This window comes from Pseudomonas sp. A1230, assembly GCF_044218825.1.
GTDB lineage: Bacteria > Pseudomonadota > Gammaproteobacteria > Pseudomonadales > Pseudomonadaceae > Aquipseudomonas > Aquipseudomonas iridis.
The window spans coordinates 173,015-288,357 of sequence record NZ_CP162582.1 but is presented as its reverse complement, the minus strand read 5'-3'; the positions used below and the strand labels follow the sequence as shown (position 1 = coordinate 288,357).

Genomic DNA, 115,343 nt, shown 5'->3' with positions numbered 1-115,343 from the left:
CCCTGCTCGCAGCCGCCACCCTATTGAGCGCCTGCCAATCGACCACACCCGCCGGCAAGGCCAGCCTCGACGGCGAAGTGTTCTACCTGCAACGCATCGCCCTGCCACCGAGCGCCACCCTGAGCGTGAGCCTGCAAGACGTATCGCTGGCCGACGCCCCGGCCGTGGTGCTCGATGAACAGAAAGGCCCGGTCAAAGGTCAGGTGCCACTGCCGTTCCACTTGACCTACGATCCGGCGCAAGTCAAACCCGGCCACCGCTATTCGGTCAGCGCACGCATCGAGGTCAACGGTGAACTGATGTTCATCACCACCGAAAACCACGCCGTGCAACTCGACGGCAACGATCCGCAGCCGCTGAAAATCCGCGTCGACGCCATTCGCTAATTGCCTATCAAGGAAGCTGCCATGTTCCGCCCTACCCTTCGCTTCGCCGGCCTGTGCGCGGGCCTGATGATCTCCGCCAACGTGCTGGCGCTGTCGCTCGCCGACCTGTCGCAGCAAGACGCCACCGGCGGCCTCAAGGATGCCCTGACCCAAGGCGCGCAACTGGCCGTCAAACAATTAGGTACCCCGGGCGGCTTCAGCAACAACCCTGACGTGAAAATCGAACTGCCCGGCAAACTCGGCAAAGCCGCCAGCAAGATGAAAGCCTTCGGCATGGGCGCCCAGGTCGAAGAGCTGGAAACCGCCATGAACAAAGCCGCGGAAACTGCCGTAACCCAGGCGCAGCCGATCCTCGTCGACGCCGTGAAGAAAATGAGCGTCGCCGACGCCAAAGGCATCCTCAGCGGCGGCACCGACTCGGCCACCCAATACCTGGACAAATCCAGCCGCGAACAGATCCGCGCCAAATTCCTGCCCATCGTCAAACAGGCGACCGACAAGGTTGGCGTAGCGCAGAAGTACAACGCCTTCGCCGGCCAGGCCGCGACCTTCGGCGTTGTCGACGCGAAAAGCGCCAACGTCGAAAACTACGTCACCGAGCAAGCGCTCAACGGCTTGTTTGAAATGATCGGCAAACAGGAAGAAACCCTGCGCAAGAACCCGGCCGCTGCGGCGACGAGTCTGGCGAAGAAAGTGTTCGGCACGTTGTAAGTTCTGAACGACAAAAAGCCCGCTGAACCTCACAGGTTCAGCGGGCTTTTTGTTGGGCGTCAGATTTGCGGATCGACTTGATCGAGGACGCGGTTCACCGACAGCTCTGCGAGGGAGATCATTTGCTGAATACCCAAAAGATGATTACACGTCGGGCCACTCAGGGTGAACGCCAGTTCCGTGGCCATGATATTGGCTGAGGCCAGCGTTTCACAGGCGTGAGCGAGTAGTGTTTCGGAATCGACTTCGGGGAGGACAGTGAAGATCGTGCTGGGATGATTGACGGGTTTGGGCTGGTTTGGCGTGGGTTTGAACATGGCGAAATCTCCTGAAGTGGTGGAGCCGCCACCGTTCGCTGCGAAACGAATGATAGGTGGCAGCTGTACGCAGGTTCGCAGACCGGGACTTCAGGCACCCGGCATACCCGAAGGTATCCCGCGCACAGCCGCCATGACAAAGGCATAAAAAGCGCCCGTTTTCGGATGGTGGACGCTGTGCGTCTGAAGTTTAACCGGGCTGCGAAACCCGGTCGCTGATTTTTGCAGCGACGGCCAAAGGCTAGAGATCGCACGTCCGACGGACAACCTGAAAAACATGTGGGAAGGTTCTGAGTTTTCGTCACACCGTTAAACAACTTTGCTTTTCAGATCGCCTTCGCGAGCAGGCTCGCTCCCACAATTTGAGTTCGGGGCATTCAGATAGAAAACCGGGAGCCTATGAGGACGCCATCGCTGGCAAGCCAGCTCCCACAATTTCGGCCGCGCGCATTCAGCCAAAGATCGGTCGGCTGTCAGGCCGCCTTCGCGAGCAGGCTCGCTCCCACAATTTGGGCTCGGGGCATTCAGATAGAAAACCGGGAGCCTATGAGGACGCCATCGCTGGCAAGCCAGCTCCCACAATTTCGGCCGCGCGCAATCAGGCAGAAATCGGTCGGCTGTCAGACCGCCTTCGCGAGCAGGCTCGCTCCCACAATTTGGGCTCGGCGTAGTCAGATAGAAAACAGGGAGCCTGTCAGGACGCCATCGCTGACAAGCCAGCTCCCACAATTTCGGCCGCGCATATTCAGGCAGAGATCGGTCGGCTGTCAGACCGCCTTCGCGAGCAGGCTCGCTCCCACAATTTGGGCTCGGGGCATTCAGATAGAAAACCGGGGGCCTGTCAGGACGCCATCGCTGGCAAGCCAGCTCCCACAATTTCGGCCGCGCGCATTCAGGCAGAAATCGGTCGGCTGTCAGGCCGCCTTCGCGAGCAGGCTCGCTCCCACAATTTGGGCTCGGGGCATTCAGATAGAAAACCGGGGGCCTGACGGAAGCCATCGCTGGCAAGCCAGCTCCCACAATTTCGGCCACGCGCATTCAGGCAGAGATCGGTCGGCTGCCAGGCCGCCTTCGCGAGCAGGCTCGCTCCCACAATTTGAGGTCGGGGCATTCAGATAGAAAACCGGGAGCCTATGAGGACGCCATCGCTGGCAAGCCAGTTCCCACAATATCGGCCGCGCGCAATAGGCAGAGATCGGTCGGCTGTCAGGCCGCCTTCGCGAGCAGGCTCGCTCCCACAATTTGAGTTCGGGGCATTCAGATAGAAAACCGGCAGCCTATGAGGACGCCATCGCTGGCAAGCCAGTTCCCACAATATCGGCCGCGCGCAATCAGGCAGAGATCGGTCGGCTGTCAGGCCGCCTTCGCGAGCAGGCTCGCTCCCACCATTTGGGCTCGGGGCATTCAGATAGAAAACCGGGAGCCTGTCGGACGCCATCGCTGGCAAGCCAGTTCCCACAATATCGGCCGCGCGCATTCAGGCAGAAATCGGTCGGCTGTCAGGCCGCCTTCGCGAGCAGGCTCGCTCCCACAATTTGGGCGCGGGGCATTCAGATAGAAAACCGGGAGCCTGTCAGGCCGCCATCGCTGGCAAGCCAGCTCCCACAATATCGGCCACGCGCATTCAGGCAGAAATCGGTCGGCTGTCAGGCCGCCTTCGCGAGCAGGCTCGCTCCCACAATTTGAGTTCGGGGCATTCAGATAGAAAACCGGGAGCCTATGAGGACGCCATCGCTGGCAAGCCAGCTCCCACAATTTCGGCCGCGCGCATTCAGGCAGAAATCGGTCGGCTGTCAGGCTGCCTTCGCGAGCAGGCTCGCTCCCACAGAAAAACAAAAGCCAAAGCAAAAGCCAAAGCCAAAGCCAAAGCAAAAACAGCCCACCCCCCGCCCCGCTTCGCTTCGCTTCGCTTCTCACCACTCAACAGGATGAGCGTTAGCTCGGCTGCAGCTCTTGATCTTGCCGTACCGGCCCCTTCGGCAGGCTGAGTGGAGGGATTGATCCGGGGGTGGGCGCGAAGCGCCGTTCGACGAAGTCGAATACATCGAAAGGAGGTGCAGCGAAGCAAACCGGAAGCGATGCCCCCGGATCAATTCCGGAGCGAAGGAACCCCGAGCCCCAGCGAGCGGGCCGAACGCCGGGGCCCAGACCTTTGGTTCCTTTGGGGCGTTTGCCAAAGGGACTCGCTGTAAGAGCGAAACCGCCAGCGGCAACACCCGCAGAAACGGATATTCACCCAAAAACCCCAGAGCATGGTCGGCCCAAAGGCCGCCAAGGCTCACCCCTCCCGACGCACCCGAAACCAAGCCGCATACAAAGCAGGCAAAAACAAAAGCGTCAGAGCCGTAGCCACAATCAACCCACCCATGATCGCCACCGCCATCGGCCCGAAAAACACACTGCGCGACAACGGAATCATCGCCAGAACCGCCGCCAGCGCCGTCAGCACAATCGGCCGAAAACGCCGCACAGTCGCCTCGATAATCGCCTGCCAAGGCTTCAAACCCGAGGCAATATCCTGCTCAATCTGATCCACCAGAATCACCGAATTGCGCATGATCATCCCCGACAGCGCAATCGTCCCCAGCATCGCCACAAACCCGAACGGCTGACGGAACACCATCAAAAACAACGTCACCCCGATCAACCCCAACGGCGCCGTCAAAAACACCATCGCCGTGCGCGAGAAGCTACGCAGTTGCACCATCAGCAACGTCAGCACCACAACGATGAACATCGGCACCCCGGCGTTCACCGACTTCTGCCCACGCGCCGAGTCCTCCACCGTACCGCCGACATCCAACAGATAACCGTCCGGCAATTCAGCGCGAATCGAATCCAGCGTCGGCATGATCTGCTTCACCAGCGTCGCTGGCTGCTCCTTGCCATAAATGTCCGCACGCACGGTCACGTTCGGCAGACGATTACGGTGCCAGATGATGCCTTCTTCAAAACCATATTCGAGCGTGGCGACCTGCGACAACGCCACACTGCGACCGTTATCAGTCGGTACCGCCAGGCTCGGCAACAACGACAACTCGGTGCGCTCATGCACCGTGCCGCGCAGCAGAATCTCGATCAATTCGTTGTCTTCGCGATACTGACTGACGCTCGATCCGGTTAGCGAACTCTGCAGGAATTTCGCCAGATTGGCGGTGCTCACCCCAAGTGCCCGAGCGCGATCCTGATCGATGTTCAGGTACACAACCTTGCTCGGTTCTTCCCAATCCAGATGCACATTGGCCACATGCGGGTTCTCGCGAACCTTGGCCGCCACCTTGCGCGCCAGCGCGCGGACTTCTTCGATGTGCTCACCCGTGACGCGGAACTGCACCGGATAGCCAACCGGCGGGCCGTTTTCCAAACGCGTGACTCGCGAACGCAGTGCCGGGAATTGCTCGTTGAGCGTACTGATCAGCCAGCCCCGCAGCGCCTCACGCTCCTCGATGTTTTTCGCCAACACGACAAACTGGGCGAAGCTCGCCGCCGGCAGTTGCTGATCCAGCGGCAGGTAGAAACGCGGTGACCCCGTGCCGACATACGCCACATAGTTGTCGATACCGGCGTGCTCCTTGAGCATCGCTTCCAGGCGTTTGACTTCGCCAGTGGTATTGGCCAGCGACGCACCCTCAGCCAGTTTCAGATCGACCATCAACTCCAGCCGATTGGAGGCCGGAAAGAACTGCTGCGGCACGAAACGGAACAACACCACCGAGGCGATAAACAGCCCGACCGTCAACACAATCACGGTTTTGCGATGCGACACACACCACTCCACCACACGTCGAACCCGCTGATAGAACGGCGTGCCATACGGGTCCGCCTGACCATCGGCAGTGCCATGTTTAGCCGCATGAATTTTCGCCAGATCCGGCAGGAGTTTTTCCCCCAGATATGGCACGAACACCACCGCCGCCACCCATGAAGCGAGCAACGCGATCGTCACGACCTGAAAAATCGAACGGGTGTATTCGCCAGTACCGGACTGCGCCGTGGCAATCGGCAGGAAGCCAGCGGCGGTGATCAACGTACCGGTAAGCATCGGGAACGCGGTGCTTGTCCAGGCGTAGCTCGCCGCGCGAATGCGATCGAAGCCCTGTTCCATTTTGATCGCCATCATTTCCACGGCAATGATCGCGTCATCCACCAGCAGCCCCAACGCCAGCACCAGCGCACCGAGGGAGATCTTGTGCAGGCCGATGCCGAGGTAATACATGCAGGCGAAGGTCATCGCCAGCACCAGCGGAATGGTCAGTGCCACGACCATGCCGGTGCGCACGCCAAGGGAGAAGAAACTCACCAGCAACACGATCGCCAGCGCCTCGACCAACACTTGAACAAACTCGCCGACCCCGGTTTTTACCGCTGCTGGCTGGTCGGAGACTTTGCGCAATTGCATGCCGACCGGAAGGTTTTTCTGGATCCGCGAGAACTCGCCTTCCAGTGCCTTGCCGAGCACCAGAATGTCGCCGCCGTCCTTCATCGCCACGGCCAGACCAATTGCGTCTTCAGCCATGAAGCGCATGCGCGGCGCCGGCGGATCGTTGAAACCGCGCCGCACGTCGGCAACATCGGAGATACGGAACGTTCGATCGCCAACGCGGATCGGGAAGTTCTTGATCTCGTCGACTGTCTGAAAATTCCCCGTGACCCGTAGCTGCAAGCGCTCGCTGCCCGTCTCGAAGAAGCCAGCGGTGGACACCGCGTTCTGCTCTTCCAGCGCCTGTTGCACCGCCGCCAGCGGCAAACCGAGAGTGGCGAGTTTGACGTTGGAAAGCTCGACCCAGATCTTCTCGTCCTGCAAACCAAGCAAGTCGACCTTGCCGACATCCTTGACTCGTTGCAGCTGAATCTGGATGCGGTCGGCGTAATCCTTGAGCACGGCGTAGTCGAAACCGTCGCCGGTCAGCGCGTAGATATTGCCGAAGGTGGTGCCAAATTCATCGTTGAAAAACGGCCCCTGAATCCCCGGTGGCAAGGTCTGGCGAATGTCGCCGATCTTCTTGCGCACCTGATACCAGAGCTCGGGAATGTCCTTGGAATGCATCGAGTCGCGAGCAATGAACGTGACCTGAGATTCGCCGGGACGCGAGAAGGAAACGATGCGTTCGTACTCGCCGGTTTCCATCAGTTTCTTTTCGATGCGCTCAGTCACCTGGCGCGAGACTTCCTGCGCCGTCGCGCCCGCCCAGCGGGTCTGGATGACCATGGCTTTGAAGGTGAACGGCGGGTCTTCGCTCTGGCCGAGCTTGGTGTAGGACAAAGCACCGACGATGGCCAGCAAAAGCATCAGGAACAGTACGATCTGGCGATTACGCAGCGCCCATTCAGAAAGGTTGAAGCGCATCGGGGCTTACTCCTTGTCCGCCAGATTGACCACACGGTTGGAGCGATCAACGGGTCGCACCTGCTGCCCTTCGAGCAGTACATGCACACCAGCGGCGACCACCCAATCATTGGCGTTCAAGCCTTCGAGCACCGGCACGACTTTCTCGCCGAACGGGCCGACACGCACCGGGGTTTTCTTCAATGTGTTGTCGGCGCCAACGACCCAGACATAGGTCGCGCCATTTTCAGCGGTCAGCGCCGAGAGCGGCACCGACAGCGACACGGCATCGGCCGATTGCACAAACACCCGGGCGCTCTGACCCAGTTCGGCCGGGACCTTGCCGCTGGTAAAGGAAATTCGCGCGGCGAAGGTGCGCGATCTTGGGTCGGCAGACGGCGACAGCTCACGAATCTGCCCGGCGAAGCGCTGATTCTGCTGGGTCCAGAGTTCCACCGACACCGGTTGCCCGACTTTGAAGCGGCCGAAGCTTTGCTCCGGCAGGCTGATCAGCACTTCACGTTCGCCATCGGTGGCGAGGGTGAACACGGTTTGCCCGGCGGCGACCACTTGCCCTACTTCGACCGAACGCTTGGCCACCACGCCATCCTGTGGCGCGCGCAGCACGGCGTAACTGGCCTGATTGGTCGAGACGTTGAATTCGGCTTTGATCTGTTTGAGGCGGGCTTCGCCGGAGCGGTAGAGGTTTTCGGCGTTGTCGTACGCGGAGCGGCTGACCATCTGCCGATCCATCAGGGTTTTGGAGCGGTCGCGCTCGGCACGGACGAGGTTGAGATTGGCTTCAGCGGCGGAAACCTGAGCGCGGGTGGCTTCCAGTTGCAGGCGCACGTCCTGCGGATCGAGTTCGGCGAGGGGTTGATCAGCCTTCACACGCTGACCTTCATCGACCAGTCGTCGGCTGACTTTGCCCCCAATGCGGAACGCCAGATCGGGTTCGTAGCGAGCGCGAACCTCGCCCGGATAACTTTCCATCGCCTGCGCCGAAGGCTCTGGGTGCACCACCATGGCCGGTCGTACGGTGACTTGCGCCGCCTCTTCCTGGCCGCACGCGGACAATAAAAAAACCAGACTGACTGGCAATGCAAATGGCCACGTGAGGTGCAGTGCATGGCGGAACATGATGACGGACCTTTCGCTAATGGTGCTTGGAATAATTATACTGGCGGGTATGTTATTAATAGCAAACTCACCAGTCCAGTAATAAAAGCGAAGAATGTCGAACAATCTTTCAGCTCCAAACGGCCCGGGCCGCCCCAAGGATCTGGCCAAGCGCCAGGCCATCCTCGATGCGGCGAAAACTCTGTTTCTGAGTCACGGCTATGCCAACACCAGCATGGACGCGGTGGCCGCCGAGGCGGGGGTTTCTAAACTGACGGTCTACAGCCATTTCAACGACAAGGAGACGCTGTTCTCCGCCGCCGTGATGGCCAAATGCGAGGAGCAATTGCCGCCGCTGTTCTTCGAATTACCGGCCGGCATCGCCGTGGAAAAGGTGTTGCTGAACATTGCCCGAGGCTTTCATCAGCTGATCAACAGCGACGAATCGGTGAATCTGCATCGCCTGATCATGGCGCTGGGCAGTCAGGATCCGAAGCTGTCGCTGATCTTCTTCGAGGCAGGCCCGCAGCGCATGGTGCAGGGCATGGAGCGGCTGTTGACGCAGATCCATGACAGCGGCGCGCTGAGCATTGATCTTCCTCGCAATGCGGCGGAGCATTTTTTCTGCTTGATCAAGGGCGCGGGGAATTTCCGCTTGTTGTATGGCTGTGGTGAGCCGTTGGGTGAGGAAGTTTCAGAGAGCCATGTGCGGGAAGTGGTGGGGTTGTTTATGCGGGCGTATCGGCCCTGACTTTGCGGCGACTGGACTGACGCCATCGCTGGCAAGCCAGCTCCCACAGGGATCATCGTGTGATCAGTAGTTCACACTCCCCCTTTGGGAACTGGGTGTGAGCACAATTTGTGTGCACACCGCAAAAAACTTGTGGAAGCTGGGTGTGATCACAACTTGTGTGCACACCGCAAAAACCTGTGGGAGCTGGGTGTGATCACAACTTGTGTGCACACCGCAAAAACCTGTGGGAGCTGGGTGTGATCACAACTTGTGTGCACACCGCAAAAACCTGTGGGAGCTGGCTTGCCAGCGATTGGCAGCGACTCGGTATTAAGGTTTGAGCGCTTTCTTGGGGTAGATGTCATACCGGCTGGACTTGCCATCCAGCGCATGACTCGGCTTCGGCCCCTCAATACACGGTGCCTTGCGCGGGCGCTTGACCACCACGCGGTGCGTCGCCAGCGCCAGCGCCGCTTCAAGCAACGCGGGCGCATCCGGATCATCGCCTACCAGCGGCCGGAACAGGCGCATTTCCTTCTTCACCAGTGCGGTTTTTTCGCGATGGGGAAACATCGGGTCGAGGTAGATCACCTGCGGCGGCTCGCCTTCCCAGTTGCGCATGACCTCGATGGAGTTGCCCTTGAGCAACGTCATCCGCGCCACGATCGGCGCCACATCGAAATCTTCCGCCGCACGCGCCAGACCATCCTCCAGCAAGGCACCGATCAGCGGCTGACGCTCGATCAGGCTCATCTCGCACCCCAGACTGGCCAGCACGAACGCATCCTTGCCCAGACCCGCCGTCGCATCCAGCACCCGCGGGCGCACGCCTTGAGCGACGCCGACAGCTTTGGCGATCATCTGCCCGCTGCCACCACCGTACAACCGACGATGCGCCGCGCCACCCTCGACGAAGTCCACGCGCACCGGCCCCGGCGCGTCCGGTCCCAGTTGTTGCAGTTGCAAACCCTGCTCGCCGACCTGCAAGGCAAACTCGCCGTCGACCACTTCAAGCGGCAGGCCCAGGCGCTCGGCCCACTGCTCGGCTTGCGCTGCGTACGTCGGGCCGAGAGCTTCGACATGGATGCGGCAGGCCGCGGGTTGCTCAGTCATGGAAAACACGCTCAAAAATTTAAGGATCGGCAAAAACCGCCGATAACTCATTCAACGCGCATTTTGCCAGAGCTGAGCGTCAACCGAAAAAAATGTCAGGCATTCTTCCCACATCGATTGGCTACATCTCGCCCCATGGCGATTTCAGCCGTCATAACACTCAAGCACTGAGCGGCGTCAGCCACCTGTGGCAGGATTTCTTTGCCCAGGCGATGGCCGAGCAGACGAGTGATGTGGTGCCGGCCTGCGGCACGTTTCCCCCGGTTGACCTGACCAGCCCAGAAGAACCGACCGTCGGCAGCGAACTGCACGCACACATCATCAGCCAGCGCGAATGCGATGTGGTTGAAACCCAGGTGCGTCCGCCAGAGCCGCTGTTCCTGCCGATCGCCGAGTTCGAAATGGAGCTGCTGGACAAACCGTTCCCACCGTTCCCGCCAGAAGAAATCAAGGCTCAACAAGGGCAGCAGGACTTCGACAGCAGTTGGGTTCGTCCGATCGTGATCAACAACGGTCAACCGATTCCGGAACCGGGTGCTGCACCGCAGAAGCGTCCGCTGTATTTGCCGATTGCCGAGTTCGACCTGGACCTGCTGCAAAAGCCTTACCCGCCATTCCCGCCGGAAGAAATCGTCGAGCAGCAGAAAGCCCTGGACTTCGATAACGGCTGGGCACGCCCGATTGTTCTGCAGAACCTACGCATCGCCGCTTAAACCTCAGCGACACACGCTCCAGCGCCCGACATCGACATGAAAGTGATTGCGATGGGCGGCGTTGTAATCCGGGCTCAACACCACACTGAACGCCTCACAGGCGCCGTCGCGCACCTGACGCAGAAACTGTGCGTCCTGATTTTGCTTGGGCCAGTCTTTGAGCACGCTGACGGTCCGGCCATCGGCCAGCCGAAAACCGGCAATATCCAGTGCATCGGCACTGGCATGGCGGCTGAGCGCGCCACTCTCGCGGTTATAGATATTGCGACAGGCAAAGCTGCCGAGGTGATCGAGACGCGCGACGTTCTGGCCGTAAATGGCCTGTGCGGCGGGTTGCAGCGAGTGCCGTTCGAACATCGCGTACGCGACTGCCAGCGGACAACTGGCGAGAAAGCTGCTGCTCAGCGCCACCTCGCCGCCCTGCACGCGCAAAGCGCCGATCAGCGGGCACTTGGCACCAGAGCTGTCGGACTGCGGCGTGACGCGCAATGCGGAACTGCGCAGTGCCTGGGCGCAGAGTTCGGGATCGCCGCGCAAGCGCATCAGCTTGTAGCCGGTCAGCCAGTTAGGCGGGGCTTTCACGTCCAGCGGCGCCCAAGGATTAAATTGCGCCGGCACCTCCAGCCAACCACGCCAGACACTGATCGCAGCACCGCCGATGCTCAGCAGAATAAACAGCGCAATCCAACGTCCCATGCTCAGCCTTTGAAAAACTGATTGGCTTTGGCGTACGGCATCGACTGCGAAGTGAAGCCGAAGGTGCCGGACTGCTGGATCTCTTCAGCCGCACGGAAAAACTCACCGAACGCCGCCAGTGCAAGTGCCGAACCGGTGCTGATCCGGCGCACGCCCATTTCTTCGAGTTGCTGCACAGTGAGTTTCAAACCGCCGGACATCAACACATTGACCGGTTTCGGCGCCACCGCGCGCACCACTGCAATCACCTCTTCGGCGGTGCGCAAACCCGGCGCATACAGCACGTCGGCGCCGGCCTCGGCAAAGGCCTGCAAGCGGCGGATAGTGTCGTTGATGTCGGGATTGCCGTGCAGATAGTTTTCCGCCCGCGCCGTCAGGAGAAAGGGAAACGGCAGCGTGCGCACCGCGGCAACTGCGGCTTCGATGCGCGCCACAGCGTGTTCGAAGCAATAGATCGGCGCGTCTGCGCGGCCCGTGGCATCCTCGATCGAACCGCCAACCGCGCCCGCCTCTGCTGCACGCAACAAGCTCTTCGCGCACTCGGCCGGGTCGTCGGCGAAACCGTTTTCCAGATCCACCGCCACCGGCAAATCGGTCGATGCGACTATCGCCCGGACGTTGGCCAAGGTGTCATCCAGGCTCAAGGCACCATCGGCTTTGCCCTGGGAAAACGCATAACCTGCGCTGGTGGTCGCCAATGCCTGATAACCCAGGCTTGCAAGCATCTTCGCCGAGCCGGCATCCCACGGATTGGGAATGACGAAAATCCCCGAACGCTCATGCAGGGCTTTGAAGGCTTGGGCTTTACGGGCTTGTTCGGTAAGGGCTTGCGCGTCCATCGGCTGGCTCCGGGGCAGGAAAACGAATCTGCCTCAGAGCAGGCCAAGTTGCTCCGCGGCGGGCTCTCTGTATAGCTCAGGCAGAGATGGCAGGCCAGGCAAACGTTGCATCAGTTGTGCGTGAAAACGTTGCGCGAGCTTTGCTGCCAGCAGGTTGTCGGCGGTGTGCAGGAAGATGTACGGCGTGCGGCCCTCTTCAATCCACTCGGCAATTTTCGCCACCCAAGGCACAAGAAACGGATCGTTGGCTTCCAGTTCCGGATGGCCGATAAAGCGCACTTGCGGGAACTGCGTGAACGCCGCCGGACGCGTCGGTACTCGTGGTTTTTTCGATTGTGCGTGGATGACCGAAGAGTCGGTCGACAGGCAGCTGAACAGCGCACGCGGATCGAGGCAGATACGCTCCACGCCCCGATCAAGCAGCAGACGATTGAGCAATCGCTCACTCTCGCCCTTGGCGAAGAACTGCTCGTGGCGCACTTCCACCGCCAGCGGGCAGTCCAGCGCATCGATGAATGCCGCCAGTTCCGGCAGCCGATGCGGTGCGAAACCTTTCGACAGTTGCAGCCACAGCGGCGATACACGCTCGCCGAGGGGTTTGAGTAATTGCAGGAAGGTTTCGGCGGCGGTCAGTTGCTCACGCAAATCGCCGCCGTGACTGATGTCGCCGGGGAACTTGGCGGTGAAGCGAAAATGCGCAGGCATGATCTCGGCCCAACGCTGCACGGTGGCGGGCGAAGGGCTGGCGTAGAACGTCGTGTTGCCTTCCACCGCGTTGAACACTTGGGAATAGAGGCTGAGGAAATCGGAGGTTTTTGCATCTACCGGGTAAAGATACTCGCGCCAGGCGTTTTCACTCCAGGACGGGCAACCGAGGTAGTAAGGCAGATCCATCAGATGTACAGATCGAGGCCCAGCACATCCGCGTCCCAATCCACAAAACCGGCGGTGCTGAGGTAGCTGGCCAGTGCCATCGCTACACTTTTCTTCATCGTTCGGTGGTAGATCATGTCTTGCTGACGGGCGGGCAGATTGGCCAGGCGTTGCGCAGAGGCTTTGGCAGCGCGGGCGGCCAGTTGCTCTTCAGTCGGGAATTCCAGCTCGCCGTCGATAACATCAACGGATTCGTCCAGCGCCGGATTGCCTTTGCGAGGCTTGCGCTTGATGGGGTAGGACTGAGTGGAAACGCCGTCTATACGCATAAAGTCATGCTCGGTATCAATGATGGCAATTTAGCGGCACTTGACCGACTTAGCAAACTGCCGAGTGATAACTAGAACACATAAAGAGCAAAAGGTTTAAAACGCGGGATCAGAAACTGACGATTGGCGCCTGGAAGATCAAAAGATCGCAGCCTTCGGCAGCTCCTACAATTGGAATACGATCCCTGCTGGAGCTGCCGAAGGCTGCGATCTTTTAAAGGCTTAACGGGCTTTAGGGGTGGCGACTTTGTCGCGCAGATAAACAGGTTGTGCATCATCCGCCGGGATCGCCTCACCACGCTCCCAGGCAAATCGCGCCAGCGTCAGCAGGTCTTCAGCGTGAGGCAGCATGCCGGCATCGGAGCCGGTCGGATTGACCGCGATGCGCTCGGCGTAACTCCAACCGGTGCCCGCACCGAACCAGTCGCCGCTGGCATCGGCCGGCAGTGCCGCGACTTCCGGCGGCAACACCGCTTCAGCTCCGACCAGACGCATCTCACCCGCCGTTTCGCGGTAGCAGCCCCAATACACTTCATCCATCCGCGCATCGATGGCCGTGGCCACCTGGCTCACGCCATGCTCACGAAATGCGCGCTGCGCGAGCACGGCAAGGTTGGACACCGGCAACACCGGACGATCCAGCGCGAACGCCAGCCCCTGCACCACGCCAATGGCGATGCGCACCCCCGTAAACGCACCCGGGCCGCGGCCGAAGGCAATTGCGTCAACCGCTTGCAACGTGGTGCCGGCGTCGGCCAGCAATTGCTGGATCATCGGCAGCAGTTTCTGCGCGTGCAGGCGCGGGATCACCTCGTAATGGCTCGTGACCTTGCCGTCATGCAGCAAGGCAACGGAGCAAGCTTCAGTCGCGGTGTCCAGGGCCAGCAAGGTGCTCATCGATGTTTCCAAAACAGGTGGGGAAAAAAGTGCGTCAGTATAAACAACTACGGCCCGCAAGCGGGCCGTGGATGATGCCGCCACTCAGACTTTTCAGCTCAGCGCTTCAAGCACCTTGGCGGTGATGGCTTCTACCGAACCAACGCCCGGGATGTGGCTGTACTTTGGCTTGCCGTTGGCAGCGGACAGCTTCTGATAGAAGTCCACCAGTGGCTTGGTTTGCGAATGGTAGACCGACAGGCGATGACGCACGGTTTCTTCGGTATCGTCCTTGCGCTGCACCAGTTCGTCACCGGTGATGTCGTCTTTGCCGGCAACTTTCGGCGGGTTGTAGACGATGTGGTAAACGCGGCCGCTGGCCTCGTGAACGCGACGACCGGCGATGCGTTGAACGATCTCTTCGTCTTCAACGGCGATTTCAACCACGGCGTCCAGTTCGACACCGGCGGTCACCAGTGCTTCAGCCTGCGGAATGGTGCGCGGGAAGCCGTCGAACAGGAAACCGTTGGCGCAATCAGGTTGAGCGATGCGGTCTTGAACCAGTGCGATGATCAGGTCATCCGACACCAGGCCGCCGGCATCCATGATGCTCTTGGCTTGAACGCCCAGCGGAGTACCGGCCTTGACCGCTGCACGCAGCATGTCGCCAGTGGAAATTTGTGGAATGCCGAATTTCTCGGTGATGAACTTAGCCTGAGTACCTTTACCGGCCCCGGGAGCTCCCAGCAGAATGACGCGCATTAGATGTGCTCCTCAATTTTTTTATAAAAAGCTTTTACAAAACAAAGGCCTCGCCTCTTGGGACGAATCCTGAAAAATACGGGTCGTGGCCGCACAAACGGCCAAAGGCTGATCAAGATACACAGCAGGCTGCGCCCACACAAGACGCCAAAAGTCGGAGAAACCGACGCCCGCCGCGACTTTGGGACGCGGTGACCCAAGTCGCAACCCCGTCATTAACTGTCGCTTGGCGAAACATTTGCTGAAAATATTCAGCAGCACCCGACGCATGCACCGGGTGCCCTGCCCCGCCGAAAAAACCTTAGCCGGTATTACGCAAACCGGCGGCAATCCCCGCCACAGACACCAGCAACGCCTGCTCCACAGGGCTGCCCTGCTCGACATTCTGCTGTCGCGAACGGGCGAGCAATTCGGCCTGCAATAGATGAAGCGGGTCGAGGTAGGTATTGCGCAGGCGGATGAATTCCAGGGTGTCCGGGCTATGCGCTAGCAGCTGCGACTGCCCGGTCAGCCCAAGCACGACTGCGCACGCCTGCGACAATAGGTCGCGTAACTGCGCGCCCAACGGCAGCAGGTCCGGCTCGACCAGGCGCTGGTCGTAGGACAGCGCAATATCGGCGTCAGCCTTGGCCAGAACCATTTCCAGCATGTCGATGCGCGTACGAAAGAACGGCCATTGTTCGCGCATCTGCCCGAGCAATTCGCCTTCGCCGCGCTCCAGCGCTTTGCTCAGCGCCGACTCCCAACCGAGCCAGGCGGGCAGCATCAGCCGTGTTTGTGTCCAGCCGAAGATCCACGGGATCGCTCGCAGACTTTCGATGCCACCCGCGCGGCGCTTGGCCGGACGACTGCCCAATGGCAAGCGCCCCAGTTCCTGCTCCGGAGTGGACTGGCGGAAATACTCGACGAATTGCGGATTTTCCCGCACGACCTGGCGATAGGCGCTGACACCATCAGCGGCCAATTCGTCCATCAAGTGGCGCCATTCCGGTGTTGGCGGCGGCGGTGGCAACAGCGTCGCTTCGAGCACCGCCGCCAGGTACAGATTGAGGTTTTGCTCGGCGATGTCCGGCAGGCCGAATTTGAAACGAATCATTTCTCCCTGCTCGGTGGTGCGGAACCGCCCCGCTACCGATCCCGGCGGCTGCGACAGAATCGCCGCATGCGCCGGACCACCGCCACGGCCGACAGTGCCGCCCCGACCATGGAACAACAGCAGTTCGACTTGCTGCTCACGGCAGATTTCCACCAGCCGTTCCTGGGCGCGATATTGCGCCCACGCCGCTGCGGTGGTGCCCGCATCTTTGGCGGAATCGGAGTAACCGATCATCACTTCCTGCGGACCTTGCAACCGTGCGCGGTACCCCGGCAGCAGCAACAGGCGCTCCATCACCGGGCCTGCGTTGTCGAGGTCGGCGAGGGTTTCAAACAATGGCACCACACGCATCGGCCGCAGCACGCCGGATTCTTTCAGCAGCAACTGTACGGCAAGTACGTCGGAGGCAGCGCCCGCCATCGAGATCACGTAAGAGCCCAGCGAAGCGCCGGGCGCGGCGGCGATCTCCTTGCAGGTGTTGAGCACTTCGGCGGTGTCGGCGGACGGCTTGAAATGCGCTGGCAACAACGGTCGACGATTGCTCAGTTCGTGGGTCAGGAAGGTAATGCGTTGCTCTTCGTCCCAATCCTCGTAGCGACCAAGGCCCAGGTAATCGGTGATTTCAGTCATCGCCGAACTGTGCCGTGTCGAGTCCTGACGCACGTCGAGGCGCACCAGGAACAAGCCGAACGTCACCGCCCGGCGCAGACAATCAAGCAATGGGCCGTCGGCGATCACGCCCATGCCGCATTCATGCAACGAGTTGAAACACAGCTCCAGCGGATCAAGCAGATCACGATTGTTTTGCAGCACATCCGCTGGCGCCGGCGTCGGTGCGGTCAGCGCTGCATGGGCCCAGTTGCGCGTGGAGCGCAGGCGTTCGCGCAATTGCTTGAGTACCGCCCGATACGGTTCGGCGCTGTCACCCGCCTGGGCCTTGAGTGCGTCGCTGGCCTGCTGCATCGACAACTCGGCAGCCAGATGATCGATATCGCGCAAGTACAAGTCAGCGGCCATCCAGCGCGCCAACAGCAACACTTCACGAGTCACCGCAGCGGTGACATTCGGGTTGCCGTCACGGTCGCCGCCCATCCACGAGGCAAAGCGAATCGGCGCAGCCTCCAGCGGCAAACGCAGGCCTGTCGCGGCATGCAATGCCTGATCGGCCTTGCGCATATGGTTGGGAATCGCTTGCCACAGCGAGTGCTCGATGACCGCAAAACCCCACTTGGCCTCATCCACCGGCGTCGGGCGGGTGCGGCGGATTTCTTCGGTGTGCCAGGCTTCGGCGATCAGCCGTTGCAGGGTGTTGTGAATCTGCTCGCGTTCGGCGCTGGTCAGGTCGCGATGATCCTGTGCGGCGAGTTGCGCGGCGATGGCGTCGTACTTCTGGATCAGCGTGCGCCGCGCCACTTCGGTCGGGTGAGCGGTCAGCACCAGTTCGATTTCCAGTCGCCCAAGTTGTCGGGCGAGGGATTCGGCGCTGTGGCCTTCGTTGCGCAAACGAGCGAGCAACTGCGGCAATACACGGGATTCGAACGGCGCGGGCTGCGACTCTTCGCGACGATGGATCAACTGATACTGTTCGGCGATGTTTGCCAGATTGAGAAACTGGTTGAACGCCCGCGCCACCGGGAGCAATTCGTCTTCGCTCAATTGATTGAGGCTGGCGCTCAGTTCTGCATCCATCGAGCCGCGGCGGTCGGCCTTGGCGCCCTTGCGAATCTGCTCGATCTTGTCGAGAAATTCCTCGCCATACTGGTCTCGAATGGTATTGCCCAACAGCTCTCCGAGCAGGTGAACATCCTCGCGCAAGCGTGCATCAATATCGGTCATCAGCAGTTCTCCAGCGGTAATCCGGGCGGCCTAGAAACGAGTGCATGACTGAGAGAGTGCCGCTCTACAGCGCTTCTTACAAGCAGGCGACGAAGGGACTTTAAACCTTGTGGCCGAAAGCTAGTCTCAACAGTAAGCCGCATAAAGGCTTGCCGCCGGCCCCGCCGGACACTCACCCAAGCCTGCTACAGCAGGTGCGACATGAGGTCATCATGAAAATCCGTGAACTCGCCCAGCATTGGGAAGAAAACGCCAAGGGTCGCCTGACCGACACTGGCTACACGATTCATCTGGACGTCGAGGCCGCTGCGCGTCTGGCAGCGATTGCCGAGATGTACCCCAAACGCCACCCTGAAGAACTCCTCGGCGAACTGATCGGTGCAGCCCTTGAAGAGTTCGAAGCGAGCCTGCCGTATGTGAAAGGCTCGACTGTGGTTGCGACGGATGAGGAAGGTGATCCGCTGTATGAAGACGTCGGGCCGACGCCCCGTTTTCTGGCGCTGTCGCGGCGGCATTTGCAGGATTTGTCATCGGCTGAAAACAAGCAGAAACACTGACGGAACAACACAAAACCTGTGGGCGCTGGCTTGCCAGCGATGGCGTCAGTTCAGTCTCGGAAATACTGAATCTGATGACCTCATCGCTGGCAAGCCAGCTCCTGCAGGAAATGTATTTGTCCTTCAATACAGCGTCGCTTTCGCTCATTTCTTACGCCGCGCGTACCACTCCACCCCGCCAAAGTTCCCGCGTTAGAGCCTTGTCCATTCGGTCAAAACTTTTTTTGGCGATAGGCCATCTTTTCTGAACTTTTGAAAACCGCCGCCGGTCGGACCCTGTAACCACTCCTGGAACGAGCGTTTCAAAAACGCGCTGTTGCAAGACGCTTAAGGCTCCTCGACCAGGATGGATTCAGATGTATTCAGGAGATGCCTAATGGAGTTGAAGACCATGAAAAACCAAACCTCGTTTACCCACCTGCGCGGTCTGAAACTGGCCGCCCTGGCAATCGGCACCAGCTTCGTACTGGCCGGTTGCGCCGGTAATCCACCGACCGAGCAGTACGCTGTGACCCAATCTGCGGTCAACAGCGCCGTCAGCGCCGGTGGTACCGAGTTTGCTGCCGTTGAAATGAAGCAGGCGCAGGACAAACTCAAGCAAGCCGAAATCGCCATGCACGACAAGAAGTACGAAGAAGCTCGCACGCTGTCCGAGCAAGCTGAGTGGGATGCCCGCGTAGCAGAACGCAAAGCTCAGGCGGCCAAGGCTGAACTGGCTGTGAAGGATTCCCAGAAAGGTGTTCAGGAACTGCGTCAGGAAAGTCAGCGCACCGTGAAGTAAGCGCGCATCCCGACCGCAAAGCTGAAACTCTTACCGATAGAAAGGACGACAAATTATGCGTAAGCAACTGATGATTCCCGCTCTTCTGGCCGCAAGCGTTGCCTTGGCTGCCTGCTCCACCCCGCCTAATCCGAACCTGGAAAACGCTCGCACCAACTACGCCGGCCTGCAAGCCAACCCGCAGGCGAGCAAAGTAGCGGCGCTGGAAACCAAAGACGCCAGTGAGTACCTGGACAAGGCCGACAAGGCCTACCTGGACAAGCAAGACGCGGCCAAGGTCGATCAACTGGCTTACCTGACCAACCAGCGCGTGGAAGTGGCCAAGCAGACCATCGCCCTGCGTACCGCTGAAAACAATCTGAAGAACGCCGCTGCCCAACGTGCTCAGGCGCGTCTGGATGCTCGCGATCAACAGATCAAACAGCTGCAGGACAGCCTCAACGCCAAGCAGACCGATCGCGGTACGCTGGTGACTTTCGGTGACGTGCTGTTCGCCACCAACAAGGCTGACCTGAAGTCCAGCGGTCTGGTGAACATCAACAAACTGGCCCAGTTCCTTCAGGAAAACCCTGATCGCAAAGTGATCGTCGAGGGTTACACCGACAGCACTGGCGCCGCCAGCTACAACCAGACCCTGTCGGAGCGTCGTGCCAATTCCGTGCGCACTGCACTGGTGAAAATGGGCGTTGATCCAGCGCGCATCGTCGCTCAGGGTTACGGCAAGGAATATCCGGTTGCCGAGAACGGCAGTGTTTCCGGCCGTGCGATGAACCGTCGCGTGGAAGTGACCATTTCCAACGACAACCAGCCAGTGATGCCACGTTCGGCTGTCAGCTCGAACTAAGCTTCACGCTGTAACGCAAAAGCCCCGCCTGACTCAGTCAGGCGGGGCTTTTGTTTGTGCGCCCAGTACGACTGCTCGTCTGGACCTGTCAGATATGACAGTAGGCGGTTTGAAACGAATCAGATACTAGTAAGGCTACACCCGACTCATGGGTATCAAGGGACATAACCATGCAAGTGCGCGTAGCTCTTTCATCGCTGTTGGCGGCGATAGTCGTATCAGGTTGCACTCAGTTAAATGAATCGCCTTCTGATTCCAGGCCGGGAAGCAGTTTTGAATATGACGACAGGGACGCCATACCTAATGACATTCCCTTGCCAACGCCGGGCGTCAACCAACGCCCCATAGTAGGTAATAAAAAAATGTTGGTAACCGTCGTCCACTGGCAGGACGGTGACGGAGTAAGAAAAGATCTGAATGAAAAATTCACGCTATCCAACGATCCTGACTCGCTGCGTTCTTACCTCTACGCAGCTTCAGGGGGCAAGCTGGACCTTAGCGGCCAAGTAGTGGAGTTCACATCAGGCCGCCGTCCCGAGCTATGTAAGAGGGGTTCCCCCTTGCCTTTAAGGCTGGCCCACTCCGAGGCAGTTAAAGCGGCATCCGCATTGGGAATAGATCGGAACAATTTCGACTATTTCATAAACATTATTGATTGCGGAGGAAGCGCGTCCGCCTGGGTACCCGGAAATACTATGGGGGTGTACGGCCAGGCAGGCGGCCCCCATGTATTCAAACATGAGTTCGGGCACAACCTCGGATATCACCATGGTTTCACATACAAGCGATGCAAGAAAAACGGTGATGCCGTGCTCGCGCCAACAGGATGTCAGACCATCCTGTATGGTGACCTGGGCGATTCGGTCTCGGGCGGGGGAACACTTTATCCTGCGAATAATCGCTGGTACTCGGGCTGGCTGGATGACTCGCAAGCTGCCGTTGTCAACCGTACCGGGCTTTATCGTCTGGGCGTGCTTGGTGCAGAGGGGCCGCAACTCTATTTGATCAATCGTAAGGGCCTGCAGCCCGCTCAACTTGCGCTGGAATATCGTAAGCCGACCCGGTTCGATAACTTCCCACCCGGTGATAATAAAGTGAATGGTGTCTGGGTGAGATACACAACGATGACAGGCTCACTCGTGAATACCCAACTCGACGGCACTCCGGAGACGGCGACGACAGCAGATCCGTCTTTACTACCCGGGAAGATGTTGAGGGATGAACCCGCCGGAATAACTATCGAGGTATGCAGTGCCAACTTGGATGGAGCCACCGTTGCGATTGGGGTAAATCGAGAGGCTGGGAGTTGCGCGTGGCCAGAGTTAGCTGCCCCCGTTATTACTTCACCTGCGCAGGGAGCGCCAGCAATTCAAAATCCTGCCGTAGTTTCTGGTACTGCCAGACCCGGGGCTAGTATCGGAGGGGCGTACAGGGCATTGGGAGGCTGGTATGTGAGGAACTTCTCCGTTGTCGCCGACGCTAAAGGAAACTGGAGCACGACCTTGGAAAATCTCCAGGCTGGCAGCCACGTAGTATGGGTAAGCCAACAGATGGGTATCAGCGGGTCCCCCATTAGCGATCGCAGCTTCGTGATTGCGCCCTGAAACATCGGCTACTCCCCGATTTCACACATGAAAAAGGGGAGTACAACTCACCGCTTCGCTTACGGTTGCAGCTTCTGCGGAGTTTCTTCGCCCATGCAGCGCACGGCTCTCTTCTTGCTGTTGATCAACACGCCGCTCAGCCCTTTCTGTTCAGTATCGAACATTACCAACACACCATCGATGCACTGGGCCACCTGCGCCGCCGGCTCCAGCGATACTTTGTAGTCTTCGCCCGGCACGGTCTTGAGCATGGTGAAGTCGCTGAGCAACAAGGCATCTTCAGGCTTGGCGAAGTGCAGGTAGCCGTAGTACCACAGGGCGCCAACGGTGCCGAGGATGCTGCAGATACCCGTGATGATCAGCGGGATGGCGTTACGTTCTTCACTCATTGCGGACTCTCATCTTCAGAATTCGGGGGTTGCGGGTAATTGGGGATTTCGCCGAGACGGCGCAGGCCGTTGAAGTGCTCGGGATCGTCAAGATAGCGCAGCATCACCTGACGCCAGACCGGGTCGCCGAAGGTCTGCACATGACCGCCGCGCGTCAACTGCAATACGCGCGGAGGCGGTGCAGCTTGATACAGACGGATGCCATTGGATAGCGGCACCAGCGGATCATCAATGCTGTGGAAGATCAGTTTCGGCACGCCGTTGAGTTGCGGCATTGAATTGATTGCGCTGTCGCCATCCGGCACCAGCCACGACAGCGGCACCTGAAACGGCCAGGTCAGCCACGAAGTGCTGAGGGCATATTGGCCAACGCTGCGATAACTGGCGGGCACACCGTCGAGCACCAGGGCCTTGAGTTGCTTCTGCCGCTCGGGATGCTGCACCAGCCAATGCACGGCCATAGAGCCGCCGAGGCTTTGCCCGAGGAGAATCAGCGGCTTGCCTTTGATTTCAGGCGCCTTGTCCAGCCAGGCGAAGGCCGCATCGATGTCCTGATAAATCGCCGGCAGGCTCGGTTCACCCTCGGACAAGCCATAGCCGCGATAGTCCACCAGCAACACTTGATAGCCATTTTTCGGCAACCACCAGCTTCCGCCCAAATGCATCGGCAGATTCCCACCGTTGCCATGCAGGTGCAGAACGGTACCTTTGACCTCGACACCCGGTTTGGCCGGCAGCCACCACGCGTTCAGCTTGAGGCCGTCGGCGGTGGTCAGGGTGACGGTGCGGTATTCGAGCCTGGCTTTTTCCGGGGTGAAGATTTGGCCCGGCTCGGGGTAGAACAACAGTGAACTGCAACCACCAAGGGTCAGGAGCAGGCAGAAGATGCCGAGGATTCTCATCCGGTGAAACCTCGCGAATGTTCGGGTTGGAACACAATAATGGTGGCAATAAACAACCCTGTGGGAGCTGGCTTTCCAGCTCCCACAGGGTTTGCGTCAGGTCTAAAGGATGTTTGAGTAATCCGCCTCGATCCGATCCAGACTCAAATGATTGAGGAAGTTGGAGAAGCACATCCACGCCGACAACGCATTCAAATCACGGAACTGGTCGGGCAGATATTTCGGCGCCACCACCAGCCCCTCATCCACCAATTGGCGCAAGGTGCGCATGTCTTCCAGGGTGGTCTTGCCGCAGAACAACAGGGGAATCTGCTCAAGCTTGCCCTTGCGCACGGCCAACTGAATGTAGTTGTAAACCATGATGAAGCCCTTGAGGTAGGACAAGTCTTTGGTAAATGGCAGACCCGTCGGCGTCGAGCCACGGAAAACCCGGCTGGCGTTGCCATAGCTTTCCGCCATTTCAAAGCCCTGCTCACGGAAGAACTCGAACACCTGCAAGAAGTCCGCCCCCTCCTCGACCATGTGAATGGCGCGAGTACGGTTGGTCAGTTTGCGCAGACGGCTCGGGTAGGAGGCGAAGGTGATGATTTCCATCAGGATCGCCAGACCTTCCTGAGTCACCGTTGACGACGGCGGGCCCTTGGACAGAAAGGTGCAGATCGGCTGGTTCAAACCATTGAGCGTAGTGCCGACGTGCACCAGACCTTCGTGAACTTCCAGTGCGCGCACGTCGCGATCGTTGAACATCGCGTCGGTGCGGATCTTGATATAGTCGGCGCCCGCCGCTGCGTCGGCAACGATGCCGTCGGACTCGAACACGCGAATGGTTTCCTCGGCCTCGCCGAATACTTTGTTCAGACGGGTTTGCAGCAGGTGCACGGCGTCCTTGGCGGTGAGGGTTTTTGGCTCGTCCTTCAGGTCGCCACGGCCATCGATGTTGTTCAGATAGTCGGACATCATCAGGCCGAGGTCGGCCAAGGTCGGGTCACCGGCGTGGAATGCGTCGGATGCAGCACCGTACAACTCTTGGGAGATCAGACCGAAATCCTCGGTGCCGCGCGCTTCGAGCATACGCACCACCATGCGGTATTCCTTGCACATGCGCCGCATGATCTGCCCGACCGGGTTGAACTGGCCGAGCTGACGAGTAATGTCGCGCTCGATGTTCTGGAATTCCAGTTTTACCTTGCTCGAATCGAACGCCAGCGGCCGGTTCAGGTAGTAGTCGCGATCCACCGCCGGCATTTCCTTGCCCTTGGCCTTGAGAAACCCCTTGCGGATGCTTTCGTCCCACTTGACCGCGTCAAGAACACGGATCGGCGTCTGCGCCAGCACAATGCGATCGGACAATATGCGTATCGACTGCTGGTAATCGTCCACCCGAAACTCCTGTAAAAAACGTGACGTACTGAATTATTTGGCGCCGGCCCTGCGCTGATAGCGCGCCGCTTCGACAAAGACATCGGAATTGGCCGGATCGTCAAGGTAAGCGAAGACTTTGTCGAGGTTGCTGTCGACCAGAACGCCATCGCCGTCGTCGGTCTGGAAGGCCTGACCGTCGAGGGCTTTGTGCTGGATTGCCTGATTGATCTGCTCTGGATCGAGGTTGTACACCACCAGTTCATGTTTGTCGGTAAGTTCGAAACCGGCGATGGTGTAGTGGCCACCGAACTGCGCCGGCACTTTCGCCGACAGGTACCAGCGATTGCCACGATGCGAGACGGTGAACGGATAGGCTTCGCGCTCGCGGGGTTTGGCTTTGAAATAGGTGACGGCCTGATAGCGGTCGTTACCCAGACGGGTCAGCTCAAGGTTCATCGGCTCGCCCCAGGCATTGACGCTCGTCCACTTGCCGAGCAGGCCTTGGGGCGCCGGATCACTGGTGGACAGCGGCGACTTGAACGTCACCAGACAGCCACTGAGCAGCAGGAACGACAAGGCGATCAGCACGCCACGCCAGGCTTTCATTTGACACTCCCTATGAACCTGAATCACCTACCCCTGTAGGAGCTGCCGAAGGCTGCGATCTTTTGATCCTGATCTCTAGAAGCAAGATCAAAAGATCGCAGCCTTCGGCAGCTCCTATATTGGGATCGGCGTCAGACGGAACACATTGCGTTACACCGAAGCCAGCACCAAATGCATATACCGCGTCAGAATGCCCAGCATTTCTTCCTCGGCCAAAGGTTCGGCGTCGTTGAGCAGGCCCTGATATTCCATCCGTCCGATAATCGCCGTCAACACCTTGGCATCTTGCTGCGGTTCACGCGAGCCCAATACCTGAAACAACTGGCAGGTGCCCTGCAGCAAAATCTGCTGATGCGAGCGCACCAGAATCGCCAGGCGCGGGTTGAGCAGCGCTTCCTGACGGAATGCCTGCTCGGCCATCAAATGCTCGCGACGGTTGAGCAGCTGTCGTTGCACGTAATCGGCCATCAACCGCGCAATATTATCGGCCAGTTGCGAGCGCGACTCGGGGCTGCCGTCGCCGCTGACGACCATATCGCGCAGCAGCCCTTCGTTGTTGTTCCACAGCTTGGCCATGTATTCGGCACTGCGTTCAACGTATTGGGCGAAGGTATCGGTGAGCAGGTCATCGATGTCCTTGAAGTAATAAGTGGTGGCAGAGAGGGGCACCGCCGCTTCGGCAGCCACGGCACGGTGGCGTACGGCGCGCACACCATCACGCACGACAATGCGCATTGCCGCGTCGAGAATGTCCTGACGACGCTGCTCACTGCCCTGTCGGCTGGCCTTGCGACCCTGGTACTGAACACTTTCAGCGACCGCAGTGGCGATACCCGCTGCACCTTCTTGAGCGATTGCAACCATCACGACAGGCATTCCTCTGTTATTTGAAAAGTAACCAAACGATACATTTGTACCAGACGGGCAATAAAAAGCCGCCTGTTTTAGGCGGCTTTTTAACTGAAACGTTTACGCTTGCGGTCGCATGTGCGGGAACAGGATCACATCGCGAATCGACGGCGAGTTGGTCAGCAACATCACCAGGCGGTCGATGCCGATACCTTCACCGGCCGTTGGCGGCATGCCGTACTCCAGCGCGCGAACGAAGTCGGCGTCGTAGTGCATGGCTTCGTCGTCGCCGGCGTCCTTGTCGGCCACCTGCGCCATGAAGCGTTCGGCCTGGTCTTCCGCATCGTTCAACTCGGAATAGGCGTTGGCGATTTCACGGCCACCGATGAACAGCTCGAAACGGTCGGTGACGTTCGGGTTGTCGTCATTGCGACGAGCCAGAGGCGACACTTCGAACGGGTACTGAGTGATGAAGTGCGGCTGCTCCAGCTTGTGCTCGACCAGTTCTTCGAAAATCATCACTTGCAGCTTGCCCAGACCTTCGAAGCCCAGCACCTTGGCGCCGGCCTTCTTGGCGATGGCGCGAGCCTTGTCGATGTCGTTCAGATCATCGGCGGTCAGCTCAGGGTTGTACTTGAGGATCGAGTCGAACACCGACAGGCGCACGAACGGCTCGCCGAAGTGGAACACCTTGTCGCCGTAAGGCACGTCGGTGCTGCCCAGAACCAGCTGCGCCAGTTCACGGAACAACTCTTCGGTCAGGTCCATGTTGTCTTCGTAGTCGGCGTAAGCCTGGTAGAACTCCAACATGGTGAATTCAGGGTTGTGACGGGTCGAGACGCCTTCGTTACGGAAGTTGCGGTTGATCTCGAAAACCTTCTCGAAACCGCCAACCACCAGACGCTTGAGGTACAACTCAGGCGCGATACGCAGGAACATTTCCATGTCCAGCGCGTTGTGGTGGGTTTCGAACGGCTTGGCCGCAGCGCCGCCGGGAATGGTTTGCAGCATTGGCGTTTCGACTTCGAGGAAGTCACGCTGCATCAGGAAGCTGCGAATGTGCGCAATCACTTGCGAACGTACGCGGAAAGTCTGGCGCACTTCTTCATTGACGATCAGGTCAACGTAGCGCTGACGGTAGCGTTGTTCGGTGTCGGTCAGGCCGTGGTGCTTGTCCGGCAGCGGGCGCAGCGACTTGGTCAGCAGACGCACGGTGGTCATTTCAACGTACAGGTCGCCTTTGCCCGAACGGGCCAGGGTGCCTTCGGCAGCAATGATGTCGCCCATGTCCCAGGTTTTCACCGCGGCCAGGGTTTCTTCGGACAGGGTCTTGCGGTTGACGTAGACCTGAATGCGACCGGTCATGTCCTGGATCACCATGAACGAGCCACGGTTGAGCATGATGCGACCGGCAACCTTGACCGGGATTGCAGCCTCTGCCAGCTCTTCCTTGGTCTTGTCCGCGTACTGTTTCTGCAACGCATCGCAGTAATTGTCGCGGCGGAAGTCGTTCGGGAAGGCATTGCCCTTGGCGCGCTCGGCAGCAAGCTTTTCCTTGCGCAGGGCGATCAGGGAGTTTTCTTCCTGTTGCAGGGCTTGCGGATCGAGTTGTTGGTCGCTCATGTCTTTAGATATTCCATCAGGTTCGTTGCCCCCGGGCCTTGCAGCCCGGGGATCGCCAGCAGGGCTGGCTCCTACAGGGATCGCGTTGAATCAGCCGATCCTGTATTGCGTCTTTTACAGCCCCGATTTCAGGCTGGCTTCCAGGTATTCGTCGATGTCGCCATCGAGCACCTTGTCGCAGTCGCTGCGTTCGATGTTGGTCCGCAGGTCCTTGATTCGCGACGCGTCGAGCACGTAAGAGCGAATCTGGTGACCCCAGCCGATGTCCGACTTGGTGTCTTCCAGCGCCTGGGAAGCGGCGTTGCGCTTCTGCATTTCCTGCTCGTACAACTTGGCCCGCAGCATTTTCATGGCGGTGTCCTTGTTGGCGTGCTGGGAACGCTCGTTCTGGCAGCTGACCACGGTGTTGGTCGGTACGTGAGTAATACGTACGGCCGAGTCGGTGGTGTTTACGTGCTGACCACCGGCACCCGAGGAACGATAGGTGTCGATCCGCAGGTCTGACGGGTTGATGTCGATTTCCACTTTGTCATCGATCTCTGGCGAGACGAAAACCGCGGAGAACGAGGTGTGGCGACGGTTACCGGAGTCAAACGGGCTCTTGCGCACCAGACGGTGCACGCCGATCTCGGTCCGCAGCCAGCCAAAGGCGTATTCACCCTTGATGTGCACGGTCGCGCCCTTGATCCCGGCGACTTCACCGGCGGACAGTTCCATGATGGTCGCGTCAAAACCGCGTTTGTCAGCCCAGCGCAGGTACATGCGCAGCAGGATGTTGGCCCAGTCCTGGGCTTCGGTGCCGCCGGAACCGGCCTGGATGTCCAGGTAGGCGTTGTTCGGGTCCATCTCGTGGCTGAACATGCGGCGGAATTCGAGCTTGGCCAGGTTGGCCTCGAGACGGGCCAGTTCAGCGACGACATCGCCCACTGCGCCTTCGTCGTTTTCTTCGACAGCCATGTCGAGCAGGTCGCGGCAATCGGCCAGACCGCCGTTCAATTCGTCGAGGGTATCGACGATTTGCGCCAGCGCAGAGCGCTCGCGGCCCAGCTCCTGGGCATATTCAGGTTTGTTCCAGACACTCGGATCTTCAAGCTCGCGATTGACTTCAGTCAGACGCTCATGCTTTTGATCGTAGTCAAAGATACCCCCGAATAGTTTCGGAGCGCTCGGACAGGTCCTTGATGGTGTTCAGGATCGGGTTGATTTCCATGGCGGGCAGCACTCGTTGGCGAACTTTTGAAAGCCGGCGAGTATAACGTAATCGGGCTGTAACGGCAGCCCGTCTGGCGGGGCGAATCGAGCATTAATGAACTCTAAGAGCTGCCGAAGGCTGCGATCTTTTGATTTTTTAAAGATCAAAAGATCGCAGCCTTCGGCAGCTCCTACAGGGTTTGCATTTGTCGTGGGAGTCGGGTTACTCGATCCCGACCTGATTGCGCCCATTGTTCTTCGCCAGATACAACCCCCGATCCGCCGCCGAGATCAGCAACCGGCAGTCGCTGCCCGCCTGCGGCACCATGGTCGCCAGACCAATGCTGATAGTCAGGCTCGTCCCTTCGCTGGGCGCAATGTGTGGAATCTTCAATGAAGCCACGGTCTGGCGCAGTTTTTCCGCTACCAGCCGTGCGCCGCCCGGCGAAGTATTCGGCAACACCAGCGCAAATTCCTCGCCACCGTAACGCGCCGGCAAGTCCGACGGGCGCGCACTGGCATCGCGAATGGCCGTGGCGACCTTGCGCAAGGCTTCATCGCCTTCGACATGGCCGAACGTGTCGTTATAGGACTTGAAGTAATCAACGTCGATCATCAGCAACGACAACTGGCTCTGGTCACGCAACGAGCGGCGCCATTCCAGCTCCAGGTATTCGTCGAAGTGACGGCGGTTCGATAGCCCGGTCAGGCCGTCGGAGTTCATCAGGCGTTGCAGCACCAGGTTAGTGTCGAGCAGCTGCTGCTGACTGACGCGCAGCGCACGGTACGCCGCGTCCCGTTGCAGCAACGTCATGTAGGAGCGCGAGTGATAGCGGATGCGCGCCACCAGTTCGATGGTGTCCGGCAGCTTCACCAGATAATCGTTAGCCCCTGCGGAGAACGCCGCGCTCTTGATCAGCGGGTCTTCCTTGGTCGACAGGACAATGATTGGAATGTCCTTGGTCGCCGGGTGATTGCGGTACTCGCGCACCAGACTCAAGCCGTCGAGACCGGGCATCACCAGGTCCTGGAGAATGACCGTCGGCTTGATCCGCACCGCTTGCGCAATGGCTTGATGCGGGTCGGAGCAGAAGTGGAAGTCGATGTTTTCTTCGTTCGACAGCCCACGGCGCACGGCTTCGCCGATCATCGCCTGATCGTCTACCAACAACACCATGGCGGCATTTTCGTCGGTTTTAATGTCGTCGATCTGTAAGTCATTCATGGGCTGTCACCTGAGTACTGCGGAGGCCAGGATTGCGGATAAAACTGTTCATTTCGGGAAAATCTCCAGCAATCGTGGCGCTATCTTTTCCAGTGGGCGGATTTCTACGGCGGCATCGATCGCCGCGGCAGCCTTGGGCATGCCGTACACCGCACTGCTTTGCTGATCCTGGGCGATGGTCAAATAGCCCTGTTGGCGCATGAGCTTAAGCCCTTGCGCGCCATCTCGCCCCATCCCGGTCAATAAAACCCCGACCGCATCACCATTCCAATAACTGACGACGCTCTCGAAAAACACGTCGATCGAAGGTCGGTAAATCTCGTTGACCGGCTCGGCGGTGTAGGCCAGCGTGCCGTTTTTCAATAAGCGGATATGGTGGTTGGTGCCGGCCAGCAGCACAACGCCGGCCTGCGGCGGTTCGCCTTCACGCGCCAGACGCACGTCCAGACCACTGGCGCTGGCGAGCCATTCGGCCATGCCCGCAGCGAACACCTGGTCAACGTGCTGCACCAGCACAATGGCCGCGGAAAAATTGCGCGGCAACCCCTTGAGCAAGACCTCCAGCGCCGCCGGCCCGCCAGCAGACGAACCAATCGCCACCAGCCGCTGGGGCGAGCCCGAACTGCGCTGGGGCATTGGCGCCGACCGCGCGCGAGGGGTTTTCTCGCCGATCAGCCAGCCGATGTTGAGGATCTTGCGCAGCAGCGGTGCCGCCGCTTCCTGCGCATTGCCTGCGCCAATGGCCGGCGTATCGACCACATCCAGCGCGCCATGCCCCATCGCTTCGAAGACCCGGTGCACGTTCTGCTGGCGATCGACCGTCACAATGACGATGGCACACGGCGTCTCGGCCATGATCCGCCGGGTGGCTTCGACGCCGTCCATCACCGGCATGATCAAATCCATAAGAATCAGATCCGGCGTATTTTCCGCGCAGAGGCGCACCGCCTCGGCGCCGTTGTAGGCGACCCAGACCACCTGATGTGCCGGCTCGAAGGCCAATGCCCGGCGCAAGGCCTCCACCGCCATTGGCATGTCGTTGACGATTGCGATTTTCATGCCCGTGCTCCTCCGATGAGCTCGACCACTGCATCAAGCAGGGCGTCGTCATGAAAACTGGCTTTGGCTAAATAATAGTCGGCGCCGGCGTCCAGTCCACGGCGGCGATCCTCTTCGCGATCCTTGTACGAAACGACCATCACCGGCATTGATTGCAAACGGTTGTCGCGGCGCAACAAGGTCACCAGTTCGATTCCGTCCATGCGTGGCATGTCGATGTCGGTAATCAGCAAATCGAAATTCTCCGAACGCAGCGCGTTCCAACCGTCCATGCCGTCCACCGCCACAGCCACGTCGTAGCCGCGATTGAGCAGCAGCTTGCGTTGCAGTTCGCGCACGGTCAGCGAGTCGTCGACCACCAGCACCCGCTTGCGCGCTGCCTCTGCGGCTTGGTTGCCATGACGGGCGATGCGCTCAAGGCGACCGGTATTGAGCAGTTTGTCGACCGAACGCAGCATGTCTTCGACATCGACGATCAGCACCACCGAACCGTCATCGAGCAAGGCGCCGGCGGAGATGTCCTGGATTTTGCCCAGACGCTCGTCCAGTGGCAGTACGACCAACGTGCGCTCGCCAACGAAGCGTTCGACCGCTACGCCGTAAATCGCTTCGCGCTCACGAATCACCACGACCTTCAGGGTTTCGCTGCTGTTCTGGCTGGCCGGGCGGTTCAACAACTGACTGGCAGCGACCAACCCGACATGCCGGCCTTCGTGCCAGAAATGCTGACGACCTTCGACCTGAACGATGTCATCGCGCTCCAGGTCGCACATGCGTTCAATGTGCGCCAGCGGGAACGCATACGCTTCTTCACCGACCTCCACCACCAGACTGCGGACCACCGACAGGGTCAGCGGCACTTCCAGATGAAAACGGCTGCCCTCGCCCGCCGTCTGCTCCAGCTCCACCGCGCCCCGCAACTGGCGCACCATGTGCTGCACGGCGTCGAGGCCGACACCACGGCCGGACACTTCGGTCACCGTGTCGCGCAGGCTGAAACCGGGCAGGAACAGGAAAGTCAGCAGCTCCTCTTCACTCAACTGCGCCGCTGTTTCAGCTGGGGATAATTGGCGCGCGACAATGCTGCGGCGGACTTTCTCCAGATCGACGCCGTTGCCGTCATCGCTCAACTCCAGCACCAGCAACCCAGCCTGATGCGAGGCGCGCAGGCGGATCAGGCCCTCCTCGGGTTTGCCACTGAGCAAGCGCTGTTCCGGGGTTTCGATGCCATGGTCGACCGCGTTGCGCAGCAGATGGGTGAGCGGTGCTTCGAGTTTTTCCAGCACATCGCGGTCGACCTGGGTTTTCTCGCCTTCGATTTCCAGTCGCACCTGCTTGCCGAGGCTGCGGCCCAGATCACGCACCATCCGCGCCTGACCGCTGAGCACGTCAGCAAAGGGACGCATGCGACAGGCCAGTGCCGTGTCGTAAAGCACTTGTGCACGCTGGCTGGCTTGCCAGGCGAACTCATCGAGTTCGGCGTTCTTTTCGGCCAGCAGCTGTTGCGACTCGGAAAGCAGACGCCGCGCATCCTCCAACGCTTCCAGCGCCTCAAGGCTGAGGGCATGCTCCTTGAGATGAACATTGAGGTTTTCCAGTGCGCGCAGGCCATTGTTCTGCATGCGCTTGAGACGCTGCATGGTGGCCAGATGCGGTTTGAGGCGCTGGGTTTCCACCAGTGATTTGCTCGACAGATCGAGCAGGCTGTTCAGGCGCTCGGCAGTGACGCGCAATACGCGCTCGCCCCCCTCAGCGGTCCGCCTGTTTTTGCGGGGTACTGGTTCGGATGTTTCGACCAAGGCTTCGATGGAAGGCGCTGGCGCAGGTGCAACTGGCGAAGGCGCTTCAAGCTGCAACTCGGCCATGACGGGGGCGGTGACCGGAATCGGCGCGGCCGATGGGTCAAGCAGTTGCCCCATCAACGCCACATACGCCTCGATGTCTGCCGGTTGCGGCGCACTCGCTGGCGTCGCAATACGCATCAGCAAATCGGTGCCCTGCAATAACGCGTCGATGTGTTCCGGGCGCAGCAGCAACCGCCCCTCTTGGGCGCTGACCAGACAATCTTCCATCACATGGGCAACGCTGACGCCGCTGTCGACGCCGACGATCCGCGCCGCACCTTTGAGCGAGTGCGCCGCGCGCATGCATGACTCGAGGTGATCGGCCTGGGTCGGGTTGCGCTCCAGTGCCAACAGCCCTGCGCTGAGGACCTGGGTCTGGGCTTCGGCTTCCAGGCTGAACAGCTCAAGCAGCGAGGCGTCGCGCATTTGCTCGGGGGTCATGTGAGGCTCCGGGTCACGGCGGACAACAGCTGTTCTTCATTCAACCAACGCAGGCTGCGACCCCGCAATTGCAGCACGCCACGGGTGAATTTGGCACTGGCTTGAGTACCGGACTGCGAGGCGGCATCAAGAATTCGCTCGTCAATGGCATGAATGCCGTCGACTTCATCCACCGGCACGACCACCGGCCCGCCGTCGGCGGCGATGATCAGCATGCGCGGCATGATCCGCGCGCCGGCCGCCGGTGCCGCGTTGCCATCCAGATCCAGCAATTCGACCAGCGACAAGCAGGCCACCAGTGCGCCGCGCACATTCGCCACGCCGAGCAACGCGCGCGAACGCTGGTGCGGCAACGAGTGAATCGCCTGCATCGGCGCCACCTCAACGAGGCTGCGCGTGGCCAGTCCAAGCCACTCTTCACCGAGACGGAACATCAGCAGCGATCGGGTCTTCAGGTCGGTTTCGACCACCGCCGCCACCGGGTCGCGCTCGTCCTGCTGCAAGGCATAACGGTCGAGCAGGCGTGTGGCAGCGGCGGAATACACCGAGCAATTGCGGCAATGGATGTGTTCTTCCAGCAACGGGCACGACTTGTCACCGTGGATGCCGATGCGATTCCAGCAATCATCGATGGCCCGGGCGTCTTCGTGGGTGACGTTCAAGGTGTCGGCGATCATCGTTTTCGCTCACTGTCGGCGGTGCGGCCGCTGCGTGCGGCGCGTTCCTGCAATCGTCTGGCACCGACGCTGTCGCCCTGAGCCTGCAACAGGGCAGCCAGGTGCATCAACGCTTCGGGATGTTGCGGTTCGAGGTACAAGGCTTTGCGATAGAACCCCTGAGCTTCGAGCGTCAGGCCGGCGACATCGCTGAGCAGGCCCAGCCAATAGAACACCTGCGCCACGGGTTCGTGGCTGCGCAGGTATTGATCGCATGCGGCGCGGGCCTCGGCGCTTTTGCCTTCGTTGGCCAGCGCGGCGATGTTCGCCAACAAGGTGGCGGCGTCCGGATTCGCGCTTTTGCTCGTCACTGGCAGCGGTGTCGGCGCGGCAAACGGTCGATTGCGCACCGGCGGTGGCGGCGTGCTGCGTATCGGCTGGCTGACCGGTAACGCAACCGGCTTGGAAATCGGCATCGGTTCTGGCTGTGGATGACTTTGGCGACTGAACGCAAACGACTGCGCAATGCCAATCGAGCGCATGCCCAGACGCCCAAGCAAGCTGCCCTCGGCCGGACCGATAAACAGCACGCCGTCGACGTGGGTCAGGCGCTTGAGCACCTCGAAGACTTGCTGCTGGGTCGGCTGATCAAAATAGATCAGCAAGTTGCGACAGAACACGAAATCGAAGGCTGGCTCGGTGGCCAACAGCGTCGGATCGAGCACATTGCCGACCTGCAAGCGCACTTGCTCGCGCACGGTTTCGTTGACGCGATGACCGTCCTGCTCAGCGCTGAAATGACGGTCACGATAGTCCAGATCCTGGCCGCGAAACGAGTTCTTGCCGTACAGCGCCCGCCGCGCCTTATCCACTGACAGCGGGCTGACGTCCATGCCGTCAACCTTGAACTGATGCGGTTTAAGCCCGGCATCGAGCAACGCCATGGCAATCGAATAAGGTTCTTCGCCGGTAGAGCACGGCAGGCTGAGAATGCGCAATGCGCGCATGTTGTTCAGCTCGGCGAGACGCTGGCGCGCGAGTTTGCCGAGTGTGGCGAAGGATTCCGGATACCGGAAAAACCAGGTTTCGGGGACGATCACCGCCTCGATCAGTGCCTGTTGCTCGTCCCGCGAGCCTTGCAACAGTTGCCAGTACTCGTCGGCGTGCGCCGTTTGCGAAAGCGTCGTGCGCTGGCGCACCGCGCGCTCAATGATCGCCGGGCCCACCGAGGTGACATCGAGGCCAATCCGTTCCTTGAGGAAGTCGAAAAACCGCTGATCGCTACTCATGACTGCGCCTCCAGTTGCGCCGGATCGCGCGGCGGCGAGGGAAACAGCAACGTGCGCACGGCGTCATCGAGCAAGTCATCGACCCTCACCCACTGCACCAGCCCCTGCGCATCTTCACGCACCGGGCCAAGGTATGGCGCTTCACGGTTGTCGAGGCCGTAGGGCTGAAAATCTTCCGGATTGCAACGCAAGGTGTCGGTGGCCTGCTCAAGAATCAGACCAAGCCATTGCCCCGGTTGATCTTCGTCCGCACGGTAGTGAACCAGCACCAGTCGCGTACTGGTCCTCGCCTCGGCGGGTTTGCCAAACGTCAGCGCGCTGAGATCGATCACCGGTACCACCGCGCCGCGATAGGCGAACACCCCGGCAACCCAATGCGGTGCGTGGGCAATCGGTTTCAATGGCAGGCGTGGCAACACTTCCGCCACTTCGGTGGCGCGCAATGCGTAGCGCTCGCTGCCGATGCGAAACAGCAAGAATAACGCCTGCTTCGCCATCTGCGCGGCGCTGCGTTTGGCGATGATTTCGCTCATCAGACTTTGAATCGCGAAACGCCGCTGCGCAGCCCGACGGCTACCTGGCTCAGTTCGTCGATGGCGAAACTGGCCTGACGCAGCGACTCGACGGTCTGGCTGCTGGCATCGCCCAACTGCACCAGCGCATGGTTGATCTGCTCGGCGCCGGTGGCCTGAGCCTGCATGCCTTCATTGACCATCAACACCCGCGGCGCCAGCGCCTGCACCTGATGGATGATCTGCGACAGCTGCTCGCCAACCTGCTGCACTTCGGACATGCCGCGGCGTACTTCCTCGGAGAACTTGTCCATGCCCATCACCCCGGCAGACACCGCCGACTGGATCTCACGAACCATTTGTTCGATGTCATAAGTCGCCACAGCAGTCTGATCCGCCAGACGTCGCACTTCGGTGGCGACCACGGCAAAACCGCGACCGTACTCACCGGCCTTCTCGGCTTCGATAGCGGCGTTGAGCGACAGCAGGTTGGTCTGATCAGCGACCTTGACGATGGTCACCACCACCTGATTGATGTTGCCGGCCTTCTCATTGAGGATCGCCAGTTTCGCGTTGACCAGATCAGCAGCGCCCATTACCGAGTGCATGGTGTCTTCCATGCGGGCCAGGCCCTGCTGACCGGAACCGGCGGCCACCGACGCCTGATCGGCAGCGGTCGACACTTCAGTCATGGTGCGCACCAGATCGCGCGAGGTCGCGGCAATTTCACGGGACGTTGCGCCGATTTCCGTGGTCGTGGCAGCGGTTTCGGTGGCGGTGGCTTGTTGTTGCTTGGAGGTGGCGGCGATTTCAGTCACCGACGTGGTCACCTGCACCGACGAACGTTGGGCCTGGGAAACCAACGCGGTGAGCTCGGTCATCATGTCGTTGAAGCCGGTTTCCACCGCACCGAATTCGTCTTTGCGGTCGAGATTCAAACGGCCGCTCAAGTCGCCGGTCCGCATGATTTCGAGGATTTTCACGATGCGGTTCATCGGCGCCATGATCGCGCGCATCAACAGCAAACCGCAGGCACCGGCCGCCAGTACGGCGACCAGCAGCGAGATGAGCATGCTGACCTTGGCAGCCGCTACTGCGTCGTCGATATTGGCCATGGCTTGATCGGCGACGGTTTTGTTCTCGCCGATGATGTCGTTGAGCTTCATCCGTCCGCTGTACCACGCCGGGGTCAGCTTCTCGTTGAACAGTTTGAGCGCATCGGCTTCCAGGTTGCGTCCGTGCAGGTCCAGCACCTGATCCTGAATCTGCATGTAGGCGTCGTGGTACTTCTCGAACGCGGCGAACTCGGTACGGTCCTGCTCGGTGGCCATGGTTTTGCGGTAGTTGGCCATTTGTTCTTGCAGGCGGTTTTCGAACGCCTTGTAATCCGCCGCATCCTCGCTGGAAATCCCTTGCCCTTCCTTTAACCCGAGAAGTTCTTGTGTCTGCAAGTAACTATCGACCCACGCACCACGGATCATCGAGCTGTAATAAACCCCGGGAATCGCATCATCGCGGACGCTGTTTTCACTGGCTTCGATCTTCAACAGCCGCGAATACGAGAGAACTACCATCAAAAACATGATGGCGATAATCACCGCAAAGCTCGCCAAAATGCGTTGGCGCAACGTCCAGTTCTTCACAGTGATTCCTCGTGCCTAAGTCGAAATGCGGGGAGTATAGCCGAGGGTGGTGTCTCATTAATAAGACGCTTTTTAACCCCCTGACCTTTGGACGTTAAGCACAACAGGCTCTGGCTTGGGACTTTCCAGTAACCGGAAGATGGCTGACCAGTGACGGAACGGCAAAAAATGGTGCCGGATTGGTCATTTGTTGAAAACCCGCGTTACCGGCCAATGCTATCAATGAGCCATACTGCGCAAGAAGTTGCGCAGTTGGTCGTAATATTTCATGGGGCAATTGCCCTGCAGGCCATGCCTTTCGGGGCCTGCAGCCAAGTGCGCAAGAAGTTGCGCAGTACTGCGCAACTTCTTGCGCACTTTTGCCATCGCTCCCCAGTGAAAAACCCTCTCAATCGCAGGCCAGAGCACTCTGCCCCCCGCCCTCCGGGGACTTCGCAAAACCTGGCACGCTCCTTGATAACAGTCAGGCACCCACCGGGCGATTTCGCCTCCCGGGCACCTTAAATTTATCCGCAAGGAGAGCACCCCATGGCAACACCAGCGTACATGTCGGTTACCGGCGAAAAACAAGGCCTGATCACTGCAGGCGCATTCACCGCTGACTCCGTTGGCAACACCTACCAGGAAGGCCACGAAGACCAGGTCATGGTTCAGGCTTTCAGCCACGACGTGATCATCCCGCGTGACCCGCAATCCGGTCAGCCAACCGGTCAGCGCGTTCACAAGCCAGTTGTGATCACCAAGGTCTACGACAAGGCTTCGCCTCTGCTGCAAGCCGCTCTGACTTCCGGCGAGCGCATGAGCGAAATCGTTATCCAGTGGTTCCGTACTTCGGCTCAAGGTACTCAAGAGCACTACTACACCACCAAACTGGAAGACGCGATCATCGTCGCCATCAACAACAAAATGCACAACTGCCAGGATCCAGGCAACTCGCACTTCACCCACCTGGAAGAAGTGCAGTTCACCTACCGCAAAATCACCTGGACCCACGAAGTATCCGGTACTTCGGGTTCCGATGACTGGCGTGCTCCAGTCGTTTAATTACGGCTGATCGTTACAAGCATCGGCCAGCTCTGCTGGTCGATGTTGTTTACGCCCCTCCAGAATTTCGCGTACGTTGACCCGCTTTTGCGGGCGTCGACGAGCGCCGCTGCACAGCACGAGGAACAAGGGATGTTCGCGCCGGCCAATGAAACCCACTTTGCCCTGACCATCGAAGGTCTTTCCGCTGATTTCCAGGTGTTTACCCTGCAAGGTCGGGAAGCCATCAGCCAGCCTTTTGTGTTCGAGGTGGAGCTGGTCAGTGAAAAACCGTCGCTGGACCTCGAAACCCTGCTGCACAAACCGGCCTTCCTGCAACTGTCGCCCGACGGCAGCGGCATCCACGGCCAGATCTACCGCGCCGCGCAAGGTGACTCAGGCAAACGCCTGACCCGTTATTTGGTGACCCTGCGCCCGCAACTGTCGTACCTGGCGCACCGCGTCAATCAACGAATCTTCCAGAACCTCACGGTGCCGAAAATCATCGGCCAAGTGCTGGAAGAGCACGGCATCCAAAGCAACGCCTACGAATTCAAGACAGGTTCGATCTACCCCGAGCGCATCTACTGCGTGCAATACGATGAATCGGACCTGCATTTCATCCAGCGCCTGTGCGAAGAAGAAGGTATTCATTACCACTTCCAGCACAGCGCCACGGCGCACAAACTGGTGTTCGGCGATGACCAGACGGTGTTCCCGAAACTCAAGCCTGTGGCCTATCAGCAAGACTCCGGCATGGTCGCCAGCGACCCGGTAATCAAGCGTTTCGACCTGCGCCTGGAAACCCGCACCAGCCGCACCACCCGCCGCGATTACGACTTCGAAAAACCGCGCATCACCCTCGAAAGCGAAAACCGTGGCGACGCCCTGCCCGACCTCGAGGACTACGACTACCCTGGCCGTTTCATCGACCGCGAGCGCGGCAAGCACCTGGCCAAACGCGCCCTCGAGCGCCACCGCAGCGACTTCCAACTGGCTGAAGGCAAGAGCGATCAGCCGTTGCTGGTCAGCGGCCACTTCCTCGCGCTGACGCAACACCCGAAAGCCAAGTGGAACGACCTCTGGCTGCTCACCGAAGTCCTGCACGAAGGCAAACAGCCGCAAGTGCTGGAAGAGTCGGTGACCAGCGACACCACCGCACTGAAAGATGATTTCCACCAGGGCTACCGCAACCGCTTCCAGGCCACGCCATGGGACGTGCCGAATCGCCCGCCCCTGCGCCACCCGAAACCGCGCATCCTCGGCAGCCAGAGCGCCGTGGTCACCGGCCCCAAAGGCGAAGAGATCCACTGCGACCAATACGGCCGCGTCAAAGTGCAATTCCATTGGGACCGCGAAGGCCAGGCCGACGACAAAACCAGCTGCTGGCTGCGCGTCTCCAGCGCCTGGGCCGGCGCCCAGTACGGCGGCATCGCCATCCCGCGCATCGGCATGGAAGTCCTCGTCACCTTCCTTGAAGGCGACCCCGATCAGCCACTGATCAGCGGCTGCCTGTACCACAAGGAAAACACCGTCCCGTACGCGCTGCCGGCCAACAAAACTCGCAGCACCTTCAAAACCCTGAGCTCAATGGGTGGCGGCGGCTACAACGAACTGCGCATCGAAGATAAGAAAGGTCAGGAACAGATTTATCTCCACGCCCAGCGCGACTGGGACGAAAACATCGAACACGACCAGAAAATCCGCGTCGGCAACGAACGCCACGACACCGTTGAAAAGAACAGTTACAGCGAATTCAAAGCCGAAGAACACCACACGGTTTATGCCGATCGCAAAGTTGAGGCCCGGGCGAATGATCACCTGACCGTGGGCGTCAATCAGCACATCAAGATTGGGACTGGGCAGTTCATTGATGCGGGGCAGGAGATCCACCTGAGCAGTGGTATGAAAGTGGTGATGGAAGCCGGCGCCGAACTGACCCTGGTCGGTGGCGGTAGTTTTATCAAGATTGATGCCGGTGGCGTGACCATGAGTGGGCCGGTGATCAATATGAACTCTGGCGGCAGTCCCGGCAGTGGCACGGGGGCTGCACCGTTGTTGCCGGGGCCGTTGAAGCAGGCGGATGCGGATAAGGCTGGCACGGTGTTAGTGCCCGCCATGCTCAACCCGTTTGTACGGAAAAGCGTTCAAGGCCTCCCCCTTGTTCCGATCTGTGGAAAGCAAGCCAATGGCGCTTGTTCGCGAGAGGTTTGCCCATGTCTGAATGGTTAAGTCACTTTCTTGAACAACCCGTGGTCACCACGCCAGCAGGCAGCGCTGCAAGCCGCTCCTTGTATTGCATCATCGACAGCGTCCGGCAGCCTCGCGCTCTGGAACAGCTCTATCAGCAGGCCGACATAGGCGAAGTCGAAAAACTTTTCCAGGGCACACCTTTCGCCGAAATGAATGAAGTCAGTCCACTATGGCTGCAATTGAAGCCGGGAGGCGCCGCCGCAGCCAAGGCCGTTGAACTGTGCCGCGCAAACCGCGCGGGCATTCTGCTGACCTCTCGGGACACACCGGAAAACGCCCTCCTGCATGCCCGTCGACTTTTACGAATGAACAGCAAATCCTACGGCGACTCACTGGCACGCTTTTACGATCCGGCATTCTGGAGTGCTCTGGCGCTGACTGTTCCTGCCCAAGCTCTATTGGGTCCTTGGCAAAGCGTCTATACACCTCCCGCGCATATTGACGATATGAACTGGCGCATCTGGGAACAAACTCAAGAATTCGATGCCTCTACTGGCGATCACAGGTATCCGCTGCAACTTCAGGAAACGACATTGGTTGCGTTCGATGAGGTGCGTTGGTGGTACTGGATTCGAGCCCGCGAAGCCGAATCGGCCAACAATCTGCCGAATGAAGAACTGCCGGGCGTGTCCGAAAATTTGCAACTGCTGGTGGATCACGGCATTGAAGAGGGACGCCACCTTGAGCGTCTCTTGCCGCACTTGAACCAACGCCCGTTGCGAGCACGCGCCGACGTAATGAACGTGCTGAGCAGCGATATGCCGGCATTCGAGAAAGTACAACAACTGGAAGGCTGAAATGACAGGTACGTCCGAACAAGCATCTACCCCAGAACAACCACCTGTTGTTATCCCGGCTGACCAACCAAAGTCATCAGCCGACTCAGAAACGTTCTGCAAGGACAAGAAGCCAGGTTGCAGCAGCAGCTATGACGACATCATCTACGTCACCGGCCAGCGTCGTTTCTGGCTGTTGCCCAAGCGCACGTCCGAGAAGCTGAAAGAAAGCGTCAATCTGCTCAAACAAAAAACCGTCGGTGCAGACAAAGCCACGCGCATGAGCAACATCGCCGATGCCGGGCTGATGGACTACTTCCTCACGCCCAGCCCGGAGGCTTTTCTCGAAGCAGACGACCGTAGCAGTTACCTGGCGTCGAAATCGGCAATCCCCGAAGACACGGCTAAAAAAGCGCAGTGCCGCAAGGATTGGGACGCAGCAAAAGCCAAGGGTGACAGCGACGCGACGATGCATGCTGAGCGCGAGTTGTTCGCAGCTCAGCAACGGATTGATAAAAACAAGAAGAACATGGAAGCGTTGGAAAAAGTATCCGACGCCAGCGCAAAGGAGTTGGGGTACAAGCGAGAAAGCGGAGTTTTTTATACGCCGCGTGCTTTAAAGGCTCGGGATGCAATCGACAAGTACATTGAAGAGCGCGACAAAGCAAAAGCTCACGGCTACAAAATGTTCGATCCCGGCAGTAAAAAGATTGCGTCGGCGTGGGAGCACCTGAAGGATTACAAGGCGCTTCACAAAAAACTGATTGAAACCGGCGAGATCGACGAAAAGAAGCTCAAGGGTGTGCAGATCAACATCCTCGCATTGAAAGACCTGATGTCCCCATACATCAATGCCATCGTGGAACTCGCCGAGTGCGGGGTGGCTGTTCCCGAATTCGCACTCAGCCCTGATGACCAGTACGCAGGTACCGAGGATTTTCAGGCCTTTATCGAACTGACAAACAAACGCGATGAGCTTGAAAAAAAAATCGAAGCGCGTTATTCCCAATGGGTCTCGGCTACCGGTGGCAAGTCAGCGCCGCCCGGAGTGCTCTTTGTCAGCTTGCAAAAGCAGTGGTACGACCTGAACGCAGAGGCTGAGCGAATTCAGAGCACTGCCGAAGCACGCGTTCGAGCACTCAAACCTCCCCGCCTGTTTCTCTGGGACGCGGAAAGCTACAAGCCAAAACCCCTCGAACGTCTGGCCAAAACCAACATTCCGCTGCGCGAACTCAGCAGTGCTTCTTCCACGTCGATCCTTAACCACATCAGCCTGAAACATCTGGCTCAAGCGGGTGGCAACGCGTTCCAAGGCCAACTTAAAGAGCTGGCGACCAGTTTGCCCAAGTCGATTGCCAAAGAAGCAGACGATGATCGTGTGTTCAGTGATTGGCTGGAACAGGAAGGCGCGCTGCAATTCGATGAAAAAGGCCCATGGTTCGATGAGCATGGTCTGTTCCTGCCAGAAAAATTTTTCGCTGCGCTGGAAGCCAAAGGCTACAAAGTCGAAAGCATCAAAGCCGAAGCCAAGAAAAAAAGCTGGGGCGAAAACCTCAAAGCCATGGTTTTCGAAGATAAACAGCTTCGTAACCTCATGCTTTTTGACAACAGCCCGCAGGCCCAACTGGTGCGCTGCCTGCTACCGGAAGGTGCCAACCTGCTGACCGAAGTCAAAATGGAAGGGCCAACGTTGAAAAGTGGCAGTCCCCAACTCGCCAACGTTGAGGTCGCGCTGGATGTGGCTGCATGGCGAGGGGAAGTGACCTTGCTGAAATTCGAGTATCCCAAACGGGCCAAGGCCGAGCCTTGGACCGCTCAATACACCGCCCACGACGGCAGCGTTCGCAGCGTCAACTTCGGCAAGCTTTCCCTTGATCTGGAGGCCAAGGCCTGGGGATTCGCCGGTGCGAGCCTCATGCTGTCGCGCGATCTCACCCTCGATCAAAAAACCGGTTACACCAGCCTTGTCGGTGTGGACCTTGCCGAGAAATCCGGCGACCTCGCCAAGTACGAGATATTCGCCGGCGCCCAGGCCGGATGCAAAGTCACCGGCAAACTGTTCTGGTGCCCACCACCCAGCGTCCTCCCCCTGCCCCAGTACCAAATCGCGTATTAGCCAACCAATGGCGCCCATTGGCCAAACTGGAAGTCGAAATGGCGGTTGCACTCGGCGCAGGCATCTCGGGCGATATGCACCTTCGCATGCAAAACGGACACCTTTTGCTGTCGATCAAGGGCTCACTGGTCTGGGGCGCGGGGGTTAAAGGATATTTGACCTTTGAGGTAGGCTACGACAGCATCGTTGCATTGACGGAACTGGTGCGACAGGAAATGGCCGCGAACCAATACAAGGATCTTGAGTGGGTCGATGGCGAAGCCATGGACTATCTGCAGAAACTGAGCTTCCTCGGCGCCACGGGTATCGATGTGGCGTTTGCCTATGTGCGTGGGTATGCCATTGTTAAAGGGATATTTGATGCGCTGACCGAGGGTGGTCGTGGGGGACAAATTGCTCACACACTTATCTTGGATAAAAACCAAAAAGTAATGCAGGAGTGGGTGTACAACCTAACCCCACAGGCCCTAGGCCCATTACTAATGGCTTTAAGTACTTCACCTAGGTCATTTTCTGCTGAAGATGACGAGGACAGTAAAAGCTACAACAACGACGAGGCATACCTCATTCAACAACAAGCAATTGAAAGATGCCTTAGTTGGATTTCAAAAAAAACCAATGCAAATTTGCAATTTGAAGAAGCAATTATTTGCATGAATCGTGACGGGATTCGTCCCCCGCAGGCAGGACTTATGTTCTGCAAAAATAAGTTAAAACTCGATCTATTCATGAATGAAAGGGTTTTAGGCCACATCCCGGGTAACAACAGAATGCGGGAGCGGTACTCAGAAAACGCTAAACTTCTAGGAGCGAGAATGAATAGCCACTGCACTTACTCGAGCACATATACCGGCCCTGCATTTGCACCTATTCAAGAAGTCAAGGCCTTCTACAAAGGACCAAACATTGATTAAAACAATATACGCCATAATTTTATATTCAATATTTCTATCCACCTCAGCTTTTGCAGAACTTACGAGCGTTCAACAAGTAGCAAAAAATAAAGGCCTTATCCTTTATCAACAAAGTGATTGGTACGATTCTCAGCCGCTACTGAAAATCGCGGCAGATGCGGGAGACAGTACGGCGCAATATTACTTGGGAGAGGCTATCCGCCTCAGCAACCGCTACACCACCGAAGACGCAAAAAAATGGTACGAATCAGCAGCTAAGCAAGGAGATTTGTATGCAATGCTTCGGCTGAGTAATTCGCATGATTTGTGCAAGGAGATGGGGAGTTGCTCAGGTAAAAGCGATGAAGAATGGCGGAATTATGCACTACAGGTTGCAAATGAGCGCGCCGAGAAAGGCGATACTGAGGCAATGATTGTTTTATTTACCGCCAAGCAAGGTTTGCAATGGTTGGAAAAAGCAGCGACGGCAGGCAGTGGATTTGCTCAAAAAGTGCTTGCTGGTAAGTACAAAGATGGTGAAGGCTGGTTCCTTATTCCTGGCAGCCGCGAAAGAGCCGTTGAGAAATGGTTCAAAGCTTCAGCGGAGAGCGGCTACCCACCGGGTATGTACCTCTACGCAAATTTTTTATATGAAAATAAAGCAAGCAAAGAAGACGTAGGATATTGGCTAAAAAAGGCCGCTGAGTCAGGTCACATTGATGCCGCTGGTGGATATGCCCTCACTGTAGCGCATCTTCCTGACAGTTACGGATTTCCGTTGGACTTAGTAGAAGCCTATGGAATCACCTACCTTATCTCCCATTTGCAAGGCGGTGGCGTAGCCCCTGAGGATGCTAGAAGAAGCCTTCCTGAAATTGCCGAAAAGATGAGTCCTCAAGAAATCAAGGATGGGATCCGCTTTGCCAAAGATTGGGAAAAGACTCACCCACCACTTTCCTACTTTGTTCCGGCTTACGGCTACTGATCTAAGGAAGTTTATCTGTGTCCGCTTTCCGCCCTATTTTCTTGAGCATCGCCTTCTGGGTTTCCACCACATCAATTTCCAACGCCCAAGTCATTGAAAATCAAGCGGCAGCGAAAGAAACTGGAATTATGCTTTACCAGCAAAGTGCATGGACTTCCTCACAGCCTTTTTTGCAAACCGCTGCCGAAGCAGGCGATCGAGACGCTCAGTATTACTTAGGCGAGGCCATCCGCCTAAGTAACCGTTACATGACAGAGGACGCCGTGAAATGGTACGAGGCCGCAGCCGAGCAAGGAAATATCTATGCCATGCTGCGTCTCAGTAACAAAGAAGATCTCTGCACCGTAATCGAAACCTGCACTCAAAAAAGTGGTAAGGACTGGAGGGCGCAGGCCTTAAAAATTGCACGCGAACGCGCGGAGAGAGGCGACACCGAAGCAATGGTCGTGCTCTATACAGCTAAACAAGGCTTGGAGTGGTTAGAAAGGGCTGCAGAGTCGGGTGACAACTTCGCTCAGCAACTTCTTGCGAGTGCCTACCAAAATGGAAAAGGTTGGTTCGTAATTCCTGGCAGTCGAGAAAAAGCAATCGAAAAATGGTTTAAGGCATCAGTGGAAGGGGGATTCCCTCCGGGGATGTATCTTTATGCGAACTATTTGTACGAACACAACGGAAGTATACAAGATGTCGGAAAATGGCTTAAGAAGACTGCCGAGTCGGGGCACATTGACGCCCTAGGCGGCTACGCCCTTAATATCGCCCATCTTCCAGATAGCTATGACTTCCCCTTAGATCTAATAAAAGCGTATGGATATACATACTTAATTTCAAATCTGAAGGGAGGTGCTATCGCCCCAGAAGAAGCGAGGTTAAACCTTCCAAGGATTGCGGAGAAAATGGGGCCGGAGGAAATCAAGTCAGGAATTGAATTCGCCAAAGATTGGGAAAGAACACACCCACCACTTTCTTACTTCGATCCAATTTATGGTTATTAAAAAATCCAACCACAGAGCAAACGAAGATAGACCATGTTCTCTTCTTTAGACATGGTCTATCTATCAATGAGCCCTACCCTCACGGACACTAAACGTGGCATGCCCCTTAAGTCCCCCACATGAAGGACCTAAGTGCCTAGCAATAAATATGAGCGATTACCCCACGCGGGGGACTTCGAAAAAGAAAAGGGACGGAAAACGGGGACAGACCACAGCTTCTTTTCTCAGCCCTGACGACCAGTACGCAGGGACCGAGGATTTTCAGGCCTTTATCGAACTGACCACCAAACGCGATGAGCTTGAGAAAAAGATCGAAGAACGTTACTCCCAATGGATCTCGGCCACTGGCGGAAAATCTGCGCCACCCGGCGTGCTCTTCGTCAGCTTGCAGAAACAGTGGTACGACCTGAATGACGAGGCAGAGCGAATTCAGAACACCGCCGAAGCACGCGTTCGAGCACTGAAGCTGCCCCGTCTGTTTCTCTGAGACGCGGAAAGCTACAAGCCAAAACCCCTCGAACGTCTGGCCAAAACCAACATTCCGCTGCGCGAACTCAGCAGTGCTTCTTCCACGTCGATCCTTAACCACATCAGCCTGAAACATCTGGCTCAAGCGGGTGGCAACGCGTTCCAAGGCCAACTTAAAGAGCTGGCGACCAGTTTGCCCAAGTCGATTGCCAAAGAAGCAGACGATGATCGTGTGTTCAGTGATTGGCTGGAACAGGAAGGCGCGCTGCAATTCGATGAAAAAGGCCCATGGTTCGATGAGCATGGTCTGTTCCTGCCAGAAAAATTTTTCGCTGCGCTGGAAGCCAAAGGCTACAAAGTCGAAAGCATCAAAGCCGAAGCCAAGAAAAAAAGCTGGGGCGAAAACCTCAAAGCCATGGTTTTCGAAGATAAACAGCTTCGTAACCTCATGCTTTTTGACAACAGCCCGCAGGCCCAACTGGTGCGCTGCCTGCTACCGGAAGGTGCCAACCTGCTGACCGAAGTCAAAATGGAAGGGCCAACGTTGAAAAGTGGCAGTCCCCAACTCGCCAACGTTGAGGTCGCGCTGGATGTGGCTGCATGGCGAGGGGAAGTGACCTTGCTGAAATTCGAGTATCCCAAACGGGCCAAGGCCGAGCCTTGGACCGCTCAATACACCGCCCACGACGGCAGCGTTCGCAGCGTCAACTTCGGCAAGCTTTCCCTTGATCTGGAGGCCAAGGCCTGGGGATTCGCCGGTGCGAGCCTCATGCTGTCGCGCGATCTCACCCTCGATCAAAAAACCGGTTACACCAGCCTTGTCGGTGTGGACCTTGCCGAGAAATCCGGCGACCTCGCCAAGTACGAGATATTCGCCGGCGCCCAGGCCGGATGCAAAGTCACCGGCAAACTGTTCTGGTGCCCACCACCCAGCGTCCTCCCCCCTGCCCCAGTACCAAATCGCGTATTAGCCAACCAATGGCGCCCATTGGCCAAACTGGAAGTCGAAATGGCGGTTGCACTCGGCGCAGGCATCTCGGGCGATATGCACCTTCGCATGCAAAACGGACACCTTTTGCTGTCGATCAAGGGCTCACTGGTCTGGGGCGCGGGGGTTAAAGGTTATTTGACCTTTGAGGTAGGCTACGACAGCATCGTTGCATTGACGGAAATGGTGCGACAGGAAATGGCCGCGAACCAATACAAGGATCTAGATTGGGTAGATAAGGAAGCCTCAGCCTATATGGAAAAATTGAGCTTCCTCGGCGCCACAGGTATTGATGTGGTATTTGCGTACGTGCGTGGGTATGCAATTGTTAAAGAGATTTTTGATGCGCTGACCGAAGGGGATCGGGGTGGGCAGATTGCGTATACGCTTGTCCAAACCGAGAATCAAAAAGCAATGCAAGAATGGGTGTATAACTTGCAGCCACAGGCTTTTGGCCCATTACTGTTAGCATTGAGCAGCTCGCCCGGGCCTTTTACTGTTGAAGAAGACGGAGCAGAAACGCAAAGTTTTAACGAAGACAATGCTCACCTTTTTCAGCAGCAAGCCATTGAGCAGTGCTTAGGATGGATATCCACCAAGCCTGATGCTAATCGCCAATTTGAAGAAACGATAATTCGCATGAATCGGGATGGCGCACGACCTACCCAAGCCGGTGTCGCATACTGCAAAAACAAAATAAAACTCGACTCTTTCATGGCTGAACGAGTGCTTACTCTCGCAGCAGCAAACAACAATATGCGGGCAAGATATCGAAATACAGTTTCAAAACTTGGAGCACGCCTGAATGCGCACTGTGACTACAGCACTGTATATAAAGGCCCAGCTTTTGCGCCTATCCAAGAAATAAACTCTACGTATAAAGGACCAAACATTGATTAAGCAAGTTATTTTTGGTTTTCTCTTTTCGACATTTTTTTCATTCCTCTACGCAGCGCAATTGACGGACTCCCAAACTGCAGCAAAAAACAAGGGCATTACACTTTACCAACAAAGCGCATGGGACTCATCTCAACCTTTTTTAAAAATTGCGGCTGAAGCAGGCGATCAAAAAGCCCAATATTATCTGGGCGAGGCGATTCGCCTAAGCAATCGATACACGACGGAGGAAGCGAGAAAATGGTATGAAGCTGCGGCAGATCAGGGCGACCTATACGCCATGCTTCGTCTAAGTAGTAAGAGTGATCTCTGCAATGCAATGGGCGACTGCGCGACGAAAAGTAATGAAGAATGGAGAGCCCGTGCTATAAAAATTGCTCGTGAGCGTGCAGACGAAGGCGACACAGAAGCAATGGTTGTAATGTTTACAGCCAATCAAGGTTTGGAATGGCTAGAAAAGGCCGCGGAGTCAAAAGACAGCTTTGCTCAACAACTTCTCGCTAGCGCTTATCAAAGGGGACAAGGTTGGTTCATCGTTCCGGGCAGTCGCGAGAAAGCTATTGAAAAATGGTTTAAGGCGTCAGCGGAGGCAGGTTTCCCACCAGGCATGTATCTCTATGCAAATTACCTATATGAACATAACGGGGACATGTCAGAAATAGGATCCTGGCTTAGAAAAACAGCCGAAGCTGGACATATAGACGCATTGGTTAGTTATGCCCTCAACGTTGCTCACATCCCTGATACTTATGGTTTCCCTCTAGACCTAGTGAAGGCTTACGGCTTTACCTACTTGGTATCAGAACTTAAAGGAGGAGGGGCTTCACCAAGAGAGGCCAGAATAAACCTTCCTCAGATTGCAGAAAAAATGAACGCTGAAGAAATAGAAATGGGCATTTCATTCGCAAAAAAATGGGAGCAGACACATCCGCCACTTTCTTACTTCCCCCCTATATATGGATACTAAACACCATTCACACTCAAAATAAAAACCAAACAAAGTGGATCACTTATTTGAACAATCACCCCTAACCAAATAAACCCACCCACCAAACAAACACTGCGAATACAACACAACTTTCAGAAATCCTGCTTTTGCATCGTCACAAGACATAAGGGAATTTATAAAAGGCAAAAAAATGATTAACCTATTTAAATTCAGTATATTTATTTCACTACTCTTCTCCTACCCTGCCTTTGCGCAACTAACACAGGAGCAGGAATCCGCAAAAGAAAAAGGATTAACTTTATACCAACAAAGCGATTGGTATGACTCTCAACCTTTACTGGAGAAGGCAGCAATAGCTGGAGATAAAACTGCTCAATATTATTTAGCCGAAGCAATTCGGCTGAGCAACCGATATACCAATGCCGAGGCAAGAAAGTGGTATGAGGCTGCAGCGGAACAGGGCGACATTTACGCAATGCTTCGTCTGAGCAGTAAAAATGACCTCTGCAGTAACATTGGAGATTGTAGTGGTAAAAGTCCTAACGAGTGGCGGGAGCAGGTAATTCAAATCGCCTATGATCGCGCGAAAAAAGGCGACACGGAAGCGATGACGGTACTCTTCATCACAAAGCAGGGATTTAAATGGTTAGAAATGGCCGCTGAAGCAGGCGATCCGTTGGCACAAAATACGCTCGCAGGAATCTACGATGATGGTGACGGGTGGTTTTTGGTCCCCGGCAAGCGTGAGAGAACAATTGAAAAATGGTATAGAGCGTCGGCTGAAGGCGGTTACCCACGCGCCATGTATCTCTATGCTAGCTACTTATTTGAACACGACGGTAAAAAAGAAGACGTTGCCTACTGGCTAAAAAAATCCGCCGAAAATGGTTATATCAATGCAGTAGGTAATTACGCACTCAGCGTAGCCCATATTCCGAACGATTTAGATTATCCAAAAAATATCGTAGAAGCATATGGTTTGGCCTACCTGATGTCTAATTTCAAAGGTGGCGGAACAGCTTCAGAAGACGGAAAAAGGATACTTCCTAAAATTTCCGAAAAAATGACAACACATGAAATCAATCAAGGCATTTTATTTGCCAAAGAGTGGGAAAGATCACGCCCTCCCCTATCGTATTTCGTACCAGTTTACGGCTACTGAAAAAACCAAGGGAGTATATCTAATTAACAAATATAACAATTAGATAAATTCACGCCAAGGACCAAGCATTGATTAAAAATCTATTGTTCGCTGCAATAGCTTCGGTTATTTTTTGCAGCTCCGCTATCGCGGAACTAACAACCATGAAAAAAACAGCGAAAGGCTCCGGGATTGCTCTGTTCCACCAAAGTGATTGGTATAATTCACAGGCACTACTCAAAGTAGCGGCTGAGAGTGGAGATAGCACTGCACAATACTACTTGGCAGAAGCCATACGCCTTAGTAATCGCTATACAACTGCCGAAGCCAAAAAATGGTACGAAGCCGCAGCCGAGCAGGGCAGTCTTTACGCGATGCTTCGACTGAGCAATGAAGAAGATTTGTGCGGAGCTATGGGTACCTGCTCCGGAAAGACCGCAGCAGAATGGCGGGAGCAAGTTTTAGAAAAAGCAAACGAGCTAGCGGAGAAAGGTGATACGGAGGCAATGACTGTTCTATTTACGGCCGGCCAGGGACTGTCGTGGCTAGAGAAAGCAGCTGAAGCGGGTGACAGTTATGCCCAACAACTGTTGGCTAGCGCTTATAAAAGTGGCGCTGGATGGTTCTTGATTCCGGGCAGTAGAGAAAAAGCAATAATCAAATGGTTTAAAGCATCATCTGAAGGTGGTAACCCAAGAGGCATGTTCCTCTATGCGAACTATTTATATGACTATAACGGCAGTAAAGAAGATATAGCATACTGGGTCAAAAAAGCAGCGGAACACAGCCACATAGATGCAGTGGGCACCTACGCATACAAAGTTTCAGACCCATCTAACGAACTAGGTTACCCAGAAAACCTGGCTGAAGCTTATGGCTTGACGCTTTTACTTTCGAAACTCGAGGCAGGTACAGCACCTGAAGATGCGAACAGACTGCTCCCAGAATTAGAAAAAAAAATGAGCCCTGAAGAAATAAAAAAAGCAACGGAGTTCTCTAAAGACTGGGAAAGATCTCACGCGCCTTTATCTTATTTTGATCCCATTTACGGGTACTAGTCATACCGCTACAATCAGAGAAAAACAAACAAAACAAAGGAGGTGGATTTATTTAATAACAACTAAAATTAAATGAACCCATCCTATTTTTCTGCCTCTTTTTAACCGCTTCAGCACCATAACCACGACCTCAAAGCCATTCACAACGGATCTAACATTGATCAATCGAGCAATTTTCAGCTTCCTTATATTCCTTTTCTTATCCAACGCTTTCGCTGGACAACTGACAGAGTCCGAAGAAAAATCCAGAGACAAGGGAGTTATTCTTTATCAACAAGGAGCATGGACTTCCTCGCAACCGTTTTTGCGAGTTGCGGCCAAGGCCGGCGATAAAAAGTCTCAATATTTTCTGGGCGAGGCGATACGACTGAGTAATCGATACATGACGAAGGAAGCCAGAAACTGGTACGTAGCTGCGGCAGATCAGGGCGACCTATACGCCATGCTTCGTCTAAGTAGTAAAAGTGATCTCTGCAATGCAATGGACGACTGTGCAACCAAAACTAGTGAAGAATGGAGAGCCCGAGCTTTAAAAATTGCTCGTGAGCGTGCAGCCGAAGGAAACACAGAAGCAATGGTTGTAATGTTTACAGCTAATCAAGGCTTGGATTGGCTAGAAAAGGCTGCGGAGTCAAAAGACAGCTTTGCTCAACAACTTCTCGCTAGCGCTTATCAAAGGGGACAAGGTTGGTTCATCGTTCCGGGCAGTCGCGAGAAAGCAATTAAAAAATGGTTTAAGGCTTCAGCAGAAGGAGGTTACCCCCCGGGTATGTACCTGTATGCAAACTATTTATATGAACACAACGGCAGTAAAGAAGAGATCGGAAGCTGGCTCAAAAAAACAGCCGAGTCCGGGCATATAAATGCACTAGGGGGCTATGCACTAAACATCGCCCATCTTCCAGACACTTATGGATTTCCTCTAGATTTGGTTAAGGCTTACGGCTTCACCTACCTAATAGCAAACCTCAAAGGCGGAGCAATCGCACCGGAAGACGCAAGATTGAATCTCCTGGAAATTGCAAAAAAAATGCAACCTGAAGAAATAAAACAGGGAATCGCATTTTCTAAAGAATGGGAAAACAATCACCCCCCTCTTTCTTACTATGCTCCCATTTACGGCTACTAAGCTGTTTCGCTGAAGGGTAGATTTGCAAAACGCAGAATTTCATCAGCACAAAATTGCAAAAAAATCGCAGCCCAACGCTGCGATTTTTTCTTTCGTACCGTTTACTCAGCAGCCAACCGCACCTGCTTCTCCAACTCCACCTTCAATCCCGGTTCCAATTTCAACTGCCGCGCCAGTTCATCCAGGTAGCTCTTCTCCATAAAGTTCTCCTCATCCACCAACATCACACTGGCGATGTACATCTCAGCCGCCATCTCCGGCGTGCTTGCCGCGCGGGCGACGTCGGCGGGGTCGAGGGGTTTGTTGAGTTCGGCGTGTAGCCAGTGTTGCAGTTCCTGATCGTTGTCGAGTTTGGTGAATTCGCCTTCGATCAGTTGGCGTTCTCGGTCGTCGATATGGCCGTCAGCTTTGGCGGCGGCGACGAGGGCCTTGAGGATCGCCTGGCTGTGCAGCTCGACCTGCGCCGGAGGCAAGCGGTCAAGAGTCTGGGGTTCGCCTTGTGGCGCGGTGCCTTTTTGCGCGTTCCAGTTGCCGTAAGCCTTGTAGGCCAACACGCCCAGCGCGGCGAGGCCGCCGTAGACAGCGACTTTGCCGCCGACATTACGCGCCTTTTTACTGCCGAGCAGCAGACCCATGGCGCCCGCCGCCAATGCACCACCACCCGCGCCAGAGAGCAGACCGCCAAGGCCACCGCCGCCGGAAGATCCGCCAAGCAAGCCACCCAGGCCACCGGCCGCCGATTTGTTCTGCGAGCCACCGGCCTTGTTTTGCAACAAATCCTGGCCGGATTTGAGTAGTTGATCGAGCAATCCACGGGTGTTCATGTTCCGCCTCCAAACTGGGGATATCAGGACCTATAAGGCCCTCAGCCTAGTTCGAAAGTGCCCTGGAGAGACTTACAAGTGTGCTTCCAGATGTTGCTCAGTGTGGCCAGGCCATTCGTGAAAATAGATATACACTCAGGCCAATCTATAAAAATCGCCCACTGGGTACCCTTCTCATGATGACTTTGCGTCAGATCCGTCATTTCATCGCCGTGGCCGAGACCGGCTCGATCTCTGCCGCTGCGCAAACCGCGTTTATTTCCCAATCGACCCTGACCCTGGCGATCCAGCAACTGGAAGAGGAAATCGGCGTCAGCCTGTTCAGCCGACACGCCAAGGGCATGACGCTGACGCATCAGGGGCATCAATTCCTACGCCAGGCGCACCTGATTCTGGCGACGGTGGATAACGCCAAACGCAGCCTTCAACAGAGCACCGATCAGGTTGCCGGGCAGTTGATCATCGGTGTGACCAGCCTTGTCGCTGGTTATTACCTCGCGGATTTGGTCACCCGGTTTCAGCGTGCTTATCCAAATGTCGAGATACGGGTGATGGAGGACGAACGCCCCTACATCGAGCATTTGCTGGTCAGCGGCGAAATCGACGTCGGCGTGTTGATCCTCTCCAACCTCGAAGATCGCCACGCCTTGCAGACTGAGGTTCTGACTCATTCGCCGCACCGTTTATGGCTTCCGGCCCAGCATCCGCTTCTGGAACACGACAGCATCAATCTCGCCGATGTTGCCCGCGAACCGTTGATTCAACTCAACGTCGACGAGATGGATCGCAACGCCCAACGCCTATGGCGCGGCGCCGGACTGCAACCGAAGATCACCCTGAGAACCGCTTCAACCGAAGCGGTGCGGAGTCTTGTAGCGGCCGGTTTGGGTGTATCGATCCAGCCGGACATGACCTACCGCCCATGGTCACTGGAAGGCGACATCATCGAAGCGCGGCCAATTGCCGACCTCAACCAGACCCTTGATGTCGGCCTGGCCTGGCGCCGCGGTGCCGCACGACCGGCTCTCGTCGACCCCTTCCTCACCGTGGCCCGCGAACAACCCCACGGCGGACGCAAGCCATCTATTTAATCGAATGCCACCTTCAGTATTTAGAATTTGTCGCCCCCGGAGCCGCGCACTAGTCTTGCTGCATCTATAAGACGGTCGGCTCCCGGTGACACAGGGAGCAACAATGGCCATACAAGAAAAGAGAGCTCGCAAAATGGCTGGCGCGCAGACCCCGATGTGTACCGCGTTGTTGATCGACGGTGAACTGGTCGCCGGTGAAGGCTTTGTCGAGCCGATCCTCAACCCGGCCACCGGTGAAATCCTCACGCACATCGCCGAAGCCAGCACCGAACAGGTCGAAGCCGCCATCCTCGCGGCTCACCGTGCGTTCGCCGAATGGTCGCGGACCACGCCGCAGCAACGCTCCAATCTGCTGCTGGACATCGCCAACGCCGTCGAAAAACACGCCGATCACCTCGCCCGCCTTGAGTCGTTGAACTGCGGCAAGCCGTTGCATCTGGCTCGTCAGGACGATTTGACTGCGACCGTAGATGTATTCCGCTTCTTTGCCGGTGCCGTGCGCTGCCAGACCGGCCAGCTCAGCGGTGAATACCTGCCGGGTTACACCAGCATGGTGCGCCGCGATCCGATTGGCGTCGTCGCCTCGATTGCGCCGTGGAACTACCCGATCATGATGGCCGCGTGGAAAATCGCCCCGGCCCTCGCTGCTGGCAACACGCTGGTGTTCAAGCCATCCGAACACACGCCGCTGTCGATCCTTGCTCTGGCGCCAGCGCTCGCCGAAATCCTGCCGCGCGGGGTGATCAACATCATCTGCGGCGGTGGCGAAGGCGTCGGCAGCCATTTGGTCAGTCACCCAAAAATCCGCATGGTCTCGCTGACCGGCGATATCGTCACCGGGCAGAAAATCCTTCAGGCCGCGGCGAAAACCCTCAAACGCACACACCTTGAACTCGGCGGCAAGGCGCCGGTAATTGTCTGCAACGACGCGGACATTCAAGCCGTCGTCGAAGGCGTGCGGACTTACGGTTACTACAACGCCGGGCAGGATTGCACCGCTGCTTGCCGGATCTACGCCCAGGCCGGCATCCACGACAAACTGGTCGCCGAACTCGGTGCCGCCGTCAGCAGCCTGCGCTTCGCAGGCAAACGCGATGCCGACAACGAAATAGGCCCGCTGATCAGCACGCGTCAGCGTGACCGCGTGGCCAGTTTCGTTGAACGCGCCCTCGGTCAGCCGCACATCGAGCGGGTGACCGGCGCGGCGGTGCATTCCGGTGCCGGTTTCTACTATCAACCAACGCTGCTGGCCGGTTGCAAGCAGAGCGACGAAATCGTCCAGCGCGAAGTGTTCGGCCCGGTGGTGACCGTGACCCGTTTCGACGAACTCGCCCAAGCCGTCGACTGGGCCAACGACTCCGAATACGGCCTCGCCTCGTCGGTGTGGACACAGAATCTGGACAAGGCGATGCAGGTCGCCGCGCGTCTGCAGTACGGCTGCACCTGGATCAACAGCCATTTCATGCTGGTCAGCGAAATGCCCCACGGCGGGCTGAAACGTTCAGGTTATGGCAAAGACTTGTCCAGCGACTCGCTTCAGGACTACAGCGTGGTGCGGCACATCATGGCCCGCCACGGCCAGCATCTCTGACTACGCTAATAACAAGCCGCCAACGGCATGCTTCACCGCGTTCACAACTGCCCCGACCATAATTTAAAGAAGAGGGTTTAACCATGTTCGTGCACAAGACCGCACTGCTCAGTGCAATCACCACGGCCCTGCTGGCCAGCGCCAGCCTGCAAGCGGCAGAACCGCTGAAGGCTGTCGGCGCTGGTGAAGGTCAGTTGGATATCGTCGCCTGGCCGGGCTACATCGAACGTGGCGAGAGCGACAAGGCCTACGACTGGGTGACCGGTTTCGAGAAGGAAACCGGCTGCAAGGTCAACGTGAAAACCGCCGCGACCTCTGACGAAATGGTCAGCCTGATGGCCAAGGGCGGTTACGACCTGGTTACCGCGTCGGGCGATGCGTCGCTGCGGTTGATCGTCGGCAAGCGTGTGCAACCGATCAACACCGCGTTGATCCCGAACTGGAAAACCCTCGACCCACGCCTGAAAGATGCGCCGTGGTACGTGGTCAACAATCAGACTTACGGCACCCCGTACCAGTGGGGGCCGAACGTGCTGATGTACAACACCAACGTGTTCAAGACTGCGCCGACCAGCTGGAATGTGCTGTTCGACGCGCAGAACCTGCCGGACGGCAAAGCGAACAAGGGCCGTGTGCAGGCGTATGACGGACCGATCTACATTGCCGATGCCGCGCTGTACCTGAAATCGGCCAAGCCTGAATTGGGCATCAGCGACCCGTATCAACTGACCGAAGCGCAGTACAAGGCTGTGCTGGATCTGTTGCGCGCGCAGCAGCCGCTGATCCACCGCTACTGGCACGACACCACGGTGCAGATGAGCGACTTCAAAAACGAAGGCGTGGTCGCCTCCAGCGCCTGGCCGTATCAGGTCAACGGCCTGATCAACGAGAAGCAGCCAATCGCTTCGACCATCCCGAAAGAAGGCGCCACCGGTTGGGCCGACACCACCATGTTGCACGCCGAGGCCAAGCATCCGAACTGCGCCTACAAGTGGATGGACTGGTCGCTGCAACCGAAAGTCCAGGGTGATGTGGCGGCGTGGTTTGGCTCGTTACCGGCCGTGCCGGCGGCGTGCAAGGAGAGCGAATTGCTTGGCGCCGAGGGTTGCAAGACCAACGGTTTCGACCAGTTCGACAAGATCGCCTTCTGGAAAACCCCGCAGGCCGAGGGCGGCAAGTTTGTGCCGTACAGCCGCTGGACACAGGACTACATCGCGATCATGGGCGGTCGCTAAGCTCGAGAACAGCTCGGTCAAGCTCCCTTCCCCCCCGCCCCCCGGGGGGATAGGGCGCTAAAAAGCAGATCGCATTCACCGTTAGATATTTCAGCTTTTTCAGAAGTCCAGGCAGGGCCGCTGCGACGGCTTTCGCCTTTTTGGAGCACCGCACCATGACGCTTGCAGTCCAGTTCACCAATGTTTCCCGGCAGTTCGGCGAAGTTAAGGCCGTTGACCGGGTTTCCATCGATATCCAGGACGGCGAGTTCTTTTCCATGCTCGGCCCTTCCGGCTCCGGCAAAACCACCTGCTTGCGCTTGATCGCCGGGTTCGAACAACCGAGCGCCGGTTCGATTCGCATTCACGGCGTCGAAGCGGCGGGTTTGCCGCCGTATCAACGTGACGTAAACACTGTGTTTCAGGATTACGCGCTGTTCCCGCACATGAACGTGCTCGACAACGTCGCCTACGGTTTGAAGGTCAAAGGTGTCGGCAAAACCGAGCGCCACAAACGCGCTGAAGAAGCCTTGGACATGGTCGCGCTCGGCGGCTACGGCGCACGCAAACCGGTGCAGTTGTCCGGTGGTCAGCGCCAGCGCGTGGCCCTCGCCCGCGCCTTGGTCAATCGTCCGCGAGTGCTGCTACTCGATGAGCCGCTCGGCGCGCTGGATTTGAAACTGCGCGAGCAAATGCAAAGCGAACTGAAGAAGCTGCAACGCCAGCTCGGGATCACCTTCATCTTCGTCACCCACGATCAGACCGAAGCGCTGTCGATGTCCGATCGCGTCGCCGTATTCAACAAGGGTCGCATCGAACAGGTCGATACGCCGCGTAATCTGTACATGAAACCGACCACCACTTTCGTCGCCGAATTCGTCGGCACATCGAACGTGATTCGGGGTGAACTGGCGCGGCAGATCAGCGGCCATCCGCAGCCGTTTTCGATTCGTCCGGAACATGTGCGTTTCGCCGAAGGCCCCTTGGCCAGCCATGAAATCGAAGTCAGCGGTTTGCTCCACGACATCCAGTATCAGGGCAGCGCCACGCGCTATGAATTGACCCTGGAAAACGGCCAGACCCTGAGCATCAGCCACGCCAACAACCAGTGGATCGATAGCAGCGCACAACATCAGACCGGTCAACGCCTTAGCGCACGCTGGGCGCGGGAAGCGATGATCCCGCTGCACGATACCGTGACGAGCGGGGTGTGAAATGAGCACGCTCGCGATGACTCAATCGCCGCCATTGCGCAGGTTTTCCAACCTGCTCTACCGCAAGCCGAACCTGTATTTGTCGATGCTGCTGGTGCCGCCGCTGCTGTGGTTCGGCGCGATCTATCTCGGCTCGTTGCTGGTGCTGTTGTGGCAGGGTTTCTACACCTTCGACGACTTCACCATGGCGGTCACTCCTGACCTGACGCTGGCGAACTTTGCCGCGCTGTTCCAGCCGTCGAACTTCGACATCATCCTGCGCACGCTGAGCATGGCCATCGTCGTGTCGATTGCCAGCGCCATCCTGGCGTTCCCGATTGCCTACTACATGGCGCGCTACACCACCGGCAAGACCAAGGCGTTTTTCTACATCGCGGTGATGATGCCGATGTGGGCCAGTTACATCGTCAAGGCTTACGCGTGGACGTTGTTGCTGGCCAAGGGTGGCGTGGCGCAGTGGTTCATTCAGCACCTGGGGCTGGAACCGGTTTTGCAGTTCATCCTCGGGATTCCTGGCGTGGGCGGCAGCACCTTGTCGACCTCGCATCTGGGGCGGTTCATGGTGTTCGTCTACATCTGGTTGCCGTTCATGATCCTGCCGATTCAGGCTTCGCTGGAGCGCCTGCCGCCGTCGTTATTGCAGGCTTCGGCCGACCTTGGCGCCAAGCCGCGCCAGACCTTCATGCAGGTGATTCTGCCGCTGTCGATTCCGGGGATTGCCGCCGGATCGATCTTCACGTTTTCCCTGACCTTGGGCGACTTCATCGTGCCGCAACTGGTGGGCCCGCCGGGCTACTTCGTGGGCAGCATGGTGTATGCGCAGCAAGGTGCGATTGGCAACATGCCGATGGCCGCCGCGTTTACGTTGGTGCCGATTGTGTTGATTGCCATCTACCTGTCCATCGTTAAACGACTGGGGGCCTTCGATGCACTCTGAGCGCGCTTCACTGGGCCTGCGCATCGCAGCCTGGGGTGGGTTGGTGTTTCTGCACTTCCCGATCCTGATCATCTTCCTTTACGCCTTCAACACCGAAGAGGCCGCGTTCAGCTTTCCGCCGAAGGGCTTCACGCTGCACTGGTTCAGCGTGGCGTTTTCGCGAACGGACGTTCTGGAATCGATCAAGTTGTCGCTGCAAATCGCAGCCATCGCCACCTTGATCGCGATGGTCCTCGGCACGCTCGCCTCGGCGGCTTTGTACCGCCGCGATTTCTTCGGCAAACAGGGCATTTCGTTGATGCTGATCCTGCCGATCGCGCTGCCCGGGATCATCACGGGAATCGCGCTGCTGGCGACCTTCAAGACGCTGGGGATCGAACCGGGAATGTTCACCATCATCGTCGGCCACGCGACCTTCTGTGTGGTGATCGTTTACAACAACGTCATCGCCCGCCTGCGCCGCACTTCGCACAGTTTGATCGAGGCTTCGATGGATCTGGGCGCCGATGGTTGGCAGACCTTTCGCTACATCATCCTGCCAAACCTCGGCTCGGCGTTGCTGGCCGGCGGCATGTTGGCGTTTGCGCTGTCGTTCGACGAAATCATCGTCACCACGTTTACCGCCGGTCATGAACGCACGTTGCCGTTGTGGCTGCTCAACCAGCTCAGCCGCCCACGGGATGTGCCGGTGACCAACGTCGTCGCCATGCTGGTGATGATGGTGACCATGCTGCCGATCCTGGGCGCGTACTACCTGACGCGGGGTGGTGAGAGCGTGGCGGGGAGTGGCGGCAAATGAATCCCTGACAGACACCACCATTTTCCTGCGGGAGCGAGCCTGCTCGCAAAGAGGCCGTCACATCCAGCATTGATGTCGACTGATACACCGCTTTCGCGAGCAGGCTCGCTCCCACAGTTTCAATCCGGTTTCGGCAGAAAAATAATAGATTCGAAGAGGACAACTGACATGCAAACCAAACTCTTGATCAACGGCCAATTGGTCAACGGCGAAGGCCCCTCCCAACCGGTGCTCAACCCCGCGCTCGGCGAAGTGCTGGTGGAAATCAACGAAGCCAGCGAAGCCCAGGTCGATGCCGCCGTGCGTGCCGCCGACAATGCCTTCGCCGAGTGGTCGCAAACCGCACCGAAAGACCGTTCGCTGCTGCTGCTCAAACTCGCCGACGCCATCGAAGCCCACGGCGAAGAACTGGCCAAACTCGAGTCCGACAATTGCGGTAAACCCTACAGCGCCGCGCTCAACGACGAGATCCCGGCAATTGCCGACGTGTTCCGTTTCTTCGCCGGCGCCAGCCGTTGCATGAGCGGTTCGGCCGGCGGCGAATACCTGCCCGGCCACACCTCGATGATCCGCCGCGACCCGGTCGGCGTGATCGCCTCCATCGCGCCGTGGAACTACCCGCTGATGATGGTCGCCTGGAAAATCGCCCCCGCCCTCGCCGCCGGTAATACCGTGGTGCTCAAGCCGTCGGAACAAACCCCGCTGACCGCGTTGCGTCTGGCCGAACTGGCGTCGGAAATCTTCCCGGCGGGCGTACTCAATCTGGTGTTTGGCCGTGGTCCTACGGTCGGCAGTCCGTTGGTCACACATCCAAAAGTGCGCATGGTCTCGCTGACCGGGTCCATCGCGACCGGTTCGAACATCATTTCCAGCACCGCCGACAGCGTCAAACGCATGCACATGGAACTGGGCGGCAAGGCGCCGGTGATCATCTTCGACGATGCTGATATCGATGCGGCGGTTGAAGGCATTCGCACCTTTGGTTTTTACAACGCCGGGCAGGACTGCACCGCCGCGTGCCGGATCTACGCCCAGCAAGGCATTTACGACAAATTCGTCGAGAAGCTCGGCGCGGCAGTCAGCAGCATCAAGTACGGCTTGCAGGATGATCCTTCTACCGAACTGGGGCCGCTGATTACTGCACAGCATCGTGATCGTGTCGCATCGTTCGTCGAACGTGCCGTTGCCCAACCGCACATTCGCTTGATCACGGGCGGCAAGGCTGTGGACGGAAATGGTTTCTTCTTTGAACCGACGGTGTTGGCTGACGCGCAACAGGACGACGAGATTGTCCGCCGCGAAGTGTTCGGGCCGGTGGTGTCGGTGACCAAATTCACCGATGAAGCGCAGGCGCTGGAATGGGCCAACGATTCGGACTACGGCTTGGCGTCCTCCGTTTGGACAGCTGATGTAGGACGCGCCCATCGGATGTCGGCACGGTTGCAGTACGGCTGCACCTGGGTGAATACGCACTTCATGCTGGTCAGCGAAATGCCCCATGGCGGTCAGAAACTGTCCGGTTACGGCAAGGACATGTCCATGTATGGGCTGGAGGACTACACCACCGTTCGGCATGTGATGTTCAAGCATTAAGCCTTTAAAAGCTTCGCGAGCACCGCGGTTTTAGGACGGAACCGGCACTGCGCAACACAGGATCCCAAAACAATAACTACCGAACCGGGCGGCGCTCCCAAAGCCCCGCCACGGCCTCGGCCATCCGAAATCTGCCGATTTCACGGAGCAAACACACATGAGTGCATCACCCGACCTCTCAGTTGCCGTCGCCGACAGCGATGCCGAACAACTGCGCAAACTCGGCTACACCTCCAACTTCAATCGCAGCATGAGCCTGTGGGAAAACTTCGCGCTGGGCTTCACCTATCTGTCACCGGTCGTAGGGGTTTATACCCTGTTCGGCCTATGCCTCGCCGCTGGTGGCCCGCCGATGTTCTGGGCCTATTTGCTGGTTGGTTGCGGCCAGTTGCTGGTGTGCCTGATCTTCGGCGAAGTGGTTTCGCAGTTCCCGATTTCTGGCGGCGTTTACCCATGGGCGCGCCGACTGGTCGGCAAGAAATGGGCGTGGATGGTCGGCTGGATCTACTCCATCGCACTGTGCGTCACCATTGCTGCCGTTGCAGTCGGTGCTGGCCCGTACCTGGCAGCCATGCTGGGATTTGAGCCGAGCAACAACACCAACATCGTCATCGCCCTGGTGCTGACGTTGTTCGCCACGCTGGTCAACCTCAGCGGCACCAAAGTACTGGCGCGCATCGCCATGTTCGGCTTCCTCTGCGAACTGGTCGGCGCGGTGATCGTCGGTGTTTACCTGCTGGTCTTCGAGCGTCACCAGCCGCTCAGCGTGCTGTTCAACACCTTCGACATCAGCATCGATGGCTCGTACCTGCCGGCGTTCCTCACTGCCTCGCTGGCGGGGATGTTCCTCTACTACGGCTTCGAGGCCTGCGGCGATGTTGCCGAAGAAACCCCTAACCCGAGCGCAAAAATCCCGGTGGCCATGCGCATGACCATCTACATCGGTGGCATCGCAGCGATGTTTGCCTGTCTGGCGCTGATCCTCGCCGTACCGGACATGCAAGCGGTGATCAACGGCACCGACAAAGACCCGGTCACCACCATCCTCAACAACGCGTTCGGCCCGGTCGGCTCGAAAGTAGTGATGGGTGTAGTGATGATTTCCTTCATCTCGTGCGTCATCAGCCTACAGGCTGCAGCGAGTCGTCTGCTGTACTCCTACGCCCGCGATGAAATGGTCATCGGCAGCCGACTGCTGAAAAAGATCTCTCCTACGACCCAGGTGCCGGTCGCTGCGCTGTTCGTGTCCGGCGTCCTGCCGGCCCTGATCATCGCCCTCGGTTTCTTCCTGCAAGACGCCGTGGCGACCATCGTCAGTTTCGCGGCAATCGGCATCTACCTCGCGTTCCAGATGATCGTGCTGGCCGCGCTGTACGCGCGTAGCAAAGGCTGGAAACCCAGCGGCAAATTCACCCTCGGCGCGTGGGGCTGGCCGGTGAACATCGGCGCGCTGGTGTACGGCGTTGGCGCGATCATCAACATGGCCTGGCCACGTACGCCGGATGCGGCGTGGTACGTGAACTATGCGATGGTGCTGAGCACCGCGATCGTGATTGGGTTGGGCTTGTTGTACATGTGGATTGGCAAGCCGTATGACCATGGTAAGGCGCCGGCTGGGGATGCCTGGAAGGTGAGTCGCTAAGAGTTTTTGACCTCGGCACCGACTAGGTGCCGGGGTTCAGGAAAGCCGAGAAAAATCATCAAAAAGAAAGCTCTGCCTGATCGTGCTTCAACGAGGAAATACGGTCGAACAACTTTATTTTTTCGTTGGCTTTTTGCTTGGCGTGGTCGGAAATGAAAGTAATCAACTCTTCGAGCTGATTGACGTCTCCGACCACTTTGAATTCCTTTTCCTTGTTGACGAAAACAAGCGACTTCTTCTTTCTCGACAACAATTCAATGACGTTGCTGAGCGTGCCGGTGCTCTTTGCATCCCAGATGCATCAAGCCGTAGTCAGCCGCTTCGGCCATGACTACGTCTTTCTCAGTGAAGAAGGCTCTCGATCCTTTGGAATGTTGGGAGTCGACTGTTCTGGCGGGCCACTGCCCAAGGTTATTCCGCAGCGTTGAACCGCTGCAGAACACCGTGGTTCTGGATCGTTCGAGGCTCAACAGGTACTCCTGAATGGAGGTATCGGCGCCCCCTGCATCACCCACCACCACTTCAAAATCCGACGCAACGATATTATTGATGCGCTCTTTAACCTTCGGATCAAGGCTCTTGATGTTGATAGAGCCGGCAATAAATTCAGTTGTCGTTGAGTTCACATCCAACAAAAAACCTGTGGCGAGGGGAGCTCGCTCCCTCGCCACAGGTTTACTGCGCAAGTTGATTGATCTGCGCGCTGTAAAAGCCAAATGGCTTTCACAGAGTCAGAACCGCGAAACACTCCTCATCGCGTCCACCAGATAGCGCATCGCTATCCGGTCGCTCTCCGAAAGCTCTCGATAACGTTCCACCAGTTTCAGCTCGTCGGAGCTGAGCCGGCGTCTTCTGCGGCCGCTGCCCAGGCAGGGAAAGATGCCCAACATGTCGGTGATGCCTTGTATTTTTTCCATGGACGATGTCCTTCTCTAATACGTCAAAGAACTGCTAAACCACCACATCGCCCTGCCCCTTTCAGCAGCGTCGAGTGCCCCACCGGTCTGAACGTTCGCGACCGGTCATGCCCATAGAATAGAAATTAATTCGGCGCTGGAAAGGGTTATTTAGAGTAATTAGTCGAGAAAAGCAGATATGTCGTATAAATCAGAAAGCGCTGTCGGAAAAAATACAGACATGTCTTGTTTCATTGCCAGCCGACGTCTTGTAATCAATCATTTCTGCTCGACAATCGAACGGTTTAAGCTATCCGGCATCTGTTTATAGTCCGTTGCGTTTGGTCGAAGGCTTGCCCGAACCGTTTTTTATGATCCAGCACGTGCCAGGAAAGGCGCGGGATTGCACACGACAGGTTGTATTTATGCACCGCAGGAATTTGCTCAAAGCGTCCATGGCCATTGCGGCTTACACCGGTCTTTCGGCCACCGGCCTGCTGGCCAGTCGTGCCTGGGCTGCCAATGGTGGCGCCGCCGATGGCGAGGCACAGTCCTTCGATTTCGAAGCGCTGAAGCGTCAGGCCAAGCAACTCGCTGGCAACGCCTATCAGAACACCAAACAGGTGCTGCCGCCGACCCTGGCGACCATGACCCCGCAAAACTTCAACGCGATCCGCTACGACGGCGAGCATTCGTTGTGGAAGGAGAACAAGGGTCAACTGGACGTGCAGTTCTTCCACGTCGGCATGGGTTTCCGCCAGCCGGTGCGCATGTACAGCGTCGATGCCAAGACCCGCACCGCCCGCGAAGTGCATTTCCGTCCGGCGCTGTTCAACTATGAAAACACTTCGGTCGACACCCAGCAGCTCAAGGGCGACCTGGGTTTTGCCGGTTTCAAGTTGTTCAAGGCTCCGGAACTTGATCGGCATGACGTGCTGTCGTTTCTCGGCGCCAGCTATTTCCGTGCAGTCGATGCCACTGGCCAATATGGCCTTTCGGCGCGCGGGCTGGCGATCGACACTTACGCGAAGAAACGCGAAGAATTCCCTGACTTCACCAAGTTCTGGTTCGAAACGCCGGACAAAAACGCCACGCGTTTTGTGGTGTATGCCCTGCTCGATTCACCGAGTGCCACCGGCGCTTACCGTTTCGATATCGATTGCCAGGCCGAGCGCGTGGTAATGGAAGTCGACGCACACATCAATGCACGTACTGCCATCGAACAGTTGGGCATCTCGCCGATGACCAGTATGTTCAGTTGCGGCACCCACGAGCGCCGTATGTGCGACACCATTCACCCGCAAATCCACGATTCGGACCGCCTGGCGATGTGGCGTGGCAACGGCGAGTGGATCTGCCGCCCGCTGAACAACCCGGCAACCCTGCAATTCAACGCGTTTGCCGACACCGATCCGAAGGGCTTTGGCCTGGTGCAGACCGACCATGAGTTCGCCAACTATCAGGACACCGTCGACTGGTACAGCAAGCGCCCGAGCCTGTGGGTAGAACCTACAACCGCGTGGGGCGAAGGCTCTATCGATCTGTTGGAAATTCCTACAACCGGCGAGACCCTCGATAACATCGTGGCGTTCTGGACACCGAAAAAACCGGTGGCTGCCGGGGATTCTCTGAATTACGGCTACAAGCTGTACTGGAGCGCCCTGCCGCCAGTGAGTACGCCGTTGGCGCGGGTGCACGCGACGCGTTCCGGGATGGGCGGTTTCGTCGAAGGCTGGGCACCCGGCGAGCACTATCCGCCAGTCTGGGCGCGTCGTTTCGCCGTGGACTTCAACGGAGGCGGGCTCGATCGCCTGCCGCCAGGCACCGGGATCGAGCCAGTAGTCACCTGCTCGAACGGCAAGGTGCAGGACTTCAGCGTGCTGGTGCTGGATGACATCAAGGGCTATCGGATCCTGTTCGATTGGTATCCAACCAATGACAGCGTGGAGCCGGTTGAGCTGCGGTTGTTCATCCGTACCAATGACCGCACGCTGAGCGAGACCTGGTTGTACCAGTACTTCCCGCCGGCGCCGGACAAGCGCAAATACCCTTGATGATTTGAGGCGCCTGCACGGGCCTCATCGCTGGCAAGCCAGCTCCCACAGTGTTTGGTGTTGATCACAATTTTTGTGTACGACGCCAAACCTGTGGGAGCTGGCTTGCCAGCGATGACGGCAGTATTTCAACAAAAGATCATCAGACAAAACAAAGCCCCGGCCATCACTGACCGGGGCTTTTTGCCTAACCGCTACCAACTCAATCGCGCAGATCAGACTCATGAATCGGCTGATCACGATGAGTCGCGCGCTGATATTGCGCCGGCCATACGGCTTTGCGCCCACCCAGGTCATCATCGGCGTGCAGCGGCCAGTACGGATCACGCAGCAGCTCGCGGGCGAGGAAGATGATGTCGGCCTGGCAGGTGCGCAGAATGTGCTCGGCCTGGGCGGGCTCGGTAATCATTCCCACAGTGCCGGTGGCGATGCCTGACTCCTTGCGCACGCGCTCGGCGAAGCGGGTTTGATAGCCCGGCCCAACGGGAATCTCAGCGTTGGCTGCGGTGCCGCCCGACGAAACGTCGATCAAGTCCACGCCGAGGGTATGCAGGCGACGCGCCAGCTCCACGGTTTCGTCAGGGTTCCAGCCGTCCTCGACCCAGTCGGTAGCCGACACGCGGACAAACACCGGCAACTCTTCCGGCCAGACAGCGCGAACGGCTTCGGTGACCTGCAGCACCAGGCGAATGCGGTTTTCGAATGAGCCGCCGTACTGATCCCGCCGTTGATTACTCAGCGGCGACAGAAACTGATGCAGCAGGTAACCGTGGGCCGCATGCACTTCGACCACACTGAAGCCCGCCGTCAGCGCGCGCTTGGCGGCATCCACAAAGGCTTGAATGACGTCAGCGATCTGCGCTTCATCGAGCTGTTTCGGTTGGGTATGTTGCGGGTCGAAGGCAATCGGTGAAGGGCCGACCGGCGTCCAGCCGCCATCATCGGGTTTGACGCTGCCATGTTTGCCAATCCACGGGCGGTGAGTGCTGGCCTTGCGCCCGGCGTGAGCCAGTTGAATGCCGGCGACCGCGCCCTGAGCGGTAATGAATCGGGTGATGCGTTGCAGCGGTTCGATCTGGTCGTCGTTCCACAGGCCAAGGTCTTCGGCGGTGATCCGCCCGTCGGCCGTGACCGCCGTGGCTTCGGTGAATACCAGCCCGGCGCCGCCCACCGCGCGGCTGCCGAGGTGCACCAGATGCCAGTCGTTGGCCAGGCCGTCGACGCTGGAATACTGGCACATGGGCGATACGGCGATGCGGTTGGGCAGGGTCAGTTGGCGAAGGTTAAAAGGTTCAAGCAGCAGACTCATGGGGCACCTCTCAAATCAGTGGGCAGGCTCCAGGGTTCTGTTTGAAAAGTCGACGAGTGACAGGAAAAGGTGCAGCACCCGCCCCCGCGGGCAAAAAATTCGACAAGACGTCACAAGGCCAATCAAGCAGTGCTTAGAGCCTAGTCGACAACCGGGGATGAGGGAGGGTTCAGAGTGATTCTGTGTTTGACAGACCGCTTTCGCGAGCAAGCTCGCTCCCACAAGGGAATGCATTCCAGGTGTGGGAGCGACGATGTGACCTGCTCGTGAATGGGGTTAACGCGGTTCGATGTGAGCAATCATCAGTTGCACGGTCTCGTTGCCGCGGAATTCGTTGACGTCGAGTTTGTAAGCCAGTTCGACCCATTGAATCGTCGGGTTGGGCCAGATATCACGATCGATACCGAACGCAATGCCGTCGAGTTTCACCGAGCCGCATTCGCTTTTCAGCACGACTTTCAGGTGACGCTCGCCGACCACGCGCTGCTCGACCAACTGGAACACACCGTGGAACAGCGGCTCAGGGAAGTGTTGCCCCCACGGCCCGGCATGGCGCAGGGCGCGGGCCAGTTCGAGGTGGAATTCTTCAACGGCCAGCGTGCCATCGGACAGCAAGCGCCCGGTCAGGTCCTCTTCGCGAAGCTGCCTACGCACTTCGGCGTCGAATGCTTCGGCGAATAACGGAAAATTCTCTTGCGGCAAGGTCAGGCCAGCCGCCATCGCGTGGCCACCGTACTTGGCGATCAGGTTAGGGTGTTGCGCCGCGACCACGCTCAACGCATCGCGAATATGGAACCCCTGCACCGAACGCCCGGAGCCCTTGAGCAAACCGTCGCCAGCATCGGCAAAGGCAATGGTCGGACGGAAATAACGCTCTTTCATCCGCGAGGCCAGAATACCGATAACACCCTGGTGCCATTCAGGATCAAACAGGCACAGGCCAAACGGCATCGACTCGACGGGCAGATCCTTGAGCTGGGCCAGTGCTTCACGCTGCATGCCCTGCTCGATGGATTTGCGATCCTGATTCATGCCATCCAGTTGCGCGGCCATTTCCCGGGCGAGGTTGACGTCGGCGGTGAGCAGGCATTCGATGCCCAGGCTCATGTCATCCAGACGCCCGGCGGCGTTCAGCCGTGGACCGACGATGAATCCCAGATCGGTTGAAGTGATACGCGCCGCATCACGCTTGGCTACCTCGAGAATCGCTTTGATCCCCGGCCGCGCGCGCCCGGCACGAATCCGCTCCAACCCCTGGTGCACCAGAATCCGGTTGTTGGCGTCCAGCGGCACCACGTCAGCGACGCTGCCCAGCGCCACCAGATCGAGCAGTTCGCCGATGTTCGGTTGCGGCGCGTTCTCGTACCAGCCGAGGCTGCGCAGGCGCGCACGCAAGGCCATCAACACGTAGAAAATCACCCCGACCCCGGCCAGCGCCTTGCTTGGGAACTCGCAGCCCGGCTGGTTTGGATTGACCAGCGCATCGGCCATCGGCAACTCATCGCCGGGCAAGTGGTGGTCGGTGATCAATACTTTGAGCCCGGCCTTCTTGGCGGCAGCCACACCTTCGACGCTGGAGATTCCGTTGTCGACAGTGATCAACAATTGCGGCTCGCGGGTCAGTGCGACTTCGACGATTTCCGGGGTCAGGCCGTAGCCGTATTCAAAGCGGTTCGGCACCAGATAGTCGACATGCGCCGCGCCCAACAAGCGCAAGCCAAGCATGCCGACGGTGCTGGCCGTCGCGCCATCGGCATCGAAGTCACCGACGATGAGGATGCGCTGCCGTTGTTCCAGCGCTGTCACCAGCAGGTCTACCGCGGCCTCGATACCCTTGAGTTTCTCAAACGGGATCAAGTGCTTGAGGCTCTTGTCCAGCTCCACCTCGGACCGCACGCCCCGCGCCGCGTACAAGCGGGTCAGCAGCGGCGGCAGATCACCTAGAAATGGCAGAGTGGCAGGCAGTTGGCGAGGTTCGATGCGCATGGGGTGACGGAGACTTCTCTTGAATACGTAGGATTAATCAGCGATGGCGCGAATCAGCCGCGCTCGCCTTGCAGCCATTGCAACTGGACTTCGTGTTGACCACGGTCGTCGGTGACGAAGATCGTCCCTTCGCTGATCATCACGTCCCACTTGATGACGCGGGGCATGTCCTTGGCCAGGGTTTCCAGGACTTCTTGCGGGACGGCGGCGATGTTGACGTTTTTCAGGTTCTTGATCGCCGGGATCACCTTGGTTTCCCACACGCGCAGGCTGCCATAGGCGAGCAGGCTGGTGCGTTCGGTACGGCGCGAGCACCAGGTCAGACGGTCGGAGTCAGGCTGGCCGACTTCGATCCAGTGCAGGACACGGTCGTCCAGGCTTTTTTCCCACAGAGCAGGTTCATCCACATCTGACAGACCACGGCCAAACGACAACTGCTCGTTGTACCAGAGGGCGTAGGCCAGCAACCGTACGGTCATGCGCTCTTCGGTCTCCGAAGGGTGACGGGCGATGGTTTGCTTGACGCTCTCGTAGACACTGCGGTCGAGGTCGGTGAGGTTCAGTTCAAACTTGTAGGTGGTGGAAGGCTGGGCCATGAACGGGCTTCTTGATACGAGGAAAGTCGGCAAGTCTAACCGATGCGGTAGGCAATCATCGAATTGATGGCGATCAACTTGGGGCGCCTGACGGCCGGCTATGTTAAAACGCTGTATACGCTCAGCCTTGTCCTACAGGATTCTGTATGCCGTTCGCCAATAAACCGCTCAGCGGTGTGAAAGTCATTGAATTGGGTACGTTGATTGCCGGGCCATTTGCCTCGCGCATTTGCGGCGAGTTCGGCGCCGAAGTGATCAAGATCGAATCGCCGGACGGCGGTGATCCGCTGCGCAAATGGCGCAAGCTGTACGAAGGCACGTCCTTGTGGTGGTTTGTTCAGGCGCGCAACAAGAAGTCGCTGACGCTGAACCTCAAACACCCTGACGGTTTGGCCATCCTGAAAAAACTCCTCGCTGAAGCCGACATCCTGATTGAGAACTTCCGCCCGGGCGTATTGGAAAAACTCGGTCTGAGCTGGGAAACCCTGCACGCCTTGAACCCAAAACTGGTGATGGTGCGCCTCTCCGGTTTTGGTCAGACCGGGCCGATGAAGGATCAACCGGGTTTCGGAGCCGTGGGCGAATCCATGGGTGGCTTGCGCTACATCACCGGTTTCGAGGATCGGCCGCCGGTGCGCACCGGTATCTCCATCGGCGATTCGATTGCAGCGCTGTGGGGCGTGATCGGCGCGCTGATGGCGCTGCGTCATCGTGAGGTCAACGGTGGTTTGGGCCAAGTGGTCGATGTCGCACTGTATGAAGCAATCTTCGCCATGATGGAAAGCATGGTGCCGGAGTTCGATGTGTTCGGTTTCATCCGCGAGCGCACCGGCAACATCATGCCCGGCATCACGCCCTCCTCGATCCACACCAGCGCCGACGGCAAGCATGTGCAGATCGGCGCCAACGGCGATGCGATTTTCAAGCGTTTCATGCTGACCATCGGCCGTGAAGATCTGGCCAACGACCCAATGCTGGCCAGCAACGACGGGCGCGACAGTCGACGTGACGAGTTGTATGGCGTAATTGATCGCTGGGTCAATTCGCTGCCACTGCAGACCGTGCTGGATCTGCTCAATCAGGCCGACGTGCCGGTCAGCCGGATCTTCAGCGCCGAGGACATGTTCACCGATCCACAATATCTGGCCCGGGAAATGTTCCTGCACGCCAAATTGCCGGATGGCAAGCCCTTCAAGATGCCCGGCATCGTGCCGAAACTCTCAGAGACACCGGGCTCATCCGAATGGGTCGGGCCGCAGCTCGGTGAACACAATGCGCAGGTACTCCACGATCTTGGCTACGACGAGAAGCAGATCGCCCGACTGCGTGAAGACGGAGCCATTTGAGCTGAAACGCCTGCAGATATCCGACGCCCCAAACGCCCTCCACTGGTGGACGTGGCGGCTGTTCGGCCTGTTGTTTCTGCTGGCCCTGCCAGCCTGGGCACAGGCAAAACCGACCTTGATCTGGTTACTGCGCGATCTGCCGCCACTGACCATTTTTGAAGGTCCGAAAAAGGGTCAGGGGGTCATCGACCACTTGATGCCGATGCTTATCGCCGGCATGCCGCAATACGAACACACGCTGATGCGGGTCAACCGCGCCCGGGGCATGCAGATGCTTCAAAACGCAACCTTCACGTGCGACCCGTCGCTGATGTGGAGCAAGGAGCGGGCGCAATGGATCGCTTTTTCCATCCCGGCGTTCCGCGCTGTCAGCAATGGGCTGGTGGTGCGCCAGAAAGATCACGACGTATTGGCGCCTTTTCTGGTGGACGGTGAGGTCGATCTGACCGCGCTCCTGGCCAATGGCGAAGAAAAGATCGGCGTCGTGGCGGAGCGCAGTTACGGTGAGTTGGTCGACAATTTGCTGCGCCAGGCCCCGAAGGATGCACTGACCGCTCATTACGGCAACGACGCCCTGAACAGTCTGCTGCTGATGCAGCGCCTCGGTCGGTTGCAGGTGGTGTTGGGATACTGGCCGGAGATCCGTTATCAGGCTCAACTGGCGCACATTGCCGAAGACGAATTGCGCTTCTATCCGATTCGCGACAACGGCAAATATCTTTCGGGTTACATCGGCTGCTCTGACACGCCTCAGGGACGCCAGGCGATCACCGAGATCAACCAGTTGCTGCGCACCCTGCCCCACGATTTATTAAACCAGCGCTACGCTGACTGGCTCGATCCTGAGATGCGCACCGATTACGTCGAACAGGCCCGAAGGTTTTTCGAACATCAATTGGCGCATTGAATAAATTGCGGACAAAAGAAACCCCGAGAAGTGGGGAGACGACTCGGGGTTAAACGTGGCCTACATAAAGGCCAGTAGCAGCAAGCGACAAGCACCGGAGCACAATGCTTGATCTTGCTGTTACGGGGTCTGACTGACAGGGATGCAGGAAGGTTCCCACAAAAGACATTTCATTTTTCAAACCGCCGGACGCTTATCCAGAGCTGCATTGCGCAAGGCCGCGATCACGCAGGGTTCCAGGCGTCCTTCGGCAATCAGGATGTCACGGTGCAGGCCGTCGACAACATCGGTCAACTGACGCTTGTCGGTCAGTTGCGCCTGATTGAATTCACGTTCCACCACAATCGCGCCGCTGCTGTTCTTCAAGCTCACCAGGCATTCGCCATGAGCACCGTTTGGAGACAACGAAACCTGATACGGGCTCAGAGCCTCACCGAGCAATAGACTGATACTTTCCATCTCGATCTCCACTCAATAGTCCGAAAACATTGTGTCTGGGGCATGTCTACAATAAATGACAATCGGCCCGAGAAGAAAGTTCTGTATTCCGGTCGCAAGCATTGGAGTGTCACCGGTCTGTCAGAGCATGCACGGCGAAGATGACAGAAAAAAAACCGTCCGCATCAAACCTCGGCGGGTTGCAGGGGGGCGATCAGGTAACTGTCCAGCAAACCTCGCATCAATACTGCCGATACCGGCGTTTGCAGACGTCCTAACAGTCGCAGTCGATGAGTGCTCAACAAAGGCCCGAGATCGTTCAGCAGACTCGGTGCGACCGCCCCCAAAAGAATCAGCGCACGTGCCTCACGCTGCACCGCCAGATGCTGGATCAACGCCAGGCCATGGCCGCCCTTGAGCTGTGGATCGCAAATGGCGATATCGACCGCACCACGATGATCCAGCGAACACAAGGCCGAGGCCAGCGACGGCGCGGTGAGTACGTTATAGATGCCGATGGCATTGAGCATTTGATGCAATGCCATCATCTGAAACGGATCGGGTTCAAGAATCAGGACTTTAAGCGAGCGCATGGGCGACCTCTGGGGCGACAATCGCGGACTCACACCGCATTTATCGTCCACTCTAGGGCAGCCCTCTTAAGCCTCCCATCGGAAAAGTAGCCGCGTCTTATAGGACATTTCCGATCTTCAGTGCTGACATCGGCACCCGCTTTCCGTCCGACGCTGGGTTATGTCCGTCCAGCCGCCCAGCAAACCACGCAGATTGCCGTCGGCACTGTAGAACGGCACCGTCCACTGATAGACCTCGCGGCGACCGTTCTTGAGCTGCAAATAGCGCTTGCTGAAGCGCGACTTGCGCGTGCGCAACTGCACCATGAACTCGTTGTGCAGCATCAGCGCTGTCGCTTCGGGCAACGCATCGATCTCGATCAATAGCCGCCCCTGAATCTGATCCAGCCGAACCGAAAGCGCCTCCTCATAACTGCGGTTGCACATGATCAAACATCCTTGCAGATCACGAACGAATATCGGATCGGGCATGGAGTCGATCAGCGCATGTTGAAAAGCCAATTGATCGCCAAGGCTTTTCTCGGCTGCGCGCCGTTGCTTTATCACCACCGTCAGCCGTCGGTTCCACACCAGCGAGAGCAGGCCGAATATGCCAGCGACTACCGCTGCCCAACAGCCCCACTCAATTATCCGCTGCCAAAGCGAGGGCGACGGAGCCGGGGATATACCCTCCAGCCATTTCAGGCGAATGGCGCGCAGTTCGGCCGCGGGAAACGCCTCCAGCGCCTTGTTGAGAATACTCAAGAGTTCGGGCATGCCTTTGCGTACCGCCAGGTGCTCAGCCTCCCACTTGCCCTCCACCAGAGCACCGACCTTGAGCAGCCCCAATGGATAAAGCTGCGCACCGATTTCGTTTTCGATGGTTGCGTAGGCCTCACCGCTCTCGACCAGTGCCCGCGCTTCGGCGTGGGTCTTGACCGAGCGGATCTGGATGGATGGGTATTCGCGGCGGATCACATCCTCGAGAGCATGCCGGGCTGGTAGCACCAGCACACGCGTGGCCAGTTGCTCCAGAGACTCGACCGATGGCGCTCCGGCGCGGCCGACAAACACCCACCCTGCGCCGCCAAATGCATGACTGAAATCCAGAAACACTTTGCGCTCATCGCTCATGGCCAGGGTGGTACTCATGTCCGCCTGCCCACTCTCGAGGCGCTCGAGCATCTGATCGGTGGAAAACGACTCGTGATGCTCAAACCGAAGCCCGGTCATCGCAGTGACGCGCTTGAGCACATCAATGTTCAGACCGCTCCAGTGCCCATGTTCATCCTGAAACAGATACAACGGGTACTGCACCGACGCCACCGTCACCTTGGGGTTGTCGCGAATCCATTGGCGCTCGCGGGCGTCCAGCTCGACAGGCTGGACGCCAGGCAAGTCGGCGTTTTCATGCAGTGCCAGTTGCGCCGCCACACTGCCGCGCACCAGTCCCATCACTGCGAAAAAGACCAGGCAAACCAGTGCCGGTTTCAAACCTCTATAAAACAGCATTGCCACATCCTTCGTGATCGACTCACCCGTCCTTCGTGGGTGAAAACCCGAACAGTGTGGCAGTAGAAACAAAAAAGCCCGTCAGGAGACGGGCTTCAAAATGTGACAGCTTTCGCGGGCTTAAAGTGGCTTGCCGCGGTTGCCATGCTGGCTGACAAAGGCCTGTACGGCTTTCAGGTCGTTCGGCAGAACGGTGCAGCGCTCATTTCGCTCAAACAAATCAGAAAGATGTGCAGGTAGCTCGAGAGCTTTTCCTACACCGGCCTTCTCCACCGCGTCCGGGAATTTCACCGGATGGGCAGTGCCCAAAATGACCATCGGAATGTCCAGGCTGCGACGGCACTCGCGCGCGGCTTTGACACCGATGGCCGTGTGCGGATCCAGCAGTTCACCGGTCTGCTCGTAAACTTCGGCAATGGTTTCACAGGTCTGCGCATCGTCGACGGCCAACGAGTCGAACAGTTTGCGGGCTTCGGTCCAGCGCTCTTGTTCGACGCTGAAACCACCGCCCTGCTTGAATGAGTCCATCAGCCCGGCAATCGCTACGCCGTTGCGACCGTGCAGGTCGAACAGCAGGCGCTCGAAGTTCGACGAGACCATGATGTCCATCGACGGCGACAATGTCGCGTGCAGGGTTTCCTTGACGTACTGGTTACCGCTCATGAAGCGGTGCAGGATGTCGTTGCGGTTGGTGGCGACGATCAACTGGTTGATCGGCAGGCCCATGTTGCGCGCCAGGTAACCGGCGAAGATGTCGCCGAAGTTGCCGGTCGGCACCGAGAACGACACCGAACGCGCCGGGCCGCCCAACTGCAGGGAGGCGTGGAAGTAGTAGACGATCTGGGCCATGATCCGCGCCCAGTTGATCGAGTTCACTGCCACCAGACGCGTGCCTTTGAGGAAGCTCTGGTCGGCGAAGCTGGCCTTGACCATTTCCTGGCAGTCGTCGAAGTTGCCTTCAATAGCGATGTTGTGGATGTTCTCGCCGAAAATCGTCGTCATCTGGCGACGCTGCACTTCGGACACACGGTTGTGCGGGTGCAGGATGAAGATGTCGACGTTTTCGCAGTGCTTGCAGCCTTCAATGGCAGCCGAACCGGTATCACCCGAGGTGGCACCGACGATCACCACGCGCTCGCCGCGCTTTTCCAGCACGTAGTCGAGCAGACGACCGAGCAATTGCAGGGCAAAGTCCTTGAACGCCAGGGTTGGGCCGTGGAACAGCTCCAGCACCCATTCGTTGCCGTTCAGTTGACGCAGCGGTGCGACGGCACTGTGCGAGAACACGCCGTAGGTTTCTTCAAGAATCTTTTTGAAATCGGCGTCCGGAATGCTGCCGGTCACGAACGGTCGCATAACCCGAAAGGCCAGCTCGTGATACGGCAGGCCAGCCCAGGAAGCGATTTCTTCCTGGGTGAAACGTGGCAGGACTTCCGGGACGTACAGACCGCCATCGGTGGCGAGACCTGCCAGCAGGACGTCTTCGAAATTCAGGGCCGGTGCCTGGCCGCGGGTACTGATATAACGCATGAGGGCAAACCTTCGGTTTGAGCTGCAAGCTTCAAGCTACAAGCTGCAAGAAAAAGCCGAACCGCTTTGTCTTGCCGCTTGTGGCTTGCCGCTTGTAGCTGCTGTTAATTCAAGTGTTCGACACGGATCCGCACAACCGGACCGTCTACGCCGGCCAGGGCCTCGAGAGCGGCGATCGCATCGTTGATCCGCTGTTCCACCACTCGGTGGGTCAGCAGGATCATTGGCACCAGACCGTCGTGTTCCTCGACTTCCTTCTGCATGATCGACTCGATGTTGATGCCACGCTCCGAGAGGATGCTCGCCACCTGAGCGAGAACGCCCGGATGGTCCTTGGCCTGAATGCGCAGGTAGTAGGCGCTTTCGCAGGCTTCGATCGGCAGGATCGGATGGGCCGACAGCGAATCCGGCTGGAAGGCCAGATGCGGTACGCGGTTTTCCGGGTCGGAGGTCATGGCGCGAACCACGTCCACGAGGTCGGCGATCACTGACGAAGCCGTCGGCTCCATGCCAGCGCCAGCACCGTAGAACAGGGTCGAACCGGCGGCGTCACCGTTGACCATCACCGCGTTCATCACGCCGTTGACGTTAGCGATCAGACGATCGGCCGGGATCAGCGTCGGGTGTACGCGCAACTCAATGCCGGCGTCAGTGCTGCGCGCCACGCCGAGGTGCTTGATGCGATAGCCCAGCGCTTCGGCGTAGTTGACGTCAGCCGTGGTCAGCTTGGTGATGCCTTCGGTGTAAGCCTTGTCGAATTGCAGCGGAATGCCGAACGCGATGGAGGCCAGAATCGTCAGCTTGTGCGCCGCGTCGATGCCTTCAACGTCGAAGGTCGGATCGGCTTCGGCGTAACCCAGTGCCTGAGCTTCGGCCAGCACGTCTTCGAAGGTGCGACCCTTCTCACGCATCTCGGTGAGGATGAAGTTGCCCGTGCCGTTGATGATCCCGGCAACCCAGTTGATGCGGTTGGCGGACAGGCCTTCACGGATCGCCTTGATCACCGGAATGCCACCGGCCACTGCCGCTTCGAACGCCACGATCACGCCTTTCTCGCGTGCCTTGGCGAAAATTTCATTACCGTGAACGGCAATCAGAGCCTTGTTCGCGGTGACCACATGCTTGCCATTCTCGATGGCCTTGAGTACCAGCTCGCGGGCAACGGTGTAGCCGCCCATCAGCTCTATGACGATGTCGATCTCAGGGTTCGTGGCCACTTCGAAGACATCGTTGGTAATCGCAATACCGGTCGTCTGGAACTGAGGCTTTGGCGTGCGCATGGCAATTTGTGCCACTTCGATCCCACGCCCGGCACGACGAGCAATTTCCTCGGCGTTGCGCTGAAGTACGTTGAAGGTTCCGCCACCGACGGTCCCTAACCCACAGATGCCTACTTTGACCGGATTCACTGTGAACTCCCCATAAAACGGCCGACGCAGGGTCGGCCGGAAAACAACCGCGTACTCGCGGCTCTCTATTAATGGCCCGGCGATGCTACCACCGGACCATGATCGTCAAAGGCTGACCGTGACGATGCGAATTACTTGGCGCCCAGCGCCAGTTTGGCGACTTGTGGCGCCGGCTGATAGCCCGGAATGACTTGTCCGTCGGCCAAAACGATGGCCGGTGTGCCGTTCACTCCAATCGACTGACCGAGCGCGAACTGTTTGGAAACCGGGTTCTCGCACTTGGCGGCCTTGATTTCCTTGCCATCGACCATTTTGTCCATGGCGGCTTTCTTGTCTTTGGAGCACCACACGGCTTGCAGTTGCTCGTCACCCGGCGAACCGAGGCCCTGACGCGGGAACGCCACATAACGCACTTCGATACCGCGCTTGTTCAGCTCAGGCACTTCGGCGTGCAGTTTGTGGCAGTACGGGCAGGTGGTGTCGGTGAATACGGTGATGTGCGATTTGGTTTCGCCCACGGCCGGGTAAACCACGGTTTCGGCAACCGGAATGGCGTTGACCAGTTTGGAGACGCCCAGACGTTCAGCCTTCTCGGTCAGGTTGACCGGCTTGCCGTCCTTGAGCTGGAACAGATAGCCCTGAACGATGTACTGGCCGTCGGCGCTGGCGTACAGCACGCGGCTGCCCTTGAGCTTGACTTCATACATGCCTGGCAGCGGGCTGGCGTTGATGCTTTCTACCGGAACCTCGAGTTCGAGTTTTTCGAGGCTTTGACGAATTGCCTTGTTGGCCGCGTCATCGGCGACGGCAAAGGTACTGACCAACGCAATGGCTGCGGCGGCGAAAATCTGGGTCAGACGCATGAGAACTCCTGAAGGCGGACAAATGGATCGATCAGAACGCCCGTGCCGAAACACCGGGTCATAACCGTCCACCGTGCAAACCGGCAAAGCCTAACACATAAGGCCACGGTGGCCGAATGCGCCTGTCACAACACTTGTGGCCAAGTTGATCAGCCTCTGGGGTGGTGCTTGGCGTGCAGGTCCTGCAAGCGTGCCCGGGCGACGTGGGTGTAGATCTGGGTGGTCGAGAGATCGCTGTGCCCGAGCAACATCTGCACCACGCGCAAGTCCGCGCCATGGTTGAGCAAATGCGTGGCGAACGCATGGCGCAAGGTGTGCGGCGACAGCGACTTGCCGATCCCGGCGACCTTGGCCTGATGCTTGATCCGGTGCCAGAACGTCTGGCGAGTCATCTGCTCACCCCGCTGACTGGGGAACAGCACGTCACTGGGCCGGCCGCCGAGCAGCTCGCTGCGACCGTCACGCATATAACGCTCAACCCAGACAATCGCCTCCTCGCCCATCGGCACCAGCCGCTCCTTGCTGCCCTTGCCCATCACCCGCAGCACGCCCTGACGCAGGTTGACCTGTTCGAGCGTCAGACTGATCAACTCGGTGACCCGCAGACCACAGGCGTAAAGCACCTCAAGCATGGCGCGGTCGCGCTGGCCGATGGCTTCGCTCAGATCCGGCGCTTTGAGCAGTGCCTCGACGTCGGCTTCCGACAGTGACTTGGGCAGCGGCCTACCCAGCTGGGGCATGTCGATGCGTAACGTCGGGTCAACGGTGATGATCTTTTCTCGCAGCAAATACCGATAAAAGCCACGCACGCCGGAGAGAAATCTGGCGGTAGAGCGTGGCTTGTAGTTTTGCTCCAGGCGCCAGGACAGATGATCGAGAATGAGTTCGCGACCGGCGTTGATCAGCTCCAGGTTCTTTTCCTGCAGCCAGCCGTTGAATAGCGCCAGATCACTGCGGTAGGCGTCGCGAGTGTTGTCGGACAGGCCTTTTTCAAGCCACAAAGCGTCGAGGAATTGGTCAATCTGCGGATGGTCGATGGCAGGCATGGGCGCTCAAGGCATGCAGTCTCAAAGAATGCACGCAAATGAAGAGTGAACTGTAGGAATGGGCGCTAGTCTTTCATAGCCCGCCATTTCAAGGAACAGGGAGCTTCAATGAACGAACAGCAAATCCTAATGGCGTTTGGCGCAATTGGAGCGGCGGCGCTGGGGTGCCAGTGGCTGGCCTGGCGCTTGAAATTGCCGGCAATTTTGTTTCTGTTGCTGACCGGCATTCTGGTCGGTCCGGTGCTGGGCTGGCTTGATCCACAGGAAATGTTCGGCCCCCTGTTGATGCCGCTGGTGTCGCTGGCAGTGGCGTTGATCCTGTTCGAGGGCAGCCTGACCCTGCATCTGTCGGAATGGCGCGAGATTGGTAGCGTCGTCCACCGACTGGTGACCATCGGTGCGATCTCGACCTGGATCGTCATCGCGATCGCGACCCACTTTCTGCTCGGATTCGACTGGATGCTGGCCATTCTCTTCGGCAGCCTGACCCTGGTGACCGGGCCTACGGTGATCGTACCCATGCTGCGTGTGGTGCGCCCGAAAGCCTCTATTGCCAACATTCTGCGCTGGGAAGGGATCGTCATTGATCCGATCGGCGCCCTGCTCGCCGTTGTGGTCTACAGCTTCATCATCGCCAGTGCCGAGGGGCATGGCCTCAAGCAGAGCCTGTTCACTTTCGGCGGCGTCATTTTGTGCGGCGCGGTGTTCGGGATCGTCGGTGGCTGGGTGCTGGGCACGGTCATTCGTCGGCAATGGCTGCCCGAGTACCTGCATAACCTCGCCTCGTTGGCGGCAGTGCTGGGGATTTTCATTGCGTCCAACGAGGTCATGCACGAGTCCGGCCTGCTGGCGGTGACGCTGATGGGCATGTGGCTGGCCAACATGAAGGGCGTGGATGTGCGGCACATTCTGCACTTCAAGGAAAACCTCAGCGTGCTGCTGATTTCCGGGTTGTTCATTCTGCTGGCAGCGCGTCTGGACCTTTACGCCCTGATCGGATTGGGGCCGCTGGTGTTGATTCTGTTGCTGGTGATTCAACTGATCGCCCGGCCGCTGAACGTGCTGCTCAGCACCGCCGGTTCCAGCCTCAGTTGGCGTGAGCGGGCGCTGTTGTGCTGGATTGCCCCACGGGGAATAGTGGCGGCGGCGGTGTCGGCGATTTTCGCGATTCGCCTTCACGAAGCCGGACATGAAGGTGCGCTGCTGCTGGTGCCGCTGACCTTTGCGGTGATCATCGGCACGGTGGTCCTGCAAAGTGCCACGGCGCGCCCCCTTGCCCGACTATTGAAGGTCGCCGAACCGGCCCCCAGCGGTTTTTTGATCGTTGGCGCGAATGCTCCGGCGCGGGAGTTGGGCAAGTCGCTGCAACAACTCGGCAGCCGGGTTTTGCTGACCGATTCGAGCTGGGAAAACATTCGTGCCGCTCGCATGGAAGGCATACCGACGTACTTTGGCAACCCGGCTTCGCAACATGCCGATGCGCACCTGGATCTGGTCGGGCTGGGGCACTTGCTGGCGCTGTCGCCGTCAGGAGAACTCAACACCCTGGCGGCAATGCGCTTTCGCCATGACTTCGGGCATCAGCGCCTTTTCGGATTGGCGAGCGGTCATGAAAGCCGCCGCAGCGATAAGCATCGGGCGAGTCTGGAGCACCGTGGTAATCAGTTGGGCAGCGAAGCTCTCACTTACGCGAAACTGGCCAGTCGGCTGAGTCAGGGTGCCGAGTTGTACAGCACGACGCTGACGGATGGGTTTGGCTGGGATGATTACCGCGCGCTGCATGGTAATCGGGCAACGTTGCTGTTCATGCGCGATGACAGTGGCTGGGTGCATGTGGTGACGCCGGAGACTGCGGTGAAGCCGGGATCCGGGTGGACAGTGTTGGCTCTGATTCAGCCTGAGATCAGCGGCGCCTGACCTGAAGTCTTCGCGAGCAGGCTCGCTCCCACAGGTTGTGTGCCGGACATGAATTTTGTGTTTACCCTGATCACTGTGGGAGCGAGCCTGCTCGCGAATGACGCGACTCAGTTCTGGATCAGGCAGCAAACCCTGGCAGCACCGGCACCGGTCGCTTGTCATCATCAATCGCCACAAAGCTGAACTGACCATGAATCGCTTTCTCGCGACCGTCGCAGCTCATGCTCTCGACAAACACTTCCACTTCGACCTTGAGGCTGGTGTTGCCGACCTTGATCACTTTCCCTACCAGCTCAACGATGGAGCCCGCCGGGATTGCATGATTGAAGTCGATGCGGTCAGTAGACACGGTCACCAGCGGCAAGCGGCAGAAACGCGTGGCGGTGATGAAAGACACTTCATCCATCCATGCCAGCGCAGTGCCGCCGAACAGGGTGTTGTGATGGTTGGTGGTCGGCGGAAAGACGGCTTTGGTGACGCGGGTCACCGAGAGTTCGGTGCGGCGTTCGATTTCCTGGTCGCGGGGGGTCATGGTGTTACTGCTCTTGTGTGACGGGCTTCCGAATGAAAAGCAAGATCAACAGATCGCAGCCTTCGGCAGCTCCTACAGGGGGATTTGGTGAATTTCGGACAACAAAAAAGCAGCCCGAAGGCTGCTTTTTTCTGCATCGGAAGCTGGACTTAAGCCAGTTTTTCCTTGATGCGAGCTGCTTTGCCCGACAGGTCGCGCAGGTAGTACAGCTTGGCTTTACGTACGTCACCGCGACGTTTAACAGCCATGCTGTCGATCTGCGGGGAGTAGGTCTGGAAAGTACGTTCTACGCCAACACCGTTGGAGATTTTACGTACGGTGAACGCACTGTTCACGCCGCGGTTACGCTTGGCGATTACAACGCCTTCGAACGCTTGCAGACGGGAACGATCGCCTTCCTTCACTTTCACCTGAACGACAATGGTGTCGCCTGGGGCAAAGGTAGGGATTTCTTTGGTCATCTGCTCTGCTTCGAGTGCAAGGATGATTTTGTTGGTCATGCTGTGCTCCTAAGGTAAATCAACTGATCTACCATCGATACGTTGTTAACTATCGTCCCGCTCGCGGATATATTCCTCGAGCAGCTTCTTCTCTTCTCCAGAAAGCGAGCGGCTTTCCAGAAGATCGGCGCGTCGTTCATAGGTCCTACCAAGGGACTGCTGTAAACGCCAACGCCGGATATGCGCGTGATTGCCACTTAGCAACACGTCGGGAACACGCTGATCCGCATACACCTCAGGTCGGGTGTAGTGCGGGCAATCCAGCAAACCATCCGTAAAGGAATCTTCCTCAGCGGAGTCCGCATGCCCTAAAGCTCCAGGCAGCAGCCGTGTAACCGCATCGATCAGGACCATGGCCGGCAGCTCACCGCCAGACAGTACATAGTCGCCAATCGACCACTCTTCATCGACATGAGCCTCAATAAAGCGCTCGTCAATGCCTTCATAGCGGCCGGCAATCAGGATCAATGCATCCGATTGTGCCAACTCGCGTACCGCCGACTGATTCAGTTGACGGCCTTGGGGGGACAGGTAAATAACCTTCGCCTCCTCCCCGGCTGCTGCCTTGGCCTGAGCCAGCGCATCTTCCAGGGGCTTGATCTTCATCACCATGCCCGGACCACCGCCAAACGGGCGATCGTCCACAGTGTGATGCCGATCCGTCGTGTAATCTCGCGGATTCCAACAGGTCAGCTGCAAGAGCCCCTGTTTGACCGCACGACTGGTGATGCCGTAGTCGCCAATGGCGGAAAACATCTCGGGAAACAAACTGATCACTTCTACGCGCAAGTTAGCCACGCTTAGAAGTCCGCATCCCAATCCACCTTCATCTCGCCCGCTGCGAGGTCGACTGCCAACACGCATTGCTCCGTATAGGGCAACAGGCGTTCGCGATCATCCAGGCTGCCAGCGCAAGGCTTGACTACCATTACATCATTGGCGCCGGTTTCCAGAAGATGATCGATTTTTCCGAGCAACTGGCCCAGTTGATCAATAACCTTCAGACCTTCGAGTTGGTACCAGTAGTACTCACCGTCGGTCAATTCAGCGAACATGTTGCGCGGCACGCAGATCTCGTAACCGGCCAGAAGACGAGCTTCTTCACGATCATCAAGATCCTTGAGCTTTGCGACCAGGAACTTATCGCTCCCGCGTCCACTGACCAGCTCGACCTGTTTGACATTGCCTTCGCGCTTGAGCGTCCAGGTTTTGTACTGCAACAGGTTTTCAGTCGGATCAGTAAAGGAATAAACCTTCACTTCGCCGCGAACGCCATGAACAGAATAAATTTTGCCAATAACGATCAAATCATCAGCAACAGCAGGCGTCGCGTTCATATTGCTCAGGCCGCAGCCTTGGCAGTTTCCTTCAACAACTGAGCAACGCGCTCAGAAGGTTGTGCACCAACGCTCAGCCAGTAGGCTACGCGCTCTTGGTTCACGGACAGACGGATTTCCTGACCACGGGCAACAGGGTTGAAGAAACCAACCTGTTCTTTGTGGGAGCCGTCACGCGGGTTACGCGAGTCGGTTACGGTCAGGTGGTAAAACGGGCGCTTTTTGGAGCCGCCAAGGGCAAGACGGATTGTTAGCATGTGAACATCGTTCCTGTAGTCGGTGCTGCAAATCTAAATGCACAGCGGGCATAGGTGCCCGAAAGGCCGCATATTCTAAGGAATATCCGGACTTTTGCAAATGACTTTTTCCGGCGCCTATGGCATGCCGTGCAGATTTGCATATAGAGCCGTCGTTTAAAACGGCCAGTCAGCTCCCGCCAAGCGCGGGTTTGCTGTTGATCCCGCATCCTTGCGGGGCCTGCGCCGGTGCGACGACCGGCCAGTTTTTTACATTTTTGGCATGCCGCCGCCGGGCAACATACCGCCCATGCCGCGCATCATTTTCGCCATTCCGCCTTTGGCGGTGAATTTCTTCATCATCTTCTGCATCTGCTTGTGCTGCTTGATCAAGCGGCCGATGTCCTGCACCTGAGTGCCGGAACCCATGGCGATCCGGCGTTTGCGCGAACCGCTGATCAGCTCAGGGTCGCGGCGCTCGGCCGGGGTCATGGAGTTGATGATGGCTTCCATCTGCTTGAACTGCTTCTCTGCGGCGTTCTGGGCATTGCCCATTTGCGACACGTTGACGCCGCCGATGCTCGGCAGTTTGTCCATGAGCCCACCGAGGCCGCCCATGTTTTTCATCTGTTGCAGCTGATCGCGGAAGTCTTCGAGATCGAAGCCCTTGCCCTTCTTCAGCTTTTTAGCAAGCTTGTCGGCTTTGTCTTTGTCGAGGGTCGCTTCAGCCTGTTCGATCAGACTGAGCACGTCGCCCATGCCGAGAATCCGCGAAGCGATACGCTCAGGATGGAACGGATCGAGCGCTTCGCTCTTCTCGCCCATACCGATGAACTTGATCGGCTTGCCGGTGATGGCGCGCACCGACAGGGCGGCACCACCACGTGCATCGCCGTCGACCTTGGTCAGGATCACACCGGTCAGCGGCAGTGCATCACCGAAGGCCTTGGCCGTGTTGGCGGCGTCCTGACCGGTCATGGCATCGACCACGAAGAGGGTTTCGACCGGGTTGATCGCGGCGTGCAGCGCCTTGATCTCGCCCATCATCTCTTCGTCGATGTGCAGACGACCGGCGGTGTCGACGATGACCACATCAATAAACTTGAGCTTTGCTTCTTTAATAGCGGCTCTGGCGATGTCGACCGGCTTCTGGCTCAGGTCGGACGGGAAGAAGGTCACACCGACTTCACCGGCCAGCATTTCCAGCTGCTTGATCGCCGCCGGGCGGTAAACGTCCGCCGACACGACCATGACCGACTTCTTCTTGCGTTCTTTAAGGAAGCGCGCAAGTTTACCGGCGGTGGTGGTTTTACCCGCCCCCTGCAGACCGGCCATCAGAATGACGGCGGGCGGCACGGCGCTCAGGTTCAAGTCTTCGTTGGCTGCGCCCATCAGGCTTTCGAGTTCGGCCTGGACGATCTTCACGAACGCCTGGCCCGGCGTCAGGCTGCGCGACACCTCGGTGCCGACAGCGCGCTCCTTGACCGAATTGACGAAGTCCTTGACCACCGGCAGGGCGACGTCGGCTTCGAGCAACGCCATGCGCACTTCACGCAGGGTGTCTTTGATATTGTCTTCAGTCAGCTTCGCCTTGCCGGTGACATGGCGCAGCGTCTGTGAGAGACGGTCGGTTAAGTTTTCAAACATTGCGCGATCCTTTCAGGCCCTGTGTAGACCGGGATAATGGCGGCCCAGACCGGAATCAACATGTGCTCGGCGAGCCTGCGGCGTGGGCAGGTCGCGGATTATAGCGAAGACTGCGTCTGGCGGACACCTCGCTGTCAGCTTCCTGAGTCTTTCGTGTCATGGGGGTTCTATGCCAAACTCAGCGCCTTTCGGGCTTGCCTAACAGGATTTATGCTCCCCTTGTCACCCAGTTTGCTGACTACCCTCGCCGCCGCCCTTCTATACGCCGCTGCGACTATTTATCAGAGCACTCGTCTGGCCACCGGAGCCAAGGCGAACAAGCGCCTGCTGGTTACGCTCGGCGTCCTCGCCGTCGTGGCTCACAGCGCCAGCCTGCTCACTCATTTGCTGACCCCGATCGGTCTGGGCCTGGATTTTTTCAGTGCCTCCAGTCTTATCGCGGCGGCAGTGATCGCCCTGACGCTGCTCGCCTGCTCGCGGATTCCGGTCGAGAACCTGCTGGTGTTGCTGTTCCCGCTGGGTGCTATCACCGTGTTGCTGGCGCAATTCGCGCCGACCGGCACGGTGCAGATCATCGATGAAGAGCCGGGTATCCTCGCGCACATTCTATTGTCGATCCTCGCCTACGGCATGTTCACCATCGCGGTGTTCCAGGCCTTGCTGCTGCTGGTGCAAGACCACCAGCTCAAGCACAAGCACCCGTCCGGGCTGATCAAGAACTTCCCGCCGCTGCAAACCATGGAAAGCCTGCTGTTCGGTTTCCTCTGGGCCGGCTGGACGCTGCTGTCGCTGTCGCTGATCTCCGGCTGGCTGTTCGTCGAGAACCTGTTCGCCCAGCATCTTGTCCACAAGACCCTGCTGGCTTGCCTGGCCTGGATCGTTTTCAGCGTGCTGCTGTGGGGCCGGAATCGTCTCGGATGGCGTGGCCACAAGGCGATTCGCTGGACCCTCGCCGGTTTCTGCCTGCTGATGTTGGCGTATTTCGGCAGCAAACTGGTTCGTGAATACATTCTGCACATCTGACGGGCGGCATAAATGGACGGTTTGCCCATAGGGCCGATGCTCGCGGTATTTGTCCTGCTGGTTTTATGGTCGGGGCTATTTACCGCCGTCGAAATCGCGCAGCAGCACCTGCTCGCACAACGCACCGCCTCACGCGCCAGCGATAAACCACTGGCGAAGCTGAGCTTCCCGCTCGACAGCCTGATCCTCTGCAACACCCTGTGCCGTGCGCTCGCGGTGGTGATCGCCACACTGCTGGCGATTTTCCTCTGTGAAGAAAACGGCCCTTGGGCGGCGTGCCTGGGTGTCGGTGCGGTGTTGCTGGTATTTGCCGATTACTTCCCGCGCACCATCGCCCGGCGTTATCCGGATGCCGTGCTGGCGTTTGGCAATTCGCTGCTGGCGGTGCCGCTGAAGATCATTTATCCCTTGGCGTGGCTGTTCAGCCGCATCAGCGCTTTGCTCCTGGCGCCGCTAGTGCGCAAAGCCCAGGTCGTGCAGCAAAGCGAAGACGATGAGCCGGTTGATCGTCACGCTGACCCGGAGCACCCGGTTCGCGCGCACCCGGTGTCGGGTATCCATGCGCTGGACAACATTACGGTCAACGACATTCTGGTGCCGCGCAGTGACGTCGACGGTATCAACCTCGACGACCCGATCGAAGAAATCATCGAACAACTGCGCAACACCAAGCGCACGCGCCTGCCGCTGTTCCACAGTGACATCAACCAGGTTGAAGCCGTGCTCAACACCCGGCAGATTCGTCACTTGCTGAACAATAACGACCTGACCCGCGAAGCACTGCTGGCCGCCAGTTACGAGCCGTACTTCGTGCCCGAAAGCACACCGCTGCAGCTGCAACTGCTCAACTTCCACAAGCAGCAGCGACGTCTGGGCATGGTGGTCGACGAGTACGGCGAAGTGCTCGGCATCGTCACGCTGGAAGACATTCTCGAAGAGATCGTCGGCGAATTCGAAAGCGAGCACAGCCTCGATAACCCGCACATTCACCCGCAAGCCGATGGCCGCATGATGATCGACGGCGCCGCCTCGATCCGTGAGTTGAACAAGTGCCTGGGCTGGCACTTGCCCAGCGATGGGCCGAAAACCCTCAATGGCCTGGTAACAGAGGCGCTGGAAACCATCCCGGAAAGCGCTGTTTGCCTGAAGATCGGCCGTTATCGGCTGGAGATTCTCGAGACCGAGGAGAACCGGGTCAGCAAGGTGCTGATCTGGCATACCTCTTCTGTACCTGCTCTGGTGCCTGCCAGATAGAAGATCAAAAGATCAAAAGATCGCAGCCTTCGGCAGCTCCTACAGGGGAACGTATTCCGAATGTGGGAACTGCCAAAGACTGCGATCTTTTACTCTTGTTCAATCGTTAGCCACCTTCCTATAATCGAGCCGGCTTACCCAAGCCCTGCCGAACCTCGTGCTTACCCCGCACAAAACAGGTCTCGACCGTTTGCGCCTCACTCCGACGACTGTTCCTACTCGAAACAGCGCTCGCGCCTCATCCCACATCCCTGGGTGCTCGACCATAATAATTCGCTCCACCGGAGCTCATGACTGTCAGGGATCACCGCATGACTACCAGTACCGCTTTCAGCGAAACCGCATCTGCCCAACCGACCAACTCCGCCACCCGCGTGGCGACGGCGAGTTTTATCGGCACCGCGATCGAGTTCTACGACTTCTATGTCTACGCCACGGCTGCCGCACTGGTGATCGGGCCGGTGTTCTTTCCGCAAACGTCCGGCACCGCGCAGATGCTTTCGGCGTTCCTCACTTTTGGCATTGCCTTCCTCGCTCGACCATTGGGTTCGGCGCTGTTCGGTCACTTCGGTGATCGCATCGGGCGCAAATCAACGCTGGTCGCCTCACTGCTGTTGATGGGCGTCTGCACAACGCTGATTGGTGTGCTGCCGGGATACGACAGCATCGGGGCCTGGGCGCCGATTTTGTTGTGTGTGCTGCGCTTTGGTCAGGGCCTGGGATTGGGCGGTGAATGGGGTGGCGCCGCGCTGCTGGCCACGGAGAACGCGCCGAAAGGCAAGCGAGCCTGGTTCGGCATGTTTCCGCAACTCGGCCCGTCGATTGGTTTTCTCGCCGCCAATGGTCTGTTCCTGACGCTGGCCATGACGCTGGATGACGAACAGTTCCGCAGCTGGGGCTGGCGCATTCCGTTTCTGCTCAGCGCAGCGCTGGTGATGGTCGGTCTGTACGTACGCCTGAAACTCCACGAAACGCCAGTTTTCGCCAATGCCATGGCGCGCCAGGAGCGGGTCAAGCTGCCGCTGGTCGAACTGTTCAGCCAATATTGGGCGCCGACCCTGTTGGGCGCGGCGGCGATGGTGGTGTGTTATGCGCTGTTCTATATCTCGACGGTGTTTTCCCTGAGCTACGGCGTGTCCACCCTGGGTTACAGCCGTGAGACGTTCCTGGGCCTGCTGTGTTTTGCCGTGTTGCTCATGGCCGCCGCGACGCCACTGTCAGCCTGGGCCAGCGACCGTTATGGACGCAAACCGGTGCTGATCATCGGCGGTGTACTGGCGATTCTTTCGGGGTTTCTGATGGAGCCGCTGCTGACCCAGGGTTCGACCTGGGGCGTGGCGCTGTTTCTGTGCATCGAACTGTTCTTGATGGGCGTGACGTTCGCACCGATGGGCGCGTTGTTGCCGGAGCTGTTCCCGACCCACGTGCGCTATACCGGCGCGTCGGCGGCGTACAACCTCGGCGGCATCGTCGGAGCCTCGGCGGCGCCGTTCTTTGCGCAGAAACTGGTGGCGATGGGCGGTTTGAGTTATGTCGGCGGGTATGTTTCGGGAGCGGCGGTGATCAGCTTGATCGCGGTGCTGTGTCTGAAGGAAACGCGCAATAACGACCTGAATCAGATTGCCTGACAAAAGATCAAAAGCTTCGCGAGCAGGCTCGCTCCCACAGGGTCCGTGCAGTACACAAAATTTGTGAATACAGCCGAAACTGTGGGAGCGAGCCTGCTCGCGAATGCCGCGCCTCGGTCTTAGAGATCTACAACAACAGCCTGAGCAGCACGGGTCGCCTTGGCACGAGCAGCCTCGATCGACTCATCCCGCGCCAATGCCACGCCCATTCGGCGCTGACCATTCACTTCAGGCTTGCCGAACAGACGCAGTGCCGTATCCGGCTCGCTCAGCGCAGCACCCAGGTTGGCGAATGCAGTCTGGGTCGACTGTCCTTCCACCAGAATCACCGCCGAAGCCGATGGGCCGAACTGACGGATCAGCGGCACCGGCAAGCCCAGAATCGCGCGGGCATGCAGGGCGAACTGCGACAGGTCCTGGGAAATCAGGGTGACCAGGCCAGTGTCATGGGGACGCGGCGAAACTTCGCTGAACCACACCTGATCACCTTTGATGAACAGTTCGACACCAAACAGACCACGGCCACCCAGCGCCTCGGTTACCGCTTTGGCAACACGCTCGGATTCCGCCAGCGCAACCGGGCTCATGGCTTGTGGCTGCCAGGATTCCTGATAGTCACCCTTCTCCTGACGGTGACCGACCGGTGCGCAGAATGTTGTGCCACCGATGTGGCGCACGGTCAGCAAGGTGATTTCGTAGTCGAAATCGATGAAGCCTTCGATGATCACCCGACCTTTGCCGGCACGACCGCCCTCTTGCGCGTAGTCCCAGGCTTTCTGCATGTCATCGCTGCTGCGCAGCAGGCTCTGGCCTTTGCCCGACGAACTCATCACTGGTTTGACAACACATGGGAAACCCAGGTCTTCAACAGCTTTGCTGTAGTCCTCGAAGGTGTCGGCGAAGTGGTACGGCGAGGTCGGCAGGTCCAGCTCTTCGGCGGCCAGACGACGGATACCTTCGCGGTTCATGGTCAATTGCGCAGCGCGAGCGGTCGGGATCACGGTGAAGCCTTCGGCTTCCAGTTCGACCAGGGTCGCGGTAGCGATGGCTTCGATTTCCGGCACGATGAAGTGCGGCTTCTCGGCTTCGATCACTGCACGCAGGGCGGCACCGTCGAGCATGTTGATCACGTGGCTGCGATGCGCGACCTGCATGGCCGGCGCGTTGGCGTAGCGGTCGACGGCAATCACTTCAACACCCAAACGTTGCAGTTCGATCACCACTTCCTTGCCCAACTCACCACAGCCACACAGCAATACGCGGGTCGCGGTTGGCGACAATGGAGTTCCGATACGGGTCATCTCAGGTCCTCAAAGAAGCGGATCATCGAGGAAAGCGTCGCCATGCGCGCTTTCCATGGGGAGAAAGCGCGGCATTTTACATGAACCCGAGGGTTTGGCTTCAGCTGGCGACGGCCTGTTTGCGATCGCGCCAGGCCATGATCAACCAGACGGCGGTGACGCCGGCAAACTTCGAGACCAGCGCGGTGATGATCACCGGCGGCGTCAGGGCGTCGATCATGCCGAAAAAGATGAACGTATCGAGGGGAATGCTCAGCGCCGAACTGATCCACAACCGGTCGCGCAATGGGCGCTTGGTGATGCTGAACACCAGCCAGTCGATGCATTCGGAGACCGCGAACGCTGTGGCGCTGGCCAGAGCGATGGACGGATCAGACGTGACGTAGGACAACACCAGTGCCGCCAGCATGGCGACGATTGCGCCATGGCCGAATCGGGTTTGCACCATGTCACGCAGCACGAACACCAGACCGCCCCACGCCGACCAGATGATGTCCAGGTGTGGCGCGGTGGAGAAAGCGAAGTTGATGAGAACAACGCTGCTGATGTAGGCGATGAGGAAAATCATGGGGGCGACCTGTCAGATTGGCGCACAGGTTACTTTAGACACAGCAGAATCAAAAGATCGCAGCCTTCGGCAGCTCCTACATTAACCGTGTTCGCCGCCCATTCCGCGGATGAATACTGAACCTGTAGGAGCTGCCGAAGGCTGCGATCTTTTGATCTTGAATTATTGGCCCGGCGTCTTACCTATCATCCAGACCAAGCCACTCGTCTTCGCCCGCTCATGACACAACCCCAACACCACCCGCCGCTCATCGTTATTCATACGGCTCCAGCGCGTAATCTCCTCAACCGTACGCTGGCACCCGGTGCAAATATCAGCCTCATCCAGCGCACAAATATTCACGCACGGCGAGGCGACGGGTCTTTGCGGCGTCGTCATTCTTCCTGCTCAACCAGATCGCGGGCATAACGCTGAGAGTTGTGCACATAGTGGGCGGCGCTGGCTTCGAGCATTTTCTTCTGCGGCTCGGTCAGCTCACGCACGACTTTGCCCGGCGAACCCATGACCAGCGAGCCATCGGGAATTTCCTTGCCTTCACCAATCAGCGAATTGGCGCCGATGATGCAGTTTTTGCCGATCTTCGCGCCATTGAGGATCACCGCGTTGATGCCAATCAAGCTGTAATCGCCAACCGTACAGCCGTGCAACATGGCGTTATGGCCAATGGTCACACCGGTGCCGATGGTCAGGGGAAAGCCCATGTCGGTGTGCATCACCGTGCCGTCTTGCACGTTGCTGTTCTTGCCGATCAGGATCAGTTCGTTGTCGCCACGCAGTACGGCGTTGAACCAGACGTTGGCGCCCTCTTCCAGCTTGACCTTGCCCACCAGCACAGCGTTGGGGGCGACCCAGCTCTGTGGATGGGTCTCGACACGGGCGTCGCCCAAGCGGTATTTCATCTTGTTTTCCTCAGGGCTCACGGGTGGCCATTCGAACGATGGCTTATGATTTCAGGTGTGGATAAAGCTTTTAGGCGGCTGATGCAGGCTGATTTTCGCGTCATAGAGCAGATTGATCAACTCGACGATCATGATCGCCGTCAGCCCCCAGATCTTGTACTCACCGAATCGATAGCTCGGCACGTACCAACTGCGGCCCTGATAGTCGATGCGATGGGTGTGCTCACGGGGATCTGTACGGAAAAATTCCAGCGGGACGCTGAACACGGCGGCAATTTCTGCGTCGTTGGGCTGGTATTCGACAAAATCGGGGATGACGCCGACATAGGGCGTGACTTTGATACCGTGCAGGGAGATCAGCGGACTGAGCGGACCGATCACTTCGACCAGTCCTGGCGGCAGACCGATTTCTTCTTCGGCTTCGCGTAAGGCTGTGAAGATCAGATCGGGGTCTTCCGGGTCGCGACGCCCACCGGGGAACGCAACTTCGCCGCCGTGGGTCGAGAGGCCGCTGGCCCGCAGGGTCAGCACCAGTTCCGGCTCGTCACTGCGGGTGATCGGCACCAGAACGGCGGCCTCCGGAAAACGTTTGTCGGTCTCCAGCGTGCGCGGTGTGTGGTTGCTTACCCTATGCAGTAGCTCGTCCAGCATGAGTGTTCTCGATCTGTGCCTTACCCTGCATCATGCACCAATCATTGCAGCCGCCCAACCCCCTCAAGGGACCATGTCGCGAAACGACAACTTGCCGACCGACACCGCTGCACGCCAAGATAGGCGCAGCCTTCAGGAACCCAAGCATGAAATTTTGCAGCCATTGCGGTAACCCGGTGACCCAGCGCATTCCCGAGGGCGACTCGCGACTGCGATTTGTCTGTGACAGCTGTCAGACCATTCACTATCAAAACCCCAATATCGTCGCCGGCTGTGTCGCGACCTGGGGCACTAAAGTGCTGCTCTGTCGCCGCGCCATCGAGCCGCGCCTCGGTTACTGGACCCTGCCCGCCGGTTTCATGGAAAACGGCGAGACCATCGAGCAGGCCGCGATCCGCGAAACCGCCGAGGAAGCCTGCGCCCGGGTGCGCAACCTGAGCATCTATACCCTGATCGACGTGCCGCACATCAGCCAGGTGCATGTGTTCTTCCGCGCCGAGCTGGCCGAGCCGGAGTTTTCTGCCGGCCCCGAGAGCCTGGAAGTACAGCTGTTCGACGAGGCCGACATTCCATGGGACGAGCTGGCTTTCCGCACGGTGGGGCGTACCTTAGAATGCTTCTTCGCGGATCGGCGCGCCGAGGTTTATCCCGTGCGCTCGGAGTCGATCCCGCCGCTGGCCCAGCCGGTCATTATTTGATCCGGCGACGGCACCGGCTAGAAGATCAAAAGATCGCAGCCTGCGGCAGCTCCTACACTTAACGTCATATTTGCGTCACTTCCTGGGGAATCGTTTCAATGCGCTGGTTGCTTGCCCTGTTCTGCCTGTCGTTCGCTATGGTCTCGCAAGCGTCATTCGTGACCACCGTGAAGCCTTCAAACACCCCGATGATCGAGAAAGTCCTGGTGCTCAAATCGGCTCATCGACTGCAGTTGATTGCCGACGGCAAGCCGCTCAAGACCTACCGAATATCGCTTGGCAAGGGCGCGAAAAAAGGGCCGAAACTGATCGAAGGCGACAAACGCACGCCAGAAGGTTTCTATTGGATCGACTGGCGCAAGACCAGCGAGAAATTCAACCTGTCGATGCACATTTCCTATCCGAACATCACCGATTCGGCCCGCGCCCGCCGTGAAGGCGTCGAGCCTGGCGGGATGATCATGATTCACGGCACGCCGGACACGGAAGAAAACCCCGAAGACCTGCTGCACACCCTGGACTGGACCGACGGCTGCATCGCCATGCGCAACGTCGATATGCGCGAAGTGTGGAGTCTGGTGCCGGACGGCACGATGATCGAAATCCGCCCTTAATCACCGACCGCCGGTCACCTGCAAAAAATAAATCAAAAGATCGCAACCTGCGGCAGCTCCTACAGAGGTGATACCACTTCACATGCAGGAGCTGTCGCAGGCGGCGATCTTTTGCTTTTTACAGTCCAGCCCTAATACCACTTAGAGCCCACTGACCTAAAACCCGCCATTTCATTGGGCTAATGGCCATTTCACCGCGTTGACATGGTATTCAAGTGGTATTAATTTCCGCCCCACAAGCGAGCCACAACAATCCAATACTCGCGCCGGAAATGACCGACATGAATGACCTCCACGTCCTACGCCCCGATGACTCCCAGCCGACGCCGCTGTACCTGCAACTGGCGCGTAACCTGGAAGCGGCGATTCATTCCGGTCAGTGGAAAGCCGAGCAGGCAATGCCTTCGGAGCGCAATCTCAGCGAGCAGCTCGGCATCTCCCGAGTCACCGCACGCAAGGCGCTGGAAGTGTTGTTCGACCAAGGCCTGATCCGGCGCTTGCAAGGTTCCGGCACGTTCATCACCCCACGCCTGGAACAACCTCTTTCACGCCTTTCCGGCTTCAGTGAAATGCTCCGCCTCAAGGGCTTCGTGCCCAGTTCGCAATGGCTGGAGCGAGAAATCACCCTGCCGACCCACGAAGAACTGATCCGCCTCAGCCTGTCGCCGAACGACAAAGTCGCGCGCATGAAACGCCTGCGCAAAGCCGACGACACCGTGATGGCCATCGAGATGAGCACCCTGCCCGCCTCGATCATGCCCAAGCCGCAAGCGGTGGGCGATTCGCTCTACGAATACCTCGACGGCATCGGCAAACCGATCGTCCGCGCCTTGCAGCACATTCAGGCGATCAACGCCTCGGACGAGTTCGCCGCCCTGGTCGGCATCGCACCCGGCACTGCCATGCTGCTGATGACCCGGGTCGGCTATCTGGAAGACAACACGCCGATCGAAGTCACCGACACCTATTGCCGCAACGACTACTACGACTTTGTTGCAGAGCTGCGTCGTTAAGAGCAGCCATAAGCGAGAACCAAAATGTCCGAAGACAACATCCTCACCGCCAGCGGCTGGGTTCGCGGCCGGCTGATTCACGAACACGGCAAAGTCGTGTCGATCGAAGGCGAGCCCTGCGATCCGGCAGACAACGACCTGCCGTATCTGCTGCCAGGCTTCATCGACCTGCACGTTCATGGCGGCGGTGGCAAAGACATCATGGAAGGTGCCAGCGCTTTCGAAACCATCACCAAAACCCACGTGCGATTCGGCACCACCTCGCTGCTGGCCACCACCATGACCGCACCGAGCGCAGAGATTTCCAGCGTCTTGAAAGAGGTCGGCGAGTTCTGCGAGCAGCGGCCCAAAGGCAGCGCGCGAGTGCTCGGCGTGCACCTTGAAGGCCCGTATATCAATCCCGGCAAACTCGGCGCCCAACCGAACTTCGCCCACACCGCATTGATGGCCGAGGTCGAAGAATATCTGGCGCTGGCGCCGATTCGCGTGATCACCATCGCTCCGGAAATCGCCGGCCACGACGCTTTGATTCGTGAACTCAGCAGTCGCGGCATCCGTATGCAGATCGGCCACACCCTCGGCAGTTACGAGGAAGGCGTCGCCGCACTGGACGCCGGCGCAACCAGCTTCACCCATTTGTACAACGCCATGAGCCCGCTGCATCACCGCGAACCCGGGATCGTTGGCGCGGCACTGGCCCACGCAACATTCGCCGAGCTGATTCCGGATTTGCTGCACGTGCATCCCGGCGCCATCCGCGTCGCCCTGCGTTCGATCCCGTGCCTGTACTGCGTCACCGATTCGACCGCCGCCGCCGGCATGCCCGACGGTGAATACAAGCTCGGCAGCCACACCGTGACCAAATGCCTGGGCGGCGTGCGCCTGCCTGACGGCACGCTGGCCGGCAGCACGCTGACCATGGATCAGGCCCTGCGCAATCTGGTGAAGATCGGTTTGCCAATTGCCGAGGCTTCGCAACGTCTTTCGCAATTTCCCGCCGACTACCTCGGCATCACCGAACGCGGGCGCCTTGAACCGGGCGCCTGGGCCGACTGCGTGCGGCTGGATCGCTCACTCACACTGACCGCCGTCATGGTCGAAGGAGAAGACATTGACTTCAAAAATGCTTGAGGAGGCACTGTCCTCGTTCGAGGCCGTGCAAGCCCAACTGCAACAGCTCGACCCGCAACTGATCGAGATCGCCGGGCGCCTGCGCCGTCAGCCGCCGCAAGTGGCAATGACCGTCGCGCGCGGCAGCTCCGACCACGCGGCGAGCTACTTTGCCTACCTGACCATGCAGCAACTGGGCGTGCCCGTGGCGTCGTTGCCGATGTCGGTGGTGACCATGCAGCAGGCGCCGTTGAAGGTCAGCGGCCAGGTCGCTTTTGCCTTCTCGCAATCGGGTCAGAGCCCGGATCTGGTCAACAGTCTGCGTCTGCTGCGCAAGCGTGGCGCGCTCAGCGTTTCCATGGTCAACGCCGCCGACTCGCCACTGGAAGCCGCGTGTGAATTCAGCGTGCCGCTGCTCGCCGGTACCGAAAGCAGCGTCGCCGCGACCAAGAGTTTTATCGCCACCCTCAGCGCCAGCGCTCGTTTGATCGCGCACTGGAAAGAAGACAGCGAACTGCTTGAGGCGCACAACGCCCTGCCCGAAGGCTTGCGTGCAGCAGCCCAGCAGGACTGGAGCGTGGCCATCGACGCCCTGCGCGATTGCGAACGCCTGATGGTCATCGGCCGTGGCGCCGGTTTTGCCATTGCCCAGGAAGCGGCATTGAAGTTCAAGGAAACTTCGGCGATCCAGGCCGAAGCGTTCAGCAGCGCCGAAGTGCGTCACGGCCCGATGGCGTTGATTGACGAGCACTACCCATTGCTGGTCTTCGCTCCACGCGGTGCCGAACAGGCCGGGCTGCTGAGCCTTGCAGCGGAAATGCGTCAACGCGGTGCCCGGGTGTTGCTGGCCGCGCCAGATGACGTGAGCGAACGCGACCTGACCCTGACCCGCGCCGAACACCCGGCCCTGGACCCGATTCTGGCCATCCAGAGTTTCTACGTGATGGCCGCAGGTTTAGCCGTGGCCCGAGGCATGGACCCGGATCAACCGCGCCACCTGAGCAAAGTGACGCGCACGCATTAATTGAAGAAAACCTGTAGGAGCTGCCGAAGGCTGCGATCTTTTGATTTTGATTCACAGAAAAACAAGATCAAAAGATCGCAGCCTTCGGCAGCTCCTACAGGGGCCAGCGAATTTCCTGATGAGACCGAGCCATGCACAACAACAATAAAGAGCTGACCCTCAGCGCCCCGCTCAGCGGCCCGGTGCTCACGCTCGCCAAAGTCCCGGACGCGGTGTTCGCCAGCGGTGCGATGGGCGATGGCATTGCTATTGATCCACTTAACGACACCCTGTATTCGCCATGCGCCGGGGTGATCATTCACGTCGCCCGCACCGGCCACGCCCTCACCGTGCGCGCCGACAATGGCGCGGAAATCCTTCTGCACCTGGGCCTCGACACCGTTGAACTGAACGGCGAAGGCTTCTCGATGCTGGTCAAGGAAGGCGTGCGGGTCAGCAACGGTCAGCCGCTGTTGCGCTACGACCTGGACAAAGTCGGCCAGCAGTGCAAAAGCCTGGTCAGCCTGTTGATCCTGACCAACAGCCAGGATTTCCAGGTGCTGCCGATCACCCTGAAAGCGGTGAAAGTCGGCGAGCCGTTGTTGCACATCGTGGCGCGCAACGCTTCGGCGGCGAATGCAGAAGAAATCGGCGGGCCTGAGGTTAACGGTCATGTGCTTGTCGCGCATCGAGGCGGTTTGCATGCGCGCCCCGCTGCGCTGATTCGTCAAACGGCGCAAGGTTTCAAAAGCCAGTCGCAGCTGCATTTCGCCGGCAAATCGGCGCCGTGCAACAGCCTGATCGGGTTAATGGCGCTGGCGATTGGCGAGCAGGATGAAGTGCATGTCAGCTGTCAGGGACCGGACGCCGAAGCCGCGCTGCAAGCGTTGCTCAGCGCATTGGCCACCGCACTGCCGGATGATCATCACGCCGCCGCACCTGTGCGCGTTGCATCCCCCAAGCGCCCGGCCGAGGCTGGCGTGTTGCAGGGTGTTTGCGCCGCACCGGGTTTGGTCGGTGGGCCATTGTTTCGCTTGAACACCATCAACTTGCCAGTGGATGCCGGCAATCATGATCTGCTGGAACAGCAGCAGAAACTTGAGACTGCGCTGATTCAGGTGCGCAACGAAATCAACGGCACCCTCGCCCAGGCGAAAAAACAACGTAACGCCGACGAAGAAGCCATCTTCGCCGCGCATTTGGCATTGCTGGAAGACCCGGCCCTGCTCGACGCTGCACAGCAATCCATCGACCAAGGCAGCGCAGCAACGCACGCCTGGAGCCAGTCGATTGATGTCCAGTGCGAAGTCCTGCAACACACCGGCAGCGCGCTGCTGGCCGAACGCGCCAACGATCTGCGCGACCTCAAGCAGCGCGTGTTGCGCGCCCTGCTCGGCGAGGCCTGGCACTACGACGTACCGGCCGGCGCCATCGTCGCTGCCCATGAACTGACGCCGTCGGATCTGCTGCAACTCAGCGCGCAAGGTGTAGCCGGTTTGTGCATGGCCGAGGGCGGCGCGACTTCTCACGTGGCGATTCTCGCGCGCGGCAAAGGCCTGCCCTGCATGGTTGCACTAGGTTCAGCACTGCTCGATCAACCGCAAGGCCAAGCGGTGGTGCTGGATGCCGATGGCGGTCGCCTCGAACTGACGCCGAGCGCTGATCGACTGGCCGAAGTCCAGCAAGTGCAAATCGACCGCCAGCAACGCCGCGATGCGCAGCAAGCCAAAGCGCATCTGCCGGCCCAAACCCGCAACGGTGTGACCATCGAAGTCGTCGCTAATGTCGCCTCCAGCGCTGAAGCTGCAGACGCCTTTGCCAACGGTGCCGATGGCGTCGGCTTGCTGCGTACCGAATTCCTTTTCGTTGATCGCCAGACCGCACCGGACGTCGAAGAACAACGTGCTGCCTATCAGGCCGTCATCGATGCGATGGGTGACAAATCAGTGATCATCCGCACCATCGACGTCGGCGGCGACAAGCAACTCGACTATCTGCCGCTGCCCACCGAAGCCAATCCGGTGCTGGGTCTACGCGGCATTCGTCTGGCTCAGGCACGGCCGGAAATCCTCGATCAGCAACTGCGCGCGCTGCTGCAAGTCAGTCCGTTACAGCGTTGCCGGATCCTGTTGCCGATGGTCACTGAAGTCGATGAGCTGCTGCACATCCGTGAGCGCGTCGAGGCGTTGTGCCTTGAACTGAACATCACGCAACGTCCGGAAATCGGCGTGATGATCGAAGTCCCGGCCGCCGCGTTGCAAGCCGAACAACTGGCCGAACACGCAGACTTCCTGTCCATCGGCACCAACGACCTGTCGCAATACACCCTGGCCATGGACCGCGACCACGCCGGCCTCGCCGCAAGGGTGGATGCCTTGCACCCGGCGCTGCTGCGCCTGATCGCCATGACCTGCGAAGGCGCGGCGGTGCACAAGCGCTGGGTCGGTGTGTGCGGTGCGTTGGCATCCGACCCGCTGGCTACCCCGGTACTGATCGGCCTCGGCGTGACCGAATTGTCGGTGAGCCCGGTGCAGATCGGTGAAATCAAGGATCGCGTGCGTCAGTTGCACGAAGCCGAATGCCAACGCCTCGCCCGCGACCTGCTCAAGCTGAGCAGCGCCGCCGCGGTGCGTCACGCCTGCCACCAACACTGGCCTCTGCGCTAATAACAACAAGAAGGAGAACCGCCATGTATCAACTCTTCATCGAAGGTCTGCAACGCCTCGGGCGCGCGCTGATGCTGCCGATTGCGATCCTGCCCATCGCCGGCCTGCTGCTGCGTCTGGGTGACACCGATCTGCTGAACATCGCGATCATTCACGACGCCGGCCAGGTGATCTTCGCCAACCTGGCAATGATCTTCGCCATCGGCATCGCCGTCGGTTTCGCCAAGGACAACAACGGCACGGCGGGCCTGGCCGGGGTGATCGGTTATCTGGTGATGATCTCCACCCTTAAAGTGCTCGATGCGAGCATCAACATGGGCATGCTCGCCGGGATCGTCAGCGGCCTGATGGCCGGCGCATTGTACAACCGCTTCAAGGACATCAAGCTGCCGGAGTATTTGGCGTTCTTCGGTGGCCGACGATTCGTGCCGATTGTCACCGGGTTCGCGGCCGTCGGCCTTGGCGTGGTGTTCGGCTACATCTGGCCGCCGATCCAGCATGGCATCAACAGCTTCGGCGCCCTGATGATGGAAAGCGGCAGCATCGGCGCGTTCGTCTTCGGCGTGTTCAACCGCCTGCTGATCGTCACCGGCCTGCACCACATCCTCAACAACATGGCGTGGTTCGTGTTCGGCAACTTCACCGACCCAACCACCGGCGCACTGGTGACCGGTGACCTGTCGCGCTACTTCGCCGGCGATCCGAAGGGCGGCCAGTTCATGACCGGCATGTTCCCGATGATGATCTTCGGCCTGCCCGCCGCGTGCCTGGCGATGTACCGCAACGCCCTGCCGGAACGGCGCAAAGTCATGGGCGGGATCTTCCTGTCGATGGCGCTGACTTCATTCCTGACCGGGGTGACCGAGCCGATTGAATTCGCCTTCATGTTTCTGGCGCCGCTGCTGTATCTGCTGCATGCGTTGCTGACCGGGTTGTCGATGGCGATCACCAATGCGCTGAATATTCATTTGGGCTTTACCTTCTCTGGCGGCTTCATCGACATGATTCTCGGCTGGGGCAAATCCACCAACGGTTGGTTGGTGTTTCCGGTCGGCCTGGCTTATGCAGTCGTCTATTACGGAGTGTTTGATTTCTGCATCCGTCGATTCAACCTGAAGACACCGGGCCGAGAAGATGTCGCTGTCAGTGAGAAAGCCGTACTGACTGAAAACGAGCGCGCCAGTGCCTACATCAAGGCATTGGGCGGCGCTGAAAACCTGCTGACTGTCGGCGCTTGCACCACGCGATTGCGACTGGAAATGGTTGATCGCAACAAGGCCTCGGACGCCGATCTGAAAGCGCTGGGTGCGATGGCCGTTGTGCGTCCGGGTAAAGGCGGGAGTTTGCAGGTCGTGGTCGGGCCACTGGCTGACAGCATTGCTGATGAAATTCGCCTGGCGATGCCGGCGTTGGGGCGTGCTGTTATTGCCGAATCTGTTGCAGTGGTCGAAGAGCCAAAAGCAGTGATGGTCGCGGGCGCCGAGGCACAGAAATGGCTGAATGCACTGGGCGGCGGCGGCAATGTGCTGCAACTGGATTGCATTGCGATGAGCCGGATTCGGCTGTTGCTGGCGGATGGCAAGGCGTTGTCCGAGGCTCAGTTGAAAGAGCTGGGTTGTCAGGGTGTCAGCCAGTTGGAAGGTGGGGTCTGGCATTTGCTGGTGGGGGATAAGGCGGCGAGTTTGAGTGGAGCGATTGAGGCTTTGGTCAGTCGTAGCGAGGTGAGTGCCAAGGTTTAGACGTCTGGTGTCTGGACTGGCCTCATCGCTGGCAAGCCAGCTCCCACAGGGGCATGTGTTTCAAACTGTGGGAGCCAGCCTGCTGGCGATGCACGAAGACGCGCTCGTCAGGCTTGCGGGTCGACTCGATCCAGCGCTCGGTTTACCACCAGCTCGGCGAGCATGACGATTTGCTGGATGCCTAACGCCGTGCTGCGCTGCGAACCGCTTAGCTCATTGGCGAAGTTGCTGGCGGCGGTGCTGGCTGAGGCTAATGACTCACAGGCGTGGGCGAGCAGGCTTTCGGTGTCGACCTGGGGGCAGACCATGAACATGGTGCTCGGTCGGCGGGGCTTGGCGGGCTCGGGGCACAGGTAGAAGTCGAGGGCGCGTTTGATGGCTTCGCGGTTTCGGGCCTGCTCTTCGGCGCGGAGGGCTTCTTCGAGTGGGGTTTTGGTTTCGGGTGGGTCGGGGACGGGCTTGGTCATTGAAAAACTCCTTAATGATCGGAGCCATCCAATTGCCGTTTCTCACGCGGCGATATGGTGGCAGCTATGTGCGGGGTGAGAAACCGGGCAAGGAGCAGAACTTCCGGCCAGACCGAAGTCTGCCCGCACACAGCCGCCATAAATTTATTGCAGGCAGCAATAAGCTGACGGCGATTATGACGTACCGATGCTGGAATAACACTTCTTGCCCAGGTTCTCACACCCGATCACCGATTTGCGGTGACAAACAAAGACTAGAGACCCGACGTCCGACGGACAACCTGAAAACCTTGTGGGAAGGTTCTGGTTTTTCCACACGCACTTAAACCCTCCATCTTCTGCCTCGTTGCACCCGTCAGCGTCTGGACCACCCCTGTTAGCTTCAGGAATTGTCTGATTTTTTTTAACATGCCCGACGCTTAGGCTCGCGGCATGAAATCAACTCCTCAAGCTGCCCGAAAACTTCTTCATTTATTTGCCTCTGGCCTGATCATCGCGGTCTTTGCGGGTTCGGTTATCTACTTGCGGGCCGTTTTCAACCAAGAGGTATCGCTGCGTCGCAGTTTCATGAACGAAGCGGTGTTCAGTGCTCAAGATTTTTTCGTCAGCCGTCAGACCTTGCTCAGAAGTCTGGTGTTGGCCGCAGTGCCTGAAAAATCAGAAAACGAACCTTTCATCACTGTTGATCCCGAAGAAGAGGTGAACATCAGTTTGGGCAGCGAGGCAGGTCACTGGAGCATTTGGCTAACCCAACGGATGAGGGACTATCTGCGCGAGAGCAAAGTTAATCTGCTGTATGTGCCGCAAACTGAAAACCCTGAGGTAGTCCGCGTGTTTGACACCTCAAGCCATCTGGAGCCTTTGCCAAAGACCGTGTTGCAGCAATTGATGGATGAGGGCGGCAAGTCATACACCTTTGGCGATGACCTGTGGCTGACAGACAGCAGCAACCTGGACTCGCCCTTCTATCTGTTTACCCGGCTGGATAACCGCAACATGGATTCAGGCTGGTTGGGGATTGAGGTCGAAGTCACCGATCTGGTAGCCGCCTTGCGCAGCGAAAGTGCCGGCGACTTCATGCTGCTGGATGGTCAAGGGCACATCATTTTCACCAATGCATCGCCCTCCACGCGGGTGGATTCATTGCATGCGCTGGAGCCCAAAACCTCCTTCGGATTTATCGGGCATTGGTGGTTTCCTGACAGTTTGGCGATCAGGAAAAAGCTCGGTTATTCAGGCTGGCAAATTGTCTACGCTGTGGATATTCACTCTTTGCTGTCTGTTCTGGCTGGGCCTTTGCTGGGCTGTTTGCTGTTATGCATCGCCGCATGCATTGGCTTGCGCCTTCTCATTTTGCGCATCGACCGACGGCTGATTACCCCGGGTGAAAATCGCATTCAGGCATTGATTGAAAGTGAGGCGTTCAATCGCGCCGTGTTGCAGGTAGCACCGATCGCCTTGTGCGTGATTCGCCGCACCGATGGCACCGTGGTCCTGGAAAACTCGCTATCGCAACAATGGCTGGGCAAAGGCACTGAACGCAGCAAACTGTGCCATGGCTGGATTTATCGTGCATTCGATCAGCCCGACGGGCGCACCAGTGATGAAGTCGAAATGGATGACGGCCGCCTGCTCTATCTGGCGTTCGCGCCGACCCGTTACAGCGGTCAAGACGTGCTGATTTGCGCGTTTAGTGACATTTCTGCACGTAAACAGATTGAAGTAACGCTGGAACGCGCCCGTGAACTGGCGGACCGGGCCAATGAGGCCAAGACGCTGTTTCTGGCGACCATGAGCCATGAGATTCGGACACCGCTTTATGGTGTTTTAGGCACGCTGGAGCTGTTGGCGCGCACCCAACTCAACGATCAGCAAAACAACTATTTAAAGGCGATCGAGCGTTCTTCCGGCAACTTGCTGCAGTTGATTTGCGACGTGCTGGATGTGTCGCGTATTGAGGCCGGTCAGTTGCAACTGGAACTCAACACGTTCAGCCCCATGGAGCTGATAGAAGAAGTGATTCAGGGTTATAGCGGCGCGGCACAAGCCAAAGGTTTGCAATTATTTGCGTTGATTGATTCAAAAGTGCCTGAGTGGCTGAGCGGGGATGTCGCGCGAATCCGTCAGATCCTCAATAACCTGCTCAACAATGCTCTTAAATTCACTGACAACGGAAAAATTGTCCTGCGGCTAAAACTCGATAGCCGTGACGATGAGCGCGTGATGTTGCACTGGCAGGTTTCGGACACGGGAAAAGGCATCGCCCTTGAGGAACAGGCTCGATTGTTCGAGCCTTTTTATCAAGTGGAGTCAGCCAAGAATGTTGTCGCGGGAACCGGCTTGGGCCTATCCATCTGTAAGCGTCTTATGCACTTGATGAACGGCAGTATGCGACTGGTCAGTGAGCCTGGACTGGGCAGTAGCTTCACCCTGCATTTGCCTTTGGAACAGGTTCGAGATTCGGGGCACATAAGCCCTGTGGGCGAGTTGGCACCTAATGTGGTGTACGTCGTGTCTCAACTGCGCGAGCTGGCCGAGTGTTATTGCGGTTGGTTGCGTCGCTGGGGTGCGCGCGCTCAATTGGGAGCCCCCAAGTCTGGAGACGCGCTGGAAGGCGCGGTGTTGCTGGAACTGCATCCAGGTGCGGTCACGCAACTTCTGGAGCCAGGATGGACAGGTTCGGTCGTCGTCGCCGCCAGCGACCTCTCATCACCGCCCACTCCAGTCAGTACGTGCTGGTATGCGGACCTCAATAGTTTGCAGGACGTGTACCGAGCCCTGTCCCGGGCACAAGGCACGAGAACCCATACGCTGCTTGACGCTGACGCCGCAATGCACGAACTCAAACTTGATTTGAGAATTCTGGTTGCCGAAGACAACGTCATTAATCAGCTCATTTTGCGTGATCAACTTGAAGAACTCGGCTGCTCGGTCACCTTGGCCAGTGATGGCCTGGAGGCCTTGGGGCTTTGGCAGGATGCCAAGTTCGACCTGGTGCTGACTGACGTCAACATGCCAAGAATGAATGGCTACGAATTGGCGGCCCAACTGCGCGAGATGAATGTCACGCAACCCATTATCGGTGCTACGGCCAACGCCATGCGCGATGAGGGCGAACGCTGCCTGAGCGCGGGGATGAATCACTGTTTGATCAAGCCTTTTACGCTGCACACCTTGTACAACTGTCTTCAGCACTTCTAAAGGAGGGTCCAGTGAAATCCTATCGAGTCTTGGTCGTTGAGGATCATCCTTTTCAGCATGAGTATTTACTGAATGTTTTCAGTGAAGTCGGCGGCTTTAAAGTTGACACCGTATGGAGTGGTGACGAGGCACTGGAGTGTCTCACGCGCCGCGAATATGACCTGCTACTGACTGACCTGCTGATGCCCGTTATGGATGGGGTACAACTGATCCAGAAAATTGCCGCCCTGAAAAAACGACCGGCGCTGGCACTGATGAGTGCATCGTCACGTCGAATGTTGATCAGCGCAGGGCTGGTGGCGAAAAATCTGGGCATGTCCGTTGTCGGGTTGATATCCAAGCCGGTCGAGTTCAATGCTGTCATGCGTCTAAAGGAGCGGATGGCCATTTTTCGTACGCGCGGTGTGACCGATCCCGCGCTGGCCATCGAACTGGACCCGCTGAGCACCCTGCAAGCGATAGAGAATGGCCAGATTCAGGCTTGGTTCCAGCCCAAGAAATCTCTGCACAACGGCAATATCCTCAGCGCAGAGGCGCTGGTTCGCTGGTTGCATCCTGAACTCGGTGTATTGCTGCCCAAAGACTTTCTGCCGCTCTTGATCAACCAGGGGTTAGAGGAGCGTCTGCTATGGCTGATGCTGGAGCAAACCCTGCGGGCGCAAAGGCAATGGCGCGATCAAGGTTGGGATATCCCTGTTTCCATCAACTTACCGACACACTTGCTGGATAACCACGAGTTGGCCGATCGTTTGCGTGATTACGTGGTAGCCGATGGCGGTGACCCGCGAAGCATCGTGTTCGAGCTGATGGAAAGCTCAGTCACGGAGGAACTCAGCAATTACTACGCGGGCGCTTGTCGCCTGCGCATGATGGGTTTTGGGTTGGCTCAGGATGACTTCGGCAGAGGGTTCAGCTCTTACTTCAACTTGGTGTCCACCCCCTTCAGTGAACTCAAGATTGACCGTTCTCTGGTCCATGGCTGCGTCGAAAATGAAAACCTCGCGTCAGCCTTGCGCAGTTTGGTTGAGTTGAGTCGAAAACTGGGCCTGACGGTGGTTGCCGAAGGGGTCGAAACCCAGGCAGAGCTCGCTTTCCTGCGTAGCATTGGCTGTGATCAGGCGCAAGGGTTTCTGATTTGTGGAGCCGTTTCACCGGCTGATTTTGGAACTCTTCTGTTTGAGGATAGCTCAAAGCCATCATGGAGCTGATTCGGCGCAAAGGGTGATGGGCTGGCCGCTCGTTCAACCGTCTGACTCATTAAAAAACGCATCAGTGGTTAGAAGAAGGATGGGCAGCAGCCTTCTGCTGTCCTGCAGAAGGAAAGTCACGGCGGGCTTGCACCGTCGTCTGCCTACGAACTCTGGATTTGTGAAGTATTCTTCTGTTCATGCCCTGTTCAGTGTGCTCCCGATTGACTGGCGAACACTGGCCAAACCTTGAATTCACTCAGCGATACACAGGGTCTGTTGATGTTTTATTGCGAGCCGCATCGCGGAGGCAAATTTTACCAGGCAAGACTCAGTGCAGCGGGACTGGGGAGGTTCACCTTTCTGTGAGCACTGCAAAGTAGCGTGGCTGAATTTGACACCCGATTCGAAGGGACGAAAAACCCTCGCACGTAAAGCGATGCTTCCCACGCCTGGTTCTGCACGGCGTGGTCATGCGTCGCGCTCGCAATGAAATATCCACAGACTCCAGCAGTGCGTCATTAATTTGGAGCCAGGCAATGCGCGTAATCAAGACAATAATTGCCGACGATCACCCGGTGGTTTTAGTAGGTCTTCGGGAAATGATTCAACGCGATGAACGCTTCACTCTCGTAGACGAAGCCGTCAGTTCATCGCAACTGGTTGAGTTGTTGGCCTTGAATCAACCTGATCTGGTCATCACCGATTTCAATATGCCAGGTGACGATACCTACGGTGATGGCCTGAAGCTGATCGCCTACATCATCGAGCATTTTCCAGAGGTGACCATCCTGGTGCTGTCGATGGTCAGCAATCCGTTGATTATTTCGCGCTTGCTGGAAATGGGCGTGGCGGGAGTGATTGCCAAGAACCATATCCACGAAGAAATCGGTAAAGCACTGAATGCATTGGCCAATGATCGGCCTTATGTCGCGCCGACGGTTCAGAAAACGTCCGTACTTTCCAATCCTAGAGTGATTGACGAGCGCTTCTCCAACCTTTCGCCTCGTGAGGTTGAGGTGTTACGGCTGTTTGTCGCCGGCAGCAGCGTGAGCGAGATTGCCCGCCTACTCAATCGAAGCGTTAAAACTGTCAGCACCCAAAAAGTTTCTGCCATGCAAAAGCTGGAAGTGCTCACTGACCATGCACTGCTTACTTACTGCATCAAGGCTGATCCCTTCGAATCATAAAAATCTGTCGCGCAAGTTCACAGCTATCTGCTTTTCAGGACTGGAGTCATATACGTCATGCCCCAAATGAGAGTCTTACTGGCCGACGATCACCCGATTGTGTTGATGGGCGTACGCGAAATCATTGAGCGTGATCCGCGCTTCAAGGTCGTGGGAGAAGCGATGAATTCGTCTGAATTGATCAGTAAGGTTTTGCAACTGCGTCCTGACGTCATCATTACGGATTACAACATGCCGGGGGATGAGCAATATGGCGACGGCACCCGCCTGGTGGAGTACTTGCGGCGGCATTTTCCCGAGCCTCGGGTATTGATCCTGACGATTATCTCCAACCCGAAGATTCTGAACTGGTTATATGAGTTAGGGATTAGCGGGGTGATTTCCAAGAATGCCGGGCTGGAGCAAATCCTGGTGGCTCTGGATGCGTTCTATCGTGAGGGGCACTACCAGCACGACCCGCTAAATGGAGCATTGAATGCTGACGCGGACGGTATTGCGCAAAGGTTAAGCCAGCTCACGGTAAAGGAGTTTGAAGTCCTGCGCCTGTTTGCCTCCGGGATGAGCGTGAGTGACGTGGCGCAGAGTCTCAATCGCAGTATCAAAACCATCAGCACCCTGAAAATTTCAGGCATGCGCAAGCTGGATGTCGACAGTGATCAAGCCCTTTTGATTCTGTGCATCAAAGCTAATCTGTTCGCCTGACTGGCTTGATCAGAGGTAGATCATTTCCATCAACAGCATTGAGCTGTAATTTCCGATCTCGGGCAATTCCTGCCCGGTTTTTATCGGTCTGACCGATAGTTTGAGTTTGAGCAGCGTGTCTTCCACAGGGAAGACAAGCTGTTCGCCGAGCTTCAAATCAACGACTTTTTCGGTCGTCGCCAGGTCACTCAGGCGGGTTTTCAATCCTAGCTTATCGAGTGAAGTACGCAGTGTGCTGCTGTCGAACGAGCCACTACCTGCACTAAAGCGCAGTTGCACCAGACTGCCTTTGACACACTTGAAATCCAGGGTCACATCGGTCCACTCGCTGGTGTCGGAGCGCAGTGAATTAAGATTGACCTTGGGGATGTCAATACTTTGCGATGCCGGGAAGTCAGCCGAGCAAGGCGGTTTTATCAGCGTTCCGGTGATATCCAGTGAAGAGGAATCGGCTGCGCAGCTTGCGGTGCTAACACCCAGTACAAGTGCAGCGAATAATGCTGACCATAGGCTTGTTCTGGCGATCATGCTCATGTCACAAGTAGTCGATATTGATAACGGCGGAGGCCGAGAAAGCGCCTTCGGACAAGGTGCCTTGAGCAATCAGTTTTGCCTTCATGCTCAGGTCAACCGCACCATTGAGGTTGGTCACGTTTCTCTTGGTCCCCTTTATGTTGATGACTGAATTGTCACTCTTCCAGAACAGTGAATAGCCCAGGTTGGTTCTGCCTGCAGAGGCCACCGTGTCGGTCAGCGCAGAGGATGCCGTCACACTGATGTTCAACGCCGAGTTGGGCGGGCAGGTCATGGTCATCGGCAAATCAATTTGCGCAGCTGTGTCCACCTGGTCATAGCGCAAGGTGCCAAAGTTTGCGGTCAGGGTTTTGCTGCTGGTCATGGTGCAAGGGGGGCGTGTCAGCGTGCCGCTGACGTTAATGGTCACAGTGTCAGTCACCGCGTTGGCCGATGTGCAGGCCAAGCCAGCAAAGAGCGCTGCGGCCAACGATAAATGTAATTTCATGGTCGAGCTCCTGTGCCTGATCAGCGATAGGTGATGTTGAGGGTGTATTGACTTGAGAAATTACCGGTCGGCGAAACGCTGGTATTCAATCGCGGCCGAAACCCCAGGCTAATCCTGTTGGCGCCTGGTGCGAGCGTTAACGTGCGCGGGCTATTGAAGGTCACGGCGCTATCGTTATCAGCCCAGGTGGCCGCCATCGACAGCCCGGCCAACGTAGTCGCAGAAACTCCCGCGCTGCCACTGACGGCGGCTTGGGTCGGGACCAGCGTGGCAGTGACCTGAGTTCCCCGGATGCAGTTCATCGTGACGTTGGCCACTTGCTGGGTAGAGGCAAAGTCGTTGCTGTTCAACGTACCGAAAGACAGGTTCATGGTTTTAGCCGACCCCAAAGAGCAGGCGGGTTGAGCCACGGTGTAACTGAGAACGATGGTCTGGAGATAGTCCGCGTAGTTTTCCCACCCGCCGATAGACGTATCGAAGAGGTTTAAACTCACCATGTAGTCGCCCGGAGTTGTCCCCGCAGAGCCCGCGAATAACACGTCATATGAAAACGTGTTGCCGACATACAAAGGCACGCAACTGGTCGGCACACAGGTTGTGCCGGTTGTTCCCATTCCGCCACTTTTAAGGAATTGGTTGCTGTTTGTATGAAACGCAACGAAGTCGGCACTTTTGCCTTGATTGTATTGCTGCGTAAACGAAAGGTTAGAACCTTTGGGATACCAGCGCGTCACTCGGCAGTTTGCCGTCATGTGTACTTGAATGTTCTCGGAAGGAGCCAGAGTTCCCAAATCAACGATGCCATGGTCACCTGTCGCGGTGCAGGTCATGTTGTTCTGGATAATCGCGAACGCTTGCTGACTTGCAAAACTGAACAACAAGCCGACTGACAACAGGATCGCGGTTGCCCATTTCGGGCGCTGGGGTTTGAACGTTGAGTCATGCATCGGGAGTACCTTGAGTGTCTGCCGGCATTGCCAGCTGTGCATCGCAACGGATCTGCAGTTGCCCGATGCCCGTTTCCGCCAGGTTGTAAGTGTTCAGATCCAACGCTTTGGAGCACCACGGCTTGCCATTGACGTTGATCAGCAGCTGCGCTTTGTCCGGCACGCCTGTCATGAACACCCGGCCTTTGTCTGCCACCATGGCGCTGTTCATCAAGACGCCATTGAGGTCAAACAGCTGAGCCTCGGCCGCAAAGGGCGCAGGCTTGCCATCATTGGCGTTCACGCTAATCAACAGACGGCGGCCGTTGCGGGTTTCAAAGTTGGCCATGACAAACGCGCCGCGGTTAGGGGTGACGACCTGAACCAGGTTCGCGATATCGGTGTTGTCCGATAACGAGTCAGTGTTCAGCGCTATTTTGTTTTTACGGTAAGGCTGGGCGGAAGGAATAACCGTGTAGCCACTGCCGTTGGTTTTGATCCCGCTTTTGGTCAGTACGCCTACATCGCCTGCCCCAGGTGTGGCCACGATGATGTTGGTTTCGCCCAGAGGCTGGGTAAACATCAAGGTGTCACGCGTGGCAACAACCCCGCCTTCTACGCCGTAGTCCATCTGCCGGGTGCTTTGATCCCTGTTGTAAGAGCCGTGCCAAATGGCATTCGCTGCGTTGTAACGCGCGGCAATCGAGCTGCCGAGCATGCGATCTTCATCACTGATCTGTTGATTGATGCCCACGCTGTAAGACAGTGCATCGTCCTTGAGTTGAGAGCCGCTGAACGTGGCGTTACGACTGGCATTGCCCGCCGAGTCCTGGTTGGTGCTCAGGCCAATCCGGCTGCTACTGCCTGGATTGCCCAACGGAATACTCACGCTCAACGACAGGCTGCGAACGTCATCGCCGGTGCCACTGTTCTGTGCCAAACCCACGTTGTAGGAAGCTTGGCCGACACTGAAGCTGTAGCCCAACTGAATCGAGGTATTGCTTTGGGCCCGGTTCCAATAGTCGGTTTTGGTCAGGTTGGCGTACATGCCGCCATAGCTGCCCAGTTGTTGCGAGACGTTGGCGGTAAAGCTGCTTTTCATGTGCCCACCCAGGTAAGGCGAAAAAGCACCGCTGTTGATCATGGTTTCATCGACATAGGGCGTCAGCGTGTTGTTGGCGCGCGCATCAATGGCCTCGTTAAAGCTGTAGTAACCGCTGGTGGAGTAGCGATAGCCCACCAGGCTGAAGCTGGTGTCCGTCAGGTCGATGGACTTGGAGTAGCGAAAACGGTACGACTGACCCGACAGGGTTTTGGCATCAGTGCCGATGTCATCGCTGATGGCATGGGTGACGTCCAGCGAGATGGCACCGAAACCGGCGAAGTCATGCGCAAAGCCCAAAAGCGCGGACTTGTATTGTTCGCTGACAATGCTGCCACCGAATACGGTGGTGCCTTCGGTCAGGCCGCGGCGGTAAGTACCTTGTACAAATCCCGGTTTCTGCCTGTTGAGGGTGCCGTCGGCCGGGCGATATTGGCCTGCGGTCACGCTGTAGCTCTGCTGCCCTTCGCGCAGCATGTAAGGCACAGACGAGAACGACTGGATATACACCTGACGCTCACCATTGGGACCTTCAACGGTGACTTCGATGTCACCGTTGTTTGAAGTCGAATACAGCCCCTTGAGTGCAAAGGGACCCGAGGGCACCCACTGTTCACTGATGACATAGCCGCGCTGGCGCAGCGTTACCCGTGAGCGGCCGTTGGCGACGCCACGGATAACCGGCGCAAAATTGCGCGCATCATCGGGCAACATATCCAGATCGGAAGCGATGCCCACGCCGCGATAGGAGATCGTGTCAAACAGGTCACTGTCGGTTGAGCTTTCACCGATGGTGCCAATGGCCATCATGTTGCCCAGGTCGCGCTGGACATAGGTGTCCACCGATTTCCAGTTGCCTTCGACGTTGGTACTTTTTTGCCAGGTCGAAAAGTTGCGAAAGCGCCAGGCCCCACTGTTAAATCCGCTGTGCACACTGCCGAACTGGGATTGCCGGTTGCCGTTGCGGGTTTCGGACTGACTGCCGGAAAAACTGTAATTGGCAAACGCGACCTGCTCGCCATCACTCCAGTTTTTACGACGGGACTCAAAGGGCACATCGCCAATAAATGCCTGAGGCACTTGCAGGTTCAGCTGCTGCTTGTTGAAGTCATAGTCGTAGGTGATACCGGTCAGTTCGCGATTGAAGTACACGCATTTGTCGCTGCTGATTTCGGCATCTTTCAAGCGTGCGGGATCAATGCCCAACTCGGTCAGCGCCTGAAGACTGAAGCAGGGGAACAGGCCATTAGGGGTTGATACCTGACTGGCGGTTTCGCGAATAAAATTCATGTCCTGCTGCTCGATCGGTCGGTCATTCACTGACAGGTCGACTCGGTAAATCCCCGGCAGTTGGCCCTGGCTCATGGCTTTTACTTGTTCAGCCACTTCGGCTGAAGCATTGCCACCACCAATTTCCAGAAAGGATGAGTCGAAGCTGTAATCTGCATGCGCGACGGTCGCTGTAAGACCGATAGCACCAAGGCCTGCAGTGCTCCAGGTTTTTACTCGGCGCGCGAAGGCGCACATGCGCAGTCGCAGCATGAGGAGGTCCTTCTATTCGACTATTCAATCAGGCATCAATGAACGGTGATGGGTGCTGCCTTGACGGTGCTGCCGTATTCATTGATGTAGGTGAGTTCCAGCTTGTCGCTGTTTTTCAGCGGTATCGCCGTGGTGACGGTATTGCCGGGTTTGATCACCTCAGGCATGCCTTGGCTCGCCTTGTTGTTAATCAGCAAATCACTGACGACCACGTTAAAACCTGACGGGTTGTGCACAGTCAGGTGTCCGCCTTCAGCACGCCATTGCAGTTTTTCCACAGTCTCTTGCAGAGAACCTTGCAAACCCGCGGGGCGGTAGAACAGTTTGATGGTGGTCTTGAGCGCAATCTGTAATACGTTCTGACTGCTCTGCTCGGTACTCTTGGCCGGGATCGCTTTGACATTCAGCAGAAACAGGCTTTCTTTATCTGTTTGCAGGTTTTGCGCATTGGTCGCGATGATTCGCAGGATGTTCTGGCTTTTGGCGTCCAGACGAAACAAGGGTGGAGTGATAATGAACTCATCGGCACTCTCATCCCGATTTTCATAAGGGCTGACCCAGGACTGCACCAGATACGGAACACCGTCTTCACCGGAGTTTGAAAGTGAAAGGTTGGCTTCTTTTTCCTTGCTTTGATAAATGACCCGCGTGGAGCCGACATTGACGCCCGCTTGAACTTGCGGCAGCCAGAAACCTGCTGCCAAAGCCAAAAAGGCTGCAACTTTTAAACGCATTAATATGTCCTCTGTTCAACGCCAGAGCCCGGGCCGAGCCACGGACTCCTGCGTTAAAAAAACGCGTTACTTGTAGGTAACGTCGAAGGTAGCCAGCGCATTGACCGTACCCGTTCCGATGCCGCGGGTATCAGGAGCGCCATCTGCACCCGGGGTATCAGCAACAAGACGTACGTAGGACGCCTTGAAGTCGAACGTGTTGGACTGTGGGCGCAACACGTAATCGGTGCTCGCGGTGTTCAACGGCAGTTTGTCGCCAGTACGGGCGTCGGCGATCTGGATACCGATACCTTTGACCTGGTTAGCGCCGACCATGCCCAGAACGGTGGCGTCCGTTGCAGCCTGTTGGCCGCTGAACTTGATAGAAGCGTTTTTCAGGGTCGAACCGCTGCAGTTCTCCAGAGAAATCGAGAACGGCGTTTCTCCGGCAGTGGCACCTACGGTGTTGGCAAAGTCAGCGATACGAACCTGGCCCATATCAACCGACTTTTTCACGCTTTCGCTGTTAATGGTGCAGGCGTTATCGTTAACAGTACCGGTGAATTCAACTTGGCCATCGGCCGCTTGAGTAGTAGCCGCTGCCATGGCGATCAGCAGCGTTGAACCACACAGAGCGGTGTATTTGCCGATTGTTTGAAACATGAGAGATATCCTCTACAAAGTTATGTGTCATATCCGTTTTTAACAGCCCCTCCCTGCCATGGGCTCGCCGCAGCAGGTGTTGCAAAGGATGCAACGTGTGGGTGGCGAACCCCATCAGACGATTCCTGTTTTAGAACGCTCTGTATCCTTG

General features: G+C 57.9%; 103 protein-coding genes (1 of these 103 cut by a window edge). 47 read left to right on the top strand and 56 right to left on the bottom strand.

Annotation, left to right across the window (positions count from 1 at the left end):
• A protein-coding gene (locus tag AB4P97_RS01310; RefSeq protein WP_115146377.1) for a YbaY family lipoprotein crosses the window boundary here: on the top strand, positions 1-386 show its 3' portion. Its footprint begins 13 nt before the window's first position; the window shows 386 of its 399 coding nt (coding positions 14-399); the start codon falls outside the window, past its left edge; it ends in the stop codon at positions 384-386.
• A gap of 21 nt (positions 387-407) precedes the next feature.
• The gene (locus tag AB4P97_RS01305; RefSeq protein WP_042557857.1) at positions 408-1,097 is read left to right on the top strand and encodes a DUF4197 domain-containing protein; all 690 of its coding nucleotides are present in this window, start codon (positions 408-410) and stop codon (positions 1,095-1,097) included.
• A 59-nt stretch (positions 1,098-1,156) separates the two neighbouring features.
• Here AB4P97_RS01305 and AB4P97_RS01300 read toward each other — a convergent pair whose 3' ends face one another.
• The 3 genes from AB4P97_RS01300 to AB4P97_RS01290 form a co-directional block, all read right to left on the bottom strand.
• Positions 1,157-1,414, bottom strand: coding sequence for a DUF6124 family protein (locus AB4P97_RS01300; RefSeq protein WP_395601977.1), 258 nt, complete (start codon positions 1,412-1,414; stop codon positions 1,157-1,159).
• 2,278 nt (positions 1,415-3,692) lie between these two features.
• Entirely contained in the window at positions 3,693-6,761 is a 3,069-nt protein-coding gene (locus AB4P97_RS01295; protein WP_261735062.1) for an efflux RND transporter permease subunit, read from the bottom strand.
• A 6-nt stretch (positions 6,762-6,767) separates the two neighbouring features.
• Positions 6,768-7,880: an efflux RND transporter periplasmic adaptor subunit gene (locus tag AB4P97_RS01290; RefSeq protein ID WP_395601976.1), complete on the bottom strand. Its 1,113-nt coding sequence runs from the start codon at positions 7,878-7,880 to the stop codon at positions 6,768-6,770.
• A gap of 94 nt (positions 7,881-7,974) precedes the next feature.
• Between AB4P97_RS01290 and AB4P97_RS01285 the strand changes: the two genes are divergently transcribed.
• Positions 7,975-8,610: a TetR/AcrR family transcriptional regulator gene (locus AB4P97_RS01285; RefSeq protein ID WP_115146374.1), complete on the top strand. Its 636-nt coding sequence runs from the start codon at positions 7,975-7,977 to the stop codon at positions 8,608-8,610.
• A gap of 312 nt (positions 8,611-8,922) precedes the next feature.
• Here the strand turns inward: AB4P97_RS01285 and AB4P97_RS01280 are convergent, their stop codons facing one another.
• Positions 8,923-9,705 (bottom strand): class I SAM-dependent methyltransferase, encoded by a 783-nt coding sequence (locus AB4P97_RS01280; RefSeq protein ID WP_115146447.1) that lies wholly within the window; start codon positions 9,703-9,705, stop codon positions 8,923-8,925.
• A 92-nt stretch (positions 9,706-9,797) separates the two neighbouring features.
• Here AB4P97_RS01280 and AB4P97_RS01275 point away from each other — a divergent pair, with 92 nt between their 5' ends.
• Positions 9,798-10,418: a hypothetical protein gene (locus AB4P97_RS01275; RefSeq protein ID WP_042560794.1), complete on the top strand. Its 621-nt coding sequence runs from the start codon at positions 9,798-9,800 to the stop codon at positions 10,416-10,418.
• A 3-nt stretch (positions 10,419-10,421) separates the two neighbouring features.
• Here AB4P97_RS01275 and AB4P97_RS01270 read toward each other — a convergent pair whose 3' ends face one another.
• From AB4P97_RS01270 to ppc, 7 genes are all read right to left on the bottom strand, one after another.
• Complete coding sequence (locus tag AB4P97_RS01270; RefSeq protein ID WP_395601975.1) at positions 10,422-11,114, bottom strand: extensin family protein; 693 nt, start codon at positions 11,112-11,114, stop codon at positions 10,422-10,424.
• 2 nt (positions 11,115-11,116) lie between these two features.
• The gene (locus tag AB4P97_RS01265) at positions 11,117-11,953 is read right to left on the bottom strand and encodes an oxaloacetate decarboxylase (RefSeq protein WP_395601974.1); all 837 of its coding nucleotides are present in this window, start codon (positions 11,951-11,953) and stop codon (positions 11,117-11,119) included.
• Positions 11,954-11,986: 33 nt separating this feature from the next.
• Complete coding sequence (locus AB4P97_RS01260; RefSeq protein ID WP_042560797.1) at positions 11,987-12,847, bottom strand: DUF72 domain-containing protein; 861 nt, start codon at positions 12,845-12,847, stop codon at positions 11,987-11,989.
• Entirely contained in the window at positions 12,847-13,155 is a 309-nt protein-coding gene (locus AB4P97_RS01255; protein ID WP_047299894.1) for a hypothetical protein, read from the bottom strand. The genes AB4P97_RS01260 and AB4P97_RS01255 overlap by 1 nt, the downstream gene beginning before the upstream one ends.
• 222 nt (positions 13,156-13,377) lie before the next feature.
• Positions 13,378-14,052, bottom strand: coding sequence for a tRNA (adenosine(37)-N6)-threonylcarbamoyltransferase complex dimerization subunit type 1 TsaB (tsaB, locus tag AB4P97_RS01250; protein ID WP_395599300.1), 675 nt, complete (start codon positions 14,050-14,052; stop codon positions 13,378-13,380).
• 93 nt (positions 14,053-14,145) lie between these two features.
• Positions 14,146-14,793: an adenylate kinase gene (adk, locus tag AB4P97_RS01245; protein ID WP_042560800.1), complete on the bottom strand. Its 648-nt coding sequence runs from the start codon at positions 14,791-14,793 to the stop codon at positions 14,146-14,148.
• 301 nt (positions 14,794-15,094) lie between these two features.
• Positions 15,095-17,725 (bottom strand): phosphoenolpyruvate carboxylase, encoded by a 2,631-nt coding sequence (gene ppc / locus AB4P97_RS01240; protein WP_042560801.1) that lies wholly within the window; start codon positions 17,723-17,725, stop codon positions 15,095-15,097.
• Positions 17,726-17,937: 212 nt separating this feature from the next.
• On the opposite strand from ppc, the gene AB4P97_RS01235 reads away from it, so the two are divergent.
• The 4 genes from AB4P97_RS01235 (at position 17,938) to AB4P97_RS01220 (ending at position 21,511) form a co-directional block, all read left to right on the top strand.
• The gene (locus AB4P97_RS01235) at positions 17,938-18,282 is read left to right on the top strand and encodes a hypothetical protein (RefSeq protein WP_047299892.1); all 345 of its coding nucleotides are present in this window, start codon (positions 17,938-17,940) and stop codon (positions 18,280-18,282) included.
• A gap of 376 nt (positions 18,283-18,658) precedes the next feature.
• Positions 18,659-19,063: a DUF4398 domain-containing protein gene (locus tag AB4P97_RS01230; protein ID WP_042560872.1), complete on the top strand. Its 405-nt coding sequence runs from the start codon at positions 18,659-18,661 to the stop codon at positions 19,061-19,063.
• A 55-nt stretch (positions 19,064-19,118) separates the two neighbouring features.
• Positions 19,119-19,907 (top strand): OmpA family protein, encoded by a 789-nt coding sequence (locus AB4P97_RS01225; protein ID WP_042560873.1) that lies wholly within the window; start codon positions 19,119-19,121, stop codon positions 19,905-19,907.
• Positions 19,908-20,077: 170 nt separating this feature from the next.
• Entirely contained in the window at positions 20,078-21,511 is a 1,434-nt protein-coding gene (locus tag AB4P97_RS01220; protein WP_042560874.1) for a transposase, read from the top strand.
• Positions 21,512-21,570: 59 nt separating this feature from the next.
• Here AB4P97_RS01220 and AB4P97_RS01215 read toward each other — a convergent pair whose 3' ends face one another.
• The 14 genes from AB4P97_RS01215 to AB4P97_RS01150 all read right to left on the bottom strand — a co-directional run bounded on the left by AB4P97_RS01215 (position 21,571) and on the right by AB4P97_RS01150 (position 37,102).
• Positions 21,571-21,900 carry a hypothetical protein gene (locus AB4P97_RS01215; protein WP_042560875.1) on the bottom strand — a complete coding sequence of 110 codons (330 nt, stop codon included), beginning with the start codon at positions 21,898-21,900 and terminating at the stop codon, positions 21,571-21,573.
• Positions 21,897-22,802 (bottom strand): alpha/beta hydrolase, encoded by a 906-nt coding sequence (locus tag AB4P97_RS01210; protein ID WP_042560876.1) that lies wholly within the window; start codon positions 22,800-22,802, stop codon positions 21,897-21,899. Before AB4P97_RS01210 ends, AB4P97_RS01215 begins: the two co-directional genes overlap by 4 nt.
• Positions 22,803-22,904: 102 nt before the next feature.
• Positions 22,905-24,182, bottom strand: coding sequence for a flavohemoglobin expression-modulating QEGLA motif protein (locus AB4P97_RS01205; protein ID WP_042560877.1), 1,278 nt, complete (start codon positions 24,180-24,182; stop codon positions 22,905-22,907).
• Positions 24,183-24,215: 33 nt separating this feature from the next.
• Positions 24,216-24,770, bottom strand: coding sequence for a hypothetical protein (locus tag AB4P97_RS01200; RefSeq protein ID WP_395601973.1), 555 nt, complete (start codon positions 24,768-24,770; stop codon positions 24,216-24,218).
• Between the two features lie 150 nt (positions 24,771-24,920).
• Positions 24,921-25,634 (bottom strand): TetR/AcrR family transcriptional regulator, encoded by a 714-nt coding sequence (locus AB4P97_RS01195; protein WP_115146368.1) that lies wholly within the window; start codon positions 25,632-25,634, stop codon positions 24,921-24,923.
• Between the two features lie 105 nt (positions 25,635-25,739).
• Entirely contained in the window at positions 25,740-27,242 is a 1,503-nt protein-coding gene (lysS, locus tag AB4P97_RS01190) for a lysine--tRNA ligase (RefSeq protein ID WP_047299888.1), read from the bottom strand.
• Positions 27,243-27,356: 114 nt separating this feature from the next.
• Positions 27,357-28,452 (bottom strand): peptide chain release factor 2 gene (gene prfB, locus AB4P97_RS01185; protein WP_115146367.1). Its coding sequence is split into 2 segments (ribosomal slippage): positions 27,357-28,379 and positions 28,381-28,452, totalling 1,095 coding nucleotides; the frame shifts between segments, so codons are not numbered across the junction.
• Positions 28,453-28,656: 204 nt separating this feature from the next.
• Positions 28,657-29,658, bottom strand: coding sequence for a PleD family two-component system response regulator (locus tag AB4P97_RS01180; protein WP_042560882.1), 1,002 nt, complete (start codon positions 29,656-29,658; stop codon positions 28,657-28,659).
• 48 nt (positions 29,659-29,706) lie between these two features.
• Positions 29,707-30,717 carry a chemotaxis response regulator protein-glutamate methylesterase gene (locus tag AB4P97_RS01175; RefSeq protein WP_395601972.1) on the bottom strand — a complete coding sequence of 337 codons (1,011 nt, stop codon included), beginning with the start codon at positions 30,715-30,717 and terminating at the stop codon, positions 29,707-29,709.
• The gene (locus tag AB4P97_RS01170; protein WP_395601971.1) at positions 30,714-33,002 is read right to left on the bottom strand and encodes a hybrid sensor histidine kinase/response regulator; all 2,289 of its coding nucleotides are present in this window, start codon (positions 33,000-33,002) and stop codon (positions 30,714-30,716) included. Before AB4P97_RS01170 ends, AB4P97_RS01175 begins: the two co-directional genes overlap by 4 nt.
• Positions 32,999-33,679, bottom strand: coding sequence for a chemotaxis protein CheW (locus tag AB4P97_RS01165; RefSeq protein ID WP_115146365.1), 681 nt, complete (start codon positions 33,677-33,679; stop codon positions 32,999-33,001). Before AB4P97_RS01165 ends, AB4P97_RS01170 begins: the two co-directional genes overlap by 4 nt.
• The gene (locus AB4P97_RS01160; RefSeq protein WP_042560887.1) at positions 33,676-34,947 is read right to left on the bottom strand and encodes a CheR family methyltransferase; all 1,272 of its coding nucleotides are present in this window, start codon (positions 34,945-34,947) and stop codon (positions 33,676-33,678) included. The genes AB4P97_RS01165 and AB4P97_RS01160 overlap by 4 nt, the downstream gene beginning before the upstream one ends.
• Positions 34,944-35,480, bottom strand: a complete 537-nt coding sequence (locus AB4P97_RS01155) for a chemotaxis protein CheW (protein ID WP_042560888.1) — start codon at positions 35,478-35,480, stop codon at positions 34,944-34,946. Before AB4P97_RS01155 ends, AB4P97_RS01160 begins: the two co-directional genes overlap by 4 nt.
• Positions 35,480-37,102 carry a methyl-accepting chemotaxis protein gene (locus tag AB4P97_RS01150; RefSeq protein ID WP_042560889.1) on the bottom strand — a complete coding sequence of 541 codons (1,623 nt, stop codon included), beginning with the start codon at positions 37,100-37,102 and terminating at the stop codon, positions 35,480-35,482. The genes AB4P97_RS01155 and AB4P97_RS01150 overlap by 1 nt, the downstream gene beginning before the upstream one ends.
• A gap of 528 nt (positions 37,103-37,630) precedes the next feature.
• Between AB4P97_RS01150 and AB4P97_RS01145 the strand changes: the two genes are divergently transcribed.
• The 13 genes from AB4P97_RS01145 (at position 37,631) to AB4P97_RS01085 (ending at position 52,773) form a co-directional block, all read left to right on the top strand.
• Positions 37,631-38,146, top strand: coding sequence for an Hcp family type VI secretion system effector (locus AB4P97_RS01145; protein WP_007919523.1), 516 nt, complete (start codon positions 37,631-37,633; stop codon positions 38,144-38,146).
• 132 nt (positions 38,147-38,278) lie between these two features.
• Positions 38,279-40,357, top strand: a complete 2,079-nt coding sequence (gene tssI / locus AB4P97_RS01140) for a type VI secretion system tip protein TssI/VgrG (protein WP_042560890.1) — start codon at positions 38,279-38,281, stop codon at positions 40,355-40,357.
• A complete protein-coding gene (locus tag AB4P97_RS01135; RefSeq protein WP_080896110.1) occupies positions 40,342-41,175 on the top strand; it encodes a DUF4123 domain-containing protein in 834 nt (277 codons plus the stop codon). The genes tssI and AB4P97_RS01135 overlap by 16 nt, the downstream gene beginning before the upstream one ends.
• A 1-nt stretch (position 41,176) precedes the next feature.
• Positions 41,177-43,270: a type II toxin-antitoxin system RelE/ParE family toxin gene (locus tag AB4P97_RS01130; protein ID WP_395601970.1), complete on the top strand. Its 2,094-nt coding sequence runs from the start codon at positions 41,177-41,179 to the stop codon at positions 43,268-43,270.
• Between the two features lie 38 nt (positions 43,271-43,308).
• The gene (locus AB4P97_RS01125; protein ID WP_395601969.1) at positions 43,309-44,184 is read left to right on the top strand and encodes a hypothetical protein; all 876 of its coding nucleotides are present in this window, start codon (positions 43,309-43,311) and stop codon (positions 44,182-44,184) included.
• Positions 44,177-45,148 (top strand): tetratricopeptide repeat protein, encoded by a 972-nt coding sequence (locus tag AB4P97_RS01120; protein ID WP_042561918.1) that lies wholly within the window; start codon positions 44,177-44,179, stop codon positions 45,146-45,148. Before AB4P97_RS01125 ends, AB4P97_RS01120 begins: the two co-directional genes overlap by 8 nt.
• A 17-nt stretch (positions 45,149-45,165) precedes the next feature.
• Positions 45,166-46,143: a tetratricopeptide repeat protein gene (locus tag AB4P97_RS01115; protein WP_042561919.1), complete on the top strand. Its 978-nt coding sequence runs from the start codon at positions 45,166-45,168 to the stop codon at positions 46,141-46,143.
• 148 nt (positions 46,144-46,291) lie between these two features.
• Complete coding sequence (locus AB4P97_RS01110) at positions 46,292-46,630, top strand: hypothetical protein (RefSeq protein WP_042561920.1); 339 nt, start codon at positions 46,292-46,294, stop codon at positions 46,628-46,630.
• A gap of 174 nt (positions 46,631-46,804) precedes the next feature.
• Entirely contained in the window at positions 46,805-48,499 is a 1,695-nt protein-coding gene (locus AB4P97_RS01105) for a hypothetical protein (protein WP_395601968.1), read from the top strand.
• Entirely contained in the window at positions 48,492-49,463 is a 972-nt protein-coding gene (locus AB4P97_RS01100; RefSeq protein ID WP_052491499.1) for a tetratricopeptide repeat protein, read from the top strand. The genes AB4P97_RS01105 and AB4P97_RS01100 overlap by 8 nt, the downstream gene beginning before the upstream one ends.
• Positions 49,464-49,635: 172 nt before the next feature.
• Entirely contained in the window at positions 49,636-50,607 is a 972-nt protein-coding gene (locus AB4P97_RS01095) for a tetratricopeptide repeat protein (protein ID WP_042557854.1), read from the top strand.
• Positions 50,608-50,675: 68 nt separating this feature from the next.
• Positions 50,676-51,644, top strand: a complete 969-nt coding sequence (locus AB4P97_RS01090) for a tetratricopeptide repeat protein (RefSeq protein ID WP_042557853.1) — start codon at positions 50,676-50,678, stop codon at positions 51,642-51,644.
• Positions 51,645-51,801: 157 nt separating this feature from the next.
• Entirely contained in the window at positions 51,802-52,773 is a 972-nt protein-coding gene (locus tag AB4P97_RS01085) for a tetratricopeptide repeat protein (RefSeq protein WP_042557852.1), read from the top strand.
• 101 nt (positions 52,774-52,874) lie between these two features.
• Here the strand turns inward: AB4P97_RS01085 and AB4P97_RS01080 are convergent, their stop codons facing one another.
• On the bottom strand, positions 52,875-53,597 hold the full coding sequence (locus AB4P97_RS01080; RefSeq protein WP_042557851.1) for a tellurite resistance TerB family protein: 723 nt from the start codon (positions 53,595-53,597) through the stop codon (positions 52,875-52,877).
• A gap of 176 nt (positions 53,598-53,773) precedes the next feature.
• On the opposite strand from AB4P97_RS01080, the gene AB4P97_RS01075 reads away from it, so the two are divergent.
• From AB4P97_RS01075 to AB4P97_RS01040, 8 genes are all read left to right on the top strand, one after another.
• The gene (locus AB4P97_RS01075; RefSeq protein WP_047299877.1) at positions 53,774-54,688 is read left to right on the top strand and encodes a LysR family transcriptional regulator; all 915 of its coding nucleotides are present in this window, start codon (positions 53,774-53,776) and stop codon (positions 54,686-54,688) included.
• 133 nt (positions 54,689-54,821) lie between these two features.
• The gene (locus AB4P97_RS01070) at positions 54,822-56,279 is read left to right on the top strand and encodes a gamma-aminobutyraldehyde dehydrogenase (RefSeq protein ID WP_042557849.1); all 1,458 of its coding nucleotides are present in this window, start codon (positions 54,822-54,824) and stop codon (positions 56,277-56,279) included.
• A gap of 83 nt (positions 56,280-56,362) precedes the next feature.
• A complete protein-coding gene (gene ydcS, locus AB4P97_RS01065) occupies positions 56,363-57,514 on the top strand; it encodes a putative ABC transporter substrate-binding protein YdcS (protein WP_042557848.1) in 1,152 nt (383 codons plus the stop codon).
• A gap of 155 nt (positions 57,515-57,669) precedes the next feature.
• Positions 57,670-58,707, top strand: coding sequence for an ABC transporter ATP-binding protein (locus AB4P97_RS01060; protein WP_047299875.1), 1,038 nt, complete (start codon positions 57,670-57,672; stop codon positions 58,705-58,707).
• A gap of 1 nt (position 58,708) precedes the next feature.
• Positions 58,709-59,644, top strand: a complete 936-nt coding sequence (locus tag AB4P97_RS01055; protein ID WP_395601967.1) for an ABC transporter permease — start codon at positions 58,709-58,711, stop codon at positions 59,642-59,644.
• Positions 59,634-60,443 (top strand): ABC transporter permease, encoded by an 810-nt coding sequence (locus AB4P97_RS01050; RefSeq protein WP_047299874.1) that lies wholly within the window; start codon positions 59,634-59,636, stop codon positions 60,441-60,443. The genes AB4P97_RS01055 and AB4P97_RS01050 overlap by 11 nt, the downstream gene beginning before the upstream one ends.
• A gap of 168 nt (positions 60,444-60,611) precedes the next feature.
• On the top strand, positions 60,612-62,036 hold the full coding sequence (locus tag AB4P97_RS01045; protein ID WP_395601966.1) for a gamma-aminobutyraldehyde dehydrogenase: 1,425 nt from the start codon (positions 60,612-60,614) through the stop codon (positions 62,034-62,036).
• Between the two features lie 157 nt (positions 62,037-62,193).
• The gene (locus AB4P97_RS01040; RefSeq protein WP_047299872.1) at positions 62,194-63,678 is read left to right on the top strand and encodes an APC family permease; all 1,485 of its coding nucleotides are present in this window, start codon (positions 62,194-62,196) and stop codon (positions 63,676-63,678) included.
• Positions 63,679-63,932: 254 nt separating this feature from the next.
• Here AB4P97_RS01040 and AB4P97_RS01035 read toward each other — a convergent pair whose 3' ends face one another.
• Positions 63,933-64,364: a hypothetical protein gene (locus AB4P97_RS01035; protein WP_395601965.1), complete on the bottom strand. Its 432-nt coding sequence runs from the start codon at positions 64,362-64,364 to the stop codon at positions 63,933-63,935.
• A gap of 45 nt (positions 64,365-64,409) precedes the next feature.
• A complete protein-coding gene (locus AB4P97_RS01030) occupies positions 64,410-64,595 on the bottom strand; it encodes a hypothetical protein (protein ID WP_042557842.1) in 186 nt (61 codons plus the stop codon).
• A 404-nt stretch (positions 64,596-64,999) separates the two neighbouring features.
• Between AB4P97_RS01030 and AB4P97_RS01025 the strand changes: the two genes are divergently transcribed.
• Positions 65,000-66,628, top strand: coding sequence for a glucan biosynthesis protein D (locus AB4P97_RS01025; RefSeq protein WP_042557841.1), 1,629 nt, complete (start codon positions 65,000-65,002; stop codon positions 66,626-66,628).
• Between the two features lie 202 nt (positions 66,629-66,830).
• On the opposite strand, the gene AB4P97_RS01020 is transcribed toward AB4P97_RS01025, so the two are convergent.
• From AB4P97_RS01020 to AB4P97_RS01010, 3 genes are all read right to left on the bottom strand, one after another.
• A complete protein-coding gene (locus AB4P97_RS01020; RefSeq protein ID WP_042557840.1) occupies positions 66,831-67,937 on the bottom strand; it encodes an NADH:flavin oxidoreductase/NADH oxidase in 1,107 nt (368 codons plus the stop codon).
• A gap of 276 nt (positions 67,938-68,213) precedes the next feature.
• Positions 68,214-69,923: a single-stranded-DNA-specific exonuclease RecJ gene (gene recJ, locus AB4P97_RS01015; protein ID WP_042557839.1), complete on the bottom strand. Its 1,710-nt coding sequence runs from the start codon at positions 69,921-69,923 to the stop codon at positions 68,214-68,216.
• A gap of 53 nt (positions 69,924-69,976) precedes the next feature.
• Entirely contained in the window at positions 69,977-70,519 is a 543-nt protein-coding gene (locus AB4P97_RS01010; RefSeq protein ID WP_042557838.1) for a YaeQ family protein, read from the bottom strand.
• 146 nt (positions 70,520-70,665) lie between these two features.
• On the opposite strand from AB4P97_RS01010, the gene AB4P97_RS01005 reads away from it, so the two are divergent.
• The gene (locus tag AB4P97_RS01005) at positions 70,666-71,865 is read left to right on the top strand and encodes a CaiB/BaiF CoA-transferase family protein (RefSeq protein ID WP_042557837.1); all 1,200 of its coding nucleotides are present in this window, start codon (positions 70,666-70,668) and stop codon (positions 71,863-71,865) included.
• Positions 71,846-72,772, top strand: a complete 927-nt coding sequence (locus AB4P97_RS01000; protein ID WP_042557836.1) for a TIGR02285 family protein — start codon at positions 71,846-71,848, stop codon at positions 72,770-72,772. The genes AB4P97_RS01005 and AB4P97_RS01000 overlap by 20 nt, the downstream gene beginning before the upstream one ends.
• Before the next feature lie 177 nt (positions 72,773-72,949).
• Here the strand turns inward: AB4P97_RS01000 and AB4P97_RS00995 are convergent, their stop codons facing one another.
• The 7 genes from AB4P97_RS00995 to xerD form a co-directional block, all read right to left on the bottom strand.
• Complete coding sequence (locus AB4P97_RS00995; RefSeq protein WP_042557835.1) at positions 72,950-73,231, bottom strand: DUF3509 domain-containing protein; 282 nt, start codon at positions 73,229-73,231, stop codon at positions 72,950-72,952.
• Positions 73,232-73,395: 164 nt separating this feature from the next.
• The gene (locus AB4P97_RS00990; RefSeq protein WP_042557834.1) at positions 73,396-73,803 is read right to left on the bottom strand and encodes a response regulator; all 408 of its coding nucleotides are present in this window, start codon (positions 73,801-73,803) and stop codon (positions 73,396-73,398) included.
• Between the two features lie 117 nt (positions 73,804-73,920).
• A complete protein-coding gene (locus AB4P97_RS00985) occupies positions 73,921-75,294 on the bottom strand; it encodes a transporter substrate-binding domain-containing protein (RefSeq protein ID WP_395601964.1) in 1,374 nt (457 codons plus the stop codon).
• Between the two features lie 120 nt (positions 75,295-75,414).
• Positions 75,415-76,824, bottom strand: a complete 1,410-nt coding sequence (gene thrC, locus AB4P97_RS00980) for a threonine synthase (RefSeq protein WP_395601963.1) — start codon at positions 76,822-76,824, stop codon at positions 75,415-75,417.
• Between the two features lie 104 nt (positions 76,825-76,928).
• Positions 76,929-78,233 carry a homoserine dehydrogenase gene (locus AB4P97_RS00975; RefSeq protein ID WP_047299866.1) on the bottom strand — a complete coding sequence of 435 codons (1,305 nt, stop codon included), beginning with the start codon at positions 78,231-78,233 and terminating at the stop codon, positions 76,929-76,931.
• A gap of 131 nt (positions 78,234-78,364) precedes the next feature.
• Positions 78,365-79,096 (bottom strand): bifunctional protein-disulfide isomerase/oxidoreductase DsbC, encoded by a 732-nt coding sequence (gene dsbC, locus AB4P97_RS00970; RefSeq protein WP_042557829.1) that lies wholly within the window; start codon positions 79,094-79,096, stop codon positions 78,365-78,367.
• Between the two features lie 149 nt (positions 79,097-79,245).
• Positions 79,246-80,142 (bottom strand): site-specific tyrosine recombinase XerD, encoded by an 897-nt coding sequence (xerD, locus tag AB4P97_RS00965; RefSeq protein ID WP_042557828.1) that lies wholly within the window; start codon positions 80,140-80,142, stop codon positions 79,246-79,248.
• Between the two features lie 108 nt (positions 80,143-80,250).
• Here xerD and AB4P97_RS00960 point away from each other — a divergent pair, with 108 nt between their 5' ends.
• On the top strand, positions 80,251-82,059 hold the full coding sequence (locus tag AB4P97_RS00960; protein WP_395601962.1) for a cation:proton antiporter: 1,809 nt from the start codon (positions 80,251-80,253) through the stop codon (positions 82,057-82,059).
• A gap of 118 nt (positions 82,060-82,177) precedes the next feature.
• On the opposite strand, the gene AB4P97_RS00955 is transcribed toward AB4P97_RS00960, so the two are convergent.
• From AB4P97_RS00955 to ffh, 6 genes are all read right to left on the bottom strand, one after another.
• Positions 82,178-82,591, bottom strand: a complete 414-nt coding sequence (locus AB4P97_RS00955) for an acyl-CoA thioesterase (RefSeq protein WP_042557826.1) — start codon at positions 82,589-82,591, stop codon at positions 82,178-82,180.
• Between the two features lie 149 nt (positions 82,592-82,740).
• Positions 82,741-83,091, bottom strand: a complete 351-nt coding sequence (gene rplS, locus AB4P97_RS00950; protein WP_003175895.1) for a 50S ribosomal protein L19 — start codon at positions 83,089-83,091, stop codon at positions 82,741-82,743.
• A gap of 45 nt (positions 83,092-83,136) precedes the next feature.
• Positions 83,137-83,847, bottom strand: a complete 711-nt coding sequence (gene trmD / locus AB4P97_RS00945; RefSeq protein ID WP_230679664.1) for a tRNA (guanosine(37)-N1)-methyltransferase TrmD — start codon at positions 83,845-83,847, stop codon at positions 83,137-83,139.
• Between the two features lie 44 nt (positions 83,848-83,891).
• Positions 83,892-84,428 carry a ribosome maturation factor RimM gene (gene rimM, locus AB4P97_RS00940; protein WP_042557824.1) on the bottom strand — a complete coding sequence of 179 codons (537 nt, stop codon included), beginning with the start codon at positions 84,426-84,428 and terminating at the stop codon, positions 83,892-83,894.
• Between the two features lie 5 nt (positions 84,429-84,433).
• A complete protein-coding gene (rpsP, locus tag AB4P97_RS00935; RefSeq protein WP_042557823.1) occupies positions 84,434-84,685 on the bottom strand; it encodes a 30S ribosomal protein S16 in 252 nt (83 codons plus the stop codon).
• A gap of 249 nt (positions 84,686-84,934) precedes the next feature.
• A complete protein-coding gene (ffh, locus tag AB4P97_RS00930) occupies positions 84,935-86,311 on the bottom strand; it encodes a signal recognition particle protein (RefSeq protein ID WP_395601961.1) in 1,377 nt (458 codons plus the stop codon).
• A gap of 210 nt (positions 86,312-86,521) precedes the next feature.
• Between ffh and AB4P97_RS00925 the strand changes: the two genes are divergently transcribed.
• The 3 genes from AB4P97_RS00925 to AB4P97_RS00915 all read left to right on the top strand — a co-directional run bounded on the left by AB4P97_RS00925 (position 86,522) and on the right by AB4P97_RS00915 (position 90,216).
• Positions 86,522-87,334 (top strand): inner membrane protein YpjD, encoded by an 813-nt coding sequence (locus tag AB4P97_RS00925; protein ID WP_042557821.1) that lies wholly within the window; start codon positions 86,522-86,524, stop codon positions 87,332-87,334.
• A 12-nt stretch (positions 87,335-87,346) separates the two neighbouring features.
• Positions 87,347-88,588 carry a transporter associated domain-containing protein gene (locus AB4P97_RS00920; protein WP_200617098.1) on the top strand — a complete coding sequence of 414 codons (1,242 nt, stop codon included), beginning with the start codon at positions 87,347-87,349 and terminating at the stop codon, positions 88,586-88,588.
• Between the two features lie 311 nt (positions 88,589-88,899).
• The gene (locus tag AB4P97_RS00915; RefSeq protein ID WP_395601960.1) at positions 88,900-90,216 is read left to right on the top strand and encodes an MFS transporter; all 1,317 of its coding nucleotides are present in this window, start codon (positions 88,900-88,902) and stop codon (positions 90,214-90,216) included.
• Between the two features lie 119 nt (positions 90,217-90,335).
• Here AB4P97_RS00915 and purT read toward each other — a convergent pair whose 3' ends face one another.
• The 5 genes from purT to AB4P97_RS00890 form a co-directional block, all read right to left on the bottom strand.
• Entirely contained in the window at positions 90,336-91,517 is a 1,182-nt protein-coding gene (purT, locus tag AB4P97_RS00910) for a formate-dependent phosphoribosylglycinamide formyltransferase (RefSeq protein WP_395601959.1), read from the bottom strand.
• A 100-nt stretch (positions 91,518-91,617) separates the two neighbouring features.
• Positions 91,618-92,085 carry a VUT family protein gene (locus tag AB4P97_RS00905; RefSeq protein ID WP_047299862.1) on the bottom strand — a complete coding sequence of 156 codons (468 nt, stop codon included), beginning with the start codon at positions 92,083-92,085 and terminating at the stop codon, positions 91,618-91,620.
• 162 nt (positions 92,086-92,247) lie between these two features.
• Positions 92,248-92,463: a DUF1289 domain-containing protein gene (locus AB4P97_RS00900; protein ID WP_395601958.1), complete on the bottom strand. Its 216-nt coding sequence runs from the start codon at positions 92,461-92,463 to the stop codon at positions 92,248-92,250.
• Complete coding sequence (locus tag AB4P97_RS00895; protein ID WP_034154816.1) at positions 92,460-92,984, bottom strand: gamma carbonic anhydrase family protein; 525 nt, start codon at positions 92,982-92,984, stop codon at positions 92,460-92,462. The genes AB4P97_RS00900 and AB4P97_RS00895 overlap by 4 nt, the downstream gene beginning before the upstream one ends.
• Positions 92,985-93,035: 51 nt before the next feature.
• On the bottom strand, positions 93,036-93,635 hold the full coding sequence (locus AB4P97_RS00890; RefSeq protein WP_042557814.1) for a CoA pyrophosphatase: 600 nt from the start codon (positions 93,633-93,635) through the stop codon (positions 93,036-93,038).
• A gap of 146 nt (positions 93,636-93,781) precedes the next feature.
• Between AB4P97_RS00890 and AB4P97_RS00885 the strand changes: the two genes are divergently transcribed.
• The 7 genes from AB4P97_RS00885 to nagE all read left to right on the top strand — a co-directional run bounded on the left by AB4P97_RS00885 (position 93,782) and on the right by nagE (position 102,478).
• Complete coding sequence (locus AB4P97_RS00885; protein WP_273874857.1) at positions 93,782-94,333, top strand: NUDIX hydrolase; 552 nt, start codon at positions 93,782-93,784, stop codon at positions 94,331-94,333.
• Positions 94,334-94,431: 98 nt separating this feature from the next.
• A complete protein-coding gene (locus tag AB4P97_RS00880) occupies positions 94,432-94,947 on the top strand; it encodes a murein L,D-transpeptidase family protein (RefSeq protein WP_042557812.1) in 516 nt (171 codons plus the stop codon).
• Between the two features lie 281 nt (positions 94,948-95,228).
• Entirely contained in the window at positions 95,229-95,960 is a 732-nt protein-coding gene (locus tag AB4P97_RS00875) for a GntR family transcriptional regulator (RefSeq protein ID WP_042557811.1), read from the top strand.
• Between the two features lie 24 nt (positions 95,961-95,984).
• The gene (gene nagA, locus AB4P97_RS00870) at positions 95,985-97,091 is read left to right on the top strand and encodes an N-acetylglucosamine-6-phosphate deacetylase (protein ID WP_042557810.1); all 1,107 of its coding nucleotides are present in this window, start codon (positions 95,985-95,987) and stop codon (positions 97,089-97,091) included.
• Positions 97,072-98,094 (top strand): SIS domain-containing protein, encoded by a 1,023-nt coding sequence (locus AB4P97_RS00865; RefSeq protein ID WP_115146349.1) that lies wholly within the window; start codon positions 97,072-97,074, stop codon positions 98,092-98,094. The genes nagA and AB4P97_RS00865 overlap by 20 nt, the downstream gene beginning before the upstream one ends.
• Before the next feature lie 131 nt (positions 98,095-98,225).
• Positions 98,226-100,739 (top strand): phosphoenolpyruvate--protein phosphotransferase, encoded by a 2,514-nt coding sequence (gene ptsP, locus AB4P97_RS00860; protein WP_395601957.1) that lies wholly within the window; start codon positions 98,226-98,228, stop codon positions 100,737-100,739.
• Positions 100,740-100,762: 23 nt separating this feature from the next.
• A complete protein-coding gene (nagE, locus tag AB4P97_RS00855; RefSeq protein ID WP_115146347.1) occupies positions 100,763-102,478 on the top strand; it encodes an N-acetylglucosamine-specific PTS transporter subunit IIBC in 1,716 nt (571 codons plus the stop codon).
• A gap of 107 nt (positions 102,479-102,585) precedes the next feature.
• Here the strand turns inward: nagE and AB4P97_RS00850 are convergent, their stop codons facing one another.
• Positions 102,586-102,945 (bottom strand): DUF6124 family protein, encoded by a 360-nt coding sequence (locus AB4P97_RS00850; protein WP_042557806.1) that lies wholly within the window; start codon positions 102,943-102,945, stop codon positions 102,586-102,588.
• A gap of 432 nt (positions 102,946-103,377) precedes the next feature.
• On the opposite strand from AB4P97_RS00850, the gene AB4P97_RS00845 reads away from it, so the two are divergent.
• The 4 genes from AB4P97_RS00845 (at position 103,378) to AB4P97_RS00830 (ending at position 109,225) form a co-directional block, all read left to right on the top strand.
• On the top strand, positions 103,378-106,146 hold the full coding sequence (locus AB4P97_RS00845; RefSeq protein ID WP_395601956.1) for an ATP-binding protein: 2,769 nt from the start codon (positions 103,378-103,380) through the stop codon (positions 106,144-106,146).
• A gap of 11 nt (positions 106,147-106,157) precedes the next feature.
• Positions 106,158-107,354, top strand: a complete 1,197-nt coding sequence (locus AB4P97_RS00840) for an EAL domain-containing protein (protein ID WP_042557804.1) — start codon at positions 106,158-106,160, stop codon at positions 107,352-107,354.
• A gap of 518 nt (positions 107,355-107,872) precedes the next feature.
• Positions 107,873-108,523, top strand: a complete 651-nt coding sequence (locus AB4P97_RS00835; protein WP_273874866.1) for a response regulator — start codon at positions 107,873-107,875, stop codon at positions 108,521-108,523.
• A 57-nt stretch (positions 108,524-108,580) separates the two neighbouring features.
• The gene (locus AB4P97_RS00830) at positions 108,581-109,225 is read left to right on the top strand and encodes a response regulator (protein WP_042557802.1); all 645 of its coding nucleotides are present in this window, start codon (positions 108,581-108,583) and stop codon (positions 109,223-109,225) included.
• A 9-nt stretch (positions 109,226-109,234) separates the two neighbouring features.
• Here AB4P97_RS00830 and AB4P97_RS00825 read toward each other — a convergent pair whose 3' ends face one another.
• The 6 genes from AB4P97_RS00825 to AB4P97_RS00800 all read right to left on the bottom strand — a co-directional run bounded on the left by AB4P97_RS00825 (position 109,235) and on the right by AB4P97_RS00800 (position 115,192).
• On the bottom strand, positions 109,235-109,759 hold the full coding sequence (locus AB4P97_RS00825; protein ID WP_395601955.1) for a fimbrial protein: 525 nt from the start codon (positions 109,757-109,759) through the stop codon (positions 109,235-109,237).
• Between the two features lies 1 nt (position 109,760).
• Positions 109,761-110,246 carry a fimbrial protein gene (locus AB4P97_RS00820; protein WP_395601954.1) on the bottom strand — a complete coding sequence of 162 codons (486 nt, stop codon included), beginning with the start codon at positions 110,244-110,246 and terminating at the stop codon, positions 109,761-109,763.
• A 20-nt stretch (positions 110,247-110,266) separates the two neighbouring features.
• Positions 110,267-111,193 (bottom strand): fimbrial protein, encoded by a 927-nt coding sequence (locus AB4P97_RS00815; RefSeq protein ID WP_395601953.1) that lies wholly within the window; start codon positions 111,191-111,193, stop codon positions 110,267-110,269.
• Positions 111,186-113,816 carry a fimbria/pilus outer membrane usher protein gene (locus AB4P97_RS00810; protein ID WP_395601952.1) on the bottom strand — a complete coding sequence of 877 codons (2,631 nt, stop codon included), beginning with the start codon at positions 113,814-113,816 and terminating at the stop codon, positions 111,186-111,188. The genes AB4P97_RS00815 and AB4P97_RS00810 overlap by 8 nt, the downstream gene beginning before the upstream one ends.
• Before the next feature lie 35 nt (positions 113,817-113,851).
• The gene (locus tag AB4P97_RS00805; protein WP_042557797.1) at positions 113,852-114,550 is read right to left on the bottom strand and encodes a molecular chaperone; all 699 of its coding nucleotides are present in this window, start codon (positions 114,548-114,550) and stop codon (positions 113,852-113,854) included.
• Positions 114,551-114,616: 66 nt separating this feature from the next.
• The gene (locus AB4P97_RS00800; protein WP_042557796.1) at positions 114,617-115,192 is read right to left on the bottom strand and encodes a fimbrial protein; all 576 of its coding nucleotides are present in this window, start codon (positions 115,190-115,192) and stop codon (positions 114,617-114,619) included.
• Positions 115,193-115,343 lie beyond the last annotated feature (151 nt).

Excerpts from the sequence above, each read along its gene's own strand:
- AB4P97_RS01305 (WP_042557857.1), top strand. The coding sequence starts at position 408 with ATGTTCCGCCCTACCCTTCGCTTCGCCGGCCTGTGCGCGGGCCTGATG.
- AB4P97_RS01300 (WP_395601977.1), bottom strand. The coding sequence starts at position 1,414 with ATGTTCAAACCCACGCCAAACCAGCCCAAACCCGTCAATCATCCCAGC.
- AB4P97_RS01295 (WP_261735062.1), bottom strand. The coding sequence starts at position 6,761 with ATGCGCTTCAACCTTTCTGAATGGGCGCTGCGTAATCGCCAGATCGTA.
- AB4P97_RS01290 (WP_395601976.1), bottom strand. The coding sequence starts at position 7,880 with ATGTTCCGCCATGCACTGCACCTCACGTGGCCATTTGCATTGCCAGTC.
- AB4P97_RS01285 (WP_115146374.1), top strand. The coding sequence starts at position 7,975 with ATGTCGAACAATCTTTCAGCTCCAAACGGCCCGGGCCGCCCCAAGGAT.
- AB4P97_RS01280 (WP_115146447.1), bottom strand. The coding sequence starts at position 9,705 with ATGACTGAGCAACCCGCGGCCTGCCGCATCCATGTCGAAGCTCTCGGC.
- AB4P97_RS01275 (WP_042560794.1), top strand. The coding sequence starts at position 9,798 with ATGTCAGGCATTCTTCCCACATCGATTGGCTACATCTCGCCCCATGGC.
- AB4P97_RS01270 (WP_395601975.1), bottom strand. The coding sequence starts at position 11,114 with ATGGGACGTTGGATTGCGCTGTTTATTCTGCTGAGCATCGGCGGTGCT.
- AB4P97_RS01265 (WP_395601974.1), bottom strand. The coding sequence starts at position 11,953 with ATGGACGCGCAAGCCCTTACCGAACAAGCCCGTAAAGCCCAAGCCTTC.
- AB4P97_RS01260 (WP_042560797.1), bottom strand. The coding sequence starts at position 12,847 with ATGGATCTGCCTTACTACCTCGGTTGCCCGTCCTGGAGTGAAAACGCC.
- AB4P97_RS01255 (WP_047299894.1), bottom strand. The coding sequence starts at position 13,155 with ATGCGTATAGACGGCGTTTCCACTCAGTCCTACCCCATCAAGCGCAAG.
- tsaB (WP_395599300.1), bottom strand. The coding sequence starts at position 14,052 with ATGAGCACCTTGCTGGCCCTGGACACCGCGACTGAAGCTTGCTCCGTT.
- adk (WP_042560800.1), bottom strand. The coding sequence starts at position 14,793 with ATGCGCGTCATTCTGCTGGGAGCTCCCGGGGCCGGTAAAGGTACTCAG.
- ppc (WP_042560801.1), bottom strand. The coding sequence starts at position 17,725 with ATGACCGATATTGATGCACGCTTGCGCGAGGATGTTCACCTGCTCGGA.
- AB4P97_RS01235 (WP_047299892.1), top strand. The coding sequence starts at position 17,938 with ATGAAAATCCGTGAACTCGCCCAGCATTGGGAAGAAAACGCCAAGGGT.
- AB4P97_RS01230 (WP_042560872.1), top strand. The coding sequence starts at position 18,659 with ATGGAGTTGAAGACCATGAAAAACCAAACCTCGTTTACCCACCTGCGC.
- AB4P97_RS01225 (WP_042560873.1), top strand. The coding sequence starts at position 19,119 with ATGCGTAAGCAACTGATGATTCCCGCTCTTCTGGCCGCAAGCGTTGCC.
- AB4P97_RS01220 (WP_042560874.1), top strand. The coding sequence starts at position 20,078 with ATGCAAGTGCGCGTAGCTCTTTCATCGCTGTTGGCGGCGATAGTCGTA.
- AB4P97_RS01215 (WP_042560875.1), bottom strand. The coding sequence starts at position 21,900 with ATGAGTGAAGAACGTAACGCCATCCCGCTGATCATCACGGGTATCTGC.
- AB4P97_RS01210 (WP_042560876.1), bottom strand. The coding sequence starts at position 22,802 with ATGAGAATCCTCGGCATCTTCTGCCTGCTCCTGACCCTTGGTGGTTGC.
- AB4P97_RS01200 (WP_395601973.1), bottom strand. The coding sequence starts at position 24,770 with ATGAAAGCCTGGCGTGGCGTGCTGATCGCCTTGTCGTTCCTGCTGCTC.
- AB4P97_RS01195 (WP_115146368.1), bottom strand. The coding sequence starts at position 25,634 with ATGGTTGCAATCGCTCAAGAAGGTGCAGCGGGTATCGCCACTGCGGTC.
- lysS (WP_047299888.1), bottom strand. The coding sequence starts at position 27,242 with ATGAGCGACCAACAACTCGATCCGCAAGCCCTGCAACAGGAAGAAAAC.
- AB4P97_RS01180 (WP_042560882.1), bottom strand. The coding sequence starts at position 29,658 with ATGAATGACTTACAGATCGACGACATTAAAACCGACGAAAATGCCGCC.
- AB4P97_RS01175 (WP_395601972.1), bottom strand. The coding sequence starts at position 30,717 with ATGAAAATCGCAATCGTCAACGACATGCCAATGGCGGTGGAGGCCTTG.
- AB4P97_RS01170 (WP_395601971.1), bottom strand. The coding sequence starts at position 33,002 with ATGACCCCCGAGCAAATGCGCGACGCCTCGCTGCTTGAGCTGTTCAGC.
- AB4P97_RS01165 (WP_115146365.1), bottom strand. The coding sequence starts at position 33,679 with ATGATCGCCGACACCTTGAACGTCACCCACGAAGACGCCCGGGCCATC.
- AB4P97_RS01160 (WP_042560887.1), bottom strand. The coding sequence starts at position 34,947 with ATGAGTAGCGATCAGCGGTTTTTCGACTTCCTCAAGGAACGGATTGGC.
- AB4P97_RS01155 (WP_042560888.1), bottom strand. The coding sequence starts at position 35,480 with ATGAGCGAAATCATCGCCAAACGCAGCGCCGCGCAGATGGCGAAGCAG.
- AB4P97_RS01145 (WP_007919523.1), top strand. The coding sequence starts at position 37,631 with ATGGCAACACCAGCGTACATGTCGGTTACCGGCGAAAAACAAGGCCTG.
- tssI (WP_042560890.1), top strand. The coding sequence starts at position 38,279 with ATGTTCGCGCCGGCCAATGAAACCCACTTTGCCCTGACCATCGAAGGT.
- AB4P97_RS01135 (WP_080896110.1), top strand. The coding sequence starts at position 40,342 with ATGTCTGAATGGTTAAGTCACTTTCTTGAACAACCCGTGGTCACCACG.
- AB4P97_RS01130 (WP_395601970.1), top strand. The coding sequence starts at position 41,177 with ATGACAGGTACGTCCGAACAAGCATCTACCCCAGAACAACCACCTGTT.
- AB4P97_RS01125 (WP_395601969.1), top strand. The coding sequence starts at position 43,309 with ATGGCGGTTGCACTCGGCGCAGGCATCTCGGGCGATATGCACCTTCGC.
- AB4P97_RS01110 (WP_042561920.1), top strand. The coding sequence starts at position 46,292 with ATGAGCGATTACCCCACGCGGGGGACTTCGAAAAAGAAAAGGGACGGA.
- AB4P97_RS01095 (WP_042557854.1), top strand. The coding sequence starts at position 49,636 with ATGATTAACCTATTTAAATTCAGTATATTTATTTCACTACTCTTCTCC.
- AB4P97_RS01080 (WP_042557851.1), bottom strand. The coding sequence starts at position 53,597 with ATGAACACCCGTGGATTGCTCGATCAACTACTCAAATCCGGCCAGGAT.
- AB4P97_RS01075 (WP_047299877.1), top strand. The coding sequence starts at position 53,774 with ATGATGACTTTGCGTCAGATCCGTCATTTCATCGCCGTGGCCGAGACC.
- AB4P97_RS01070 (WP_042557849.1), top strand. The coding sequence starts at position 54,822 with ATGGCTGGCGCGCAGACCCCGATGTGTACCGCGTTGTTGATCGACGGT.
- ydcS (WP_042557848.1), top strand. The coding sequence starts at position 56,363 with ATGTTCGTGCACAAGACCGCACTGCTCAGTGCAATCACCACGGCCCTG.
- AB4P97_RS01060 (WP_047299875.1), top strand. The coding sequence starts at position 57,670 with ATGACGCTTGCAGTCCAGTTCACCAATGTTTCCCGGCAGTTCGGCGAA.
- AB4P97_RS01055 (WP_395601967.1), top strand. The coding sequence starts at position 58,709 with ATGAGCACGCTCGCGATGACTCAATCGCCGCCATTGCGCAGGTTTTCC.
- AB4P97_RS01050 (WP_047299874.1), top strand. The coding sequence starts at position 59,634 with ATGCACTCTGAGCGCGCTTCACTGGGCCTGCGCATCGCAGCCTGGGGT.
- AB4P97_RS01045 (WP_395601966.1), top strand. The coding sequence starts at position 60,612 with ATGCAAACCAAACTCTTGATCAACGGCCAATTGGTCAACGGCGAAGGC.
- AB4P97_RS01040 (WP_047299872.1), top strand. The coding sequence starts at position 62,194 with ATGAGTGCATCACCCGACCTCTCAGTTGCCGTCGCCGACAGCGATGCC.
- AB4P97_RS01030 (WP_042557842.1), bottom strand. The coding sequence starts at position 64,595 with ATGGAAAAAATACAAGGCATCACCGACATGTTGGGCATCTTTCCCTGC.
- AB4P97_RS01025 (WP_042557841.1), top strand. The coding sequence starts at position 65,000 with ATGCACCGCAGGAATTTGCTCAAAGCGTCCATGGCCATTGCGGCTTAC.
- AB4P97_RS01020 (WP_042557840.1), bottom strand. The coding sequence starts at position 67,937 with ATGAGTCTGCTGCTTGAACCTTTTAACCTTCGCCAACTGACCCTGCCC.
- recJ (WP_042557839.1), bottom strand. The coding sequence starts at position 69,923 with ATGCGCATCGAACCTCGCCAACTGCCTGCCACTCTGCCATTTCTAGGT.
- AB4P97_RS01010 (WP_042557838.1), bottom strand. The coding sequence starts at position 70,519 with ATGGCCCAGCCTTCCACCACCTACAAGTTTGAACTGAACCTCACCGAC.
- AB4P97_RS01005 (WP_042557837.1), top strand. The coding sequence starts at position 70,666 with ATGCCGTTCGCCAATAAACCGCTCAGCGGTGTGAAAGTCATTGAATTG.
- AB4P97_RS00995 (WP_042557835.1), bottom strand. The coding sequence starts at position 73,231 with ATGGAAAGTATCAGTCTATTGCTCGGTGAGGCTCTGAGCCCGTATCAG.
- AB4P97_RS00990 (WP_042557834.1), bottom strand. The coding sequence starts at position 73,803 with ATGCGCTCGCTTAAAGTCCTGATTCTTGAACCCGATCCGTTTCAGATG.
- AB4P97_RS00985 (WP_395601964.1), bottom strand. The coding sequence starts at position 75,294 with ATGCTGTTTTATAGAGGTTTGAAACCGGCACTGGTTTGCCTGGTCTTT.
- thrC (WP_395601963.1), bottom strand. The coding sequence starts at position 76,824 with ATGCGTTATATCAGTACCCGCGGCCAGGCACCGGCCCTGAATTTCGAA.
- dsbC (WP_042557829.1), bottom strand. The coding sequence starts at position 79,096 with ATGCGTCTGACCCAGATTTTCGCCGCCGCAGCCATTGCGTTGGTCAGT.
- xerD (WP_042557828.1), bottom strand. The coding sequence starts at position 80,142 with ATGCCTGCCATCGACCATCCGCAGATTGACCAATTCCTCGACGCTTTG.
- AB4P97_RS00960 (WP_395601962.1), top strand. The coding sequence starts at position 80,251 with ATGAACGAACAGCAAATCCTAATGGCGTTTGGCGCAATTGGAGCGGCG.
- AB4P97_RS00955 (WP_042557826.1), bottom strand. The coding sequence starts at position 82,591 with ATGACCCCCCGCGACCAGGAAATCGAACGCCGCACCGAACTCTCGGTG.
- rplS (WP_003175895.1), bottom strand. The coding sequence starts at position 83,091 with ATGACCAACAAAATCATCCTTGCACTCGAAGCAGAGCAGATGACCAAA.
- trmD (WP_230679664.1), bottom strand. The coding sequence starts at position 83,847 with ATGTTTTCCGCCATTGGCGACTACGGCATCACCAGTCGTGCGGTCAAA.
- rimM (WP_042557824.1), bottom strand. The coding sequence starts at position 84,428 with ATGAACGCGACGCCTGCTGTTGCTGATGATTTGATCGTTATTGGCAAA.
- rpsP (WP_042557823.1), bottom strand. The coding sequence starts at position 84,685 with ATGCTAACAATCCGTCTTGCCCTTGGCGGCTCCAAAAAGCGCCCGTTT.
- ffh (WP_395601961.1), bottom strand. The coding sequence starts at position 86,311 with ATGTTTGAAAACTTAACCGACCGTCTCTCACAGACGCTGCGCCATGTC.
- AB4P97_RS00925 (WP_042557821.1), top strand. The coding sequence starts at position 86,522 with ATGCTCCCCTTGTCACCCAGTTTGCTGACTACCCTCGCCGCCGCCCTT.
- AB4P97_RS00920 (WP_200617098.1), top strand. The coding sequence starts at position 87,347 with ATGGACGGTTTGCCCATAGGGCCGATGCTCGCGGTATTTGTCCTGCTG.
- AB4P97_RS00915 (WP_395601960.1), top strand. The coding sequence starts at position 88,900 with ATGACTACCAGTACCGCTTTCAGCGAAACCGCATCTGCCCAACCGACC.
- purT (WP_395601959.1), bottom strand. The coding sequence starts at position 91,517 with ATGACCCGTATCGGAACTCCATTGTCGCCAACCGCGACCCGCGTATTG.
- AB4P97_RS00905 (WP_047299862.1), bottom strand. The coding sequence starts at position 92,085 with ATGATTTTCCTCATCGCCTACATCAGCAGCGTTGTTCTCATCAACTTC.
- AB4P97_RS00900 (WP_395601958.1), bottom strand. The coding sequence starts at position 92,463 with ATGACGACGCCGCAAAGACCCGTCGCCTCGCCGTGCGTGAATATTTGT.
- AB4P97_RS00895 (WP_034154816.1), bottom strand. The coding sequence starts at position 92,984 with ATGAAATACCGCTTGGGCGACGCCCGTGTCGAGACCCATCCACAGAGC.
- AB4P97_RS00890 (WP_042557814.1), bottom strand. The coding sequence starts at position 93,635 with ATGCTGGACGAGCTACTGCATAGGGTAAGCAACCACACACCGCGCACG.
- AB4P97_RS00885 (WP_273874857.1), top strand. The coding sequence starts at position 93,782 with ATGAAATTTTGCAGCCATTGCGGTAACCCGGTGACCCAGCGCATTCCC.
- AB4P97_RS00880 (WP_042557812.1), top strand. The coding sequence starts at position 94,432 with ATGCGCTGGTTGCTTGCCCTGTTCTGCCTGTCGTTCGCTATGGTCTCG.
- AB4P97_RS00875 (WP_042557811.1), top strand. The coding sequence starts at position 95,229 with ATGAATGACCTCCACGTCCTACGCCCCGATGACTCCCAGCCGACGCCG.
- nagA (WP_042557810.1), top strand. The coding sequence starts at position 95,985 with ATGTCCGAAGACAACATCCTCACCGCCAGCGGCTGGGTTCGCGGCCGG.
- ptsP (WP_395601957.1), top strand. The coding sequence starts at position 98,226 with ATGCACAACAACAATAAAGAGCTGACCCTCAGCGCCCCGCTCAGCGGC.
- nagE (WP_115146347.1), top strand. The coding sequence starts at position 100,763 with ATGTATCAACTCTTCATCGAAGGTCTGCAACGCCTCGGGCGCGCGCTG.
- AB4P97_RS00850 (WP_042557806.1), bottom strand. The coding sequence starts at position 102,945 with ATGACCAAGCCCGTCCCCGACCCACCCGAAACCAAAACCCCACTCGAA.
- AB4P97_RS00845 (WP_395601956.1), top strand. The coding sequence starts at position 103,378 with ATGAAATCAACTCCTCAAGCTGCCCGAAAACTTCTTCATTTATTTGCC.
- AB4P97_RS00835 (WP_273874866.1), top strand. The coding sequence starts at position 107,873 with ATGCGCGTAATCAAGACAATAATTGCCGACGATCACCCGGTGGTTTTA.
- AB4P97_RS00830 (WP_042557802.1), top strand. The coding sequence starts at position 108,581 with ATGCCCCAAATGAGAGTCTTACTGGCCGACGATCACCCGATTGTGTTG.
- AB4P97_RS00825 (WP_395601955.1), bottom strand. The coding sequence starts at position 109,759 with ATGAGCATGATCGCCAGAACAAGCCTATGGTCAGCATTATTCGCTGCA.
- AB4P97_RS00820 (WP_395601954.1), bottom strand. The coding sequence starts at position 110,246 with ATGAAATTACATTTATCGTTGGCCGCAGCGCTCTTTGCTGGCTTGGCC.
- AB4P97_RS00815 (WP_395601953.1), bottom strand. The coding sequence starts at position 111,193 with ATGCATGACTCAACGTTCAAACCCCAGCGCCCGAAATGGGCAACCGCG.
- AB4P97_RS00810 (WP_395601952.1), bottom strand. The coding sequence starts at position 113,816 with ATGCTGCGACTGCGCATGTGCGCCTTCGCGCGCCGAGTAAAAACCTGG.
- AB4P97_RS00805 (WP_042557797.1), bottom strand. The coding sequence starts at position 114,550 with ATGCGTTTAAAAGTTGCAGCCTTTTTGGCTTTGGCAGCAGGTTTCTGG.
- AB4P97_RS00800 (WP_042557796.1), bottom strand. The coding sequence starts at position 115,192 with ATGTTTCAAACAATCGGCAAATACACCGCTCTGTGTGGTTCAACGCTG.